Annotated in this window: 105 protein-coding genes (2 of these 105 only partly in view); 36 read left to right on the plus strand and 69 right to left on the minus strand. The window is 66.0% G+C overall.

The genetic code is table 11. The features are described 5' to 3' along the window. The 4 genes from pimC to JQ639_RS16850 all read right to left on the minus strand — a co-directional run. Positions 1–319: the beginning of a pimeloyl-CoA dehydrogenase large subunit gene (pimC, locus tag JQ639_RS16835; RefSeq protein WP_211966632.1), read on the minus strand. 872 nt of this gene lie to the left of the window's left edge; only the first 319 of its 1,191 coding nucleotides appear in the window; its start codon is at positions 317–319; its stop codon lies beyond the left edge, outside the window. A 77-nt stretch (positions 320–396) separates the two neighbouring features. Then, on the minus strand, positions 397–1,584 hold the full coding sequence (locus tag JQ639_RS16840; protein WP_211966631.1) for an acetyl-CoA C-acyltransferase: 1,188 nt from the start codon (positions 1,582–1,584) through the stop codon (positions 397–399). 7 nt (positions 1,585–1,591) lie between these two features. After that, positions 1,592–3,262 carry a dicarboxylate--CoA ligase PimA gene (pimA, locus tag JQ639_RS16845; RefSeq protein ID WP_211966630.1) on the minus strand — a complete coding sequence of 557 codons (1,671 nt, stop codon included), beginning with the start codon at positions 3,260–3,262 and terminating at the stop codon, positions 1,592–1,594. Positions 3,263–3,267: 5 nt separating this feature from the next. Then, positions 3,268–5,367: a 3-hydroxyacyl-CoA dehydrogenase NAD-binding domain-containing protein gene (locus JQ639_RS16850; RefSeq protein WP_211966629.1), complete on the minus strand. Its 2,100-nt coding sequence runs from the start codon at positions 5,365–5,367 to the stop codon at positions 3,268–3,270. Between the two features lie 172 nt (positions 5,368–5,539). On the opposite strand from JQ639_RS16850, the gene JQ639_RS16855 reads away from it, so the two are divergent. The 8 genes from JQ639_RS16855 to JQ639_RS16890 all read left to right on the plus strand — a co-directional run bounded on the left by JQ639_RS16855 (position 5,540) and on the right by JQ639_RS16890 (position 14,234). Beyond that, positions 5,540–6,424 (plus strand): IclR family transcriptional regulator, encoded by an 885-nt coding sequence (locus JQ639_RS16855; protein WP_211966628.1) that lies wholly within the window; start codon positions 5,540–5,542, stop codon positions 6,422–6,424. A 54-nt stretch (positions 6,425–6,478) separates the two neighbouring features. Beyond that, the gene (locus JQ639_RS16860) at positions 6,479–7,276 is read left to right on the plus strand and encodes an ABC transporter ATP-binding protein (protein WP_211966627.1); all 798 of its coding nucleotides are present in this window, start codon (positions 6,479–6,481) and stop codon (positions 7,274–7,276) included. Further along, positions 7,273–7,986, plus strand: a complete 714-nt coding sequence (locus JQ639_RS16865; protein WP_211966626.1) for an ABC transporter ATP-binding protein — start codon at positions 7,273–7,275, stop codon at positions 7,984–7,986. The genes JQ639_RS16860 and JQ639_RS16865 overlap by 4 nt, the downstream gene beginning before the upstream one ends. A gap of 11 nt (positions 7,987–7,997) precedes the next feature. Further along, a complete protein-coding gene (locus JQ639_RS16870) occupies positions 7,998–8,876 on the plus strand; it encodes a branched-chain amino acid ABC transporter permease (protein WP_211966625.1) in 879 nt (292 codons plus the stop codon). Between the two features lie 2 nt (positions 8,877–8,878). Continuing rightward, positions 8,879–9,895: a branched-chain amino acid ABC transporter permease gene (locus tag JQ639_RS16875; RefSeq protein WP_211966624.1), complete on the plus strand. Its 1,017-nt coding sequence runs from the start codon at positions 8,879–8,881 to the stop codon at positions 9,893–9,895. Between the two features lie 22 nt (positions 9,896–9,917). Beyond that, positions 9,918–11,141, plus strand: a complete 1,224-nt coding sequence (locus JQ639_RS16880; RefSeq protein ID WP_211966623.1) for an ABC transporter substrate-binding protein — start codon at positions 9,918–9,920, stop codon at positions 11,139–11,141. A gap of 196 nt (positions 11,142–11,337) precedes the next feature. Further along, the gene (locus JQ639_RS16885) at positions 11,338–12,567 is read left to right on the plus strand and encodes an ABC transporter substrate-binding protein (RefSeq protein WP_211966622.1); all 1,230 of its coding nucleotides are present in this window, start codon (positions 11,338–11,340) and stop codon (positions 12,565–12,567) included. A gap of 380 nt (positions 12,568–12,947) precedes the next feature. Next, positions 12,948–14,234 carry a glycerate kinase type-2 family protein gene (locus JQ639_RS16890; protein WP_211966621.1) on the plus strand — a complete coding sequence of 429 codons (1,287 nt, stop codon included), beginning with the start codon at positions 12,948–12,950 and terminating at the stop codon, positions 14,232–14,234. Positions 14,235–14,265: 31 nt separating this feature from the next. Here the strand turns inward: JQ639_RS16890 and JQ639_RS16895 are convergent, their stop codons facing one another. Next, positions 14,266–14,787 (minus strand): MarR family winged helix-turn-helix transcriptional regulator, encoded by a 522-nt coding sequence (locus JQ639_RS16895; protein WP_211966620.1) that lies wholly within the window; start codon positions 14,785–14,787, stop codon positions 14,266–14,268. A 275-nt stretch (positions 14,788–15,062) separates the two neighbouring features. Here JQ639_RS16895 and JQ639_RS16900 point away from each other — a divergent pair, with 275 nt between their 5' ends. The 3 genes from JQ639_RS16900 to JQ639_RS16910 are packed head-to-tail and all read left to right on the plus strand — an operon-like array spanning position 15,063 to position 18,601. Continuing rightward, positions 15,063–16,103, plus strand: coding sequence for a branched-chain amino acid ABC transporter permease (locus JQ639_RS16900; RefSeq protein ID WP_211966619.1), 1,041 nt, complete (start codon positions 15,063–15,065; stop codon positions 16,101–16,103). A 3-nt stretch (positions 16,104–16,106) separates the two neighbouring features. Beyond that, positions 16,107–17,876 carry a branched-chain amino acid ABC transporter ATP-binding protein/permease gene (locus tag JQ639_RS16905; protein ID WP_211966618.1) on the plus strand — a complete coding sequence of 590 codons (1,770 nt, stop codon included), beginning with the start codon at positions 16,107–16,109 and terminating at the stop codon, positions 17,874–17,876. Beyond that, positions 17,873–18,601 (plus strand): ABC transporter ATP-binding protein, encoded by a 729-nt coding sequence (locus JQ639_RS16910; protein WP_211966617.1) that lies wholly within the window; start codon positions 17,873–17,875, stop codon positions 18,599–18,601. The genes JQ639_RS16905 and JQ639_RS16910 overlap by 4 nt, the downstream gene beginning before the upstream one ends. A 211-nt stretch (positions 18,602–18,812) precedes the next feature. Here the strand turns inward: JQ639_RS16910 and JQ639_RS16915 are convergent, their stop codons facing one another. The 7 genes from JQ639_RS16915 to JQ639_RS16945 form a co-directional block, all read right to left on the minus strand. Then, positions 18,813–19,964, minus strand: a complete 1,152-nt coding sequence (locus JQ639_RS16915; RefSeq protein WP_211966616.1) for an ABC transporter substrate-binding protein — start codon at positions 19,962–19,964, stop codon at positions 18,813–18,815. A 198-nt stretch (positions 19,965–20,162) separates the two neighbouring features. Next, the gene (locus tag JQ639_RS16920) at positions 20,163–22,043 is read right to left on the minus strand and encodes a feruloyl-CoA synthase (RefSeq protein WP_211966615.1); all 1,881 of its coding nucleotides are present in this window, start codon (positions 22,041–22,043) and stop codon (positions 20,163–20,165) included. Positions 22,044–22,062: 19 nt separating this feature from the next. Continuing rightward, positions 22,063–22,875 (minus strand): crotonase/enoyl-CoA hydratase family protein, encoded by an 813-nt coding sequence (locus JQ639_RS16925; protein ID WP_211966614.1) that lies wholly within the window; start codon positions 22,873–22,875, stop codon positions 22,063–22,065. A 76-nt stretch (positions 22,876–22,951) separates the two neighbouring features. After that, positions 22,952–23,413, minus strand: coding sequence for a DUF3237 domain-containing protein (locus JQ639_RS16930; RefSeq protein ID WP_211966613.1), 462 nt, complete (start codon positions 23,411–23,413; stop codon positions 22,952–22,954). 6 nt (positions 23,414–23,419) lie between these two features. Next, positions 23,420–24,724 carry a TRAP transporter large permease gene (locus tag JQ639_RS16935; protein ID WP_211974951.1) on the minus strand — a complete coding sequence of 435 codons (1,305 nt, stop codon included), beginning with the start codon at positions 24,722–24,724 and terminating at the stop codon, positions 23,420–23,422. Positions 24,725–24,730: 6 nt separating this feature from the next. Beyond that, complete coding sequence (locus JQ639_RS16940; RefSeq protein ID WP_249127218.1) at positions 24,731–25,225, minus strand: TRAP transporter small permease; 495 nt, start codon at positions 25,223–25,225, stop codon at positions 24,731–24,733. A gap of 231 nt (positions 25,226–25,456) precedes the next feature. Further along, a complete protein-coding gene (locus tag JQ639_RS16945) occupies positions 25,457–26,479 on the minus strand; it encodes a TRAP transporter substrate-binding protein (RefSeq protein ID WP_211967275.1) in 1,023 nt (340 codons plus the stop codon). Between the two features lie 340 nt (positions 26,480–26,819). Between JQ639_RS16945 and pobA the strand changes: the two genes are divergently transcribed. Then, positions 26,820–27,992: a 4-hydroxybenzoate 3-monooxygenase gene (gene pobA / locus JQ639_RS16950; protein ID WP_211967276.1), complete on the plus strand. Its 1,173-nt coding sequence runs from the start codon at positions 26,820–26,822 to the stop codon at positions 27,990–27,992. 15 nt (positions 27,993–28,007) lie between these two features. On the opposite strand, the gene JQ639_RS16955 is transcribed toward pobA, so the two are convergent. After that, positions 28,008–28,586, minus strand: coding sequence for a TetR/AcrR family transcriptional regulator (locus tag JQ639_RS16955; protein WP_211974990.1), 579 nt, complete (start codon positions 28,584–28,586; stop codon positions 28,008–28,010). A gap of 71 nt (positions 28,587–28,657) precedes the next feature. Between JQ639_RS16955 and JQ639_RS16960 the strand changes: the two genes are divergently transcribed. Beyond that, complete coding sequence (locus JQ639_RS16960; RefSeq protein WP_211967278.1) at positions 28,658–29,086, plus strand: PaaI family thioesterase; 429 nt, start codon at positions 28,658–28,660, stop codon at positions 29,084–29,086. Positions 29,087–29,282: 196 nt separating this feature from the next. Here JQ639_RS16960 and JQ639_RS16965 read toward each other — a convergent pair whose 3' ends face one another. Continuing rightward, entirely contained in the window at positions 29,283–30,182 is a 900-nt protein-coding gene (locus tag JQ639_RS16965; RefSeq protein ID WP_211967279.1) for a LysR family transcriptional regulator, read from the minus strand. A 106-nt stretch (positions 30,183–30,288) separates the two neighbouring features. Here JQ639_RS16965 and JQ639_RS16970 point away from each other — a divergent pair, with 106 nt between their 5' ends. Continuing rightward, positions 30,289–30,930, plus strand: coding sequence for a pyridoxamine 5'-phosphate oxidase family protein (locus tag JQ639_RS16970; RefSeq protein WP_211967280.1), 642 nt, complete (start codon positions 30,289–30,291; stop codon positions 30,928–30,930). A gap of 9 nt (positions 30,931–30,939) precedes the next feature. On the opposite strand, the gene JQ639_RS16975 is transcribed toward JQ639_RS16970, so the two are convergent. Further along, positions 30,940–31,662 carry a glutathione S-transferase family protein gene (locus JQ639_RS16975; protein ID WP_211967281.1) on the minus strand — a complete coding sequence of 241 codons (723 nt, stop codon included), beginning with the start codon at positions 31,660–31,662 and terminating at the stop codon, positions 30,940–30,942. An 87-nt stretch (positions 31,663–31,749) separates the two neighbouring features. Between JQ639_RS16975 and JQ639_RS16980 the strand changes: the two genes are divergently transcribed. Together JQ639_RS16980 and JQ639_RS16985 are read left to right on the plus strand one after the other, a co-directional pair. After that, a complete protein-coding gene (locus tag JQ639_RS16980) occupies positions 31,750–32,454 on the plus strand; it encodes a helix-turn-helix transcriptional regulator (protein ID WP_211967282.1) in 705 nt (234 codons plus the stop codon). After that, the gene (locus JQ639_RS16985) at positions 32,451–32,762 is read left to right on the plus strand and encodes a YkgJ family cysteine cluster protein (protein WP_211967283.1); all 312 of its coding nucleotides are present in this window, start codon (positions 32,451–32,453) and stop codon (positions 32,760–32,762) included. Before JQ639_RS16980 ends, JQ639_RS16985 begins: the two co-directional genes overlap by 4 nt. 12 nt (positions 32,763–32,774) lie before the next feature. Here JQ639_RS16985 and JQ639_RS16990 read toward each other — a convergent pair whose 3' ends face one another. The 9 genes from JQ639_RS16990 to JQ639_RS17030 all read right to left on the minus strand — a co-directional run bounded on the left by JQ639_RS16990 (position 32,775) and on the right by JQ639_RS17030 (position 41,940). Continuing rightward, on the minus strand, positions 32,775–33,185 hold the full coding sequence (locus JQ639_RS16990; RefSeq protein WP_211967284.1) for a hypothetical protein: 411 nt from the start codon (positions 33,183–33,185) through the stop codon (positions 32,775–32,777). 98 nt (positions 33,186–33,283) lie between these two features. After that, positions 33,284–33,985 (minus strand): nitroreductase, encoded by a 702-nt coding sequence (locus JQ639_RS16995; RefSeq protein WP_211967285.1) that lies wholly within the window; start codon positions 33,983–33,985, stop codon positions 33,284–33,286. 115 nt (positions 33,986–34,100) lie between these two features. Next, positions 34,101–35,345: an acyl-CoA dehydrogenase gene (locus JQ639_RS17000; RefSeq protein WP_211967286.1), complete on the minus strand. Its 1,245-nt coding sequence runs from the start codon at positions 35,343–35,345 to the stop codon at positions 34,101–34,103. A gap of 20 nt (positions 35,346–35,365) precedes the next feature. Then, on the minus strand, positions 35,366–36,493 hold the full coding sequence (locus JQ639_RS17005; RefSeq protein WP_211967287.1) for an acyl-CoA dehydrogenase family protein: 1,128 nt from the start codon (positions 36,491–36,493) through the stop codon (positions 35,366–35,368). A gap of 49 nt (positions 36,494–36,542) precedes the next feature. Next, a complete protein-coding gene (locus tag JQ639_RS17010; RefSeq protein ID WP_211967288.1) occupies positions 36,543–38,417 on the minus strand; it encodes an AMP-binding protein in 1,875 nt (624 codons plus the stop codon). 61 nt (positions 38,418–38,478) lie between these two features. After that, positions 38,479–39,288, minus strand: coding sequence for an enoyl-CoA hydratase/isomerase family protein (locus JQ639_RS17015; RefSeq protein WP_211967289.1), 810 nt, complete (start codon positions 39,286–39,288; stop codon positions 38,479–38,481). A gap of 11 nt (positions 39,289–39,299) precedes the next feature. Then, a complete protein-coding gene (locus tag JQ639_RS17020) occupies positions 39,300–40,058 on the minus strand; it encodes an SDR family NAD(P)-dependent oxidoreductase (protein ID WP_211967290.1) in 759 nt (252 codons plus the stop codon). Between the two features lie 27 nt (positions 40,059–40,085). Continuing rightward, on the minus strand, positions 40,086–41,198 hold the full coding sequence (locus JQ639_RS17025; protein ID WP_211967291.1) for a CaiB/BaiF CoA transferase family protein: 1,113 nt from the start codon (positions 41,196–41,198) through the stop codon (positions 40,086–40,088). A gap of 67 nt (positions 41,199–41,265) precedes the next feature. Further along, positions 41,266–41,940, minus strand: coding sequence for a TetR family transcriptional regulator (locus JQ639_RS17030; RefSeq protein WP_211967919.1), 675 nt, complete (start codon positions 41,938–41,940; stop codon positions 41,266–41,268). Positions 41,941–42,112: 172 nt separating this feature from the next. Between JQ639_RS17030 and JQ639_RS17035 the strand changes: the two genes are divergently transcribed. The 3 genes from JQ639_RS17035 to JQ639_RS17045 all read left to right on the plus strand — a co-directional run bounded on the left by JQ639_RS17035 (position 42,113) and on the right by JQ639_RS17045 (position 45,405). After that, positions 42,113–43,285, plus strand: a complete 1,173-nt coding sequence (locus JQ639_RS17035) for an acetyl-CoA C-acetyltransferase (protein ID WP_211967292.1) — start codon at positions 42,113–42,115, stop codon at positions 43,283–43,285. A gap of 155 nt (positions 43,286–43,440) precedes the next feature. Beyond that, positions 43,441–44,988 carry an acyl-CoA synthetase gene (locus JQ639_RS17040; RefSeq protein ID WP_211967293.1) on the plus strand — a complete coding sequence of 516 codons (1,548 nt, stop codon included), beginning with the start codon at positions 43,441–43,443 and terminating at the stop codon, positions 44,986–44,988. 177 nt (positions 44,989–45,165) lie between these two features. Continuing rightward, on the plus strand, positions 45,166–45,405 hold the full coding sequence (locus JQ639_RS17045) for a hypothetical protein (protein ID WP_211967294.1): 240 nt from the start codon (positions 45,166–45,168) through the stop codon (positions 45,403–45,405). Positions 45,406–45,663: 258 nt separating this feature from the next. Here the strand turns inward: JQ639_RS17045 and JQ639_RS17050 are convergent, their stop codons facing one another. Beyond that, entirely contained in the window at positions 45,664–47,055 is a 1,392-nt protein-coding gene (locus JQ639_RS17050) for an aspartate aminotransferase family protein (RefSeq protein WP_211967295.1), read from the minus strand. 125 nt (positions 47,056–47,180) lie between these two features. Between JQ639_RS17050 and JQ639_RS17055 the strand changes: the two genes are divergently transcribed. Continuing rightward, on the plus strand, positions 47,181–47,783 hold the full coding sequence (locus tag JQ639_RS17055) for a DUF2147 domain-containing protein (RefSeq protein ID WP_211967296.1): 603 nt from the start codon (positions 47,181–47,183) through the stop codon (positions 47,781–47,783). Here the strand turns inward: JQ639_RS17055 and hpnN are convergent. Continuing rightward, positions 47,751–50,351 carry a hopanoid transporter HpnN gene (gene hpnN / locus JQ639_RS17060; RefSeq protein WP_211967297.1) on the minus strand — a complete coding sequence of 867 codons (2,601 nt, stop codon included), beginning with the start codon at positions 50,349–50,351 and terminating at the stop codon, positions 47,751–47,753. The genes JQ639_RS17055 and hpnN overlap by 33 nt on opposite strands. 210 nt (positions 50,352–50,561) lie before the next feature. Here hpnN and dxs point away from each other — a divergent pair, with 210 nt between their 5' ends. From dxs to hpnH, 3 genes are read left to right on the plus strand one after another with little or no spacing between them, the layout of a single operon-like run. Beyond that, positions 50,562–52,478, plus strand: a complete 1,917-nt coding sequence (gene dxs, locus JQ639_RS17065; RefSeq protein WP_211967298.1) for a 1-deoxy-D-xylulose-5-phosphate synthase — start codon at positions 50,562–50,564, stop codon at positions 52,476–52,478. Then, a complete protein-coding gene (ispH, locus tag JQ639_RS17070) occupies positions 52,471–53,433 on the plus strand; it encodes a 4-hydroxy-3-methylbut-2-enyl diphosphate reductase (protein ID WP_211967299.1) in 963 nt (320 codons plus the stop codon). Before dxs ends, ispH begins: the two co-directional genes overlap by 8 nt. A 27-nt stretch (positions 53,434–53,460) precedes the next feature. Next, positions 53,461–54,615: an adenosyl-hopene transferase HpnH gene (gene hpnH / locus JQ639_RS17075; RefSeq protein ID WP_211967300.1), complete on the plus strand. Its 1,155-nt coding sequence runs from the start codon at positions 53,461–53,463 to the stop codon at positions 54,613–54,615. Here the strand turns inward: hpnH and JQ639_RS17080 are convergent. The 6 genes from JQ639_RS17080 to JQ639_RS17105 all read right to left on the minus strand — a co-directional run bounded on the left by JQ639_RS17080 (position 54,550) and on the right by JQ639_RS17105 (position 61,480). Continuing rightward, entirely contained in the window at positions 54,550–55,278 is a 729-nt protein-coding gene (locus JQ639_RS17080) for a phosphorylase (protein ID WP_211967301.1), read from the minus strand. The two genes, hpnH and JQ639_RS17080, sit on opposite strands and share 66 nt — an antisense overlap. Next, positions 55,275–57,242 carry a squalene--hopene cyclase gene (gene shc, locus JQ639_RS17085; protein WP_211967920.1) on the minus strand — a complete coding sequence of 656 codons (1,968 nt, stop codon included), beginning with the start codon at positions 57,240–57,242 and terminating at the stop codon, positions 55,275–55,277. The genes JQ639_RS17080 and shc overlap by 4 nt, the downstream gene beginning before the upstream one ends. A gap of 119 nt (positions 57,243–57,361) precedes the next feature. Next, complete coding sequence (gene hpnE, locus JQ639_RS17090) at positions 57,362–58,609, minus strand: hydroxysqualene dehydroxylase HpnE (RefSeq protein WP_211967302.1); 1,248 nt, start codon at positions 58,607–58,609, stop codon at positions 57,362–57,364. Then, on the minus strand, positions 58,609–59,448 hold the full coding sequence (gene hpnD / locus JQ639_RS17095; RefSeq protein ID WP_211967303.1) for a presqualene diphosphate synthase HpnD: 840 nt from the start codon (positions 59,446–59,448) through the stop codon (positions 58,609–58,611). The genes hpnE and hpnD overlap by 1 nt, the downstream gene beginning before the upstream one ends. Continuing rightward, positions 59,445–60,323 carry a squalene synthase HpnC gene (hpnC, locus tag JQ639_RS17100; RefSeq protein WP_211967304.1) on the minus strand — a complete coding sequence of 293 codons (879 nt, stop codon included), beginning with the start codon at positions 60,321–60,323 and terminating at the stop codon, positions 59,445–59,447. The genes hpnD and hpnC overlap by 4 nt, the downstream gene beginning before the upstream one ends. Next, positions 60,320–61,480, minus strand: a complete 1,161-nt coding sequence (locus JQ639_RS17105; RefSeq protein ID WP_211967305.1) for a glycosyltransferase — start codon at positions 61,478–61,480, stop codon at positions 60,320–60,322. Before JQ639_RS17105 ends, hpnC begins: the two co-directional genes overlap by 4 nt. 234 nt (positions 61,481–61,714) lie before the next feature. Here JQ639_RS17105 and JQ639_RS17110 point away from each other — a divergent pair, with 234 nt between their 5' ends. Next, positions 61,715–62,497, plus strand: a complete 783-nt coding sequence (locus JQ639_RS17110; RefSeq protein ID WP_211967306.1) for a cobalamin-binding protein — start codon at positions 61,715–61,717, stop codon at positions 62,495–62,497. Positions 62,498–62,506: 9 nt separating this feature from the next. Here JQ639_RS17110 and JQ639_RS17115 read toward each other — a convergent pair whose 3' ends face one another. The 8 genes from JQ639_RS17115 to JQ639_RS17150 form a co-directional block, all read right to left on the minus strand. Then, positions 62,507–63,766: a Glu/Leu/Phe/Val family dehydrogenase gene (locus tag JQ639_RS17115; protein ID WP_211967307.1), complete on the minus strand. Its 1,260-nt coding sequence runs from the start codon at positions 63,764–63,766 to the stop codon at positions 62,507–62,509. Positions 63,767–63,875: 109 nt separating this feature from the next. Beyond that, a complete protein-coding gene (locus JQ639_RS17120; protein WP_211967308.1) occupies positions 63,876–67,493 on the minus strand; it encodes a hydantoinase B/oxoprolinase family protein in 3,618 nt (1,205 codons plus the stop codon). A gap of 104 nt (positions 67,494–67,597) precedes the next feature. Then, the gene (locus tag JQ639_RS17125; protein ID WP_371745102.1) at positions 67,598–68,305 is read right to left on the minus strand and encodes an ABC transporter ATP-binding protein; all 708 of its coding nucleotides are present in this window, start codon (positions 68,303–68,305) and stop codon (positions 67,598–67,600) included. Then, entirely contained in the window at positions 68,295–69,026 is a 732-nt protein-coding gene (locus JQ639_RS17130) for an ABC transporter ATP-binding protein (RefSeq protein WP_211967309.1), read from the minus strand. The genes JQ639_RS17125 and JQ639_RS17130 overlap by 11 nt, the downstream gene beginning before the upstream one ends. Continuing rightward, positions 69,023–70,030 carry a branched-chain amino acid ABC transporter permease gene (locus JQ639_RS17135; RefSeq protein WP_211967310.1) on the minus strand — a complete coding sequence of 336 codons (1,008 nt, stop codon included), beginning with the start codon at positions 70,028–70,030 and terminating at the stop codon, positions 69,023–69,025. Before JQ639_RS17135 ends, JQ639_RS17130 begins: the two co-directional genes overlap by 4 nt. Continuing rightward, positions 70,030–70,908 carry a branched-chain amino acid ABC transporter permease gene (locus tag JQ639_RS17140; RefSeq protein WP_211967922.1) on the minus strand — a complete coding sequence of 293 codons (879 nt, stop codon included), beginning with the start codon at positions 70,906–70,908 and terminating at the stop codon, positions 70,030–70,032. The genes JQ639_RS17135 and JQ639_RS17140 overlap by 1 nt, the downstream gene beginning before the upstream one ends. A 103-nt stretch (positions 70,909–71,011) precedes the next feature. Next, positions 71,012–72,253: an ABC transporter substrate-binding protein gene (locus JQ639_RS17145; RefSeq protein WP_211967311.1), complete on the minus strand. Its 1,242-nt coding sequence runs from the start codon at positions 72,251–72,253 to the stop codon at positions 71,012–71,014. 54 nt (positions 72,254–72,307) lie between these two features. Next, positions 72,308–73,117, minus strand: a complete 810-nt coding sequence (locus JQ639_RS17150; RefSeq protein ID WP_211967312.1) for a putative hydro-lyase — start codon at positions 73,115–73,117, stop codon at positions 72,308–72,310. 144 nt (positions 73,118–73,261) lie between these two features. Between JQ639_RS17150 and JQ639_RS17155 the strand changes: the two genes are divergently transcribed. Further along, the gene (locus tag JQ639_RS17155) at positions 73,262–74,197 is read left to right on the plus strand and encodes a LysR family transcriptional regulator (RefSeq protein WP_211967313.1); all 936 of its coding nucleotides are present in this window, start codon (positions 73,262–73,264) and stop codon (positions 74,195–74,197) included. Here the strand turns inward: JQ639_RS17155 and JQ639_RS17160 are convergent. From JQ639_RS17160 to JQ639_RS17170, 3 genes are all read right to left on the minus strand, one after another. Continuing rightward, positions 74,177–75,100, minus strand: a complete 924-nt coding sequence (locus tag JQ639_RS17160; protein WP_211967314.1) for an amino acid ABC transporter substrate-binding protein — start codon at positions 75,098–75,100, stop codon at positions 74,177–74,179. The genes JQ639_RS17155 and JQ639_RS17160 overlap by 21 nt on opposite strands. A 31-nt stretch (positions 75,101–75,131) precedes the next feature. Further along, entirely contained in the window at positions 75,132–76,418 is a 1,287-nt protein-coding gene (locus tag JQ639_RS17165; RefSeq protein ID WP_211967315.1) for a dicarboxylate/amino acid:cation symporter, read from the minus strand. Between the two features lie 186 nt (positions 76,419–76,604). Beyond that, the gene (locus tag JQ639_RS17170; RefSeq protein ID WP_211967923.1) at positions 76,605–77,045 is read right to left on the minus strand and encodes a MarR family winged helix-turn-helix transcriptional regulator; all 441 of its coding nucleotides are present in this window, start codon (positions 77,043–77,045) and stop codon (positions 76,605–76,607) included. Positions 77,046–77,266: 221 nt separating this feature from the next. On the opposite strand from JQ639_RS17170, the gene JQ639_RS17175 reads away from it, so the two are divergent. From JQ639_RS17175 to JQ639_RS17195, 5 genes are all read left to right on the plus strand, one after another. After that, on the plus strand, positions 77,267–77,692 hold the full coding sequence (locus tag JQ639_RS17175; RefSeq protein WP_211967316.1) for an organic hydroperoxide resistance protein: 426 nt from the start codon (positions 77,267–77,269) through the stop codon (positions 77,690–77,692). A 119-nt stretch (positions 77,693–77,811) separates the two neighbouring features. Continuing rightward, entirely contained in the window at positions 77,812–78,813 is a 1,002-nt protein-coding gene (locus JQ639_RS17180; protein ID WP_211967317.1) for an NADP-dependent oxidoreductase, read from the plus strand. A 187-nt stretch (positions 78,814–79,000) separates the two neighbouring features. Then, on the plus strand, positions 79,001–80,908 hold the full coding sequence (locus JQ639_RS17185) for a potassium transporter Kup (protein ID WP_211967318.1): 1,908 nt from the start codon (positions 79,001–79,003) through the stop codon (positions 80,906–80,908). A 246-nt stretch (positions 80,909–81,154) separates the two neighbouring features. After that, positions 81,155–82,345 (plus strand): GGDEF domain-containing protein, encoded by a 1,191-nt coding sequence (locus tag JQ639_RS17190; RefSeq protein WP_211967319.1) that lies wholly within the window; start codon positions 81,155–81,157, stop codon positions 82,343–82,345. A 162-nt stretch (positions 82,346–82,507) separates the two neighbouring features. Continuing rightward, entirely contained in the window at positions 82,508–83,755 is a 1,248-nt protein-coding gene (locus JQ639_RS17195) for a GGDEF domain-containing protein (protein ID WP_249123277.1), read from the plus strand. Positions 83,756–83,770: 15 nt separating this feature from the next. Here the strand turns inward: JQ639_RS17195 and JQ639_RS17200 are convergent, their stop codons facing one another. Next, a complete protein-coding gene (locus tag JQ639_RS17200) occupies positions 83,771–84,730 on the minus strand; it encodes an NAD(P)H-dependent flavin oxidoreductase (RefSeq protein ID WP_256443045.1) in 960 nt (319 codons plus the stop codon). 77 nt (positions 84,731–84,807) lie between these two features. Further along, the gene (locus JQ639_RS17205) at positions 84,808–85,581 is read right to left on the minus strand and encodes an acetoacetate decarboxylase (RefSeq protein ID WP_211967321.1); all 774 of its coding nucleotides are present in this window, start codon (positions 85,579–85,581) and stop codon (positions 84,808–84,810) included. A 194-nt stretch (positions 85,582–85,775) separates the two neighbouring features. On the opposite strand from JQ639_RS17205, the gene JQ639_RS17210 reads away from it, so the two are divergent. After that, on the plus strand, positions 85,776–86,936 hold the full coding sequence (locus JQ639_RS17210) for a patatin-like phospholipase family protein (RefSeq protein WP_211967322.1): 1,161 nt from the start codon (positions 85,776–85,778) through the stop codon (positions 86,934–86,936). A gap of 22 nt (positions 86,937–86,958) precedes the next feature. On the opposite strand, the gene JQ639_RS17215 is transcribed toward JQ639_RS17210, so the two are convergent. The 9 genes from JQ639_RS17215 to phnG are packed head-to-tail and all read right to left on the minus strand — an operon-like array spanning position 86,959 to position 94,000. Beyond that, a complete protein-coding gene (locus JQ639_RS17215; RefSeq protein ID WP_211967323.1) occupies positions 86,959–87,570 on the minus strand; it encodes a pyridoxamine 5'-phosphate oxidase family protein in 612 nt (203 codons plus the stop codon). Positions 87,571–87,587: 17 nt separating this feature from the next. After that, complete coding sequence (gene phnN, locus JQ639_RS17220; protein WP_211967925.1) at positions 87,588–88,181, minus strand: phosphonate metabolism protein/1,5-bisphosphokinase (PRPP-forming) PhnN; 594 nt, start codon at positions 88,179–88,181, stop codon at positions 87,588–87,590. A gap of 14 nt (positions 88,182–88,195) precedes the next feature. Continuing rightward, entirely contained in the window at positions 88,196–89,350 is a 1,155-nt protein-coding gene (locus JQ639_RS17225; protein ID WP_211967324.1) for an alpha-D-ribose 1-methylphosphonate 5-triphosphate diphosphatase, read from the minus strand. 41 nt (positions 89,351–89,391) lie between these two features. After that, positions 89,392–90,120 (minus strand): phosphonate C-P lyase system protein PhnL, encoded by a 729-nt coding sequence (gene phnL, locus JQ639_RS17230; RefSeq protein WP_211967325.1) that lies wholly within the window; start codon positions 90,118–90,120, stop codon positions 89,392–89,394. Between the two features lie 8 nt (positions 90,121–90,128). Continuing rightward, the gene (gene phnK / locus JQ639_RS17235; RefSeq protein ID WP_371745104.1) at positions 90,129–90,938 is read right to left on the minus strand and encodes a phosphonate C-P lyase system protein PhnK; all 810 of its coding nucleotides are present in this window, start codon (positions 90,936–90,938) and stop codon (positions 90,129–90,131) included. Continuing rightward, positions 90,931–91,815: an alpha-D-ribose 1-methylphosphonate 5-phosphate C-P-lyase PhnJ gene (locus JQ639_RS17240; protein ID WP_211967326.1), complete on the minus strand. Its 885-nt coding sequence runs from the start codon at positions 91,813–91,815 to the stop codon at positions 90,931–90,933. Before JQ639_RS17240 ends, phnK begins: the two co-directional genes overlap by 8 nt. Further along, positions 91,812–92,918, minus strand: a complete 1,107-nt coding sequence (locus JQ639_RS17245; protein WP_211967327.1) for a carbon-phosphorus lyase complex subunit — start codon at positions 92,916–92,918, stop codon at positions 91,812–91,814. The genes JQ639_RS17240 and JQ639_RS17245 overlap by 4 nt, the downstream gene beginning before the upstream one ends. A gap of 2 nt (positions 92,919–92,920) precedes the next feature. After that, positions 92,921–93,526 carry a phosphonate C-P lyase system protein PhnH gene (gene phnH / locus JQ639_RS17250; RefSeq protein WP_211967328.1) on the minus strand — a complete coding sequence of 202 codons (606 nt, stop codon included), beginning with the start codon at positions 93,524–93,526 and terminating at the stop codon, positions 92,921–92,923. Positions 93,527–93,529: 3 nt separating this feature from the next. Then, complete coding sequence (gene phnG, locus JQ639_RS17255; protein WP_249123278.1) at positions 93,530–94,000, minus strand: phosphonate C-P lyase system protein PhnG; 471 nt, start codon at positions 93,998–94,000, stop codon at positions 93,530–93,532. 185 nt (positions 94,001–94,185) lie between these two features. Between phnG and phnF the strand changes: the two genes are divergently transcribed. Continuing rightward, on the plus strand, positions 94,186–94,917 hold the full coding sequence (gene phnF / locus JQ639_RS17260; RefSeq protein WP_211967329.1) for a phosphonate metabolism transcriptional regulator PhnF: 732 nt from the start codon (positions 94,186–94,188) through the stop codon (positions 94,915–94,917). A gap of 3 nt (positions 94,918–94,920) precedes the next feature. On the opposite strand, the gene phnE (JQ639_RS17265) is transcribed toward phnF, so the two are convergent. From phnE (JQ639_RS17265) to phnC, 4 genes are all read right to left on the minus strand, one after another. After that, a complete protein-coding gene (gene phnE, locus JQ639_RS17265; protein ID WP_211967330.1) occupies positions 94,921–95,772 on the minus strand; it encodes a phosphonate ABC transporter, permease protein PhnE in 852 nt (283 codons plus the stop codon). Next, entirely contained in the window at positions 95,769–96,653 is an 885-nt protein-coding gene (gene phnE, locus JQ639_RS17270) for a phosphonate ABC transporter, permease protein PhnE (protein WP_211967331.1), read from the minus strand. The genes phnE (JQ639_RS17265) and phnE (JQ639_RS17270) overlap by 4 nt, the downstream gene beginning before the upstream one ends. A 126-nt stretch (positions 96,654–96,779) precedes the next feature. Then, positions 96,780–97,715, minus strand: a complete 936-nt coding sequence (phnD, locus tag JQ639_RS17275) for a phosphonate ABC transporter substrate-binding protein (RefSeq protein ID WP_211967332.1) — start codon at positions 97,713–97,715, stop codon at positions 96,780–96,782. Positions 97,716–97,785: 70 nt separating this feature from the next. Then, the gene (phnC, locus tag JQ639_RS17280; RefSeq protein WP_211967333.1) at positions 97,786–98,604 is read right to left on the minus strand and encodes a phosphonate ABC transporter ATP-binding protein; all 819 of its coding nucleotides are present in this window, start codon (positions 98,602–98,604) and stop codon (positions 97,786–97,788) included. A 200-nt stretch (positions 98,605–98,804) separates the two neighbouring features. Here phnC and JQ639_RS17285 point away from each other — a divergent pair, with 200 nt between their 5' ends. From JQ639_RS17285 to JQ639_RS17295, 3 genes are read left to right on the plus strand one after another with little or no spacing between them, the layout of a single operon-like run. Continuing rightward, complete coding sequence (locus JQ639_RS17285; protein ID WP_211967334.1) at positions 98,805–99,467, plus strand: LbetaH domain-containing protein; 663 nt, start codon at positions 98,805–98,807, stop codon at positions 99,465–99,467. A 2-nt stretch (positions 99,468–99,469) separates the two neighbouring features. Beyond that, positions 99,470–100,660 carry an alpha-D-ribose 1-methylphosphonate 5-triphosphate diphosphatase gene (locus JQ639_RS17290; protein WP_211967335.1) on the plus strand — a complete coding sequence of 397 codons (1,191 nt, stop codon included), beginning with the start codon at positions 99,470–99,472 and terminating at the stop codon, positions 100,658–100,660. 30 nt (positions 100,661–100,690) lie between these two features. Beyond that, complete coding sequence (locus JQ639_RS17295) at positions 100,691–101,398, plus strand: DUF1045 domain-containing protein (RefSeq protein ID WP_211967336.1); 708 nt, start codon at positions 100,691–100,693, stop codon at positions 101,396–101,398. Positions 101,399–101,431: 33 nt separating this feature from the next. Here JQ639_RS17295 and JQ639_RS17300 read toward each other — a convergent pair whose 3' ends face one another. The 11 genes from JQ639_RS17300 to JQ639_RS17350 all read right to left on the minus strand — a co-directional run bounded on the left by JQ639_RS17300 (position 101,432) and on the right by JQ639_RS17350 (position 113,518). Then, positions 101,432–102,259, minus strand: coding sequence for a cyclase family protein (locus JQ639_RS17300; protein ID WP_211967337.1), 828 nt, complete (start codon positions 102,257–102,259; stop codon positions 101,432–101,434). 71 nt (positions 102,260–102,330) lie between these two features. Beyond that, positions 102,331–103,869 (minus strand): 5-carboxymethyl-2-hydroxymuconate semialdehyde dehydrogenase, encoded by a 1,539-nt coding sequence (gene hpaE, locus JQ639_RS17305; RefSeq protein ID WP_211967338.1) that lies wholly within the window; start codon positions 103,867–103,869, stop codon positions 102,331–102,333. Positions 103,870–103,976: 107 nt separating this feature from the next. Further along, a complete protein-coding gene (locus JQ639_RS17310) occupies positions 103,977–105,578 on the minus strand; it encodes an amidohydrolase (RefSeq protein WP_211967339.1) in 1,602 nt (533 codons plus the stop codon). Further along, a complete protein-coding gene (locus JQ639_RS17315; protein ID WP_211967340.1) occupies positions 105,568–105,963 on the minus strand; it encodes a RidA family protein in 396 nt (131 codons plus the stop codon). The genes JQ639_RS17310 and JQ639_RS17315 overlap by 11 nt, the downstream gene beginning before the upstream one ends. A 3-nt stretch (positions 105,964–105,966) precedes the next feature. Next, positions 105,967–106,749 (minus strand): ABC transporter ATP-binding protein, encoded by a 783-nt coding sequence (locus tag JQ639_RS17320; protein ID WP_211967341.1) that lies wholly within the window; start codon positions 106,747–106,749, stop codon positions 105,967–105,969. Further along, positions 106,733–108,496, minus strand: coding sequence for a branched-chain amino acid ABC transporter ATP-binding protein/permease (locus tag JQ639_RS17325; protein WP_211967342.1), 1,764 nt, complete (start codon positions 108,494–108,496; stop codon positions 106,733–106,735). Before JQ639_RS17325 ends, JQ639_RS17320 begins: the two co-directional genes overlap by 17 nt. 2 nt (positions 108,497–108,498) lie before the next feature. Continuing rightward, the gene (locus JQ639_RS17330) at positions 108,499–109,521 is read right to left on the minus strand and encodes a branched-chain amino acid ABC transporter permease (protein ID WP_211967343.1); all 1,023 of its coding nucleotides are present in this window, start codon (positions 109,519–109,521) and stop codon (positions 108,499–108,501) included. Between the two features lie 3 nt (positions 109,522–109,524). Next, entirely contained in the window at positions 109,525–110,706 is a 1,182-nt protein-coding gene (locus tag JQ639_RS17335) for an ABC transporter substrate-binding protein (protein WP_211967344.1), read from the minus strand. 61 nt (positions 110,707–110,767) lie between these two features. Then, positions 110,768–111,775 carry a 3,4-dihydroxyphenylacetate 2,3-dioxygenase gene (gene hpaD, locus JQ639_RS17340; RefSeq protein WP_211967345.1) on the minus strand — a complete coding sequence of 336 codons (1,008 nt, stop codon included), beginning with the start codon at positions 111,773–111,775 and terminating at the stop codon, positions 110,768–110,770. A 138-nt stretch (positions 111,776–111,913) separates the two neighbouring features. Next, complete coding sequence (locus JQ639_RS17345) at positions 111,914–112,333, minus strand: RidA family protein (protein ID WP_211967346.1); 420 nt, start codon at positions 112,331–112,333, stop codon at positions 111,914–111,916. 24 nt (positions 112,334–112,357) lie between these two features. Further along, the gene (locus JQ639_RS17350; RefSeq protein ID WP_211967347.1) at positions 112,358–113,518 is read right to left on the minus strand and encodes an acyl-CoA dehydrogenase family protein; all 1,161 of its coding nucleotides are present in this window, start codon (positions 113,516–113,518) and stop codon (positions 112,358–112,360) included. 193 nt (positions 113,519–113,711) lie between these two features. Here JQ639_RS17350 and JQ639_RS17355 point away from each other — a divergent pair, with 193 nt between their 5' ends. Further along, positions 113,712–114,083, plus strand: partial view of a Crp/Fnr family transcriptional regulator gene (locus JQ639_RS17355; RefSeq protein ID WP_211967348.1) — the 5' portion only. 297 nt of this gene lie beyond the right edge of the window; the window shows 372 of its 669 coding nt (coding positions 1–372); the start codon lies at positions 113,712–113,714; its stop codon lies off the right edge, out of view.

A 114,083-nucleotide genomic window follows, 5' to 3' on the forward strand; every position in this document is an offset into this window, starting at 1 on the left:
CGTTGCCGAAGGTGTAGATCACCGGCCCGACCATGTTGACGCCGAACGGCAGCGGCGACGGCGCCGGCGCAGCCTGCAGTTCCTCGAGGAAGATGTATTGCTGGACTGGCGTCCAGCCGGTGCCGCCATACTGCTTGGGCCAATGCGTCACCGCCCAGCCCTTGCGGTTGAGGGTGCGCTGCCAGTTGACGAGGTCTTCCTTGCTGGTGTGGCGGCCTTCCAGCAGCTTCTGGCGCACCGCCGGCGGCACGCTCTCCTTGAAGAAGGCGCGGACTTCGTCGCGAAACGCCAGCTCTTCCTTGCTGAAACTGAGATCCATCGGAGGTCTCCTTGAAATGATGCGGTTCGGAAATGGCCGTCGCGCGCGCCACGAGGCCGCGCGCGACGTGTCGGAGTTTACTGCACGATCTCGAACAGGCCGGCCGCACCCATGCCGCCGCCGACGCACATGGTGACGACGCCGTACTTGGCCTTGCGGCGACGGCCTTCGATCAGCAGATGGCCGGTGAGGCGCGCGCCGGTCATGCCGTAGGGATGGCCGACCGCGATCGAGCCGCCATTGACGTTGAGCTTCTCCGGATCGATGCCCAGCTTGTCACGGCAGTAGATCACCTGCACGGCGAACGCTTCATTGAGTTCCCAGAGATCGATGTCCTCGATCTTGAGGCCATGGCGCTTGAGCAGGCGCGGGATGGCGAACACCGGGCCGATACCCATCTCGTCCGGCTCGCAGCCGGCCGAAACGAAGCCGCGGAAGATGCCGAGTGGCTTGAGGCCGCGCTTGGCGGCTTCCTTGTCGCTCATGATCACCGTGGCGCTGGCGCCATCGGAGAGCTGGCTGGCGTTGCCGGCGGTGATGGTGAAGCCGTCGCCGCGCACGGCCTTCAGACCAGCGAGGCCCTCGGCAGTGGTCTCCGGGCGCGGACCCTCGTCCTGCGACAGCGTAATGTCCTTGAACGACACCGCGCCGGTCGCCTTGTCGGCCACCGCCATCGAGGTCTTGATCGCGGCGATCTCGTCGCTGAACTTGCCGCCCTGCTGCGCGGCCGCGGTGCGGCGCTGGCTCTCGAGCGAATACTCGTCCTGCTTTTCGCGCGAGATGTTGTAGCGCTTGGCGACCACCTCGGCGGTGTCGAGCATCGCCATGTAGACGTCCGGCTTGATCTTCATCAGTTCCGGATCGACCGCATGGAACTTGTTGGCGTGATCGTTCTGCACGAGGCTGATCGACTCGCCGCCACCGCCCACCGCGATCTCGACGCCGTCGAAGATCACCGAGCGTGCCGCGAGCGCGATCGCCTGCAGGCCGGAGGCGCACTGGCGGTCGATGGTGGTGCCGCCGGCGGTCACCGGCAGGCCGGCGCGGATCAGCGCCTTGCGCGCAATGTTGCCGCCGGTGGCGCCCTGCTGCAGGGCGGCGCCCATCACGACATCCTCGATCTCGGCCGGATCGACCTTGGCGCGAGCCACGGCCTCGCCGATGGCGTGCCCGAGCAGGGTCGCGCCTTCGGTATTGTTGAGTGCACCGCGATAGGCCTTGCCGATCGGCGTACGGGCGGTGGAGACGATCACTGCATCGGTCATGAGGGGATTACCTTGTTGCTGCAGGCGGGTTGGAGGGGGAAGATTGCGTACGGAGTTCGTGGCGCGACAGCTTGCCGACCGTGGTGCGCGGCAGTTGGTCACGGAATTCGAGCGCGGCCGGCAGTTCGTGCTTGCCGATCTTGCCGGTCAGGAAAGTGCGCAGGTCATCGAGCGTGAACGACGCGGCGCCCGGCTTCAGGGTCACGAAGGCTTTCGCCGCCTCGCCGCGATACTCGTCGGGCACGCCGAGCACGATCACCTCGTGCACGGCGGGATGCTCGTAGATCGCCTGTTCGATCATCTGCGGGTAGACGTTGAAACCGCCGGAGATGATCATGTCCTTCTTGCGATCGACGAGATAGAAATAGCCGTCGGCGTCCATGTAGCCGATGTCGCCGGTCAGGAAGCGGTCGCCGACGAAGACCTCGGCGGTTTCCTGCGCGCGATTCCAGTACCCCTTGGTGACGTTCGGGCCGCGAATGCGCAGCTCGCCGGTTTCGCCCGGCGGCAGCACGCGGTTCGGCTCGCCGAGAGCGACGACGTCGATCTCGATGCCCGGCAGCATCAGCCCGATCGAGCCCGGCTTGTCGGGGCCGTCAGCCGGATGGCTGGTCCCTGGCGAGCAGGTCTCGGTCATGCCCCAGCCGCTGCGCAGCTTCATGCCGGTACGGCGCTCGAATACTTTTGCCACTTCCACCGGCAGCGGCGCGCCACCCGAGCCGCAGGATGCCAGTGACGACAGATCACGCCGATCGAGATCCGGCAGGTTGGCGATCGCGATCCACATCGTCGGCACGCCCGGAAACGTCGTGGCGCGGTTGACCTCGATGTCATGCATTACCGCCTCGACATCGAAGCGCTGATGCATCGAGATCAGGTTGCCGTTCTTGAGGTTGCGCAACAGGATCACCGTCAGCGCGTAGATGTGGAACAGCGGCAGCACGCAGATGACGCGCTCGATGACGTCGCCACGGGCCGCGCGGGCGGCCGCGCCCCAGACATCGTAGATGCCGACCGCCGAGGTCAGGTTGCGATGAGTCAGCATCGCGCCCTTCGGCAGGCCGGTGGTGCCACCGGTGTACTGCAGCAGCGCGATGTCGTCGGGGACGACGGTCGGCCACTGCGCCGGCGGCACGGCGCCCTCAACGAAGGCGCGGAAAGTGACGATCGCGGGCTGCTGCGGATAGGGCGCCTTCGGGATCGGCACCTCGCCCCAGTGCTCATCCTCGCAAATGATGAGGCGGTCGATCAGTCCCTTCTCCAGGAACCTGAGGGCCATCGGCAGCAGTGCGGCGATGTTGCTGGTCACCAGCACCCGCGCGCCACTGTCGGTGAGCTTGTGCGACAGCGCCCGCTCACCGTCGAGCGGGCTGAGGTGCACGATGCGTGCGCCGGCCTTCAGTCCGCCGAAGAAGCTGACGGGATGATCGGGCGTGTTGCCGAGGAACAGCGCGATCGACGCCCCCTTGCCGTAACCGGCGCGCAGGAATGCGCTCGCTGCGGCGTCGACCATGGCGCTGAGCCCGGCGAAGCTGATCGGCCGGCGGCGGAACTCGATGGCCGGGCGGTCGCCGAAATCGGCGGCCGCCTGCGTCAGCAGGTCAGGAAGCGTGCCGAACGGGATCGGCGCGTTCCAGCGTACCCCTTCGGGGTAGTACTTCTCACCCGGATAGACCATCGCGATCAGGCTGCCTTGCCAGCCCCCTTGGCGTAGGACGCGAAAGTTTCGCCCTTCTCCGCAAGCTGCTTGAGCAGCGCCGTCGGTTCCAGCGACGGATCGTTGGTCTGCCTGGCGTAGAACGACAGCCGCTCGGCGATGTGCTTGAGGCCGACCTGGTCGGCATAGAACATCGGACCGCCGCGGTAGACCGGCCAGCCGTAGCCATACAGCCAGATCACGTCGATATCGCTGGGCCGCGCTGCGACCTTCTCCTCGAGGATCCGCGCGCCCTCGTTGATCATCGGGTAGATCATGCGCTCGAGGATCTCCTCGTCGCTGACCTCGCGGCGCTTGAGGCCGAGGCGCGCGCAGGTTTCCTCGATCAGTGTCTCCACTTCCGGATCCGGCAGCGGCGCGCGCGAGCCGGCCTCGTACTTGTAATAGCCCTTGCCGGTCTTCTGGCCGAAGCGTCCGGCCTCGCACAGCGCGTCCGCGATCTCCGACTTGATGCCGCGGTCCTTGCGCGAGCGCCAGCCGATGTCGAGGCCGGCGAGATCGCCCATCGCAAACGGGCCCATCGGCATGCCGAACTTGGTGACCACCGCATCGACCTGCTGCGGCAGCGCGCCTTCGAACAGCAGCTTTTCCGACTGCTTGCTGCGGGCGGCCAGCATGCGGTTGCCGACGAAGCCATCGCAGACGCCGACCACCGCAGGCACCTTGGCGATGCGCTTGGCGATCGACACGGCGGTGACCAGCGCATCCGGCGCCGTCTTGTCGGCGCGGACGATCTCGCACAGCTTCATGACGTTGGCCGGGCTGAAGAAGTGCATGCCGAGAATGTCGGGGGCACGGCTCGTGGTCGCCGCGATCTCGTTGATGTTGAGATAGGAGGTGTTGCTGGCGAGAACGGCGCCGGGCTTGGCGAATTGCTCGAGCTTGCCGAACACTTCTTTCTTCACAGCCATGGTCTCGAACACCGCCTCGATCACGAGGTCGGCATCCCTGACGTTCTCGAGGCCGACGACGCCGGTGATCAGCGCCATGCGCTTGGCCGGCGCATCGGCCGGAATGCCGCCGCGCGCCGCGGTGGCCTCATAGTTCTTCTGCATGATGCCGAGGCCGCGCTTGAGCTGCTCCTCGCCGGTCTCGATCAGGGTGACAGGAATACCGGCATTGGCAAACGACATCGCGATGCCGCCCCCCATGGTGCCGGCGCCGATGATGGCGACACGCTCGACCTTGCGCGGCTTGGTGCCTTCCGGCACGCCGTCGATCTTGGCGGCTTCGCGCTCGGCAAAGAAGGCATGACGCTGCGCCTTGGACTGGTCGCCCGCGACCAGCTTCATGAAGCTCTCGCGCTCGCGCTTGAGGGCCTCGTCGAACGGCACGTCGAACACCCAGCTCACCGCCTCGGCGCAGGCGAGCGGCGCATCGAGGCCACGGTTGCGCTTGTTGGCGGCAGCAGCCGCGTTGGTGAAGATGGAGCGATCGGCCTTCGCCGCCGCGAGCTTGCTGTCGTCGTCGCGCAGCTTGCGCAGCGGCCGCTTCTCCGCCAGCACCTTGCGCGCGAACGCCTCGCCGCCCGACGCCGGGCCCTCGACGATCTCTTCGATGAGGCCGCTCTTGAGCGCCTCCGCGGCGCCGATCGGATCACCGGTCACCACCATCTTGACGCCGAGCTCCGGCCCGACCGCGCGCGGCAGCCGCTGCGTGCCGCCGGCGCCCGGCAGCAGCCCGAGCTTGACTTCGGGAAGGCCGAGCTTGGCGTCTTTTGTCGCGACGCGGAAATGGCAGCCGAGCGCAACTTCTAGACCGCCACCGAGCGCGGTGCCATGGATCGCGGCGATCACCGGCTTGGGACAGTTCTCGATGTCGGAGATCACCTCGCCAAGGCCCGGCGGCTTCGGCGGCTTGCCGAATTCGGTGATATCGGCGCCAGCGATGAAGGTGCGGCCGGCGCAGGTCAGCACGATGGCCTGCACCTGAGGATCGCTGCCGAGGCTCTTGACGGCCTCGCTGATGCCAGCGCGCACGGCCGCGCTGAGCGCGTTTACCGGAGGGCTGTCGATCGTGACAATGGCAACCACATCGTGACGTTCCACCTTCACCACTTCACTCACGCTGCTCTCCTCGGACGACGTTTTTCTTAACCTGTTAAGCGCTGGGTACGAATTCCTCAGTTCCTGCGGCGATTTATCACCATTTCGCACTGCGGAATTGAATTTCACACCTTGACACGGAGGGTTATTTTGAAGAGCGTCCGTTGTCAACGAGGGCGGTGCGGCAAGTTTGATGAAGAGACCTGCGAAAAAGAGCGCGACCGATCGCAACTTTGTCGTCGCGCTGTCGCGAGGGCTCGACGTGCTGCGCGCATTTCGCCCCAATGACGGCCTGCTTGGCAACCAGGAAATCGCAGCGCGAACCAATCTCCCGAAGCCGACGGTGTCGCGCCTCACCTACACGCTGACCAGGCTCGGCTATCTCACCCAGGTTCCGCGCTTCGAAAAATATCAACTGACGCCGGCGGCGATGGCGCTGGGCTATGCCGCGCTCGCCAACCTCGGCATCCGTCACATGTCGGATCCGTTCCGCGACAAATTGATGCGGGAAACCGGCGGCGCCGTGGCGATCGGCGCGCGCGATCGTCTCAGCATGATCTATTTCGGCCAGAGCCGCAGCGATCTTACGGTCGGTGTGCTGCTCGATGTTGGCTCCCGCGTGCCGATCGCGACCACCGCAATGGGCCGTGCCTATTTGTTGGCGTTGCCTGACGACGAGCGGACTGCCTTAATGCAGGAAATCCGCGAGAACGTCGGCAACCGCTGGTCAAAGGTCAGGGAGGGCATCGAACGCGCCGGCGAGATGATCGCCAAGCATGGCTTTGCGATCTCGGCCGGCGAATGGCATTCCGACATCCATGCGGCAGGCGTTGCACTGCGACTGAACGACGGCACCGGGCCGTACGCCTTCAATTGCGGTGCCCCGGCGTTCAAATTTTCGGAAGACCGTCTGATCAACGATATCGGCCCTCGCCTTGTCGCGATGGTTCAGAATATCGAAAAAGCGATGACCGGACGCCCGTTGATCGGGCTGCCGGTCGCGACAACGAACAATCACAACAACAAGAAATCGAAATCAGGAGGGAAAATTGCTCGAGAGGTTGAGGGGATCGACTAGCGATCACACCAGCGAATTCCGCGTGGCGGCATCGACAGGCGCGAGCCGCGCAGCATGACACTGGCCGATTCGTCGCAGGGGTCCTCGCCCCTGCTCTCCGTGCGTGACGTCAGCGTCACCTTCGGAGGCATCATCGCGTTGAACGGCGTGTCGTTCGATATGCGCCAGGGCCATATCCTTGGCCTGATCGGACCGAACGGCGCGGGGAAAACCACGCTGTTCAATTGTCTGAGCCGGCTCTACCAGCCGAGCCGCGGCGATATCCTGATGGAAGGCCGCAGCATCCTCGATCAGCAGCCGCACCGGATTCCGGATATCGGCATCGGGCGCACGTTCCAGAACGTCGCGCTGTTCCACAATCTCTCGGTGCTCGACAACATCCGCGTCGGCGCCCACTCGCGCACCAGCAGCGATGCGGTCAGCGACATGCTGAAGCTGCCCTGGGTGCGGCGCGAGGAGAAGGCGCTGGACGCGCGCGTGCGCGACATCGCCGACTATCTCGACCTCAACGATGTTGGCGATCGCGTCGTCGCCGGACTGCCGTTCGGCACCCAGAAGCGGGTCGAACTCGGCCGCGCGCTTGCCGCCGAGCCGAAGATCCTGCTGCTCGACGAGCCCGCCGGCGGCCTCAATCACGAGGAAGTGTACGCGCTCGGCGACCTCATCCGCCGCATCCGCGACCAGCGCGGCATCTCGGTGCTGCTGGTCGAGCATCACATGGGTCTCGTGATGTCGATCGCCGACCACGTGGTGGCGCTCAATTTCGGCAAGAAGCTCGCGGAGGGAACACCGGCCGCCGTGCAGTCCGACCCGGACGTGATCAAGGCCTATCTGGGGAGCAAGGACACATGAGCACCATGCTGGAGATCCAGGACCTGCGCGCCTACTACGGCCAGGTACAGGCGCTGCACGGCGTGCAGCTCAATCTCAAGGAAGGCAGCGTCACCACCCTGCTCGGCGCCAACGGCGCCGGCAAGACCACGACGCTGCGCTCGATCTGCAACATGATCCGCTCCACCGGCACCATTCGCTTCGACGGCAAGCCGCTGGGCGGGCGCTCGACCGAGAGCATCGTCAAGCTCGGCATCGCGCACGTGCCGCAGGGCCGCGGCACCTTCACCCGCATGACGGTGGCGGAGAACCTGCAGCTCGGCGCCATCACCCGCGGCGACACCCGTGCGATCGCCGACGACGTCGAGCGGATGTACGGCTACTTTCCCAAGCTCAGGGAGCGCCGCGACCAGCAGGCCGGCACGCTGTCCGGCGGCGAACAGCAGATGCTGGCGGTCGCCCGCGCGCTGATGCTGCGGCCGCGCCTGATGCTGCTGGACGAGCCGTCCTTCGGCCTCGCCCCGCTGGTGGTGCGCGACCTGTTCGGCATCCTCGGCCGCATCAACCGCGAGCAAAAAGTCACGATCCTCGTGGTCGAGCAGAACGCGCAGCTCGCGCTCGAGATCGCCAGCGACGCCTATGTCATCGAGACCGGACGCATCGTGATGTCCGGCGACGCCAGGCAGATCGCGGACAACGAAGACATCCGCAAATCCTATCTCGGTTATTGAGGAGGCCGGCCATGGAGCTGTTTACCAACCAGGTGCTGGCTGGCATCGCCACCGGCGCGATCTACGCCTGCATGGCGCTCGCCGTGGTGATGATCTACCAGGCGATCGACCACCTGAACTTCGCCCAGGGCGAAATGGCGATGTTTTCCACCTTCATCGCCTGGCAGCTGATGCAGTGGGGCGTGCCGTACTGGATTGCCTTCCTGCTGACGCTGGCGATTTCGTTCGCCGGCGGCATCATCATCGAGCGCGCGCTGTTCAAGCCGCTCGCCAATGCCCCGATCCTGACCCATGTCGCAGGGTTCATCGCGCTGTTCGCGATCCTCAACAGCGTCGCCGGCCTGACCTGGGACTTCACCATCAAGCAATTCCCCTCGCCGTTCGGCTCCAAGCCGTTCCTCGGCAGCCAGCTGATCTCGACCCACCAGGCCGGGATGATCGGCATCACCGTCCTGCTGCTGACCCTGCTCTATGTGTTCTTCCGCTACACCCGCATCGGCCTAGCGATGCGGGCGGCGGCTTCGGTGCCGGAATCGGCCCGGCTGGTCGGCGTCAATGTCGGCTGGATGATCGCACTTGGCTGGGGCATGGCCTCTGCGATCGGCGCCATTGCCGGCATGCTGATCGCCCCGATCGTGTTCCTGGAGCCCAACATGATGGGCGGCGTGCTGCTCTACGGCTTCGCCTCCGCGGTGCTCGGCGGCCTCACCAGCCCGTTCGGCGCCGTGGTCGGCGGCTTCCTGGTCGGCATCTTCGAGAATCTCGTCGGCACCTACATTCCGGGCGTCGGCAATGAGCTCAAGCTGCCGATCGCGCTCGCGCTGATCATCACCGTGCTTGTCGTGAAACCCAACGGCCTGTTCGGCCGCTCCGTCGTCCAGCGAGTTTGATCATGACCGCAGCCCAGGAAACCGTTGCCTCCACCCCCGCGGTCGGTGCCTCCGCCAGGAAATCGATGACGGTGAGCCGTGCCGGCTCGCTGATCATGCTGGTGTTGATGCTGATCGCGCCGCTGTTCGTGAAGAACTTCGTCATCTTCCAGTTGACCATGCTGCTGGTCTACGCGATCGCCATCATGGCCCTCAACATTCTCACCGGCGGCAGCGGCCAGTTCTCGCTGGGGCAGAGTGCGTTCTACGCACTCGGCGCCTACACTGCCGCGGTGCTGATGGATTCCGCCAACGTCAACTATGTGCTGACGCTGCCGGTCGCCGCCGCGGTGTGCTTCGTCTTCGGCTTCCTGTTCGGGCTGCCGGCGCTGCGGCTGTCGGGCGTCTATCTCGCGCTCGCGACCTTCGCGCTGGCGACGGCAACCCCGCAGTTGCTCAAGCTCGGCGTGTTCGAGCACTGGACCGGCGGCGTGCAAGGCCTCGTCATCACCAAGCCGGATGCGCCGTTCGGCCTGCCGATCTCGCAGGACATGTGGCTGTATTACTTCACGCTGGCGGTCGGCCTGCTCATCTACATCGCATCGGTCAACCTGCTGCACTCGCGCACCGGCCGCGCCATGATGGCGATCCGCGACAACCAGATCGCTGCGTCGGCGCTCGGCGTCAACCTGTCGCTGTACAAGACGCTGGCGTTCGGCATCAGCGCCGCCTTCACCGGCGTCGCCGGCGCCCTCGGCGCCATCGTGGTGCAGTTCGTCGCACCGGACGGTTACAACATCCAGCTCGCGATCGCGATCTTCCTCGGCATGGTGGTCGGCGGCGTCGGCTGGCTTCCGGGCTCGCTAGCCGGCGCGGCGTTCATCGTGTTCGTGCCGAACATCGCCGAGAGCATCTCCAAGGGACTGTCCGGCGCGGTATTCGGCGTGCTGCTGATCATCGTGATCTTTGTGCTTCCGCGCGGCGCGCGGCAGGTCGCCCAATACCTGGAAAGCGCCATCACCAAAATCACCAGAAACTGACACTGAGGGAGTATCCGAGACGATGACCACGCGTTCCACCTTCATCGGCCTGTCGGCGGCGATTGCCGCGCTGGCGCTGACCAGCGGCGCCGCGCTCGCCCAGAAGAAATACGACACCGGTGCGAGCGATACCGAAATCAAGATCGGCAACATCATGCCCTACAGCGGACCGGCGTCCGCCTATGGCGTGATCGGCAAGGCCGAAGCCGCCTACTTCAAGATGATCAACGAACAGGGCGGCATCAACGGCCGCAAGATCAATTTCATCAGCTATGACGACGGCTACAGCCCGCCGAAGGCGGTCGAGCAGGCCCGCAAGCTGGTGGAAAGCGACGAGGTGCTGTTCGTGTTCGGGCCGCTCGGCACGGCCTCGAACTCGGCGATCCAGAAATACATGAACGCCAAGAAGGTGCCGCAACTGTTCGTCGCCACTGGCGCCACCAAGTTCGGCGATCCCAAGGACTTCCCCTGGACCATGGGCTGGCAGCCGCCCTACCAGAGCGAAGGCCGCATCTACGCGAAGTATCTGCTGTCGACCAAGCCCGACGCCAAGATCGCGATCATGTACCAGAACGATGACTTCGGCAAAGACCTGCTGAAGGGCATCAAGGACGGCCTCGGCGCCAAGACGTCACTGATCATCGCCGAGGAGAGCTACGAGGTGTCGGAGCCGACCATCGACTCCCACATCGTCAAGCTCAAGGCCTCCGGCGCCGATACCTTCATCAGCATCACGACGCCGAAGTTCGCCGCCCAGGCGATCAAGAAGGTCGCCGAGATCGGCTGGAAGCCGGTGTACGTCCAGAGCAATGTCGGCGCGTCGGTCGGCAGCGTGCTGAAGCCCGCCGGTTTCGAGAACGCCCAGGACCTGCTGTCCGCGGCCTACGCCAAGGACGGCGCGGACTCGCAGTGGGACACCGACGAGGGCATGAAGAACTTCTACGCGTTCCTCGCCAAATATGCCCCCGATCTCAACCGCAACGACGCGTCGGTGGTCTATGGCTATGGCCAGGCCCAGACAGTCGTGCAGGTGCTCAAGCAGGCCGGCGACACGCTGACCCGCGAGAACATCATGAAGCAGGCCGCGAGCCTGAAGGATTTTGCGCCCGAAACCCTGCTGCCGGGCGTCAAGATCAATACCAGCGCCACCGACTTCTTCCCGATCGAGCAATTGCAGATGAACCGCTTCAAGGGCGAGAAGTGGGAACCGTTCGGCGCCATCATCAATGGAGAGATCGGCGGCTGACAACTCAAAGCTGAAGCAGGATTGAAGACTAAACAGCCGCGATCGCGGCAGCGACAAAACGACAGCCCCCGGCGACCATGTCGCCGGGGGCTTTCGCTTGAAGGCCCGGCGCAACGGGTATTCAATATCGCGCAAGAAGCCCGGCAGAGGTTTCCCGACAGACACGACACACATCATCGACAAGGGAGAAAACGACATGTCCTGCGTTTCGCGACGGCTGGCGACGTTCTCACTCGCCACGATGCTCCTGACGGCGACCAGCGGCGCCGTCCTCGCCCAGAAGAAATACGACCCCGGCGCCAGCGACACCGAAATCAAGATCGGCAACATCATGCCGTACAGCGGTCCCGCGTCGGCCTATGGCGTGATCGGCAAGACGGAGGAGGCCTACTTCCGCAAGATCAACGCCGAAGGCGGTATCAACGGCCGCAAGATCAACTTCGTTTCCTATGACGACGCTTACAGCCCGCCGAAAGCCGTGGAACAGGCACGCAAGCTGGTCGAAGGCGACGAAGTGCTGCTGGTGTTCAATTCGCTGGGCACGCCGTCCAACTCGGCGATCCAGAAATACATGAACAGCAAGAAGGTGCCGCAGCTGTTCGTCGCCACCGGCGCGACCAAGTGGAACGACCCGAAGGAATTTCCGTGGACCATGGGCTGGCAGCCGAGCTACCAGGCCGAGACCCGGATCTACGCCAAATATCTGCTCAAGGAGAAGCCGAACGCCAGGATCGCCGTGCTCTACCAGAACGACGACTACGGCAAGGACTATCTCAAGGGACTGAAGGACGGCCTCGGCGACAAGGCCGCGTCGATGATCGTGATCGAGGAGCCCTACGAGGTAGCCGAGCCGACCATCGACTCGCACATCGTCAAGATGAAGTCGCTGAACGCCGACGTCTTCGTCAACATCACGACCCCCAAGTTCGCCGCACAGGCGATCAAGAAGGTCGCCGAGATCGGCTGGAAGCCGCTGCATTTCCTCAATAACGTCAGCTCGTCGATCGGCAGCGTGATCAAGCCGGCCGGCTTCGAGAACGCCCAGGACATCATCTCGGTCAACTACCTGCAGGACGCGCTCGACCCGCAGTGGAAGGACAGCGCGGGCATGAAGGCGTTCGACGCCTTCCTCGCCAAGGACTTTCCCGAGGCCAACCGCGCCGACAGTTCGGTGATGGTCGGCTACAATGTCGCCCAGACCCTGGTGCAGGTGCTCAAGCAGTGCGGCGACGATCTCACGCGCGCGAACGTCATGAGACAGGCGGCCAACCTCAAGGGCTTCGTCACCACCAACCTGCTGCCCGGCATCACCATCAATACCGGCCCGACCGACTACGCGCCGATTGAGCAGGTGCAACTGCAACGCTTCAAGGGCGAACGCTGGGAGCTGTTCGGCCCGGTCATGAGCGGCGAGGCGGGCGGCTGACGGCGCGCCCCGAGACCCTGATCGCGCGCCCCGGCGGTCCACCTCGCCGGGGCGGCTTCGGGCGCCAGCCGTCCTGCCGGCAATGATCCCGGCGCGCCAAAACCCTGTTGGAAAATCCCAAATCCTGCTATGGATCGGATGCGTCTGCGGCCGGCTCGGTTCCGGCGACGCCAAGAAAAGCGCAACAAACAGGTCGACCCCCAGGGGAACGCCGCGGCGTTTCCGCTCCGGACAAAGACATCGTGTTGTTGCCACCGCGCCCCACAGGCGGCGCGATCAGAGGAATGCGCCGACCATGCATGTGATCACCTGCCGTTCGGGATAGCGCGCGCCGCGCCGACGCCCTGAGCCCACATCACACCCCCGACCGACAAGCCGCCATGACCGATCACCGCCCCCTGCTCCGTTCGATCTTCGACACCGCCGTTGCCGCTGCGCACCCCGACCGTGTGCTCGCGTCCCACCTGCCGCCCCCGCCCAAGGGCCGCATCATCTGCCTCGCCGCCGGCAAGGCCGCAGCCGCCATGGCCGCCGCGGCGGAAGCCCACTATCTGGACACCCTCGGCCTCGATCCTGCGCGGCTGTCCGGCCTCGCCACCACCCGCCACGGCCACGGCGTGCCGACGCGGCGCATCCGCGTCGTCGAGGCCGGCCACCCTGTGCCGGACGAAGCCGGCCTCAAGGCCGCCGACGACACGCTCAGGCTCGCGGCGGAAGCGACCGCCGACGATCTCGTGCTGGTGCTGATCTCCGGCGGCGGCTCCGCCAACTGGATCGCGCCCGCGGACGGCGTGTCGTTCGCCCAGAAGCAGCAGGTCAACAAGGCGCTGCTGCGCTCCGGCGCGCCGATCGGCGAGATGAACACGGTGCGCAAGCATCTCTCGCGCATCAAGGGAGGCCGCCTCGCGCGCGCGGCCCACCCGGCCACCATCGTCACGCTCGGCATCTCCGACGTGCCGCATGACGATCCCGCGGTGATCGCCTCCGGGCCGACCGTGCCGGATGGCTCGACGCTGGCTGATGCCCGCGCCATCATCGCGCGCTACGATCTCAAGGTCGACGAGGCTGTGCGCCGCGCCCTCGACTATCCCGCCAACGAGACCTGCAAGCCGAACGATCCGGCGTTCGCCCATGCGCGCTTCGAGCTGATCGGCCGCCCCCGCGAATCCATCGACGCCGCCGTCCGTGCGACGCGCGACGCCGGCTACGAGGTGATCGATCTCGGCGCCGACCTCGAGGGCGAGGCGCGCACCGTCGCCGCCGCGCATGCGGCGATGGCACTGAAGGCGCGCGCCGAGGGCCGCCGCCTCGCGATCCTGTCCGGTGGCGAGCTCACCGTGACCGTGACCGGCAATGGCCGCGGCGGCCCCAACCAGGAATACGCGCTGGCGCTCGCCGCCGCCTTCGCCGACACCAAGGGAATTTCGGCGCTCGCCGCCGATACCGACGGCGCCGACGGCGGCGCGGGCTCGCCAACCGATCCGGCCGGCGCCATCATCGACCAGCGCACCTTCGACGCCATGCGCCGGCTTGGGCTCGATCCGGCCGCGTATCTCGCCAACAATGACGCAACCGGCTTCTTCGCGGCCACCGATGATCTCCTGATCACCGGCCCGACGCTCACCAATGTCAACGATGTGCGGGTGATCCTGGTCGACCGCGTCTGACTTCGGCCGCGCCCCGCAGGCCGGGGCGCGGTCAGAACTTCGACAGCTTGTCGAGCATGCCCAGCAACGCGCTGCGGCCGTCCTCGCCGAGCAGCGCGTTGAGCCGCGCCTCGTGCTTGGTCGCCACCAGGCGCTTGGCGCGCGCCAGCACCGAGCGGCCCTTGTCCGTCAGCATGACGATGTGCGAGCGGCGATCCTGCGTCGAGCGCACGCGCACGCACAGCTCGCGGCTTTCCAGCCCGTCGAGCATGGCGACGAAATTCGGCCGCAGAATTCCCAGCGTGGTGGCAATTTCGGTCTGGTTGCGCCCTGGATTGTGCTCCAGCAGCACCAGCACCGAGAACTGTGCCGGCGTGAGCTGCAACGGCTCGACGCAGCGGATGAAGTCCTCGAAGATCCGCAGCTGCGCGCGCTTGAACACATAGCCCAGCAGTTCGGAGAGTTCGCCGAGCTGCAACGGCGCGCTGTCCGCGACAGCCGCGCCCTGCGGCGTCTCGGCAGCCTTGGAGCGTGCGCGAGGTGCACGGGAAACGGCAGATCTGGTGGCGGCCATTGTTCAACAAGCCCGTGTGTCAAAAAGCCCGAGGTGCCCCGGCCGTCCGCAAGGCGGACCAGCCGAAGGTGTGACTTGCGGCGATATCGGCTTCGGTCGAAAACCTGTGCCGGCGGTTGCGGTTCATGCGGTCACGCGCGAGCCGAAGCCGCTTGAGATTATAACTTATAATTGTTATGAGCTATATCAAATAGCGAGGGCAGGCGACAACTGCTCACAACCTTGATCTGTGGCGGTCGGCGGGGCCTGAGCCTCGCCAGGGGGGATACGCGACCTTGAATACCACGATCCTGCTGTTCCTGCTTCAGGACGGCATCACCAACGGCGCGATCTATGCGCTGCTGGGCCTCGGCCTGGTGCTGGTGTTTGCCGTGACCCGGGTCATCCTGATCCCGCAGGGCGAATTCATCACCTATGGCGCCCTGACCTATGCGGCCTTGTGCGCCGGCAAGATGCCGGGCACCGCCCGCCTCGCCGTCGTCATGGGCATCGTCGCCTTTGCCTTCGACCTGTTCGTCGCCCGGCGCGCGCTGCAGATGCGGCGGATCGTCCGTTCGCTCGTCGTCAATGTCGCTCTGCCGGTGGCGATCCTGGGACTGACCGCCTTCGTCGCCGGCCATTCCGGCAACCTCATCGTCAACTTCCTGCTGTCGCTGGTGATCGTCGCGCCGATCGGCCTCTACCTCTACCGCATCGCCTATCAGCCGATCGCCCACGCCTCGGTGCTGGTGCTGCTGATCGCCTCGGTCGGCGTCCATCTGGCGATGCAGGGCCTTGGCCTCGTATTCTTTGGCGCCGAAGGTCTGCGCGCGCCGCCGATCTCGGACCTCGCTTTCGGCCTCGGCCCGATGCGCATCACCGGCCAGAACGTCGCTGTCTATGGCATCGCGCTGGCGCTGATCGTCGCGCTGTGGCTGTTCTTCGGCTACACGCTGTACGGCAAGGCGCTGCGCGCCACCGCTGTCAACCGCCTCGGCGCCCGCCTCGTCGGCATCCGCACCACGCTGTCCGGGCAAGCCGCGTTCCTGCTCGCCGCGGTGATCGGCGCCGTCTCCGGCGCGCTGATCGTGCCGATGACCACGATCTACTACGACAGCGGCTTCCTGATCGGCCTCAAGGGCTTCGTCGCCGCCATCATCGGCGGCCTCGGCAGCTACCCGATCACGGCCATCGCCGCGCTGGTGGTCGGCATCGTCGAGGCGATGTCGTCGTTCTACGCCAGCGACTACAAGGAGGTCATCGTCTTCACGCTGATCATACCGGTCCTGTTCGTGCGCTCGCTGTCCGCGCCCGCCGTCGAAGAAGAAAAGGACTGAGCCATGACCCAGCGATGGCCCATACTCGTGTTCGCGCTGGTGCTGGCGGTGATCCCGCTGGTGCCTGGCATGCCGCCGTTCTGGATCGTGCTGCTCGACAACATCGGCCTCGCCGCGCTGGTGGCGATGGGGCTGGTGCTGCTGACCGGCGTCGGCGGCCTCACCTCGTTCGGCCAGGCCGCGTTCTGCGGTTTCGGCGCCTACACCACCGCCGTGCTGACCACCGCGTACGGCCTGTCGCCATGGCTGACCTTGCCGCTGTCGCTGCTGGTCGCGGGCCTTGCCGCGGTGCTGCTCGGGCTGATCACGGTGCGGCTGTCAGGCCACTATCTGCCGCTCGGCACCATCGCCTGGGGCCTCAGCCTGTTCTACCTCTTCAGCAAGCTTGAGTTTCTCGGCCGCAACGACGGTATTTCCAGCATCCCGCCGCTGTCGATTGGCTCGCTGCAGATGATGAGCGCGGACTCGATCTATTACGTGATCTGGGCCGGCGTGCTGATCAGCGGCCTGCTGACGCTGAACCTCCTGGACTCGCGCACCGGCCGCGCCATCCGCGCGCTGCGCCGCGGCCATGTCGCCGCGGAGGCCTTCGGCGTGGAGACCGCGCGCGCCAAGCTGCTGGTGTTCATCTATGCCGCGGTGCTGGCCGGCCTGTCCGGCTGGCTTTACGCCCATTTCCTGCGCGCGGTGAATCCGACGCCGTTCGGCGCCCAGGCCGGCATTGAATACCTTTTCATCGCCGTGGTCGGCGGCGCCGGCCATGTCTGGGGCGCCGTGCTCGGCGCCGGCATCGTCGTCATCCTCAAGGAAGTGCTGCAGAGCTACCTGCCCTTCGTGTTCGGCGAAGGCCAACTCGAAACCGTCGTGTTCGGCATGCTGCTGGTGACGCTGCTGCAGATCGCGCCCGGCGGCATGTGGCCGCGCCTCGCCGCGCTGTGGCCGGCGAAGGGCGGCGCAGGCCAGCGCCCTGCGCCGGCCGGCGCGCTGCCAGGACGCCCGCCTGCGGACGACAACGGCGCGACGCTGCTGCGCCTCGAGGGCGCCCGCAAGCAGTTCGGCGGCGTCATCGCGGTCAACAACGTCTCGTTCGAGGTGCACGGCAAGGAAATCGTCGCGCTGATCGGCCCCAACGGCGCCGGGAAGAGCACCACCTTCAACCTCATCACCGGCGTGCTGTCGGCGACCGCCGGCAAGATCTCGCTGTTCGGCAAGCCGATCATCAACACCCGGCCGCAGGACATCGTCCGCCGCGGCGTCGCCCGCACCTTCCAGCACGTCAAGCTGGTGCCGGACATGACGGTGCTGGAGAACGTCGCGATCGGCGCCCATCTGCGCGGGCGCTCCGGCGCCGTCGCCAGCATGCTGCGGTTCGACCGCGGCGACGAGGCGAAGCTGATGGCGGAAGCCGCACGGCAGATCGAGCGCGTCGGCCTTGGCGAGCAGATGCACCACCTCGCCGGCAGCCTTGCGCTCGGGCAGCAGCGCATTGTCGAGATCGCCCGCGCCTTGTGCGTCGATCCGATCCTGCTGCTGCTCGACGAGCCGGCCGCGGGCCTGCGCCACAAGGAAAAGCAGCAGCTCGCCGAACTGCTGCGGCAGCTGCGGGCCGAAGGCATGTCGGTGTTGCTGGTGGAGCACGATATGGGCTTCGTCATGAACCTTGCCGACCGCATCGTAGTTCTGGATTTCGGCACCAAGATCGCCGAAGGCCTGCCCGCCGAGATCAAGACCAACCCTGACGTCATCAAGGCCTACCTCGGAGGCGTCGCATGACCGCGCTGCTCACCGTCAACGACGCCCACGTCTCCTACGGTAAGGTCGAGGCCGTCCGCTCGGTCTCGCTCGAGGTTCGCGCCGGCGAGATCGTCACGATCGTCGGCGCCAACGGCGCCGGCAAGACCACGCTGCTGAACGCGATCATGGGCATCCTGCCGCTGCACGGCGCGGTTGCCTTCGCCGGCACCGATCTCGGCCCCCTCGACATCGAGGACCGCGTGTCGGCGGGCCTGTCGCTGGTGCCGGAGCATCGCGAGCTGTTCGCCACCATGTCGGTCGAGGAGAACCTGCAGCTCGGCGCCTTCCGCAACGCCGCCGCCGCGGCGCGTTCGTTCGAGCGTGTCTACGGACTGTTTCCGCGACTGCTGGAGCGCCGCGCCCAGCTCGCCGGCACGCTGTCCGGCGGCGAACAACAGATGCTGGCCATGGGTCGCGCGCTGATGGGCCAGCCGAAGCTGCTGATGCTGGACGAGCCGAGCCTCGGCCTCGCTCCGCGCATCGTCGCCGACATCTTCAAGATCGTCGGCGAGCTCAAGCAGGCCGGCGTCGCCGTGCTGCTGGTCGAGCAGAATGCCCAGGCTGCGCTGCAAATCGCCGACCGCGCCTATGTCATGGAGCTCGGCGAGTTCGTGCTCAGCGGCGCGGCGAAGGACATCGCCGCCGACCAGCGCGTCATCGCGAGCTATCTCGGCTTCCAGCACGAGGAAGCCGCGGCGTCCTGAGGTCTGCCGCAGACCCGACACAACCCCTCATCCTGAGGAGCGGCCACATGGCCGCGTCTCGAAGGATGAGTGAGGCCCGAGAGCCATACCAATCCGGGCCTCATGGTTCGAAACGCGCGTGCCGCGCTCCTCTCCATGAGGAGCTGACAGCAAAACGGGGCCGCTCCCGAAGGAACGGCCCCGTTCGCTTTTCAGCATGGTGATCGGATCGTCAGTTGATGACGACGTACTTGCCGTCCTTGACCGTCAGCAGGATGCGCGAACGGTCATCGAGGCCGTAGCGATCCTTCTCGGTGAAGTTGTAGACGCCCTGGCTCGCGGCCAGCTCTTTCTCCGACAGCAGTGCCTTGCGGATCGCCTCGCGGAACTCCTGCGTGCCGGGCTTCGCTTCCTTGAGCGCGACCGGGATCACACGCTTGAGAATCTCGAAAGCATCGTAGGAGTGACCGGCGAACTGGCTGCGGCTGTTTGGACCGTACTTCGCTTCATAGGCAGTATTGAGCGCGAGGCCCGGCTTCTTGGTCAGCGCGCTGTCCGGCTGGCCTTCCGGCGCCATCACCGGCCCGGACGACATGATCACGCCTTCCGCCGCCTTGCCGGCGATGCGGATGAAATCCATGCTGGCCGCGCCGTGGGTCTGATAGATCAGGCCCTTGTAACCACGCTCGCGCAGCGTGGTCTGCGGCAGCGCCGCGGCGGTCCCGGATGCGCCGACCAGGATAGCGTCGGGATTGGCAGCCAGCAGCTTCAGCACCTGGCCGGTGACAGAGGTGTCGGGCCGGGCGAAACGCTCTTCCGCCACGATCTGCAGGCCGAGCGGACCACCCTGCGCCTTGAGATCGTTGAACCAGAGATCGCCGTAGGAGTCGGAGTAGCCGATGTAGCCGACCGTCTTGATGTTATTCTTCTTCATGTGATCATAGAGCACCTTGCCCATGATCGGGATCGGCTGCGGCATGTCGACCGACCACTTCTCGCGGGCCGGCGTGAACGGGAACGGCGCGAGGCCGAAATGCGGCACACCGGCTTCGTTGGCGACCGTCGAAACCGCGATGGTCGGCGGCGTGGTGGCCGAGCCCATGATCACGTCCGCCTTCGCCTCGGTGACGAAGCGGCGCGCGTTGGTGGTGGCGTTGGTCGGATCACCCGCGTCGTCGAGCACGATCACCTTGAGCTTGACCCCGCCGATCTCCGTCGGCACGAACTCGAGCGCATTGCGCTCGGGAATGCCCAGCGCCGCCGCCGGCCCGGTGGTCGACGTGGTGATGCCGATGACGATTTCGTTGCTCTGCGCCGCGGCGGGCGCCGCGAGCCCCGGCAACGCCAGCAAGGCCGCCGCCATGGGGACGATCAGTCTGTTCATCTAAGTCCTCCCTTCGATCGGTTTGTTTTAGTTTAGTCCAGGCTACCCGGCGCGCGCGAGATTTTCGTCACGCGTCGCCTCAAACTTTCGTCGCTGGTGCGACCGACTTGCCGATGCTTTGAGCACGATTCCAAGGGCCGCGCGAGGGCCTGTTTCGCCGCATCCCTCGGGCGACACGGCGGTGTGCGCTGCACCCGCCTAGCCGTCGCCGAGCACGATGGCATGGCACGACACCGGGTCGCTGTAGAGCTGCTCGACGAGATCGGCGCGGTGCTCGAGCACCGCGCGCTGGTTGACCGAGCCCTTGTCGGTGACCTCGCTGTTGTCGATCGACAGGGGCGTGCCAAGCAGCACCGCCCGGGCGATCCGCGTCGAGGAGCCGGTCGAGGTCTCCGCCAGCGCGGCGAGGCGCGAGCGAAACGCGGCCTGCACCTGCGGATCGGCGGCCGCGGCAGCGAGATCATGCGGCGGCAGCGCCGGATTGATGGCGCGGCAGCCATCGAGATCGAGGATCGCCAGTGCGCCGAGCTGGTCGCGGTTGATGCCGGTGATCACGACATCGCGCACCAGCGGCGCACAGGCGGCGACGAAGCGCGCCCGCAGCGGCCCGACGCTGACCCAGGTGCCACTGCCGAGCTTGAAATCCTCGGTGATGCGGCCATCGAAATCGAAACCCGCGGTGAGATCCTGCGGATCGACCGGTTTCAGCGCATCGCCAAACTTGTAGAAGCCTTCCTCGTCGAACGCCTTCGCCGTCATCGTCGGCTCGCGCCAGTAGCCCGGCATCACGTTGGGGCCGCGGGCGCGGACCTCGAGCTTGCCATTGTCCGGCACCAGCTTGGCCTCGTTGCCCGGCACGGGCAGGCCGACATGGCCGGAGCGGCTGGTTTCGGGTGTGACGCACATGAAGAACGGCGCGGTCTCGGTGGCGCCCAGCCCGGTCAGCATCGGCACGCGCCAGCCGGTCGCCTCCACCGCCACCTCGTCCAGCGCATTCCAGACATGGGCCGACAGCGCCGCGCCGGAGAAGAACATCGCATGCAGGCGGCTGAAGAACTTCGAACGCAGTGCCTTGTCCTCACGGAAGTACGGCAGCAGCGATTCATAGCCTTTCGGCACGTTGAAATAGACCGTCGGCGCGATCTCCCTGAGGTTGCGCACCGTTTCGGCGATGCCCGCCGGCGTCGGCTTGCCCTCGTCGAGATACATCGAGCCGCCGTTGAACAGCGTCAGGCCGATGTTGTGGTTGCCGCCGAAGGTATGATTCCACGGCAGCCAGTCGACGATCACCGGCGGCTCGTCCTTGAGGAAGGCGAGCGTATCGCCCAGCATCACCTGATTGGCGCAGATCATGCGCTGGGTGTTGATGACCGCCTTGGGCTTGCCGGTCGATCCCGACGTCAGCAGGAACTTGGTGATGGTGTCCGGCCCGACCGCATCATGGGCCTCATCGAGGCGGCGATGCTCCGACGTCGTCAACAGGTCGGCCAGCGACGTCACGGTGCGCCCGGGAATGTCGCCGCGGCTCACGACGATTTCCGTGGCATCCGGCACATTGGCGACGATCGCATCGGCAAACAGCGCCGCGTCGTCGGCGAAGACGAGGCCCGGCGTCAGTAGGCCCATGACATAGGCAAGCTTGCTGTAGTCCTTCGACACCAGCGAATAGGGCGGCGACACCGGACAGACCGGCACGCCGGCGTAGTAAGCGCCGAACGCCATCAAGGCGTGATCAACCGAATTGCCCGACAGGATGATCAGCGGTCGCTCCGCCGACAGGCCGCGCGCCAGCAGCGCCGAGGCGATGGCCCGGCTGGATTCAAGCAGTTGCGCGTAGGTCACCTCGCGCCAGCCGCCGCCGGGCGCACGCTCCGCCATGAACACGCGGTGCGGCGCGTGGTTCGCCCAGAAATGCAGCTTGTCGGTCAGCCGGCGCGGAAAATCGCCGAGACCGGCCGTCGGGCGCAGGTAGATCGTGCCGTCGTCGCGGCGATCGATCGACACCGTCGGCCGGCCGAACGAAATGGGGCGCAATGGCGCGCCGGTGGAAGAGGATTTGTCGAGAGCCGCCGCGGACATCGTATGGAACTTCCCGTCGTCAGGTGGGCTTGACCTTGGCCGTCTTGCGATCGAGGAAGGCGCGAATGCGCGCCTTGGCTTCCTTGTCGCCCTGCGCAACGGTCGCCATCAGCGATTCCATCAGCAGGCCGACCTGCGGATTGGCCTCCGCGATCATCGGCAGCGCCTGCAGCACCGCGAAATTGGTCAGCGGCGCGTTGCTGGCGACCTTGCCGGCGAGTTCGATCGCCTTGGCGAAGGCGCCGCCGTCTTCGGTGAGATACTGCGAGAAACCGAGCGGCACGCCCTCGACCGCGCTGTAGACGCGGCCCGTCAGCATCATGTCCGCCATCCGCGCCACGCCGACCAGGCGCGGCAGTCGCACCGATCCGCCGCCGCCGACGAAGATGCCGCGCTGGCCTTCCGGCAGGGCATAGTACGCGCTGGGCTCAGCGACGCGGATATGCGCGGCGCAAGCCAGTTCGAGCCCGCCGCCGATCACCGCGCCCTTGAGCGCAGCAATCACCGGCACCCGCGCGAACTGGATCTTGTCGAACACGCGGTGCCACATCCGCGAATGGAGCAGACCTTCGGTGACGTCGCGCTCGGTCAGTTCGGAGAGGTCGAGCCCGGACGAGAAGTGTTCGCCGACGCCATGGATCACCACGGCGCGGACATCGTCGGCGATGTCGCTGAAGCAGGCCTCGAGCGCCAGCACCGTGCCGTCATTGAGCGCGTTGCGCTTGGCCGGGCGGTTCAGTCCCACCGTCAGGACGGCGCCATCGCGCGCGATGACCAGCGGCGAGGCATCGGAGGGGGAGCCTGCGGAGGCTCCGGAAGCGGCGTTTCCCATGATTTCGTATCCGTTAGAATAGTTATGTTATATAACTATTTGGACACGAGTCAACCGCCCGCCTCCCCTGGCTCCCCTACAGCACCTGGTGGACGTCGATCTCGACGCGATCGGGATGACGGGCGCCGACGCCGACGAACAACGCGCGCATCAGCCAGCGATAGGCCGGCGCCCCCGTCTCGAAGCGCGGCACCGAACGAAAATAGATCAGCGCCGGATCGACCGGCTCGCCGCGGCGGATGCGTTCCAGGGCTTCCGGCGGCCCGAAACGCACGCCGATATTCTCGATGTAGACGATGGCGCCATCGTCCATCTCGACGGCGTATTTGGCCTCGAGCTCGGTGAAGCCGTCGGGACGGATGATCTGGTAATCGGCGCCGCCCTCGCGGATGCGGCCGTGCAGCCCCTCGCCGACCAGTTCGCCACCGGTGATCGGGATGACGCGACGGCTGCCGACGCCGATATCGCCGGCCTCGATCGGTGTGGCGACGGCGATGCGCAGGCTGAAAACATACTTCGTGGCGAGGGGTAACGGCATGACGATCTATCCGAGCATTTGCTGCGGCAGCCAGGTGGCGAGCAGCGGGAAGAGAATAAGGATGACGAGGCGGATCAGGTCGGTGACCACGAACGGCAGCACGCCGACGAAGATCGTCGACATGTTGACGTCCTTGATCACGCTCTTGATCACGAACACGTTCATGCCGACCGGCGGATGGATCAGGCCGAGTTCGACCGTCATCACGATGATCACGCCGAACCAGATCGGATCGAAGCCCAATGCCGTAACCACCGGGAATACGATCGGCACGGTGAGGATGATCATCGCCATGGCGTCCATCAGGCAGCCGAGCACGAGATACATCAGCAGGATCAGCGCCAGCACGCCGTAGGCGCCGATGCCAAGACCCGTCAGGAACGTGGTGACGTGCTGCGGCGTCTGGGTGATGGTGAGAAAGTAGCCGAAGCACAGCGCGCCGATCAGCACGGTGAATACCGCCGCCGCCGTGCGCGTCGCCTGCAGCAGCGACTGCAGGATACCCTGGCCGTTGAGCTTGCCGCGCGCAACGCCGATGACAAAGGCGCCGACCGCGCCGACCGCGCCCGCTTCCGTCGGGATGAACAGGCCGCCATAGAGCCCGCCGATCACGAATACGAACAGCAGCAGCGGCGACCACACGTCGCGCAGCGCCGTGGTGCGCTCGGCCCAGCTGCTCCTGGGGCCCGCCGGCAGGAAGCCCGGCCGCACCCGGCCGATGATGGCGATGGTGATCATGTGCATAGCGATCGCCAGCAGGCCCGGGATGATGCCGGCGACGAACAGCTTGCCGATGTCCTGCTGGGTGATGATGCCGTACACCGCCAGAACCGTCGACGGCGGCAGCATCGCGCCGAGCGTGCCGCCGACCGCGATGACGCCGGTCGCGAACGACTGCGGATAGTTGAAGCGCCGCATCTCGGGGTAAGCCACCGCCGAGAAGGTCGCGGCGGTCGCCACCGACGAGCCGGAGATCGCGGCGAAGCCGCCGCAGGCGGCGATGGTGGCGATGCCGAGGCCGCCACGCCAGTGGCCGACGAAGGTGTTGGCGGCACGGAACAGTTCGCGGCTGATGCCGGACACCGACACGAAGGCGCCCATCAGCAGGAACATCGGGATGACGCCGAAGGTGTAGTCGGTGACCGTGCGCATGGTGGTCTGGCCGACCAGCTTGAGCGCAGGGCCGAAGCCGGTCAGGTAGCCGAAGCCGGTGACGCCGACGAGGCCCATGGCCATGCCGACGGGCACGCGCAGCAGCATCAGGACGAAAAGGGAGACGAAGCCGAGGACGGCGACGGTTTCAGGGGTCACGGCCGTTCACTCCGCCGTCTTGATCTTGGCATCATGGACATCTTCCGGATGGAAGATCAGGCGATAGGTCCGGATCGCGATCAGCAGCACCGCCGAGACGTCGCCGACCCAGGCGACCGCGAAGAACGGCCAGTTCGGCAGCCGCAGGTCATAGGTCAGCACATGATCCTGGTAAGTCGTATAGACCTTGTCGAACAGCGTGATGGTCTGCACCGTCACCACGAACAGCAGCACCAGTGTCGCGAAGATATCGATCAGGCGCTGGTAGCGCGGCGTGGCGTTGGCCCAGACGAGATCCACGGTGATGTGGGAGCCGCGGTAGCTGGTCGCCGCGATGCCCCAGAAGATCAGGATGCCGAGCAGCAGCCGGCCGAAGTCGTAGTAGTCCGGGATGGTCACGGCAAAGAACTTGCGCATGACGATGGCGATGAAGGTGTTCAGCGCCACGATGCCGACGAAAGCGGCGGCGATCAGCTCGATCGTGTCGATGAAACGATCCATCAGGCTCTTGCTGCGGCTCGGAGGCGGCGGCACCAGTGTGCCGTCCGGATTGGCTTCCGGTTGTGCAGTCATCGGAGCTCTCCAGGCATGCCAGAACGATGGTCGGGATTCCGGCGTATCATGACGGCGCGCCGGCGAACGGCGCGACTAAATCACAGAATGGCGGAAACGACACATGAAAGCGTGCGGCGGCGCCATCAGGCGCCGCCGCGGAGCGCAGGCGGACGCGGCTCAGATGCCGGCGCCGTGCTTCTTGATGGCGGCGTCGAGGTCCGCCTGGATCTTGGCCGGATCGCCGCCGGCGGCCTTGACCGAGTCCGCCCAGCTCGACCGCAGCACCTGCGTCGCGGTCTTCCACTGCGCGATCTGCTCGTCGGTCAGCTTGTAGACTTCATGCCCCGGCAGTTCGCGCATCTTGACGCGGCCGTTGGCCTCGAACTCGGTCCAGGGATCGGACACCTTGGCCGCCCATTCCGGCGAGCAATGGTCGTCGAACACCTTCTTCTGAGCGTCCGACATCGCATTGTAGGTCTTGAGATTGACGTTGTAGGTGAACACCGTGGTGTAGAGCGGCGTGTCGATGTGGTACTTCACGACCTTGTCGATGCCGAACAGGAAGATCGAGCCCCACGGGAACGCGATCTCGTCGGCGACGCCGCGCTCCAGCGCATCACGCGATTCAGGCGCCGACGCCTGCACGTTGGTGCCGCCGAGCAGCTTGACCATTTCGGCAATCGTGCTCTGGGCCGGGCGGACCTTCACGCCGCTGAGATCGGTCGGCAGCACGATCTTCTTCTTGCCGTGCAGCGTGCCGGGATCGTGAATGAAGGCGAAGCACAGCTTGGTGTCCTTCATCTCGGTCGGCGCGAATTTGCGGTACCACTCATCCAGCGCCAGCGTCCCCTTCTTGCCATCACCGAAAGTGAACGGGATCTGGCCGGCGGCCACGATCGGGAAGCGGCCCGGCTGATAGCCTGGGTTGACGTAAGTCACGTCGGCAATGCCGTCACGCGCCATGTCGTAGTGGTCGAACGCCTTGCCGAGTTGCTCCGACGGAAACACCGTCGACTTGATGGTGCCACCCGAGGCCTTTTCGAGATCGGCAGCCCAGGCCTGGGTCGCCGGCACCAGCGGATGCGCCGGCGGCACCCACAGCGAGATCTTCAGGTTGATGGTCTTGTCCTGCGCCATCGCGGGGCTGAGCGCGGACATCGTCCCCGCCATCGCGAGCGCCAGCAGTGTCGTCTTCTTCATTGCGTGTCCCTCCCTCTTCCGATTTCAAGAAGATGATTCAAGACGATCTTTCAGGACAAAAGTCCCGCCTCGTCGCGCCCGGTTGCCCGGGTCGTTCGTTAACACGTTATCTAGTCGGCACCGCTTTGCAAGCCGCCACCTTGCCGCGCCGCCACAACCACTGGTTCCCTTGCGCCCGGTGATGCCAGAGGCTCATGATGGCTGCCCGACAGGTTGACGACAAAATGTTGCTTAAGCAACCTTTTCAACAGTCGTTATATCGTATAATCACTGCGCCGGGAATGGCACGATCGTCGTAGGCCGGCGATCGGCATCAAGCACCAACGGAAGGATCGAAGCCTTGCGCACGCAGGTCGTGATCATCGGCAGCGGACCGTCGGGCCTGTTGCTCGGACAGTTGCTCCATACCTACGGCATCGACAACGTCATCGTCGAACGCAAGGACCGCGACTACATTCTCGGCCGCATCCGTGCCGGCGTGCTCGAACAGGGCACGGTGCGCCAGCTCGAGCAGGTCGGCGCCGCCGGACGCCTGCATCGCGAAGGCCTCATCCACGACGGCATCGAGCTGCTGTTCGACGGTGTCCGCCACCGCATCGACATGAAGGAAGCGACTGGCGGCCAGACGGTGACCGTCTACGGCCAGACCGAGGTCACCCATGACCTGATGGACGTGCGCGTCGCCGCCGGCCTTCAGACCATCTACGACGCCGATCAGGTCACCCCGCTCGATTTCGACGGCGCATCGCCGCGCGTGACCTATCTCAAGGACGGCGTCACCCACGAGATCGCCTGTGACTACATCGCCGGTTGTGACGGCTTTCATGGCATCAGCCGCCAGAGCGTGCCGGCCGACGCCATCAAGCAGTTCGAGCGCGTCTATCCGTTCGGCTGGCTCGGTGTCCTGTCCGAAACGCCGCCGGTATCGCCGGAGCTGATCTATGCGCGCCATGCGCGCGGCTTTGCGCTGTGCTCGATGCGTTCGCTGACCCGCAGCCGCTACTATGTGCAGTGCAGCCTCGAGGACCATGTCGACAACTGGTCCGACGATCAGTTCTGGGACGAGCTGCGCCGCCGCCTCGATCCGGAGGCGGCGGAAGCCCTGGTCACCGGCCCGTCGATCGAGAAGAGCATCGCGCCGCTGCGCAGCTTCGTCGCCGAGCCGATGCGGTTCGGGCGCCTGTTCCTTGCCGGCGACGCCGCCCACATCGTGCCACCGACCGGCGCCAAGGGCCTCAACCTCGCCGCCAGCGACGTGCACTATCTCGCCGAGGCGCTGCGCGAGGTCTACGCCGACAAGTCCAACGCCGGCATCGACGCCTATTCCGCCCGCGCGCTGGCGCGCGTCTGGAAGGCCGAGCGCTTCTCATGGTGGATGACGTCGATGCTGCACCGCTTCGACGACACCGACGAGTTCAGCTCGCGCATCCAGATCGCCGAGCTCAACTATCTCGTCAGCTCGCGCGCGGCGACGACGTCGCTGTCGGAAAATTACGTCGGCCTGCCCTACTGATCTGTCCGTCGGCGGTTATGCCGCCGGCGCTTTCATCGTTTTCGCCAGCATGTCGGTCGCATCGGCAATCGCCTGCCCGTCGCCTCGCACGCGGGTGAGGGTCAGTGCACCTTCCAGCGCCGAGATCGCCAGCACCGACAGCTTGCGCGCGTCGCTGCGCGTGAAGCCATCGCGCAACAGCGCCTTCGCGACGATGCCGGTCCATGCGTCGAACGCCGCACGGCCCGCGGCCGTCAACTCCGCCGATTCCGGCACGGTTTCCAGCAGCGTCGTGGTGATCGGGCAGCCGTCGCGAAAGCGCGACTGCGCCATCCAGCCCTGCAGCAGGCCGCCATAAGCCTTGATCATCGCGGCCGCCGACGGCGTCTCTGCCGCCAGCCGCTCCAGCGTCGCGGTGACACGATCGCCAGCGAAACGCACGGCGGCCTCGCCGATCTCGTCCTTGCCACCCGGAAAGTAGTGATAGAGCGAACCTTTCGGCGCGCCGCTGACCGCGGCGATCTCGTTGATGCCGGTCGCGGCGAAGCCGCGGCGCCGAAACAACATCGCCGCCGCGGCAACAATCGCATCGCGATGTTTCGGCTGTGCTCCCACCGCCGGCCCCTCCTCTTGATTCGATCTCCTGATTATATAGACTGGTCTAATTAGAAAGGGAAAGCGCGCCGATGGACGACAGCCACGTGCCCGAGGGATTTGCCCGCCATTTCCGGAAGAGTCCGCTGACCGATCCATGGGAGCCGCTCTATTCGAAGCGCACCGAGACGGCGATCATCATCGGCCTGCGGCTCGCGACCGCCCATACCAACTCGCGCGGGCTGGTGCATGGCGGCCTTATCGCGGCGCTCGCCGACAATGCCATGGGCCTGAGCTGCGGGCTGGCGCTGACCGAACCGCGCCCGCTCGTCACCATCAACCTCGGCGTCGACTTCCTCGGCTCCGCTGCCAGCGGACAGTGGCTGCAGGTCGACACCAATTTCGTCAAGGCCGGCGGCTCGATCTGCTTCGCGCAAAGCCTCGTCACCGCCGACGGCACGCCATGCGCCCGCGCCAACGCCACCTTCAAGGTGCTCAAGCCCGAGCGGACGGCGGCCTAGCGTGACGAAACCACCGAGCACGGGCATTGCGCCGCGATGCCAAGGACGCAGGGACGCTGTTCGCCTTCTGCATGCTCGCACCGCGCAGACACGCACGACCACTCGCTGGCGCGCGGCCAATGGAGCCTCGCCATAACGCCTCCCGCCATCAGGCGGGCTGAATCAGAGCCGCGCGGATTCCCTTTGAATAAAGAGCCTAGCGCCCGCCGAAGCGCCAGTCGCATGTCGCGACGATGAGATCGACAAACGCCCGCACCTTCGCGGACAGCAGCCGTGATGCCGGATACACCACATGGATCGGCCGCGCCGGCGGCTCGAAAGCCCGCAGCACCGTGCGCAACCGGCCGTCGCGGATTGACTCCTGCGCCTGGTAGGCGAGGACCATGGTCAGGCCGCCCCCCTGCTCCGCATGCCATACGCCGGCCTCGGCGCTGTTGGTGATGTAGCGCGGCGTCGTCGCGATACGGATCTGCTGGCCGTCCTGGTGGAAGCGCCACTCGTTCGACGGCAGTACCGCCGAACAGTGAATGATATCGTGGCTGCGGATATCCGCAGGCACCGCCGGCTCACCGCGGCGCGCAAGATAGTCCGGCGACGCCACGACAAGGCGATCCATGTCGCCGACGTTTTTCGCGACCACGCTGGAATCCGGCAGGTGCCCGATCCGCACCGCGGCATCGACCCCCTCGTCGATAAGGTTGACCGTGCGGTCCGACAACCGCAGTTCGCCGGTGACATCAGGATAGCGTCGCAGATATTCCGACATCAGCGGATTGACATGCAGGCGCCCGAACATCAGCGGCGCCGACACCACGAGATGGCCGGACGGGCGGGTGCGGTCGGCACGCGCCGCGCCTTCGGCCTCCTCGACGTCGGCGAGAATCCGCCGCGCCCGGACGAGGTAGTGCTCGCCGATGTCGGTCAGCGCGACCGACCGGGTGGTGCGCTGCAGCAGCCGCGCGCCGACGCGCTCCTCCAGCGCCGCCACGAGCCGCGTCACCGCCGACGGCGATAGCCGCAGCTTGCGGGCCGCCGGCGCGAACCCCTTGAGATCCGCCACTGCGACAAAGGCTTCCATGGCTTCGATACGATCCATGGCATTATTTCATATTAAGCAACAATGTAGTGTCAATGCCACCAATTGCAGCAAATCGAGGTTTTATCCATCTTTGTGGGCAGGAAGCGGCACCAGGAGACCAGCCATGGACGGTAGCTTCGCCATATCCAGCGACATCGCCTTCACTCCGACGGTGAAGGCGATCCAGAGCCGCAAGGGCTCGCGCCGGGCCTATCAGAACCAGGAGGAGAACGGCGGCTGGGAAACCGAGATCACCGATGATCTCGCCGCCTTCATCTCCGAACAGATCAGCATTTTCTTCGCCACCGCCAACGCGGCGGGGCAGCCTTACATCCAGCACCGCGGCGGACCGCCCGGCTTCATCCGCATCCTCGACCGCAAGCGGCTGGCGTTCGCCGATTTCAGCGGCAACCGGCAGTACATCAGTCTCGGCAATCTGCAGGACAATCCCAAGGCCTACATTTTCCTGATCGACTACGTGCACCGCCGCCGGGTGAAGATCTGGGGCGAGGCGAAGGTGATCGAGGACGATCCGGAACTGCTGCGCCAGTTGATGCCGGACGGCTACAAGGCCCGCCCCGAGCAGGTGATCGTGTTCACGGTCGGCGCGTGGAGCGCCAACTGCCCGCAGCACATTCCGCAGCGCTTCGATGCCCCCGATGTCGCCAAGGTGCTTGCTGCGCGCGAGGCTCGCATCGCCGAGCTCGAAGCCGAGGTGGCGGCGCTCAAGGGTGAGACAACCGCCAGACCACCCGCTACGGCTTGACGCGATGGGTCAGGCCGACAGCTTCTCCCAACGGTGCTCGGGATAGAATTGCACCATCATCCGATCGACATAGCGCAGCAGGTTCGGAAACTGCAGCGCCTGCTGACGCAATGGCGAATCGAAGAACGGCGTCAGCAGGCCGGCGAGCGCGGCGAACGCCGTCGCATCGACGCCGCACGGGCGATCGCCGAACAGGTACGGCGTGTCGCCGAGCATCACCGACAGGGCCGACAGCGAGCGCACGCCGAGCATGACGATCTCCTCCGGCGTATGACGGGCGAGACCTGCGATCCGCATGGTTTCCGCGACCTGCGCCTGGACATCCCGGCGCAGGCTGTCCCGCACCGCCTCGGGCGCGTTGTCGAAGAACCGCGCCGGCCCCTTCTCGAAATTCTCCGCCAGCATCCAGCGGGCGAAGCCGGACGCCCAGTTGAAGTGATTTTCGATCATGCGCTCGAGCGCCCAGGCCTCCGCGCGCTGCCGCGCATCCAGCGCCGCGTCGAGGTCCATCCCGTAGGCCTGCTCGATATGGAGGCGGATGAAGGTAGAATCGGCCACCAGGGCATCGCCGTCGGCGATATAGGGAAGCTGTCCTTTCGGTGAGCTGTCCCGCATCCCCTGCTGCTTGATATAAGGTAGTCCTGCCAGTCGAAGTTGCACTTCGGTCTTGGTGACATAGGGGCTGACTTCAGGCAGGCCGAAGCCGGGGCCGATACCGTAGAGCGTGATCATGGCAGGCATCCTTGCGCGTTGAAAAGATGCCGTTTTCTAGCTACCCCCTGCTGCCACCATTCTGTCAGCAGTGATCACGAGGGATCGATGCGCCGCGCCGACCGGCTGTTCCAGATCATCCAGGTGCTGCGGCGCAGCCGCCGCCCGATCACGGCCGACGCCATCGCCGGGGAACTTGAAACCTCCAAACGCACGATCTATCGCGACATCGCGACCCTGATGGCGCAGCGCGTGCCGATTCGCGGCGAGGCCGGTACCGGCTATGTGCTGGACAAGGGCTACGACCTGCCGCCCCTGATGCTGACACCGGACGAGATCGAAGCCGCCGTGCTCGGCGCCCAGTGGGTCGCGGGCCGCGCCGATGCCGTGCTGGCCACCGCCGCCCGCGACCTCATCGCCAAGATCGCGCAGACCGTGCCGGAGCGATTGCGGCCGCTGGTGCTGGAGCCCGCGAGCCGCACGCCACCGCAGTGGAACGGGCCGGCCGACGCCGTCGACGTGGTGCGGCTGCGCGCGCACATCCATGCCGGCCGCAAGCTCCACCTGCACTATCGCGACGAGCGGGAGCGCGACAGCGCGCGCACGGTCTGGCCGATCGCCATCGGCTATCTCGACACCGTGCGGCACCTGGTGGCCTGGTGTGAGCTGCGCCGCGACTTTCGCAGCTTCCGGGTCGATCGCATCCGGCAGGCGGAGTTCCTCGACGACAAGTATCCCGAGCGCCGCGCCGCCCTGCAGGCGCGGTGGATCGCGACGATGCCCCGCCGCCGCCAGCTCGCGAGGCACGCATGACCGACACCCCCAGCCCTTGCCAGTCGTGCGGCGCCTGCTGCGCCTATTCGGCGAACTGGCCGCGCTTCACCATCGAGGAGGACGAGGCGCTCGATCTCATCCCCGCCCATCTTGTCAACGACAGGCAATCGGGGATGCGTTGCGAGGGCGAGCGCTGCTGCGCACTGGCGGGCAAGATCGGTGAAGCGACGGCCTGTACCATCTATGCGGTCAGGCCCGAGGTCTGCCGGACATGCGAGCCGGGCGATCCGGAATGCAGGATGGCACGGCGCAGATACGGACTGGCCGATCTGCCATCGAACGATTGATGCAAGACCCGCTCAGGCGGTGACGGGCGCCGCCGCGTCGGCCTCGATCTCGAGGTCGTCGTCGACATCGTCCATCGCCGGCATCGGGCTCAGCGGCGCCGTCGACAGCGTGATCGACTTGCGATGCGCGGCAGGCGCGGGTCTCGCAGCCGGCGCCTGACGCGAGATCGCGAACAGCGTCGCGCCGGCCCGACCTCCCCACTGCTGCAGATCGCGCTCGCCGCAGCTCGCCGCGATCGCCACCCCAAGGGCATGGAGATGGCTGCGGCGATAGCAGTAGAGCGCGAGCATCGCGCGGATCTCGGGCGAAACGGTATCCACGAGGGAAGGCAAGCCGTTTTCGTTCGACCGGTACAGCTGCCCCAGCAGATCATCGCCGACGGGACAGGCATCATTTTCAAAAGCGACGCGTCCAGACCACATTGCGAGTTCTCCTGCTCCGAGAATGCAATGTGAAATGCTAACGACCAGTTAACCAATGAACATGGGAACCAGTCTTTCAGCGTTTTGTTCGCTAAGTATTAGGTTTCGACGAAGGTCGCGGCATCCTGCAGATTCGCCCGATTCGTACGATAACTGTTCGCGGCGTGTTCCCCATCAGCGAATCCGAACGAGATGCCGCACACCACGCGGCGGTCGTCGCCAAGGCCGAAATGATGCCGCACAAGGTCCGACTGCCCGGCGAGTGCGGCCTGCGGAATGGTCGCTACCCCGAGCGCCTGGGCCGCCAGCATGAAGTTGCTGACATAGCCGCCGCAGTCCACGGCGCCATAGACGCCGAGCGCCTCGTCCGACGAAATGATCGCCACATGTGGCGCGCCGAACAGCTTGAAGTTCTGCAGCGACTGGCGGCGGTAGCCCTCCTTGTCACCGCGGGCGATGCCGAGCGCGTTGTAGAGCTGGAACCCGCTCTCGCGCCGGCGATCGAGATAGACGCCGCGATACTCGCGCGGGAACGGAAAATCGGAATGCACGTCGTGGGCCGTTGTCGCCGCATCAGCTGCGGCATAGATCGCATCGCTGAAACGGCGCGCCGCCGCGCCGCTGGCGACGATCACCTGCCAGGGCTGGCTGTTGCACCAGGACGCGGTGCGCTGCGCCGCGGCCAGGATGCGTTCGATGGTGGCGCGCGGCACCGGATCGGAACGAAAAGCGCGACAGGAATAGCGCTCGGCGAGCAGCGCCTCGATCACCTCGATGCGCCCGGCAGATGAAGTCGTCATGGATGATCCCTGAACTGGAGCGTTTTCAGGCGAAGTGGATATCGATTCGCGTGAAGACAACGCGTCAAATCAAATTGAGAGCCTCGTTTCGATGCGATCGAAACGAGGCTTTCACTCAGCGGCCCTTGGTCGGAATCTGGTTGAACGGCACGTCCTTGTCGACCCGGATATCGCCGGGCAGGCCAAGCACCCGTTCCGCGATGATGTTGCGCAGGATTTCGTCGGTGCCGCCAGCGATACGGTCGGACGGCGAGCGCAGCAGCATCGACTGGAACTGACCGGCCGCCTCGGCGACCTTCGGATCGGTCAGAACGCCGGCTGCGCCCTGCAGATCCGCGGCATAGGCCGCGATGTCCTGCAGCATCGAGCCGGAAACCAGCTTGCCGATCGAATTCTCCGGCCCGGGCCGCTCGCCCCGCGACAGCGCCGAGATCGAACGATAGCTGGTGTACTTCAGGCCGCTGGTCCGCACCGCCCAGTTGGCGAGTTTCGAGCGCACCGCACGGTCGTCGAGTGCCGGTCCGTCCTCCAGCATCAGGTCGCTGCAGAACGCGAACATCTCCGGAAAACCGGTGGCGACCCGTGCGCCGATCGACATGCGCTCGTTCATCAGCGTCGTCAGCGACACGTTCCAGCCATCGTTGACCGCGCCAAGCCGCTGTGCATCAGGGATCCGCACATTGGTGAAGTAGACCTCGTTGAACTCCTGCTGGCCGTTGGCCTGCTTGATCGGCCGCACCTCGACGCCCGGGCTTTTCATGTCGAGGAAGAACATCGTCAGCCCCTTATGCTTGGGCTGCGACGGATCGGTGCGGGTGATCAGGATGCCATAGTCCGAATAGTGCGCCCCGCTGGTCCAGATCTTCTGGCCGTTGATGATCCAGTCATCACCGTCGCGCTCCGCGCGGGTGCGCAGCCCCGCGACGTCGGAGCCGGCGGACGGCTCGGAGAACAGCTGGCACCAGATGTGCTCGCCTGAGGCGAGCTTGGGCAGGTAATGCTGCTTCTGCGCCTCGCTGGCATAGGCCATCATGGTCGGGCCGCACATGCCCTGACCGATCAGGAAGACGCCGGCAAGCTTGTCGTAGACGCCCTCTTCCTGCTGCCAGATGACGCGCTCGATCGGCGACGCGCCGCGGCCGCCATACTCCTTGGGCCAGTGCAGGCAGGCCCAGCCACCTTCCGCCTTCTTCTTCTGCCAGGCCTTGGAGGCCTCGATGATGTTGCCGCGCTCCAGCGAGATGCGGCCGACCGACGGGCGCGACAGCTCGGCCTCGAGCTCCTTCGGGGCATTGGCGTCGATCCAGTCGCGCGCCAGCTTGCGGAAAGCGGCTTCCTGCGGAGTATCGTCGAAATTCATGAGCTTGATCCTCGATTATCTCAGGCGGCGTTGCGGGTGCGCATGCGGTCGATCAGCAGGTCTTCCCAGTACGACTGGCTGCCGAGCACGAGCGCGAGCGCATTGGAGCGCCGGTAGTAAAGGTGACAGTCGAACTCCCAGGTGAAGCCCATGCCTCCGTGAACCTGAATGTTGTTCTTCGAACAGTGCTGGAACGCCTGCGTTGCGCTGATGCGCGCGGTCGCAGCCGCCTCTGGCAGCTCTGCCGCATTGGTCGAGAGCGCCCAGGCGCCATAATAGGCGTTGGAGCGCGCCAGCGTCGCCGACACGTACATATCGGCGAGCAGATGCTTGACCGCCTGGAACGAGCCGATCGGCCGGCCGAAGGCGATGCGGTCGAGCGCGTAGTCGCGCCCCATCTCGAGCGACCGGTCGGCGCCGCCGACCTGTTCGAACGCCATCAGCACCGCGGCGCGGTCGAGGACGCGCATCAGCGTGCTCCAACCCTCGCCACTGGCGCCGAGCGGCTCGGCCTCGCAATTGTCGAACACGATCTCGGCCTGGTTGCGGCTGGGATCGACGTTGGCCAGCGTCTTGCGGCTGACACCCTTGCCCTTGAGGTCGACGATGAACAGCCCGACGTCGGTCTCGCGCCCGGTCGCGCCGGTGCGCGCGGCCACGATGGCGATGTCGGCGAGGTCGCCGTCAGCGACCGGGATCTTGGTGCCGCTGAGCTTGCCGTTGCTGACAACCGTCTTGACCGCCTTCGGCGACGGATTGCCCGGACCTTCGAACAGCGCCAGCGTACCGATGGTATCGCCCGACGAGATGCCGGGCAGCAGACGGCGCTTCTGCTCGTCGCTGCCGGCGAGCATGATCGCTTCGGCCGCCAGATAGATCGACGACGAGAACGGCACCGGCGCCAGCGCCCGCCCCATCTCTTCGGCGATCACACAGAGTTCGAGATGGCCCGCGCCGGAGCCGCCGAACTCCTCGGGGATCGCAACCCCGAGGAAGCCCATCCCGGCAAGCCCCTTCCACAGGGCCCGGTCGAAAGGCGCGCCGCCTTCGAGCACGGCTCGCACCGCCTTGGGCGAAGAATGTTCGGCGAGGTAGCGCCGCGCCTCGTCGCGCAGTTGCTTCTGTTCGTCGGAAAAATCGAAATTCATGGTCAGGCCCTTGTCTGCTCTTCTTGTCGGGACTTGCGGAACGATGACGTCAGGTGATCACCAGGACGTCGGCGGCGGGTGGATTGGCATAGAGCCGCTCGACCAGGGCGGCACGGCGTTCGAGGCCGGCGCGCTGGTTGATGTAGCCCTTGTCGGTCAATTCATTGCCGTCGATCGACGGCGGCTCGGCCATCAGCAGGGCGCGCGCGATGCGCAGGCTGCTGACGCAATTGACCGCGGTGTTGTGCGCCTGCAGGCCTTGCCGCACGCGCTCGATCACGGCCGGATGGGCGATCACCGCGTCCATGGTGGCCGTCATGTCGCCGATCAGCCGGCGGCAGGCATCGAGGTTCGGCCAGATCAGCAAGCCGATCGTGTCACGGTCCTGTCCCGTGACCAGCGCGTCCTGCACCACCGGCGACGTCGCCGCGATGGCATCGGTTCGCAGTGCGCCGACCTGCACGAACGTGCCGGTCGTCAGCTTGAAGTCCTCGACAATGCGGCCGGAGAAGATCAGACCCTGGACCGGATCGTCCGGATCGACGAACACCGCGGCGTCGCCGATGCAGTAAAAGCCCTCGTCGTCGAACGCCGCCGCGGTGAGATCAGGACGGCCGTAATAGCCCGGCGTGACGTTGACACCACGCAGCCGCAGCTCGTATTTCGGCCCCACCGGAACGAGCTTGAGCTCGACCCCCGGGAACGGCAGGCCGATCAGCCCGACGCGCTCGGTGTCCCAGTAGGTTCCGGTCGCCGTCGGCGCGGTCTCGGTCGAGCCCCAGCCGGTGTAAAACACGATGCGCTCGCCGGTGGTGCGCACCGCCAGCGCCTGCATGCGCTCATAGAGATCGTCGGGCAGCCGCGCGCCACCGTAGGCCATGAGGCCGAGGTTCTTGAAAAAGCTGCGGCACAGCACCTCGTCCTTTTCCATGGCGGAGGCGAGCGCGGCGTAGCCGGCGGGGACGTTGGCGTAATAGGTCGGCGAGATCTCGCGCAGGTTGCGAAGCGTCTCGTCGAATTGACCGGGCAGCGGGCGGCCGTCGTCGATGTACAGCGTGCCGCCCTCGACCAGAACCGGATTGAACAGCGCGTTGCCGCCCATGGTGTGGTTCCACGGCATCCAGTCGAGAAAGACGGATTCGACGCTTCCGGGCTCGCGCGGCCGGGTCTGCATCATCATCGCCGCGTTGGCGCACATCATCTGCTGGGTGTTGATGACCGCCTTGGGCATGCCGGTCGACCCGGACGTGAACAGCAGCTTGCCGACGGTCTGCGGCGTGATGCGGGCGATGGATTCCGCTACGGCAGAGGTCACCGGCGTCGCCGCCAGATCGGCATAGGCCCGGCCCGGCACCGTCGTCGGCGGACGCTGCACATGGATCACGGTCACGCCGTCGAGATCGAGTGCGGCCAGCGCCTTGTCGAAGGTTGGACCGTCCTGCACCATCACAACGGCGGGGCGGATCAGGTCGAAGATGTATTTGAGCTTGGCATGGTCCTGGCTCATCAGCGAATAAGCCGGCGAGATCGGCGCCACCGGAATGCGCGCCTGCATCGCGGCCTGGGTCATCAGTGCATGTTCGATGGAATTGCCGCTGAGGATGGCGATCGGTCGTTCATCTGCAATCGCGAGATCGAGCAGTGCCTGGGTCAGCGCGTCCACGGTGCGCTTGGCCTCGCCATAGGACACCTTCAGCCACTGCCGCTCAGCGCCGCGGCGCTGCGCCAGCCAGACATGGTGCGGGCGCTCGCTCGCCCAGCGCGCCAGCGCCTCCGGGATATGACGGGCATAGGGCTGCAGCGGCACGCGGGACTTGAGCACGATCACGCCGTCTGAACGGCGGTCGACATCGATGTCGCGCTTCATCCAGTTGATCTTGCGGAAGGCGGGCTTTTGCAGCGCCGCCGCAGTCATGGCTTCCATCGGTCCTCCCCGGATCCAGCCCGCTGCCCTCGTTCTTCGAGGCTGTCGTGCGTGTCGGGCCTTACATATTGCGATAGACGGGCTTCCTCTTCTCCAGGAAGGCACGGATGCCTTCCCTGAAATCCTCCGACCGGCTGGTCAGCACCTGGTTGCGATCTTCCATCGCGATCACGGCCTCGAGCGAGGCAGCATCGACGCTGACATTGAGACAATCCTTCGACAGCCGCAGGCCGAGCGGAGATGCCGCCAGCATGGCCTCGACATAGGGCGCCGCAGCCGCCTCCAGCGCACCATCCGCGACCACCTCGGACACGAGGCCGACCGCGAGCGCGCGTTCCGCCGCGATGAAGCGCCCGGTCAGGATCAGCTCAGAGGCGATCGACACGCCGACGAGGCGCGGCAGGAAATAGCTGGTGCCGATGTCGCAACCGCCGAGGCCGAGGCGGATGAACGCGCAGTTCATCCGCGCCGATGTCGCCGCGATGCGGATGTCGGCGGCCAGCGCCAGCGCGAAGCCGCCGCCGGACGCCGCGCCCTGCACCAGCGCGACGATCGGCTGCGGACAGCGCCGCATCAGCATGACGATGTCGGCGATGCTCCGCTGATGCGCCAGCGCTTCGGCGACACTGGCCGGCGGCGCATCGGCCGGCCGGCGTTGCATGGCTTCCTTGAGGTCGAGCCCGGCGCAGAACGCCCGGCCCGCCCCCGACAGCACGACGACGCGTGTCTGCTCGTTGCGCGCAAGTCCGGCGAAGTAAGCCCTCAACGCCTCGACCATCGCGGTATCGAGAGCATTGAGGCTGTCCGGGCGATTGAGCATTACCCGGTCCACTCCATCGGCATGCGTGACCCGCAGCGGCGCGTCGGTCATGCGTTTCGCTCCTACTTCGGCGCCATGCGGATCGCGCCGTCAAGGCGGATGGTCTCGCCGTTGATCATCGAATTCTCGACAATGTGCACGGCCAGCGCGCCGTACTCTTCCGGCTTGCCGAGGCGGGCCGGATGCGGCACCTGCTTGCCGAGACTGTCCCGAGCTTCCTCGCTCAGCCCCATCAGCAGCGGGGTCAGGAACAGGCCCGGCGCGATGGTGTTGACGCGGATCAGCAGGCTCGAGAGGTCACGCGCCACCGGCAGGGTGAGACCGACGATGCCGCCCTTCGACGCCGAATAGGCCGCCTGACCGATCTGACCATCGAACGCCGCGACGCTCGCCGTATTGATAATGACGCCGCGCTCCTCGCCGACCGGCGGCAGCGACTGCGCCCGCTCCGCCATCAGGCGGATGCAGTTGAAGGTGCCGATCAGGTTGACGCGGATGACCCGCGAGAACTGGTCGAGCGGATACGGGCCGTTCTTGCCGACGGTCTTGGCCGCGCCGCCGATGCCGGCGCAGTTGACCAGCACGCGCGCCACGCCATGGGCGGCTTCCGCCTTGGCCAGCGCCGCCTTGACGTCATTCTCGTCGGCGACGTCGCCGACCAGCGCAACACCCTTGAGTTCGGCCGCGATCTTCTCGGCGTTCTCCTTGTTGACGTCGAGCACGGCCACCCTGGCGCCCTTGGCGGCCATCGCGCGCGCGGTTGCGGCGCCGAGTCCCGAGCCACCGCCGGTGACGATGACGGCTACGTCTTTCAGATCCATGGTAGTGCCTTTCTATCAGGTTGGACTTTACGAAGCGGCCTGCCGCCAGGCGGCAAGGATGTCGGAGATCGTGGTCGGCGGTACCGCGGCCGGCCCCTGGATGGCGGAGGCTGTCCGTGAGAACCGTGGCGCCGGCGCCGGCTGCACGTAGCCGGCATGTTCGACGAAGGTGCGCCGCGCCGCAAGATGGGGATGGGACGGCGCCTCGAACAGCCCGACCGCCGCGGCGGCGCAGGCGTCGGAGCCTTCGAGAATCGCGCACCACTCGTCGCGAGTCCTGGTCTTGAACACGGCCGCGAGCTTGTCCTGCAGCTCCGGCCAGCGCGCGCGATCCATCTGCGCGTCGAACGCCGGATCATCGAGGCCGGCCAGCCGGCGCAGCTCGGCATAGAACTGCGGCTCGATCGCCCCGATCGAGATGTAACGGCCATCGGCGCATTCATAGGGGCGATAGAAGTGCGCGCCGCCGTCCAGCATGTTGGTGCGCGGCTGATCGGTCCAGCGCTTGAGCGCATGCATGCTGTGGAACATCGACAGCATCAGCGACACGCCGTCGCACATCGCCACGTCCACGACCTGTCCTTTGCCGGAGGTGCGCGCCTCGATCACGGCCGCGAGCACGCCGACCACCAGGAACAGCGCACCGCCGCCGTAGTCGCCGACGAGATTGAGCGGCGACACCGGCTCGCCGCTGGATGCCCGGAACGAATCCAGCGCACCAGTGATCGCGATGTAGTTGATGTCATGGCCGGCGGCCTGGGCCAGCGGGCCGTCCTGCCCCCAGCCGGTCATGCGGCCATAGACCAGGCGCGGATTGCGCTTCAGCGTCTCGTCGGGGCCGAGCCCGAGCCGCTCCATCACCTGCGGCCGGAAGCCTTCGAGCAGCACGTCGGCGGCGGCGATGAGATCGAGTGCCTGCGCGGCATCGGCCGGCGTCTTGAGATCGAGTTCGACGATTCGGCGCCCACGATTGACGAAGTCACGGTTGTCGCGCTTGCCGGCGCCGCGCCGCACGACAGAGACGATGTCCGCGCCCATGTCCGACAGCATCATCGCGGCGAACGGCCCGGGGCCGATCCCCGCGAACTCGACCACCCGCACGCCGGTCAGCGGCCCGGATGCCGCGCTCGTCTTTCCCACTCGAGACCTCCTGTTTCATTTTCTTGTCGTTCGGCTTTGTCGCCGCTACGGCCGGCGCTGCCGACCTTCAGTTTCTCGCCGCGGCGCGCCGTCGCTCCGGCTGCAGCATGCCGCCGAGCAGCGTGTCCGTCATATAATCGATGTACTGTCGGCGAACCTCATCGGTGATCTCGCCGACGCCCGCGGCACGTGCCATCGCGTGGCGGGCGTGGAACAGATGGTCGCATGCGCCGATCAGGTGGGTATAGAAGAACACCGGCTCGACCGGTTTGAACTCGCCGGCCGCCACGCCTTCTTCGAGCAGCCGCCGCTGGAAGTCGAGCAGAGGCCTGACAAAGAATTGTGACACCGAGGCTGCCGCCTTCTCGGAGCTGTCATGCAGCAGCAAATGCAGCAACCGGTTCATATAGGGAAAGCGATAGTACGCGTTGACGATGCCGGCGATGTGGAGCTTGAGCTTTTCGGTCGGCGAGATCGGCTGCTGCAGCAGGTACTTCAGGTGCGAGACCTGCACCTCGGCGTCGCGCGCGAGCAGCGCCAGCAGCAGGCCTTCCTTGTTGCCGTAATGATATTTGACGAGAGCTGCGTTGACGCCGGACTTCTGGGCGAGATCGCTCAGCGACACGTCGGTGGAATTGCGCTCGATCATCAGTTCGCTGACCGCTTCGAGCAGTTTTTCCGCCGTCGCATTGCGCTGCGGCTGCGATCTCGCCGGCGCGTCTGCGTTCACACCCGGTGCCATTCGCGGTTCCATTTCTTCCCGTGCGCAACTGCATTTTGCGCTTGGTGGAATGTCGCTTGTCGCGACATCGATCATCTGCGCCGACAAGTTAATTGATTGATTGACTAAGTCTAGCCTCGTCTTTTTAATTCGGCCAACCCAAACCAGAATCCAACAACCAGGGAGAAGAAGAATGGCCGAAGCCTACATCGTCGCAGCAGCGCGCACCGCGGGCGGGCGCAAGGGGGGCCGCCTCGCCGGCTGGCACCCGGCCGATCTCGCCGCCGTGGTGCTGGATTCGCTGGTCGAGCGCACCGGCGCTGATCCCGCCCTGGTCGAAGACGTCATCATGGGCTGCGTGATGCAGGCCGGCGAGCAATCCAACAACATCGCGCGCAACGCCATCATGGCGTCGAAGCTGCCGGAAAGCGTGCCCGGCACCTCGATCGACCGGCAGTGCGGCTCGTCGCAGCAGGCGCTGCACTTCGCCGCACAGGCGGTGATGTCCGGCGCAATGGACGTGGTGATCGCCGCCGGCGTCGAGAGCATGACGCGCGTGCCGATGGGCCTCGCCTCGTCGCTGCCGGCGAAGAACGGCTTCGGGCACTACAAGAGCCCGAACATGGAGCAGCGCTATCCCAACATCCAGTTCAGCCAGTTCACCGGCGCTGAAATGATGGCAAAGAAGTACGATCTGGATAAGGAGGCCCTCGACCGGTATTCTTTCGAGAGCCATCAGCGCGCGATCGCGGCGACCCAGGCGGGGGCCTTCAAGGACGAAATCGTGCCGGTCGCCATCACCCGCGCCGACGGCTCGACCGACATCCACCAGATCGACGAGGGCATCCGTTTCGATGCCACCCTCGACGGCATCCGCGGCGTCAAGCTGATCACCGAGGGCGGCCGCCTCACCGCCGCGAGCGCCAGCCAGATCTGCGACGGCGCCTCCGGCGTCATGGTGGTCAACGAGAACGGCCTCAAGGCGCTCGGCGTCAAGCCGATGGCGCGTATCCATCACATGACCATGATCGGGCACGATCCGGTGATCATGCTGGAGGCCCCGCTACCGGCGACGCACCGTGCATTGAAGAAAGCCGGCATGTCCATCGACGACATCGACCTGTTCGAGGTCAACGAGGCCTTCGCCTCGGTGCCGACCGCATGGCTGAAGGACACCGGCGCCGATCCGGCGAAGCTCAACGTCAACGGCGGCGCTATCGCGCTGGGACATCCGCTCGGCGGCTCCGGCACCAAGCTGATGACGACGCTTTTGCATGCGCTGAAGCAGCGCAACAAGCGCTACGGATTGCAGACCATGTGCGAGGGCGGCGGCATGGCCAACGTCACCATCGTCGAGCGGCTCTGAGCCTGGTCGACAAGGGCGGGTCGAACGACCCGCCCTTTTTGTTTGCCGAGACTTGTTTGCCAAGACTCGTTTGCCACGACCGCCGCACACCAACCAATGCGCGCCAACGAGCGGCTGAAGCCGCCGGATCTTCCAGGAAACGTCAGGGAACACGCATGAGCCACCCGTCGCTGCACGCCCGCACCACGCCCGACAAGATCGCCTACCGCATGGCCGCATCGGGCGACGCCATCACCTACCGCCAGCTCGATGAACACTCGAATCAGGGCGCGCAGCTGTTTCGCTCGCTCGGCCTCAAGGCCGGCGACCATGTCGCGCTGCTGATGGAGAATTCGCTCGCATTCATGGAGATCTGCTGGGCGGCGCAGCGCAGCGGCCTCTACTATACCGCGATCAGCCGCTACCTGACCGCCGACGAGATCGCCTACATCATCAGGGATTGCGGCGCCCGCGTCATGATCACCTCGGAGAAATGCGTCGACGCCGTCGCCCCGCTGCTCGCGGGCGCCGATCCGGCGACCTCGTTCTACATGACCGGCACGCCACACCCCGGTTTCCGCTCCTGGGACAAGGCCATCGCAGAACAGCCGACAACGCCGATCTCCGACGAGGTCGCCGGCTACGACATGCTGTATTCGTCCGGCACCACCGGCCGGCCGAAGGGCATCAAGCGCGAGGCGACAGGCGACGCCATCGACAAGCCCAATCCGTTCCTGCGCTTCCTGTGTGCCGACATGTGCGGCATGTCCAGCGACACGATCTACCTGTCGCCGGCGCCGCTGTATCACGCAGCTCCCCTGCGCTTCAACATGATGGTCGGCGTGCTCGGCGGCACATCGATCATCATGGAATCGTTCGATGCCGAGACCTTTCTGCGCCTTGTGCAGGAGCACCGCGCGACCCAGAGCCAGCTCGTCCCCACCATGTTCGTGCGCATGCTGAAACTACCCGACGAGGTGCGCGCACGCTACGACGTGTCATCGCTCAAGGGCGCGATACATGCGGCAGCGCCCTGCCCGGTCGACGTCAAGGCGCGGATGATCGAATGGTGGGGGCCGATCCTGATCGAGTACTATGCCGGCTCGGAAGGCAACGGCGTGACCGTCAGCACCTCGGCGGAGTGGCTGTCCCATCGCGGCACCGTCGGTCGCGCGGTGGTCGGCAAGATCAGGATCCTCGACGAGAACGACGAGGAGGTGCCCACGGGAGAAATCGGCACCGTGTACTTCGCCGACGCGCCGCAGTTCGCCTATCACAACGATCCGGACAAGACGAAGCGGGCCTACAATTCAAGGGGCTGGTCGACGCTCGGCGATGTCGGCTATGTCGACGAAGGCGGCTACCTCTATCTCACCGACCGCAAGGCCTACATGATCATCTCCGGCGGCGTGAACATCTATCCGCAGGAAACCGAGGACGTCCTGATCACCCACCCCGCCGTCGCCGACGTCGCCGTGTTCGGCGTCCCCAACGAGGAAATGGGCGAGGAGGTCAAGGCGGTGGTACAGCCCCACGACATGAGCCGGGCCGGCAAGGAGCTGGAAGCGGAGCTGATTGCGTTCTGCCGACAGCATCTGTCGCCGATCAAATGCCCGCGCACCGTGGACTTCGATCCGGAACTGCCGCGCACCCCGACCGGCAAGCTGGTCAAGCGCCACCTGCGTGATCGCTATTGGCCGGCCAAGGGGGGAACGGCAGCCTGATCACGGCGGCGGACGGACGACGCTCCCCTGGAGCCCCCCACCCCCGATGGGTGTTTCCGAAATGGCACGTAGCCCCGCCTTCAACAGTCTCGGAGGTGGCGAGCATGGAGACCGCCGAAGGTTCTGTGTTAGACAGTGCCGGGCTGAAGCTTGCCACCGCCAAACCGAAGGGTCGTGATGTCGAAATCCCTGCTTCTGACTGCGCTCGTTCTCGCCACCATCTCCACCTCCACCCTGGCGCAGAACGCGCAACGCAGTGGAACGCCGGAGGAACAGAAGGCCTGCACCAAGGACGTGTCCCGGTACTGCCGGACGATGATGGACCAGGGCGACCTGGTGATCCTGTCCTGCCTGCAGCAAAACCGCGCCAAGATCTCGGCCGCGTGCGACAAGGTCCTCAAGGACCACGGGCAGTAAGACCGCTCCCGGCCCGCGAACGCCTTGGCGCGACGCGGGCCTTGGTTCGCGTGAAGACTGCGCGCCAAAGCGGGCTTAAAACGCTTCAAAACTGAGAACGGCAGCGCACTCGCGCGTCGATCACGCGCGAACGCGCACGAGCGGCCGCGGCTTCCGCGGCCGCCTCTCGCTCTGACACCGACTGAGATATTTCGTGAACACGCCTTCGCGCCGCGAAGGCAGGGGCGGCCCGACACCGACGTCAGGCCGCTGCGGGTCTCACGCGGACTTGCGCATGGCGTTGTCGACCAGCGTCTTGCCGAGCGACCACACCGCTCCGGGCACGCGATGGCTGGCGCCGATGACCGTGTCGAAGGCCGATTCGATCCACTGGCAGTCTTCGTCGGTGATCGACAGCGTCGGCAGCAGCTTGATGGTATGACTGCCGTGACCGGACACCTGGGTCAGGATCTTGTGATCCTTGAACAGGGGGATGGTGATGAGCTGGCAGAACAGCCCCTTGCTGGCGGTCTCCAGCACATTCCACGACGCCTTCAGGGCGAGCGACTTCGGCGCACCGAACTGCACCCCGAGCATCAGGCCCTTGCCGCGCACCTCCTTGAGGAGTTCGTACTTCTGGACCATGCGGCCAAGCGAGGTCAGCAGCCGCTCGCCGCGCTGCTGGGCATTCTCGATCAGCTTTTCCTGCTTCATGACCTCAAGGGTGGCGATGCCGGCGGCCATGGCCAGGTCATTCTTGCCGAAGGTCGAGCCGTGCACCACCGCACGGTCCATGCGGTCGAACACCTTGTTGAAGATCGCCCGGCGGGTCAGCACCGCGCCAACCGGAACTTGACCGCCAGAAAGCGCCTTGGCCAGCAGCACCATGTCCGGCTCGACGTTCCAGTGCTCCACGGCGAGGAAACGGCCGGTACGGCCGAGACCGGTCTGCACCTCGTCCGCGACGAACAGCGTGCCATAGCGCCGGCACAGCGCCGCGGCCTCGGGCAAGAAGTTGTCGTCGGGAATGTTGACGCCCTTGCCCTGGATCGGCTCGATGATGAAAGCGGCCACCTGGCGGGACGACAGCGCCTTTTCCAGGGCCGCGAGGTCGTTGAAGGGAATGGACGTGCAGCCCGGCAGCAGCGGCTCGAAACCGCTGCGGAAGTTCATGTCGTCGGTCAGCGACAGCGAACCATAGGTCAGGCCGTGATAGGCCTGCCCGCAGTAGATGATATCGGTGCGGCCGGTGGCGACGCGGGCGAACTTGATCGCCGCCTCGACGCTCTCGGTGCCCGAATTGGCGAAAAACACCTTGTCGAGATAGGGAACGCGCTCGATCAACTGCTCGGCCAGAACGCCGGCGAGGGTCGAGACGTCCATCTGCACGAGATTGGGCAATTCGGCGTTGAGCACGCTCACCAGGGCGTTACGAACCGCAGGGTGGTTACGGCCGATCGCAAACACGCCAAATCCGCTCAGCAGGTCGAGATAGCGGGCTCCGACGCGGTCGTAGAGGTACTGCCCCTCCCCCCGGACGAAGCCGACATCGTATCCGATCGTCTTGAGGACCCTGACCAGTTGCTCGTTCAGGTAGTTCGCATGCAGATCGCTGCGTTCCGCCTGGCGGGCGGCAAACATCTCGGAAAGGTCAAGATTGGGATACATCATCGGCTACATAGGTGGTTTCGGGAAGGACGCGTCAACAGGAAATCAAAAATGCGGCGATTTGCCCCGCGAGCCGGAACTTCTGATAAGATTGTTCATTGCTTTCGCTGCATCGCAGAAGGGGTTCTATGAAGAAAGAAGTTGTCTTTTGCGGGATGGCCCTGCTGGCATCGCTCGGTTCGGCCCACGCACTGGAGTCGCAACCCCTGGGCGAGTGGGTGGTACAGGAAGGGGTCGCGCGCATCCGCATTGTCGATTGCAACAGCCGTCTCTGGGGCGTGGTGTCGTGGGAAAAGATCCCGGGCAACGTCGACGCCCAGAACCCTGACCGGTCCAAGCGAACCCGACCAACCCTCGGGATGCCTGTACTCCTGAACATGAAGAAAGCTCCAGCAGAAAATAAAGGCGATCCCGAGGAATGGGAAGGCAAGGTTTATAACGCCAAGAACGGCAAGACTTATGAATCGACGATCCGGTTAACGACTCCCGACAAGCTCGAGATCAAGGGCTGCGTCCTTGGTTTCCTGTGCGGCGGCGAGACCTGGACCCGCTATGTCGATCCTGCGGCCCAGCTGACCCCGGCCCCTGCCCCAGCTGCCCCGCCCAAGTCGACTGTCGCCCAGACGAAGGCGAAATCTCCCCCGGTAGCAGGAACGACGAAGGGAATTGCCCCCGTCGACCCGGCTGCGGAGGTCTGTTCACTTCCCGAGATCGCGGGGACGCCCCATTAGGGCCGGCTGGAACAGCACGGCCGCCGCAAGGGTGGTGACCAGCGAGAGCGCCAGCAGCTTGCCCATGCTGGATGTTCCCGGATGGCTCGACAGCCACAGGCTGCCGAACGCCGTGGCGGTGGTCATCGCGCTGAAGAACACGGCCCGGGTCAGGCTCGACTGCAACAGGTCGGTCTGCCCCGCGCGCCAGGCGGTGACGTAATAAATCTTGAACGCCACGCCGATCCCCAGCAGCAGGGGTAGCGCGATGATATTGGCGAAGTTCAGCGACAGCCCGATCAGCACACAGATCTCCAGCGTCAGCACGCCGGCGAGCAGCAGCGGTACCAGCGTCAGCAGCACGTCGCCGATCCGGCGCAGCACGATCCAGAGCAGGATCGCGATCGACAGCAACGCCCAGCCACCGGCCTGAATGAACGCCGACACGATGGTGTCGCCCGACTCCAGGATCGAGATCGGACCGCCGGTCGCCGATGGCGCGACCTTGAGCACGGCGCCGGCGAACTTGCGCAGGGTGTCGTTGTCGTTGGGATCCCCGCTCGGCTGGGCCTGGACGCGGAAGCGTCCGTCGGCGGTGCTCCACTCACTGACGAGGTCCGGCGGCAGGGTCTTGATGCTGACCGGCTCGGCCTTCAACAGCAGCCGCACCTGGTCGAGCATGACCTTGAGCGGCATGACAAACACCGCCTCGACCTTGTCCCGCGTCCCCTTGTCGGCCGCGGCCAGCTTGCCGAGATCGTCGGCGAGACGCTTGCACGCCACCACCCAGGGGGCGTCGGCCTTGGCGTCAGGCCCGCCGGCGAACTTGCGCAGGCTCTGCGCCGCCTCGGTCAGCGCCACGACGCGATCGGTGTCGCTCGGCGCCTCGCCGGGCTTGCCGCCGAGAATCGGATCGAGGGTCGCGGCTGCCTTGCGAATCAGCGCCAGCTTCGCCGGCTGGTCCGGCGGCACGAAGGTGTCGAGCGAGATCGTCCGCGCCACTTCCGGCAGCTTCTGCAGCCTGGCTTCGAGCTCCCGCGCCGCCGCTTCCGACGGCACGATCATGTCGACCGCGTTGGTGCCGGTGTTGGGATCGCGCCGCAGGTCGAGATAGGTCGCAATCGACTCGACCTTCTTGCTGCGCAGGTTGATGGGGTTGAAGTCGAAGTGGAGGAAGTAGAGCAGCGGCAGGCCGGCCACTGCGACGATCAGCGTGCCGGCGACGATCGGCACGCGATGGCGGCTGAGGAAGCGGTCGACCGGCGCCATGAAGGCGTAGCCGAGCGGCTCGGACTCGCCCGGCGGATTGAACACCTTGAGAAGCGCCGGCAGCACCGTGAGCGCCGCGAGGAACGCGATGAGCATGCCGGCGCCGGCGATTTCGCCGAGCTCCGACACGCCCTTGTAGTCGGTGGGCAGGAACGACAGGAAGCCCGCCGCCGTCGCCACCGCCGCCAGCGTCAGCGGCACGGCGGAATGGTCGGCCGCCACCTCGATCGCCGCCTGCAGGTCGCCCTCGTTGTGACGTTCGGCGCGGTAGCGCACGCTGTACTGGATGCCGAAGTCGACCCCAAGGCCGACGAACAGCACCGCGAAGGCGATCGAGATCAGGTTCAGCGCACCGACCAGCATCAGGCCGATCGCCGTGGTGATCGACAGGCCGACAACCAGGGTGATGAAAACGGCGGCAATGATCTTGGGCGAGCGCAGGGCCAGCCACAGGATGAACAGCACCACCGCGACGGTCCCAATGCCGTTGGCGAGGGCGCCTTCCTGGACGGTGGCGAACTCCTCGTTGGCGATCGGGGTCGGCCCGGTCAGACGAACCTGGGCATGGTACTTGCCGGACAGGTCGAGCTCGCGGGCTGCGTCACGGATGGCGTCGGTGGCGACCTTGCCCGGTTCGAGCGCCTGGAAGTCCAGAATTGGACGCGCGGCGATCAGCACCCGGCGGTCACCGGCGGTCAGCGGTTCCGGGCTGGCGAGTTCCCGCCAGGAGAAGTCCCCCGTTCCCTTGCCGAGGACATTCTCCACGGTCCCGGCGACCGTATTGAGCGGCTTGGCCAGGGCGTCCTTGCTGAATTCGCCGCGCTGGGCGCCGTTGAGGGCAAACTCCAGCACGCCGGTCAAGCCGCGCAGGTTGGGATCGTCGACCAGGATATCGAGGATCGGAGACGCCGCTGCGAGCTGCTCGGTCTGCTTGGCGACCTCCGCGGTGGGCAGGAACATCAGGCCGTTGATGTCGAAGAACGGCCCGCCGCCGGCGTATCGGACCCAGATGAACTTTTTGGTCTGGGGAACCAGCCTTGTCTCGAGTTCCGCGGCGGCCTGGCGGGCCTGCTCGGGCGTCGGAGCCTCGACCACGGCCAAAATCAGGTCATTCTGGCCCGGAAATGCCTTGTCGAAGGCGATTTCCCGCTGCCGCCAGCCAAGATCGTTGGAGATCAGCTTGCCGATGTCGGTATCGATCGCGAAATGCCGGGCAGAATAGGCACCGGCGGCAACAGCTAAAAGGATTCCCGCAATGATGGTGAGCCATGCAAATCGCGTACAGCCCCTCACCAGGGCAACAATAATCCTTGTCAGCACAGTTTTTCTTTCTATGTCTTTGAACCGATCAGCAGTGGGCGCGGGCTAAGCAGCTTGCGAGTTAACTCATTGGCCGTGAGCGGTGCCCTTAAGTCACACAATCATGGCATAACGCCAGCCCTATCCGAGAAATACTGCTGAAAATCTGCCATAATGCTACACTCCAAGACGTTCTCGTCCTGTTCTTTGTGCTGAGTTGGAAGATAGTGCATGACTTCACAGACGCCGCTTCTTGACGCTGTTAATTCTCCTGCCGATCTCCGCAAGCTAAAAGAGAGCCAGTTGACCCAACTGGCCGATGAACTGCGCACGGAAACGATCAACGCCGTCGCCGTCACCGGCGGCCACCTCGGCGCCGGGCTCGGTGTCGTCGAACTGACGGTAGCACTGCACTACGTCTTCAACACACCCGCCGACCGCCTGATCTGGGACGTCGGCCATCAGGCCTATCCGCACAAGATCCTGACCAGCCGCCGCGGCCAGATCCGCACGCTGCGCCAGGGCGGCGGCCTCTCCGGTTTCACCAAGCGCGCCGAAAGCGAATATGACAGCTTTGGCGCAGCGCATTCCTCGACCTCCATTTCCGCTGGCCTCGGCATGGCGGTGGCCCGCGACCTCGCCGGCGAGAACCGCAATATCGTCGCCGTGATCGGCGACGGCGCGATGTCCGCCGGCATGGCCTATGAGGCCATGAACAACGCCGGCGCGATGGACTCGCGCCTGATCGTCATCCTCAACGACAACGAGATGTCGATCGCCCCGCCGGTCGGCGCCATGTCGGCCTATCTCGCCCGCCTGCTGTCCGGCCGCACCTATCGCTCGCTGCGCGAGATGGGCAAACAGTTCGCCGAAAAGCTGCCGAAGTTCGTCAAGACCAGCGCTGCGCGTGCCGAAGAATACGCCCGCGGCATGGTCACCGGCGGCACGCTGTTCGAGGAGCTTGGCTTCTATTATGTCGGCCCGATCGACGGTCACAACTTCGATCACCTGCTGCCGATCCTCAAGAACGTCCGCGACTCCAAGGAAGGCCCGATCCTCATCCATGTCGTGACCCAGAAGGGCAAGGGTTACGCACCGGCGGAAGCGGCCTCCGACAAGTACCATGGCGTCGTGAAGTTCGACGTCGCCACCGGCGCGCAGGCCAAGGCGAAAGCCAACGCCCCGTCCTACACCAAGGTGTTCGGCGAAAGCCTGGTGAAGCTCGCCGAGACCGACGACAAGATCGTCGCGATCACCGCCGCGATGCCGTCCGGCACCGGCGTCGACATCTTCAACAAGGCCTTCCCCGATCGCACCTTCGACGTCGGCATCGCCGAGCAGCATGGCGTCACTTTCGCGGCGGGTCTTGCGACCGAGGGCATGAAGCCGTTCGTCGCGATCTATTCGACCTTCCTGCAGCGCGCCTATGACCAGATCGTGCACGACGTCGCGATCCAGAACCTGCCGGTGCGCTTCGCCATCGACCGTGCCGGCCTCGTCGGCGCCGATGGCCCGACCCACGCCGGCTCGTTCGACCTCGCCTATCTCGGCTGCCTGCCCAACATGGTGCTGATGGCCGCCGGCGACGAAGCCGACCTGATGCATATGGTCGCCACCGCCCACGCTCTCGATGACCGTCCCTCCGCTTTCCGCTTCCCGCGTGGCGACGGTGTCGGCGTCGACCTGCCGACCATCGGCAAGCCGCTGGAAATCGGCAAGGGCCGCATCGTCCGCGAAGGCTCGTCGGTCGCGCTCCTCTCCCTTGGCACGCGTCTTGCTGAATGTCTCAAGGCTGCGGAGATTCTAAAATCCCACGGATTGACGGCAACCGTTGCAGATGCTCGCTTTGCCAAACCGATCGACACCGATCTGGTGCTGCGTCTGGCGCGGGAGCATGAGGTGCTGGTCACGGTGGAGGAAGGATCGATTGGCGGCTTCGGCGCCCAGGTCCTTCAGACCCTGACCGACCGCGGCGCCGTGGACAAGGGCTTGAAGGTGCGCTGCATGGTGCTGCCGGATACGTTCATCGACCAGGACACGCCGGCGGCGATGTATGCCAAGGCCGGCCTCGACGCCAAGGGTATCGTCATCAAGGTGTTCGAGGCGCTCGGCCGCGACGCCGACAAGACCATGGTGCAGCTTGCTTGATCAGCGCACCATCGAGGTCGTGCTGGCGCAGCCGCGAGGCTTCTGCGCCGGCGTCGTGCGTGCCATCGAGATCGTCGAACGCGCGCTCGAGAAGTACGGCCCTCCGGTCTATGTCCGGCACGAGATCGTTCACAACAAATACGTCGTCGAGAGCCTGAAGGCCAAGGGCGCGGTGTTCGTCGAGGACCTGCACGAGGTCCCGGCCAACGCGGTGACCGTGTTCAGCGCCCATGGTGTCGCCCGCCGCGTCGAGGAAGAGGCCGCCGCCCGCGGCCTTCCCGTGCTGAACGCCACCTGCCCGCTGGTCACGAAAGTTCACAATCAGGGGAAGCGCTACGTTTCCAAGGGCCGCGCCCTGATCCTGATCGGCCATGAAGGCCATCCCGAGGTGGTTGGAACCATGGGCCAGATCGACGGCCCGGTGACCCTGGTACAGAACGTCGACGAGGTCGCCGCGCTCAACCTGCCGTCCGATACCCCGCTGGCCTACATCACCCAGACCACGCTCAGCGTCGACGACACCCGGGACATCATTGCGGCACTGGAAGCCAAGTTCAGCGACATCCAGGGCCCCGACACCCGCGACATCTGCTACGCGACACAAAATCGCCAATCTGCCGTCCGAGACCTCAGCAAGGTCGTCAACGTCATTCTGGTCGTGGGCGCCACCAACAGCTCCAATTCCAATCGGCTCCGCGAGATCGGCACCGAAGTCGGCGTGCCGAGTTATCTCGTTGCTGACGGCAGCGAGGTCGATCCCGAGTGGCTGAAGGATGCGAGAACCGTCGGCATCACCGCAGGCGCATCGGCGCCGGAGGTGCTCGTCGACGACGTGATCGAGGCCTTGCGGCGAATTGGACACGTGTCCGTATCGCTGCTTCCGGGCCGCGAGGAAAATATTGAATTCCGTTTGCCGGCGGAACTTGCCCGCGCAAGCGTCAGCCCTTCCCCCTGATCAGTCCGAGAAAGTCCGTCATTCATCATGGCTATTCCGTTCTTCAAAGAGATCAAGATCGGCTCGTACCTCGTGAAGCAGAAGCTTCTCGGGCGTAAACGCTATCCGCTGGTGCTGATGCTCGAGCCGCTGTTCCGCTGCAATCTTGCCTGCGTCGGCTGCGGCAAGATCGATTACCCGGATGCGATCCTCAACCGTCGCATGACGGCCCAGGAGTGCTGGGATGCCGCCGACGAGTGCGGCGCCCCGATGGTCGCGATCCCCGGCGGCGAGCCGCTGATCCACAAGGAAATCGGCGAGATCGTGCGCGGCCTCGTCGCGCGCAAGAAGTTCGTGTCGCTGTGCACCAACGCGCTGCTGCTCGAGAAGAAGCTCGACCTGTTCGAGCCCTCGCCCTACCTGTTCTTCTCGATTCATCTCGACGGCCTCAAGGATCACCACGACAAGGCCGTGTCGCAGAAGGGCGTGTTCGACCGCGCCGTGTCGGCGATCAAGGCGGCGAAGGCCCGCGGCTTCACCGTCAACGTCAACGCAACCATCTTCGACGGCCACCCGGCCGAAGAGATCGCCAAGTTCCTCGACTTTACCAATGAGCTCGGCGTCGGCGTCTCGATGTCTCCGGGTTACGCCTATGAGCGCGCGCCGGATCAGGAGCACTTCCTGAACCGCAAGAAGACCAAGGAGCTGTTCCGCAAGGTCTTCGAGCTCGGCAAGGGCAAGAAGTGGAACTTCATGCACTCCGGCCTGTTCCTCGACTTCCTCGCCGGCAACCAGAACTTCCACTGCGAGCCGTGGGGCATGCCCGCGCGCAATATCTTCGGCTGGCAGAAGCCGTGCTACCTGCTTGGCGAAGGCTATACCAAGACCTTCAAGGAGCTGATGGAAACCACCGACTGGGATTCCTACGGCACCGGCAAGTATGAGAAGTGCGCCGACTGCATGGCGCATTGCGGCTACGAGCCGACGGCTGCGAACGCTGCGGTCGCCAATCCGTTCAAGGCACTGTGGGTGGCGCTGCGCGGCATCCGCACGTCAGGCCCGATGGCGCCGGAGATCGATCTCAGCAAGCAGCGCCCGGCGCAGTACATCTTCTCCGAGCAGGTGCAGAAGAAGCTGTCAGAAATTCGCGCCGACGAGGCGTCCGCCGCCCTCGCCAAGAAGCAGGCTCCGACAGCCGCTTAACGACCGGAGGGCGCGATTGAAGTCGCGCCCTGCGGACACCAGCGCCGGGATCGCCATCGGATTGACCGCGATCCCGCGCATCACCTTCCAGATATCGACCTTGCCATCAGGCTTGAGCGCGTCCATTGCCAGCGCCGGCAGCGCACGCGAGGCCGGATCGCTGATCACGCGCACGGCGGCGAACGGCAGATCATTCGCCTCCGCATAGGCTGCAGCGATGTGGCTTTCCATGTCGACGGCCGCGGCACCGGTCATCGCGCGCAGCGCGGCCTTGCCGGCCTGATCGACCACAACGTCCTCCGAACCAGCAAGCACGCCCGGCACGATGCGCGGACGGCCGGAGCCCGGCAGCGACACGAGGTTGCTGCTCGCCGGCGACACCGCCTGCCAGCGCTTGACGCCGACGACGACTTCAGTCGCGACGACAACGTCGCCGGATTCGAGTTCGGGATCGAGACCACCGGCAACGCCGAACGACACGATGCCGCGCACACTGCCCGGATCGAACGTGGTCATCAGTTCCCGCAATTGGCCTGGATTGCTGCTGCTGCAGACCACCGTCATGCCCGGGCCGGCAGCAATCTGCGCCTCCTGACGAAGGCCAGTCACGATCAATACGGGAAGACCGTCATGATTGGCGTCGCCGCCTGCCCCAAGAATCACATTCCGACCCCTACGTGACGGCTATTACTATCCCGCAAATTCCGATACCGCGCCAGCGCCCAGAGCGGGAAGAACTTGGAATAGCCGTGATACCGAAGATAGAACACCCGCGGGAACCCGCCGCCAGTGTAGGCCTGCTCATCCCACAGGCCGTGCGATGCCTGTGTTTGCAGCAGATAGCGTATTCCGCGGTGCGTGGCCAGATGATCGACCTCGCCTGCGGCCATCAGCGCGAGCAGCGCCCACGAGGTCTGCGACACGGTCGAGGGCGCGCGCTCATAGCCGCGATAATCAAGCTTGTAGCTGTTGCCGTCCTCGCCCCAGCCACCGTCACTGTTTTGAATCGAAATCAGCCAGTCGGCGCCCTTGCGGATCATCGGATCGTCGTGCGGAACACCGGCGGCGTTCAGCGCGCACATCACCGACCAGGTTCCGTAGACATAATTCACGCCCCAGCGCCCGAACCACGAGCCGTCGGCGAGCTGGGTGCGGCGCAGATATTCGACGCCGGCCTTCAACGCCGGACTGCTGTCCTGCGTCTCGCCGAGCTGCGCCAGCATCGACACGCAACGCGCGGTAACATCGTCGGTCGGCGGATCGAGCAGCGCGCCGTGATCCGCGAACGGAATGTTGTTGAGGTAATACTCGAGATTGTCGGCATCGAAGGCCGCCCAGCCGCCATCCTTGCTCTGCAGGCCGAGCAGCCATTCGCGCCCGCGCGCGATCGACTCGTCGTAGGTCTTGCTGCCGTCGAACTTGCGCTCGCGATCCATCGCCATGACAACGACGGCGGTGTCGTCGAGATCGGGATAGTGCGGATTGGCGTACTGGAATGCCCAGCCGCCCGGCCGCACGCCGGGACGCTTGGCGATCCAGTCGCCCTCGACATCGAGCACCTGCATCGGCTTCAGCCAGTCGAGCGCCGTCTTCGCGGCAGCGCGCGCCTCGTCACCACCGGCCTCGAGCACGGCGTGGCTGGCGAGCGCGGTGTCCCAGATCGGCGACACGCACGGCTGGCAGTAGGCTTCCTCGTCCTTGATGACCAGCAGCTTCTCGATCGACTTGCGGGCGATCGCGCGCGACGGATGATCCTCGGGATAACCGAGCACATCGTACATCATGACGCTGTTGGCCATCGCCGGATAGATCGCGCCGAGACCGTCCTCGCCGTTGAGACGCTCGGTGCTGAAGGCGACCGCCTTGTCCAGCGCGCGCTTGCGCATACCCTTGGGAAACAGCGGATCGGCGACGCGCAGTACTTTGTCGACAATGTCGAAGAACACATACCACGACGTCTTCTGGTGCGGCGCCTTCGCCGCAAGGCCGATCGACTGCAGGTCCTTTTCGAGGAACAACTCAGGAATCGAAATGCCCAGCGCGTTGCGCGCCCGCGGCTTCTTCAGCATCAGCACCAGCAGCGGCACGATGACCGTGCGCGCCCAGTAGGAAATCTTGGTGAGATGGAACGGAAACCAGCGCGGCAGCAGCATGATCTCGATCGGCATCACCGGCACCGCGCGCCACGACAGCACGCCGTATTGCGCCAGCAGGATGCGGGTGAAGACGTTGCTCTTCGACGCCCCGCCGCGCGCCAGCACCGCCTTGCGCGCGCGCACCATGTGCGGCGCATCGACGGAATCGCCGATCATCTTGAGCGCGAAGTAAGCCTTCACGGTCGCGCTCATGTCGAAGTCGCCGCCGTGAAACAGCGCCCAGCCATCGTGATCGGCCTGAATACGACGCAGGTAGTTGCCGATCTTGGCTTCGAGGGCGCGATCGACCGGCTCGCCGAGATAATGCCGCAACAGCACGTATTCCGACGGGATGGTGGCGTCGGCCTCGAGCTCGAACACCCAGTGACCATCGCTCTGGCGCCGCTTGAGCAGGGCGTCGCGCGCGGACGCGATGCCGGCTTCGAGCATCGCTCGCGAGCCGAGATCCTTGGTGGGTATATCGACCGTCATCTGGTTCAATGTCGTCTCCACGCCGCCTGCCTTCACCGGGCGCGGCGGCCTATCAGCCTCGATCTGCTGTCGGGGAAACCTCGCCGGAACGGAACTCCGCACTCCCCCGGGAAAAACGTCTACGGCATCCGCAGCACGTGATCGGCGGCGCGGTCTCCGGACCGCACCGACCCCTCGATGGTTGCCGGCAGACCTGTATCAGTCCAGTCCCCGGCAAGGAACAGGTTTGTCCAGGACGTGACCGTTCCCGGACGAAGGGCATGCTGTTCGGGCGTGGCCTCGAACGTCGCCCGGCGCTCCCGCACGATCTGCCAGGCCGGCATTTCGGCCTGAATCCCGGACGCCCGGCAGATATCCGCCCAGATCGCCCTGGCGAGCTCCTCACGCGGGGTATCGACCAGCCGGTCACCATCGCTGATGGTCACGGACAGCCGCTCAGGGAAGGCGAACAGCCATTCCACGAGGCCACCGACAATGCCCATGAAGAGCGGCAGATGCCCGGGGGACGCATAGCGGAAATGCGCGTTGACGATAGCCCGGAACCGGGTCGGGGCGCTCAGGCCCGGCAGCAGGGCCGTAGCCGAACGCGGCGGAACCGCCAGCACCACCGCATCGCCCTCTGCGAGCCGGATCTCGTCGTCGCCGAACTTGAGCGCCTCAACGCGCTGGCCGGTGCGGACGACCTCGCGCAGCTCGTGGCCGATCGCCACGCTGCCGCTGCGGGCCCGGATGAAGCTCACCGCGGGATCGATCAGCACCGAACTGAGGCCCTCGCGCGCGACCAGCGGCCGGCAGGCCTGGCCGCCGGCCAGCAAGGTCTCGCGCACGATCGCGCCCGCAAGCCCCGCCGAGCCATGCGGCGGATCGATGTTGAGGGCAGCGAGCAGCAGCGGCTGCACCAGGCGGTCGTAGAGCGTGCCCTTGCAGGTGATGGCGTCGCCGACACGCTTGTCGGTGCCGGCCCAGGTCAGCGGCGCGAGCGCGAAGTAGTCGCGGGGGCTGGTGTCGGGCACGCGGCTCGCCGCATCGAACACCCAGAACGGAATGCGACCGTCATTGAGGCGTAACAGCCACTGTTTGTCGGCCTTGAAGTCCACGAACGAGAACTCGGCCTGCCGCGGCCCCGCCAGCCCGTTCTCGGAGCCGATGGTGCGCGCATAGGCCAGCGCATGGCGGTTGCCCGACAACAGCAGATGATTGCCGTTGTCGATCATCAGCCCGGTGGCGCCATCGAAATAGGTGCGGCAGCGGCCGCCGAGCTGCTGCGTCGCCTCGTGGACATGCACCACGTGGCCGGCATTGGCGAGGCGCACGCCGGCGGAAAGGCCGGAGATTCCGGCGCCGATGATGTGAACAGTCTTGGCCATCAGATGAATGCGTACCGGAGAAGAATGAAAACCTTGGCTGCCTTGCTGAGCCGGACGGGCGCGCGCGGCGGAGCAAAGCCACGCGCGATCAGCCGATCGAGAATGGCGTGATAGTACTTCGACATGATCCGCGGCGCCTTGACGGCACGGTGCGGATGGCGCGCCATGATGGCGTCGGCCTTGACGAAATGGTCCTGCGCCTGGGCGACCAGCGGCACGCAGGCCCGCGGCACCGCCGGATCGGCGGCAACGACTTTCGGATCGGTCGACGTGATGCCGGCGGCGGCGAGCGCCTCGCGCGGCAGATACAGGCGGCCGATGGCGGCGTCCTCGTCGATGTCGCGCAGGATGTTGGACAACTGCAGCGCGCGGCCGAGATGGTGCGCCAGCGCTTCGCCATCGGGCGAGGGAATGCCGAACACCTTGACCGACAGGCGGCCGACCGCGCTCGCGACGCGGTCGCAGTAGAGATCGAGCGTCGCCGCGTCGGGAGCGCGGATATCGGCGGGAACGTCCATCTCCATGCCGTCGATGACGGCGAGGAAATCCTCGCGTTTCAGCCCGAACGTCTTCACCGCGGAGGCGTAGGCGGCAACGCTCGCCGGTGGATGGCCGGCATAGAGCGCATCGATGTCGCGCCGCCACTGCGCCAGCGCGGCAAGCTTGTCCTCGCGCGGCGCCTCGGAATCGGCGACGTCGTCGACATGACGGCAGAAGCTGTAGATCTGGAACATCGCATCACGCTGCGCCGGCGGCAGGATCCGCATGGCGGCGTAGAACGAGCTGCCGGACGCTTGTGCCTCGGCGGTGGCGGGTGCAGTCGTCATGTCAGCCGTCATGCCCCCGATGCCGTTCGCGACACCGCGGCGCGGCCGCTGCCATGGCGGATGAACCCCGTGACCAGAGCGGCAAGGCTGTAGGTCGCGAACTGCAGCTTCGACAGATGCACGCGCTCGCTAAGCGGATCGCGCTGCTGCAGCAGTCGCACGATCTTCTCGGCATAGGTCTGGATCACCGAGATTTCGAGGCTGAGCCGCAGGTCGCGCACTTCGGCGCCGAGATGGCGGCCGTCGCGCAGCAGTGTCTCGGTGCGTTCGGCCAGCTTGTGGATGCAGGCCAGCAGTGGCGCGGGCGCGCGATCCAGCGCCAGCTGCTCGACACTGGCGCCGCAGGCCTCCAGCGTCTCGCGCGGCAGATAGACACGGTTGAGGCCGCGGTAGTCCTTGCCACAATCCTGCAGATGATTGTTGATCTGCAGCGCTGCGCAGATCGCATCCGATGCCACCCAGGTCGAACGATCCTCGCCATGAACGTCGAGCATGAAGCGGCCGACCGGCATCGCCGACAGCGAGCAGTAGTGGATCAGCTCGTCCCAGTTCTCGTAGCGCAGCTTGGTGATATCGAGCCGGAACGCGTTCAGCAGGTCCTGGGCGTGCTTGGGCGCCATCGAGCGTTCGGTCAGCGCCAGACGCAGCGTCGTCGCTTCCGGCTGGTCGTCGCGGCGGCCGAACAGGCCGTCCTCGAGCTGGTCGAGAAGATCGAGCTTTTGCTGCGGCTGCAGCTCGGCGTGATCGGAGATGTCGTCGGCGATGCGGACGAAATTATAGAACGCCAGGATCAGCGCACGATGGCGCGGATGAATGATCCACGACGCGACGGGAAAATTCTCGTCGCGATGGGTCTTGCCGGAACGCAGGTCGGAAGCAGCAGTCATCGGAACCCGGACAGGTTGGCCTGGGCGCGGCCTTTCCACATGCCGCCGCGCCCGCGGTAGAATTGATAGGCGGACATGATCGTGTACAGCAGATAGACGAGCGCGATGGCGGGAAGGGCGAGCCCCCAGAATGGCGAGCGCTGATAATACCGCAGCGTCGGCTGGAACGCGAACGCCATCAGGGCCCACGACGCCAGCGCCAGCCAGCGCACGTCGCCATGGCCGGCCAGCGCAAGATACACGGGCGCGAGATACACCACGGTCATCGCAAGGACGGTGCCTGCGAGCAGCAGCGGCGAATATCGCAACTGCGCATAGGCTGAACGCGAGATCATGCTGCCGACGTCCTCAAACGTCTTGGAGGCGCGCACGCTGACCACGTCGGGCGAGAAGCCGAGCCACACCGGACCGTACGTCTTGAGCAGCGCGCCCGTGGCACAGTCGTCGATCAGCGAGCCGCGAATGGCATCGATGCCGCCTGCCTCGTACAGCGCGGTCCAGCGCGCCAGCAGGCATCCTCCGGCGGCCGCCGCGGTCGTGCGATCCTCGCGCGCCACCCACGAGAACGGGTAGAGCATCTGGAAGAAGAAGATGAAGGCGGGAATCAGAAAGCGCTCGGCGAAGCTGACGCAGCGCAGCCGCGCCATGATCGAGGCCATCGCCAGATTGCCGGCCTCGGCACGCGCCACGAGGCGCGCCACGACGTCGCCGGAGTAGACGATGTCGGCATCGGTGAGCAGCACGTAGGTCGGCGCGACCTCGCGCTCCTCGACCCGGCTGAGGCCCTGCTTGAGGGCCCACAGCTTGCCGGTCCAGCCTGCCGGCGGCGTGCGGCCGGAAATGACCGTGAGACGGTCCGCCGCGCCGATCTCGGCGGCTGCGGCGGTGGCCAGCGCCGCGGTACCGTCGCTGCTCTGGTCGTCCACCAGCACGGCCGACAGGCGTCCGCCATAGGGCTGACCCAGCAGCGAGCGGATGGAGCGGCCGATGCTTTCGGCCTCATCCCGAGCCGGAATCACCGCCACGACGTCCGGCCAGCTCTGCCGGACCGGCGGAGCCGCGAGATCGTTGTAGCGGGACGTGATCCAGAAGCCGCCGTGGAACCCGACCAGATAGATCCACGCGGCACACCCGATGGCGGCGACAAGCAACAACATGACGGTAATTCAGACTCGATCCGCGCCCGACCGCCGGATGTCTCCGGCTCGCAGGCGGCACCACCGGACGGTGGCGACTTTCAGCCCCTCTATTGCGCCCTATTTTAGAACCAAACAAGGCAGAATCCCATGGCGAATTTTTGCCGCAGGCCTGTCATTTTCATATTAATATGAATGACTTAATCAGGACATCATCGTCCGGCGCCGGCCGCCATGCCACAGTCCTGGAGATCCATGGGACAATTCCCGCCCCGCCGCATTGTCTGCCTGACCGAGGAAACGGTCGAAACGCTGTATCTGCTGGGCGAGCAGGACCGCATCGTCGGCGTGTCCGGCTATGCCGTTCGTCCGCCGCAGGTGCGCAGGGAGAAGCCCCGGGTATCCGCCTTCATCTCGGCGGACCTGCCCAAAATCACCGCCCTGTCGCCGGACCTCGTGCTGACCTTTTCGGACCTGCAAGCCGACATCGTCGCCAGCCTGGTCCGCGCGGGCATCGCCGTCCATGCCTTCAACCAGCGTGATATCGCCGGCATCCTGGCGATGATCCGGACGGTGGGCGCGCTGGTCGACGCCGCCGACCGGGCACGGGCGCTCGCCGACGACCTCGCCCGCCGGCTGGACACGGTCGCGGCCGCTGCCGCGCGACAGGCGATGCGCCCAAAGGTCTATTTCGAGGAATGGGACGAGCCGATGATCAGCGGCATCGGCTGGGTCTCCGAGCTGATCGCCATCGCCGGAGGCGACGACGTCTTTCCGGAGCTTGCGCGCGCCGCGGGGGCGCGCGAGCGCATCGTCACCTCCGAGCGCGTGATCGCGGCGGCACCGGACGTCATCCTCGCCTCGTGGTGCGGCAAGAAGGTCGTGCCCGAGCGCATTCGCCAGCGGCCTGGCTGGCAGGATATCCCCGCCGTGCAAAACGGCCGCATCGTCGAGATCAAATCGGCGCTGATCCTGCAGCCCGGCCCCGCCGCCCTGACCGACGGCCTCGATGCGATCGTCGCGGCGCTGCGCCCCTGAGCGCTGTGCCTATGGAAACAGGCCCCGCGTGGTCTTGGCGCCGCGCACCCGCTCCACCCCGATGGCCATGGCGGCGGTGCGGTTGAACACCTTGTCACGCCGCGCGCGCGCCACCATGCGGTCGAAGGCGCGGTCGAGGATCTGGTATTCGCGCCGCGTCACCTCCTCCTCTTCCCAGAACAGCTGCTGGAGATCCTGCACCCACTCGAAGTAGCTGACCACCACGCCGCCGGAATTGCAGAGGATGTCCGGGATCAGGAAGATCTCGTCCTGGCGCTGCTCCAGCACGAGATCCGCTTCCGGCGTGGTCGGGCCATTGGCGCCTTCGGCGACGACGCGGCAGCGCAGCCGCGCGGCAATATCGGCATCGATCACCCGCTCCAGCGCCGCCGGCACAACGACATCGCACGGCAAGGTCAGGATCTCACGCGGGTCGAACGCCAGCTCCGCGGCGTAGCCGGCAAGACTGCCGCGCGCCGCGGCGTGATCGACGAGCCCCGGGATATCGAGACCTTCCGGACGATGAAGTGCGCCGGTGTGATCGCTGACTGCGATGACCTTGACACCCATGTTGTGCAGCTCCAGCGCCGCCACCGAGCCAACGTTGCCAAAGCCCTGCACCACTGCCGTCGCGCCGCTGACGCGGATCTGCAGATCCTGCATCACCCGCCGCGTCAGGTAGGCAACGCCGCGCCCTGTCGCCTCGCGGCGGCCGAGCGTGCCGCCGGCGCTGACCGGCTTGCCAGTAACGATCTCCGTCACGGTGCGGCCCTGGTACATCGAGTAGGTGTCCATGAACCAGGCCATCACCTGCTCGTTGGTCCCCATGTCCGGCGCCATCACGTCGGTATGCGGGCCGACGAATGGAATCATCTCCTGCATGTAGCGGCGCGACAGCGCCTCGAGCTCATGCTTCGACAGCGTCGAGGGATCGACGCCGATGCCGCCCTTGGCGCCGCCGTAAGGCAGCCCGACCAGCGCGCATTTCCAGCTCATCCAGATCGCCAGCGCCGCGACCTCGCCGAGATCGACGCTCGCGGCGAAGCGCGTGCCGCCCTTGGTGGGACCGAGCGTCAGGTGATGCTGCACCCGATAGCCCTCGAACACCGCGGTGGTACCATCATCGCGGTGGATCGGACAGGAAATCGTCACCGCGCGCTTGGGCATCAGCAGCCGATCGCGCTCGTCGAGCGGGATCGACAGGTGATCAGCGATCACCCCGAACTGATTGACCGCCATGTCGAATACCGGACCGCTATAAACTGTCATGCGTTCCTCCTTCGCTTGCGGGCGCGACGCGCCGTGACGGATTGTTACATCCGCCATGGCGATGCGACGCTGTCCTGTGGTGAAATTTCGAACTTGCGCGCGACGCGACTCACGTCGCAGAACCGAAGCCTCCGCCGGTCGGCGTCACGATGGTGATGGCCTCGCCCGCCTGCAGCACGGTGCTGGCGCACCCCGCAAGCGTCTCGATCCGGTCCGCCCGCCGCACGAGGTTCTCGCCGAGGGCGCCCGGCTCGCCACCGTCGACGCCGAACGGCCTGACGCGGCGGTGGCCCGACAGGATCGCGCACTCCATGGCTTCGAGGAAGCGGATGGTGCGACGCGTGCCGTCACCCGCCTTGTGCCGTCCCTTGCCGCCCGAGCCGCGCCGGATGGTGAACTCCTCCAGCACCACCGGAAAACGCGTTTCGAGAATTTCAGGATCGGTGAGCCGCGAGTTGGTCATGTGCGTGTGGACGCCGGAAGCGCCGTCGAAATCCGGACCTGCGGGCGCGCCCGAACAGATGGTCTCATAGTACTGGTAGCGATCGTTGCCGAACGTCAGGTTGTTCATGGTGCCCTGCGCCGAGCCCAGCGCCCCGAGCGCCCCGAACAGACAGTTCGTAACCGCCTGGCTGACCTCGACATTGCCGGCGACCACCGCCGCCGGATAGCGCGGCGCCAGCATCGATCCCTCCGGCACGATCAGCCGGATCGGACGCAGGCAACCGGCGTTCATGGGGATGTCGTCGTCGACCATGACGCGGAAGACGTAGAGCACCGCCGCGCGGGTGACCGGGGCCGGCGCATTGAAATTGTCGGGCCGCTGCGCGCTGGTGCCGGTGAAATCCACCGTCGCCTCGCGCGTCCGCTTGTCCACGGTGATCTTGACCTCGATCACCGAGCCCTGGTCGATCTCGTAGCGGAAAACGCCGTCGGCGAGACGATCGAGCACCCGCCGCACGCTCTCCTCGGCGTTGTCCTGGACGTGCCCCATATAGGCGCGCACCACGTCCATGCCGAAATAGCCGATCATCTTCTTCAGCTCGGCGACGCCCTTCTCGTTAGCGGCGATCTGCGCCTTGAGATCGTTGACGTTCTGTACGACGTTGCGCACCGGATAGCGTGCCGTGGTCAGCAGCTCGATGAGCGCCGTCTCACGGAACACGCCGCGATCGACCAGCTTGAAGTTGTCGATGTAGACGCCTTCTTCCTCGATGGTGGTGGCGAGAGGCGACATCGATCCTGGCGCGATGCCGCCGATGTCGGCATGATGGCCCCGGCTCGCGATCCAGAAGATGATCCGCTCGTCCGCATCGTCGAACACCGGCGTGCACACCGTGATGTCGGGCAGATGGGTGCCGCCGTTATAGGGCGCGTTGATGGCGAAGACATCGCCGGGGCGGATATCGGCGTTCTGGGTCAGCACCGTCTCGACCGACTTGTCCATCGATCCCAGATGCACCGGCATGTGCGGCGCATTGGCGACCAGCGCGCCGGTGGCATCGAAGATCGCGCAGGAGAAATCCAGCCGCTCCTTGATGTTGACCGAATAGGCGGTGTTCTGCAGCGTCACGCCCATCTGCTCGGCGATCGACATGAACAGGTTGTTGAAGATCTCCAGCATCACCGGGTCGGCGGCGGTGCCGACCGCGGCGCGCGACGGCATCGCCTTGACGCGCGACAGCACGAGATGATCGCGCGCCGTCAGGCGCGCCTCCCAGCCGTCCTCCACCACGATGGTCTGGTTGGGCTCGACGATGATCGCCGGTCCCGGCATGCGGTGCCCTGCGACCAGCCCCTCGCGCCGGTAGACCACGGCGCCGTGCCAGCGGCCGCCGCTGAACATCTGGGTCGTGCGCACGCCCGGCGGGATCGTAGCCTCGATCACCGCGGCTTCCGGCTCGCCGAAGGCCGCCGCACCGCCCACAGCTTCGACGCTCACCGCCTCGACCACCAGCGGCTTGCTGTCGTCGACGAAGCCGAAGCGGCGGCGATGGGCGACCAGGAAGTCGTCGCGCAGGCTCGCCCGGCGGTCCGCGACCACGCGGCCATCACGACGGCTGAAGGCGGGAATCTCCAGCGTCGTGTCGGTGCCCGCATAGCGGATGTGAGCGCTGACATTGACGGTGATGTCCCCGAGCGGCACGCCCTGGCTGGTCAGTTCCGCCGTTCCGAGTTCGCCGAGTTCGCCGCCGAGCGTCACAAGCGCATCGCCGGCCGCTTCCAGCGGCTGGTCGAGCGCCCGCACCCGCGTCGCGCGGATGTCGGCGAGGCCCATGCCGTAGGCCGACAGCAGACCGGACATCGGATGGATCAGCACCTTGGTCATGCCGAGGGCATCGGCGACCAGGCAGGCATGCTGGCCGCCGGCACCGCCGAAGCAGTTCAGCGCATAGGCCGTGATATCGTAGCCACGCTGCACCGAAATCTTCTTGATCGCCTCGGCCATGTTGGCAACCGCGATCTGGATGAAGCCGTCGGCGACCTGCTCGGGGCTTTGGCCGCCACCGACCTCGGACGCCATCGCCGCGAACTTGTCGCGCACGACGTCGGCGTCGAGCGGCGCGTCCTGCCGCGGGCCGAAAATCGCCGGGAAGAATTCCGGGATCAGCTTGCCGGTCATCACATTGGCGTCGGTGACCGCGAGCGGGCCGCCGCGGCGGTAGCACGCCGGCCCGGGATTGGCGCCGGCGGATTCCGGACCGACGCGAAAGCGGGCGCCGTCGAACTGCAGCAGCGAGCCGCCGCCCGCAGCCACGGTGTGAATCAGCATCATCGGCGCGCGAACCCGCACGCCGGCGACCTCCGTCTCGAAGGCGCGTTCGTACTCGCCGTTGAAGTGCGCGACATCGGTCGAGGTGCCGCCCATGTCGAAGCCGATGACACGGCGGAAGCCTGCCGATTCACCGGTCTTGGCCAGACCGACGACGCCGCCCGCCGGACCCGACAGGATGGCGTCGCGTCCCTGGAACATCTGCGCCGCGGTCAGGCCGCCCGACGACATCATGAACATCAGCCGCGCACCGGTGCGGGCGATGTCGAGTTCTTCCGACACCTGCGCCACGTAGCGGCGCAGGATCGGCGACAGATAGGCGTCGACCACCGTGGTGTCGCCGCGACCGACCAGCTTGATCAATGGCGACACCGCATGGCTCGCCGACACCTGGGTGAAACCGATGCGCTCGGCGGCCGCCGCGAGCGCTCGCTCGTGTTCGGGGAAGCGGAAGCCATGGATCAGCGCGATGGCGATGGCGCGGATGCCGGCCGCATAGGCCTGCTTCATCGCCTCCACCGCCGCCGGCAGCGCGATGGCGCGCTCGACCGTGCCGTCCGCCCGCACACGCTCGTCGACTTCGATGACGCGCTCGTAAAGCTGATCCGGCTTGAGGATGTTGCGGGCGAAGATGTGCCGGCGGTCCTGATAGCCGAGCTCCAGCACATCGCGAAAGCCGCGGGTGGTGACGAACACGGTGCGGTCGCCCTTGCGCTCCAGCAGCGCGTTGGTCGCGACCGTGGTGCCCATTCGCACCTCATCGATCACCCCGGCGGGGATCGGCTCGCCGGCGCCGAGCCCGAGATGGGCGCGGATACCCGCCACGGCGGCGTCGCGATAGACGCCTGGATTCTCCGACAATAGCTTGCGTGCATGCAGGCCGCCCTGCGGATCGCGACCGATCACATCGGTGAAGGTGCCGCCACGGTCGATCCAGAAATTCCAGCGTGACATTGTGGTCTCCGTCGTCAAAAGTCGGCAATGGCCAGCCGTTCGCCCGCAGCTGTGCAGGCGCCGGTCGTCTGAATTTTCAATACGCCCGCCCCGGGGCGGCGCGCCTACATTCCGAGATAGGCCCGTCTGACCTCGGGGTTGTCGCGGACTTCCGCCGCGGGACCGCTCATGACGATGCGGCCGGTCTGCAACACGTAGGCACGATCGGAAATATCGAGGCTCTCGGACAGGCGCTGCTCCACCAGCAGCACGGTCACGCCGGTCTTGCGGATCTTGCCGATCGCCTCGAAGATCTCGTCGACCAGCTTTGGCATGATGCCCTGCGAGGGCTCGTCCAGCATCAGCAGCCGCGGCCGCGTCATCAGGGCGCGTGAGATCGCCAGCATTTGCTGTTCGCCGCCGGACAGCGTGCCGGCGCGCTGGGCCAGTCGCTCCTTCAGCCGCGGAAACAGCTTGAACACGAAATCGAGCGGCGCATCGCGGTCAGCCGTGTTGCGGAACAGGTAGCTGCCGAGCCGCAGGTTGTCGGCAACGCTGAGGCGTGGAAACAGCCGCTTGTTCTCCGGCACATAGGCGAGCCCGCGCGCCGTGATCTGGTGCGCCGGAATGGTATCGATGCGCTCGCCGGCGAAATTGACGGTGCCGGAGCGTGCCTTCTCCATGCCGGCGATCGACTTCAGCAGCGTCGATTTACCGGCGCCGTTGGCGCCCGCGACCGTGACGATCTCGTTGGCATCGACCGCGATCGAGATCTCGGAAATCGCGATCAGGCCGCGATAGGCCGTGGTGATATTGGAGACCTCAAGCAGCACGGTGACGATCTCCCAGGTAGGCAGCTATGACATTCTCGTCGCGCACGACATCCTTCGGTGCGCCCTCGGCCAGTACCTTGCCGAGGTTGAGCACCACGGCACGGTCGACAAGCGGCATCACCACCTCCATGACATGCTCGACCATCACCACGGTGACGCCGCTGTCGCGGATCGCTCGGATCAGCTCGGCGCCGGCGCGGGATTCGCTCGGCGTCAGGCCTGTCAGCACCTCGTCGAGCAGCAGCAGCTTGGGCTCGGTGGCGAGCGCGCGCGCAACCTCGAGCCGGCGCTTCTGTGGCGGCGTGAGATCCGCCGCAGCGATGCCCGCCTGGGCGGCCAGCCCGACATAGTCCAGCACCTCGAGTGCCTTGGCGCGGGCCTGTGCGGCACGCGGATGGCGCACGAAGGCACCGACGATGACATTCTCGACCACCGTCATGGAATCGAACGACCGTGGCACCTGATAGGTCCGCGCGATGCCGCGGACGCAACGTGCCGTCGCCGGCAACGTCGTGACATCACGCCCCTCGAAGGTGATCGTACCCGACGACGGCGGGAATGCCCCCGCGATCAGGTTGAACAGCGTCGACTTGCCGGCGCCGTTTGGCCCGATCAGGCCGAGGATTTCGCCGCGCGCGATGGTCATGTCGATGGCGTCGTTGGCGACGAGACCACCGAAGCGGCGCGTCACCCCGGTGCAGGAGACCAGCGTATCGGTCATGATGCCGCCCTCCGCCGCGAGAACTCGTTGAAGATGCTGAGCAGGCCTTCCGGACGGGTCAGCGACACCACCATGATCAGCGCGCCATAGACGGCGAGATCGAGCCCCGATCCGGTGCCGCCCATGTAGGAGCGGGTGAACTCCGCGAGCGGGATCAGGATCAGCGCGCCGACCGCCGGCCCCCACAGCGAGCCGACGCCGCCGAGCACGGCCGGCAAGGCCATCAGCAGCGAGAAGCGGAACTGCATCACGCTCTCCGGATCGATGTAGGATACGAAGGCCGCATAGAAGCCACCACCGATTGCGGTGAAGAACGCCGACACGCCGGCCGCCGCCATCTTGGAATGAAACACGGTGACGCCGAGGCTTTCCGCAGCCTCCGGATTGTCCTTTACCGCACGCCACCAGTAGCCCCAGCGCGATTCGACGATGTTGAACGTGACGAGCCACACCACCGCGAACAGGCCGAGCACGAAGTAGAAATACGGCGCCTTGTCGCGGGCGAACTGCAGCGTCCACCAGCTGTCGCGGCCGAACGGCCATTGAATGCCGAGGGCGGCGCCGGCATAGTCCCAGTTATGGACCAGCAGCAGGCCGATCTCGGCGATGACGATGGTGGCGATCGAGAAGTAATGGCCCTTGAGGCGGAAGCACGGATAGCCGAGCACCAGCGCCACCAGCGCGGCAAGCAGCCCGCCGGTGGCGAGCCCGATCCACGGCATGATGCCAAACTTCACGAACAGAAGGCTCGTGGCATAGGCGCCGATGCCGAAATACAGCGCATGCCCCAGGGACACCTGGCCGCAGTAGCCGCCAAGAATGTTCCAGCTCTGCGACAGCGCCGCGAACAGCAGTGTCAGGATCAGCACGTTCATCATATAGACGTCCGAGACGAGCTTCGGTACCAGCGCGAGCGCGGCGAACACCACGAGCGCAGTGATCAGCTGCCGCCGCCGGGCCTTGATGTGGCCGTCCACGGGAGGTTTGGTCACGACATCCCGCATCACAGCCTCCCGAACAGGCCACTCGGCCGAATGAACAGCACGCCGAGATACAGCGTGTAGATGCCGACGGATTTGAGCGCCGGGGGCAGGATCAGCGTCGTCAGCGCCTCGACCAGACCGACGACCACGCCGGCGACCAGCGCGCCGAAGATGCTGCCGAAGCCGCCGAGCGCGACCGTGACATAGGCGATCAGCGCGAAGGTGCCGCCGACATTGGGATGGATGTAATAGAAGATCGCAAGCACGGCGCCGGCGAGACCGACCAGCGCGGCGCCGAGCCCCCAGCCGAGCGCGAACACCCGGTTGCGGTCGATGCCGACCAGCGCCACCGCGCCCTGGTCCTCGCGGGTCGCTTCCAGCGCCTTGCCGAAATCGGTACGGGTGATCAGCAGATAAAGGCCACCGAAGGTCGCCAGCGAGATCAGTCCGCCATAGATCTGCGGCCATGGCAGGAAGACGCCGCCGACATTGAGCGTCTTGCCGCCGAGCCAGGTGTGGGAAATGCTCTTGAAATCGGGCGTGAAGACGTACTGCGCGACACCCTGGATCAGGATGGCGAGGCCGAAGGTCGCGAAGATCTGCACCATGCCCTGGTTGGTGGTGGCGCGCATGGCGAAGCGCACCACCCCGGCATAAGCCGAGACCCCGACGCCGAACATGATGGCGACCACGAACGGCGCCAGCACCACCGGATCGAGCGTGGTGGCGAAAACCAGCCCGAAGGTGGCGTACATCGCCAGCATCAGGAACTCGCCATGGGCAAAGTTCACGACGTCCATCAGGCCGAAAATCAACGATAGTCCGACGGCGATCAGGGCGTAGATCAGCCCCATCAGAAGGCCGCTGGCAAGAACCTGCAAGAGTGCCTGCATACTGATCATGAAGGAATCCGACGGCGCGCGCGGGCGCCAACGAGGACAATACCGTGCCAGAAATCGGGAGGCGCCGAACGTTCGGCCGGCGCCTCCTTGTGTGGGACGATCAGGCGTTCATCGGCCACAGCGGCTCCGCGACCGCGACCGCGGACGGGAAGATCGTGACGAACTTGCCGCCGATGTACTGGATCAGCACCGGATCGGCGTCGGCATTCTGGCCATCGGCGCCGAACTTGACGCGCTTCCATGGCATGATGGTGCGCTCGCCCGGGATGTCGGTCGCCGCGAGCGCGGCGCGGATGTTCTCGCCGTCGGTCGACTTGGCCCGGTCGATGGCGTCCGCCAGCACCAGGATCGCCATCAGCTGGCGCGAGGTGTTGTCGTTGAGGTCGCGGCCGGCGCGGGCCTTGAACATCTCGTTGACCTTGAAGATCGCAGGGCGCTTTTGCGCCATGTCGAGCGAAAAGCTGGCCCGCGAGATCAGGCCGACCGACTTGTCGGCGACGGCGTCGAAATAGGCCTTGTCGGCAAAGCCCGCGGCCTGGGCGAGGATGTTCTTCGGCTTGTAGCCGAGCTCGTCCATGGTCTTGACCAGCAGGATGGCGTCGGTGGTGTAGCTCGACGGCATCAGCACGTCGGGATTGGCGGACTTGAGCTGCTGGACCTCGGCGGTCAGCGACGGCGAGTTCGACTTGTACTTGATGTCGGCGACGATCTTGTAGCCGCGCTCCGCGGCGAGCTTGCGCTGGACGTTCGAGGAGTCGGTGCCGAAAATGGTGTCCTCGAAGAAGATGCCGATGGTCTCGACCTTCTTGCCGGCCTTTTTCTGGGCGTCGAGGAAGTCGAACATCGCCGCGGTGAACATCTCGTCATGGGCGGCGGGACGGAAGAAGAACTTCAGCCCCCGGGTGTGCAGGCTCGGCGAGGAGGAATCGGCGGCGACATAGGGCACGCTGTAGCGCTCGCAGGCAACGCTGGCGGTCGACGATGCCGAGGAGTGGAACGCGCCGGCGATGGCGACGACCTTCTCCTGGGTGATCAGGCGCTCGGCCTCGGCACGCGCTTTCTGCGGATCGCCCTGATGATCGGCGAACACCAGCTTGATCCTGGCGTTGCCGAGCCCGGCGAGGCCGGCATTCTTCGCCGTCGGAAGATCGAGGTCATGGGCGTTGTTGACGATGTCGACGGCGGTTTCCAGCGCATGCTTGGCGTCCGTGCCGACCTGGGCGCTGGCACCGGTGAACGGCCAGATCGCGCCGATCGCGATCTCCCCGCCGGACTGGGCGAACGCGCGCGTCCCGAGCAGGGACAGTGCGGCGCCGGACAACAAGACCTCACGACGATTCATCGAAGAGACTCCTGAAAGTTGAGGACGCCGTGCAGCGGCGCCTATTCGCTTGTTTTACTGGATGGCGAATTCCGTATTGCGGCGGTCGGTGACCAGCATGGCCCCCGGCGCGTGGGTAATGGCGAAGTCTGGACGCGACTGCAGAATGATCGACTGTGGCGTGACGCCGCACGCCCAGAACACCGGCACCTCGCCAGGACGGATGGTCACTGCGTCGCCATAGTCCGGCTTGCCGACGTCCGCGATGCCGATCTGCGAGGGGTCGCCGAAATGCACCGGCGCGCCGTGCACGGACGGAAAGCGCGTGGTGATCTGGATGGCGCGGATCGCATCCTTCGGCTTGAACGGCCGCATCGACACCACCATCGGTCCGGAGAACGGACCGGCGGCCGCGCAGGGCACATTGGTGCGGTACATCGGCACGTTGCGGCGCTCCTCGATGTGGCGGATGCCGAGGCCGTCGGCCATCAACGCTTCCTCGAAGGAGAACGAGCAGCCGATGACGAAAGCGACGAGATCCTTGCGCCAGTGCGCCATGATGTCGGTCGGCTCTTCCACCAGTTCGCCGTCGCGCCACACCCGGTAGCGCGGCAGGTCGGTGCGGATGTCAAGGTCGAGCCCGAGGGCCGGGATGCGAGGATCGCCGACTTCGGACATGCCGACGATGGGGCACGGCTTGGGATTGAGCTGGCAGAAGCGCAGGAAATCGGCGGCGAGCCGCTCCGGCAGGATGGCGAGGTTACCCTGTACATAGCCGAGAGCGACGTTGGCGGTCGGCCCCGTGATCTGGCCGGTGCGGCAGGCGAGACGGGCCTCCCGGCTGGCAAGTGGATGGTCGCTGGGGGCGGACAGGGTCGTCGACATCGGCGCTTCCATTCTGAATTCGTCCCGATCGTTGCAAGGATCGTTCCTCTCGACAAAGGACCACCGCCCTACGATAATGTCTAATCGTCTTTTTGGATCGATATCGATAAACGAAACTTATCTATCGGCAGGCGGGCGCGACGCATGGTCGACTTCAAGAACCTCGAGACCTTCGTCTGGGTGGTCACGCTGGGCAGCTTCCGCGGCGCGGCACACAAGCTCAACACCACCCAGCCTGCGATCTCGCAGCGCATCGCCCAGCTCGAGGAGGAAATGGGCGTCAAGCTGCTGCAGCGCGACAACCGCGCCGTGCTGCCGACGCCGAGCGGTCGCCAGATGATGCTCTATGCCGAGCGGCTGATCGGCCTGCGCGCCGAAATGCTCGCTGCCGTGCGCGACCGCACCGCGATGCGCGGCGTGCTGCGCCTCGGCGTTTCCGAAACCATCGTCCACACTTGGCTGTCGCAGCTGATCAAGGACGTCAACATCGCCTACCCTCACCTCTCGCTGGAGATCGAGGTCGACATCACGCCCAACCTGCGCGCCCGCCTGCTGGCCCAGGAAATCGATCTTGCGTTCCTGCTGGGGCCGATCACCGCCCCGACGGTGCGCAACCGCGTGTTATGCGAATATCCCAACGCCTTCGTGGCGAGCCCGGCGCTGAGCCTCGGCGGCAAGGTGATGACCGCCCATGACCTCGCGCAGTATCCAATCATCACCTTCCCGCGCAAGACGCAGCCCTACGAGCTGATCCGCTCGCTGTTCAACCGTTCGGACCTGCCATCGGTGCGGCTGCACGCCAGCGCCTCGCTTGCCACCGTGATCCACATGGCGATCGAGGGAATCGGCATCGCCGTCATACCCACCGCCATCGTCGAGAACGAGATCGCCGAAGGACGTCTGGAAATGCTGACGACCGAAATCTCCATTCCATCGCTGACGTTTTCCGCGAGCTGGCTGGCCTCGCCGGACGCGCTCGCTGTCGAGCTGGTGGCCCAGATCGCCGTCGACCTCGCGCAACGCCCGCAGCTGCCGCCGGGCAAGGGCAGACGGCGTGCGCTATCGGGCGCCGCCGGCTGATCCGTCGAGGGCGCGAAAGCTGTCCTCGAGCTGGGCCGAGATCGGCACGTCGAGCTTCTCTCCGGTCGGCAGGCGAGCGACGAACCACTTCTTATAGAGCGGCAGCAGGTCCTGGTTGGTCGCGAGCTTGCGCATCGCCTGCTCGACGAGATCTGCGACCTGCGGCTCGCCCTTGCGGAACATGATGCCGTAGGGATCGTAGGACAGGTAATCGCCGGCGACGCGGAACCTGTCCTGCGACTTGTGGCGCGCGATCAGGCCGTAGAGCAGGATGTCGTCGGTGGCGAAGGCGTCCGCCTTGCCGTCCACCAGCATCTGATAGGACTGTTCATGGTCGTCGCCGACCAGGAACTTCAGGCCGAGATTGAACTTGGCATCCACCAGATGCATCGCCTGCTCGTTGGTGGTGCCCCTGGTCACCACCACAGTCTTGCCTGCGAGGTCCTTCGGCGCGTTGATCGCCGATGCCTTCGGCACCATCAGCTTGGTGCCGGAGACATAGATCATCGGCGAGAACGCCACCTGCTTGCCGCGCTCGGCATTCGCCGTGGTCGAACCGCATTCGAAATCGATCTGCTTCTGCAGCAAGGCCGGAATGCGATTGTCCGACGTCACCTTGACATAGTCGATCTTCAGGTCGGTCTCGTCGATCGCGGCCGCGATCTCCTCGACGATCGCCTCGCAGATCTCGAGGCTGTAACCGATCGGGCGGTTGGCATGGTCGAGAAAGGACAGCGGCGGCGAACTCTCGCGATAGCCGAGCCGCACCGAGCGGGTGGCCTTGATGTTGGCGAGGGTGGGGCTGAGCCCCCCCTCGGTCTGGGCGGCGCCGGGCACCGGCAACGCCAGCGCGGCGGCCAGAAGGCAGGCCGCACCGAGCGTCTTGATCAGCATTGCACGCATCGATCGATCCCCCGACGGACGAAGCCGCGTCTCAGGCCGGCACCGGCTCCCCGGGGATCGCGCTTGGCGGCACCACATCGTCCGGCCGCAGTTCGTGCTCTGGCGCGAGCTCGCCTTCCCACTTGGCGACAACCGCGGTGGCCAGCGAATTGCCGATGACATTGGTCGCGCTGCGCCCCATGTCGAGGAAGGTGTCGATGCCCATGATCATCAGCAGCCCCGCCTCCGGGATGTTGAACTGCGACAGCGTCGAGGCGATTACCACCAGTGACGCCCGCGGCACGCCGGCCACGCCCTTCGACGTGATCATCAGCGTCGCCAGCATGGCGAGCTGCGTCCCCAGCGACATCTCGATATGATAGGACTGCGCGATGAAGATACTGGCGAACGTGCAGTACATCATGGTGCCGTCGAGATTGAACGAATACCCGAGCGGCAGCACGAAGCTCGATATCCGCGACGACGCGCCGAACTTGTTCAATCCCTCCAGCGTCTTCGGGTATGCCGCCTCCGAACTCGCGGTCGAGAACGCGATCATCAGCGGCTCGCGGATCAACCGCAACAGGTGGGCATAGCGCGGGCCGATCACGACGAACCCGACGACGATCAGGATCGCCCACAGGATCAGCAGCGACAGATAGAAGCCGCCCATGAACACGATCAGCTTCCACAGCACGCCGAGACCGTTCTTGGCGACCGTCGCCGTGACCGCCGCCCACACCGCGAGCGGCGCGAACAGCATGACGTAGCTCGTCACTTTCAGCATGATGTGGCCGAGATCGTCGATCAGCGCCAGCATCGGCTTGGAACGTTCGGGCATCGCGCCCATCGCCACCGAGAAGAACACGGCGAAGATCACGATCTGCAGGATCTCGTTCTGCGCCATCGCATCGGCGATCGAGGTCGGAATGAGGTGGGTGAGGAACTTCTCCAGCGAGAACGCCGACACCGGCAGGCCGGTCGACTGCGTCGCTGCCGGCAGCGTGCCGGGGAAGTTGGCGCCGGGCTTGAGGATGTTGACCATCACGAGGCCGAGCAGCAGCGAGACGAACGACGCCGTGATGAACCAGCCCATGGTCTTGGCAAAGATGCGCCCGAGCTTGGAGCCGCTGCCCATGTGGGCGATGCCGCCAACCAGCGTCGCGAACACCAGCGGCGCGATGATCATCTTGATCAGGCGCAGGAACAGCATCGCGATCAGGTTGATGCTGGAAGCGACTTCGGCGCGCGTGTCAGGCAGATACTGGTAGATCGCGGTGCCGATCACAATGCCGAGCACCATCGCGAAGAGAATGTAGCGAGTAAACTTATTGGACATTGCCAAGTACTCCCCAATCCCGACACCGGCGAGTATGACGAAAATTTTAAACGGGGCAACCGCGTTCGCGCGCAGCAGTGGCCGCGTCGCCATGAATGCGATGCGCATCGCAGCATGTCGGCCAGGTTCCCGCCGATGGCGCAGGCGGCGTCACGACGCCGTGCTCAATCGCTGATCGGCCGGCGATCAACCGGCCCGCTCCGCCGTCTTGCGGCCGCTGCGCAGGCCGTTCGCGGCACGCTTGAGCTTGTTGCGCAGCGTCGAGAGGCCAGCGACATCGAGGCCGGCCGCGCACATCAGTGCCGCCGGGATCTCCCGCGCCTTCTCGCGGAACGCGCGCCCTTTATCGGTCAGCGACACGCGCACGACGCGTTCGTCGCCGGTGTCTCGGCGGCGCTCGATCCAGCCGGCAGCTTCCATCCGTTTCAGCAGCGGCGTCAAGGTGCCGCTGTCGAGAAACAGCGGTTCACCCAGTTGCTTCACGGTGCGATCGTCCTGCTCCCACAACTGCAGCAGCACGAGGTATTGCGGGTAGGTCAGTCCCTGCGGCTCCAGGAACGGCTTGTAGGCCTGGGTGAAAGCGTGGCCGGCGGCATAGACCGCGAAGCACAGCTGGTTGTCCAGCATCTGCTCCGGCGGCACGCTGGCCGCCGCAACCTTTTTCCTGGTCGAGGGCTTGTTCAACGATCTGGCTCCTGGAGGCGGACAGCCTGCGCGATTCGAACCGGCAGGTCCAACGTTGCCCCTCTTGACAGAATATAGGACGCAATTAGATTGCGCACAATGCAATTGCGGCCGAAGGCCTGTTGCAGGCGATTTCAGCTTCCTCCCAGCCAAGGACGTCTCCCATGTCTCTGCAGAAGGTGGTCTATCAGGCTCATGCCACGGCAACCGGCGGCCGCGACGGCCGCGCCGTGTCCTCCGACAACGTGCTCGACGTGAAACTCGCGACGCCGCGCGAGATGGGCGGCGCCGGCGGCGTCGGCACCAATCCGGAGCAGCTGTTCGCGGCGGGCTATTCGGCCTGCTTCCTCGGCGCCCTCAAGTTCGTCGCGGGCCGCGAGAAGGTCGCGATCCCGGACACCACCACCGTCGAGGGCACGGTGGGCTTCGGCCCGGTCCCCAACGGCTTTGGCATCGAGGCCGAACTCAAGGTCACGATTCCCGGACTGCCGCACGACCAAGCGGAAGCGCTGGTGCACAAGGCCCATCAGGTGTGCCCGTATTCCAACGCCACGCGTAACAACATCGACGTCCGCCTCGTCGTCGCCTGACGGGACCGGCAATCCCGCACATGGCCGGGCCTTGCGCTCCGCCATGTGCGCTGCGGCCCATTTCATCGCTCGCGGAAATGATCTAGCGTTCCCCGAAAGACAGCATCGGGAGAAACGCCATGGCCGCCACCGTCAACCGCCAGATTCTGCTGGTCGAGAAGCCCGCCGGCAAGCTTGGGCAAGAACATTTCCGCCTCGCGGAAGGCGCGATCCCCGAACCGAAGGACGGCGAAGTCCTGCTGCGTGTGCGCTTCATTTCCCTCGACGCCGCCAACCGCGCCTGGATGCATGGCGCGACCTACCGCTCGGCGGTGGAGGCCAACACGGTGATGGCCGGCGGCGGCATCGCCGAAGTCATTCGCTCGAATGACCCGAACTTTGCTCCCGGCGACATCGTGTTCGGCGACACCGGCTGGCAAGACTACGCCGTCGTGCGCGGCAAGCATCTCACCAAGATGCCGAAGATCGAGCCGCTAACCTATCTTCTCAGCGTTTACGGCATCGCGGGCCTCACCGCCTATTTCGGCCTGCTCAATGTCGGCCGCCCGAAAGCCGGCGAGACCGTGGTGGTCTCCGCCGCCGCCGGATCGGTCGGATCGATCGTCGGCCAGATCGCCCGGATCAAGGGGTGCCGTGTCGTCGGCATCGCCGGTGGCACCGAGAAATGCCAATGGCTGACCGGCGAACTCGGCTTCGACGCGGCCGTCGACTACAAGTCCGGCCCCGTTTTCAAGCAGCTCAAGACCGCAGCTCCCAACGGCATCGACGTGTATTTCGACAATGTCGGCGGCGACATTCTCGAGGCCTGCCTGCCCCAGATGAACCTGTTCGGCCGCATCGCATGTTGCGGCGCCGTCTCGCAGTATGACGGCGCTCCGTCGGTCCACGGACCGCGCGGCGTCCCCGGCCTGATCGTGGTGAAGCGCCTGACCATGCAGGGCTTCATTGTGATGGATTATGACAACCAGCGTGGCGAAGCCCTTGCCGAGTTGCAATCCTGGGTCGCCTCCGGCCAGCTCAAGGTCCAGGAAGACGTCATCTCTGGCCTCGAAAACACGCCCCAGGCGCTGATCGGCCTTCTGGCCGGCGACAACCGCGGCAAGCGCATGGTCAGGCTCTGACACGGCCGCGCCGTTCATCATCCTGTCAGCGACGACAGCTGGATGACGATCGCGCAACCGCTCGGTGAATGGCGCGATCCGCAGGCAATCGCCGCCGCATCCCCTAGCAATTTGAATGGAGCGGCGGCAGACTGGCGTTGTGATCGACCGATCTGATCGGCGGACGGCGTTCTGAGCGAGGGAAGCGATGACCACGACCCATGCCGACACTTCGCAAAGTCGCAATGGCCTGCCGCTCGCGGCGACCCTCGGTGCCCTCGGCGTGGTCTACGGCGACATCGGCACCAGCCCTCTCTACGCTCTCAAGGAAGCCGCCAAGGCGGCGGCGCATGGCGGCCCGCTCGCCCCCGACGCCGTCCTCGGCGTCGCCTCGCTGATCCTCTGGGCGCTGATCACCATCATCTCTCTCAAGTACGCGCTGCTGATCCTGCGCGCCGATAATCGCGGTGAAGGCGGCATCGTCGCACTGCTGGCGCTGCTGTCGGCGCGCAACGCCCGGCCAGGAACCTGGCGTGCCCATCTCCTGCTGGTCGGTCTCGTCGGCGCGGCGCTTCTCTATGGCGATGGCGCGATCACGCCGGCCATCTCGGTGCTCAGCGCTGTCGAAGGCCTCAAGGTCGACGCACCGTCGCTCGCCCCGGCCGTCGTGCCCCTGACGGTCGTCATCCTGATCGGCCTGTTCATCATGCAGAAGAAAGGCACTGGCTTCATCGGCGGCATCTTCGGACCGGTGATGCTGTGCTGGTTCTTTGCCATCGGCCTGCTCGGCATCTATGGTATCGCCCATTCGCCAGGCGTTCTGGTCGCGCTCAGCCCGTACTATGCCGTCGACTTCCTGCTGCATCAGGATTTCCACATCAGCTTCGCCATTCTCGGCGCCGCGTTTCTGGCGGTGACTGGCGGCGAGGCGATGTATGCCGACATGGGCCATTTCGGCCGCATGCCCATCCGCCTCGCCTGGTTCGCAATCGCGCTGCCGGCGCTCGTACTCAACTATTTCGGCCAGGCCGGACTGCTGATTTCCGATCCGACCGCCATCGACAATCCGTTCTACCAGCTGTCGCCGGACTGGGCGCACTACCCGCTGGTGGCGTTCGCGACGCTTGCCACGGTCATCGCGTCGCAGGCGATCATTTCCGGCGCGTTCTCGCTGACCCAGCAATCGATTCAACTGGGCTTCCTGCCCCGGATGCAGATCCGCCACACCGCGAGCCACGAGATCGGCCAGATCTATGTGCCGCTGGTGAACTGGCTGCTCGCGGCTGCGACCCTCGGCGCCGTGCTTGGCTTTGGCACGTCGGATGCGCTGGCCGGCGCCTACGGCATCGCCGTGTCGCTGCTGATGGCGATCACCACGCTGCTGGCGGCACTGGTCGCGATCCAGTGGGGCTACCCGCCGATCATCGTCATTGCCGTCAACGGCTTCTTCTTCGTCATCGACTGCATTTTCTTCGCCGCCAATGGCACCAAGCTGTTCGAGGGCGGCTGGTTCCCGCTGTTGCTGGCTGGCGCCGTCGCCTTCCTGATGCTGACCTGGCGCAGCGGCGTGCGCCTCGTCGAAGCGGCCCGCGCCAAACTGCGCCAGCCGGAAGAGGAACTGATCGAAACCGCCGTCAGCAAGTGCCAGGCGCGCCTGCCGGGCGCCGCGGTCTTTCTGGCGTCCTCACCTCACGGCGTGCCGCTGGCGCTGACGCAGTTCGTCAAGCACAACCATGCGCTGCATGAGCGGGTGCTGATCGTCACCGTGCTGATCGAGGAAGCGCCCCGAATCCCCGACGCCGAACGGGTCGAGATCGTCGAAATCGTGCCGGGCATCACCCGCGTGATCCTGCACTTCGGCTTCATGCAATACCCGACCATTTCCGAAGGTCTCGATCTCGCCTGCCGGCAAGGCAAACTGCCGGGCCTCGATCTCGACGACGTCAGCTACTACATCGGCCGCGAGACCATCATCCCCACCGAGAAAGTCGCCGGCATGGCGGTGTGGCGCGAAAGCGTGTTCGCGTTCCTGCAGCGCAATGCCGAACGCTCGGCTGCGTTCTTCGGCGTCCCGACCAAGCAGGTGGTCGAGTTCGGCACCGAGATCGAGATCTAGCCCGATCGAGATCTCGCCCGGCGCCTGACGCGCAAACGGTTAACCATCGCGCCGGATGCGGCCGGCGTGCGCTGCTTGCCGCCGGGCTACAATTTTCATCAATTGAAAACCACTGCCACGCCTTCAGGCAACTGGTCAGGCTTTCTTAAAAGCTGGACCGACATGATGGAACCGGTACTTCCGAACCATCGGATGTCCCGGTTCGCGGCAACGACCGTCGGACCGACAGGTGACAGGGCGGCGATCATGCAGTTGAGTGCGCAGACACTCCAAATCGTGTTTCTTGCGAACTTCATCGCGCTCGCCGTGGTGTGGGGGTATGTCGCGCATAGCTATCCCAGCCTGATCCCCGCAAAATTCTGGGCTGCTTCGACCTTCGTCGCCACCGCCAGCGCGCTGGTGTCGCTGCTGCGCCCGGTCATGGATCCGGTGTTTCCGGTCGTCGTCGGCAACAGCATGATGCTGCTGGCGTGCTGCCTCGCCTGGGCCGGCATCCGCCAGTTCTACGGCCTGTCGATGCCGGTGCGCTCCAGTGCCGCCGTCATCGCGGCCGCAGCAGTGCTGTTGACCGTGCTCACCGTGGTGTACGACGACATCAACCTTCGGATCGCCGTGTTCTCCGCCGCCGAATGCATCCCGCTTGGCCTTGCGCTGCGCGACCTGCGCACGCGGCCGAGCGCACACAAAAGCCCGGGCGCCGACCTCGCCAGCGGCATGCTCGCCTGCATCATGCTGATTCACGCCGTGCGTTCGGTATGCAGCCTGCTCGGCTATGGCGGTCCGGTCTCCGTGAGCAACTTCAATGGCGTCCAGGCGGTTGCCTTCACACTGCTGATCTTCACGTCGATGATGGCCAACTTCGGGTTCGTCCTGATGGCGATCGACCGCCTGCGTGGCGAGGTCGCCGGCCTTGCCCTCGTCGACGACCTCACCGGCATCGCCAACCGCCGGCACTTCAGCCTGCGCCTCAAGGAAGCCTGCAGCCGCGCCGGCCGCCTCGACGAGCCGTTCGCGCTTCTGGTCATCGATCTCGACGGCTTCAAGGCGATCAACGACAGCCACGGCCACGGTGCCGGCGACGAATGCCTGCGCACTTTCACCCGCGTCGCCCAGACGCATCTGCGCATCGGCGACATGCTGGCCCGCACCGGCGGCGACGAATTCGGCGTCATTCTACCCTCGACCAGCCTGAGCGAGGCGGCGCTGGTCGCGCGCAATCTGGTCAAGGCCTGCCGCAACAACGCCGTGCACTGGAACGGCCAGCAGCTTTCCCTCACCGCCAGCATCGGCATTGCGGTGTGGTCGGGAACCATCGCCGGCGATGTCCAGAAGCTGATCGCCGAAGCCGATCACGCATTGTATGTCGCCAAGAAACAGGGCCGCGACCGCCTCGCGGTGCACGAGCAGGTCGCCGCGCCCCTGCGCAAGAGCGCCTGATCCGGCCTCGCCAACCCCCATCGACCGCAACGCGGTCCATGACCGACAATTGGAGCGATCATCTTCACGAAGGAGTAGCCATGCCCATTCCGCGCGGCGGACCGGTGAAGGAATGTTAAGCGCTTGAGCGCGACAGTGAGGCCGATATCGGGAACATCGCCGATGTCGGTCCACGGCAACGACCGCGGACGCCATCAAGAACGCGAGGCGCCGGTCATGCAACTAAGTGTGCCGACGATTTATGTCGTCATCTTCGCCAACTTTCTCGCACTGAGCGTGGTCTGGCTGCACTTCACGCGCAGCTATCCCAACTTTGTCGCGGCCAGGTTCTGGACGGCATCGACCTCGATCGCCGCGCTCGGCGCAGCGTTCTCCTTCACCCGCGGCTTGATGAACCCCCTGTTGGCGATCCTCGTCGGCAACGGCATGCTGATCTTCGCCGCCGGCCTCGCCTGGATGGGCGTGCGGCGCTTCTACGGCCAGCCGATCCCCTGGCGCAGCAGCATTGTCATCACCGCCATGTCGGTCTGCGCGCTCGGGGCGCTCACCGTCTTCTACGACGACATTCGCATGCGCATCGCCGTCTATTCGATCGGCCAGTGCATTCCGCTGGCGATGGCCGCCGCCGAACTGCTGTCGCCGCGCGAGGGTCGCCGCAGCCCCGGCGCCAAGCTCGCCGCGGTGATGCTGATCCTGCTGTCCATCACCCATGGTCTACGCCTGCTGGTCAGCATGAGCCGGATCGACGGCGTGATCGCTCTCGTCGACTTCAACGGTTTCCAGGCGGCGTGCCTGCTGATCATGGTGTTCGCGGGGATGATGGCCAATTTCGGCTTCGTGCTGATGGCGATCGACCGCCTCCGCGCCGAAGTCGCCGATCTCGCCCTGATCGACGACCTGACCGGCATCGCCAACCGCCGCCACTTCCTGGTTCGCCTGTCGGAATCCTGCGCCCGTGCCAGCCGCGCCAACGAGCCCTTCGCGCTGCTGACGCTGGACATCGACGGCTTCAAGGCGATCAACGACAGCTATGGGCACGCCGCCGGCGACGAATGCCTGCGGCTGTTCACCCGCACGGTGCAGTCGCGGCTGCGGGTGGACGATCTTTTCGCCCGCTCCGGCGGCGACGAATTCTGCGTCATCCTGCCGGCGACCAGCCTGAGCGACGCCGCGCTGGTGGCACGTAACCTGATCAAGGCCTGCCGCAAGATTCATGTCGCCTGGAACGGCCAGACGATCCCGCTGACCACCAGTGTCGGCATCGCCATCTGGTCCAGCGACGTCGGGCGGGATGCCCAGCAGTTGATTGCGGCGGCCGACAAGGCGCTGTACATCGCCAAGAAGCAGGGGCGCGATCGCCTCGCCGTGCATGAGGAACTTCCCGCCCGGCTGCTGCGCGAGACCGCCTGAAGACGAAGCGCCGCATCAGCCCCGTGCGGCCTCGTACTCGGACGCCGTGCGCGCCACCAGATCAGCCACCGACGGAACATCCCGCACGCCGGACGTCGCGTGGCCGGCGCTCCAGATGTCCCGCCAGCGTCTGGGCTGGCTCTCACGGGCACCGACATCGATATCCCGGGCAATATCGATCGCACCCCGCTCGGGAAGATTGTCCGGATCGAGGCCCGCCGCCGCGATCGACGGCCTGAGCATGTTGGTCTGCAGCCCGGTGAAGGCGCGCGTCAGCACGATATCGTCGGCTGTGCTCGCGACCAGCATGTCCTTGTAGCGGGCATCCGCCATGCTCTCCGCCGTCGCGATGAAGCGCGTGCCCATGTAAGCGAGATCGCAGCCCAGCACCTCCGCCGCGCGCAGCGCATGCCCGTCACCGACGCCTCCCGCCAGCACCAGCGGCCCGTCGAAGAATTGCCGCACGGCGCGGACGAACGCGAACGGATTGAGCCAGCCGGTCTGGCCTCCCGCCCCCGCCGTGAGCAGCACGAGGCCGTCGGCGCCCGCCGCCACCGCGCGCTCGGCATGGCGGAGGCTGGCGACGTCGGCGAGCACCAGGGCGCCGGCGTCGTGGAGCGGACCGAGCACCGGCGCTGGCGAACCGACGCTGGTGATCACCAACTCCGGCTTGTGGCGCAGCAGCACCGCAAGATCGTCGGCCAGCCGCGGATTGGAGTTGTGGACGATGAGATTGGGGCACAGCGGTGCCGGCGCGTGCCCCCGCACATCGGCAGCGCGCTGCAGGCGGCCATCGATATCGTGCAGCCATTGATCGAGCTGCTCGGCACTGCGGCAGTTGGCCGTCGGAAACGAGCCGACCACGCCATTGTCGCAGGCCGCGGCGACGAGCTCGACGCCCGACACCAGAAACATCGGTGCGGCGATCAGCGGCAGGCGCAGACGGTCCGCGAAGCGCGAAAGCTTTCCGGTCAAGCGCATGTTCCCCAGACTCCGTGGATCGCCACGGAGTCTGGCACAGCCGGAGACGGATGCAAGCCGCCGTCGCCGCCCTATTCGGCAGCGTCGGCCAGTTCACCCGCCTGCTTGTTGTAGTCGAACACGACGCGGCCGTAGGGCAGAGTGAGATCGGCGAGGAAATGCCGCGCACCGATCACCTTGCGCACCGGGAAATCGGCCACCGGCGCGTTGACATGGGGCACCAGATGCAGCCGGCCAGGGCCAGCCCACGAGCCCTTGACCACGATATCGGTGAGGTTGATCGCAACGAGCTGGCAAACCTCCGCCCGGCCGTCGACCCCCGGGATCAGCTTCAAGTTGATCTGGGTCTTTTCCAGCATGGCGCGCGTCGCCTCGCCACTGCCGGCCATCGCCTCGTGCTTGTAACCCATGGTGCCGACCGCCACCTGGGTGCCGGCATATTCCAGCGTGCCCGTCAGGGTGTCCTTGAAGACCTCGAGCTTGGGATGGGCGTACTTCTTGGGAAAGCCCCAGATCTCGCGGCCCGCCGCGATCGGCGGATCATCGTCGAGATACATCTGCGAGACGAAGTTGACTTCCTCGCCGTTGAAGCGCGCGGGAATGACAAGACCGGATTCCGTATAGCTGCCGAAACCGGAGCTGTCCGGCATCTTGATCCATTCATAGTGCACGATCGGCCGCTCGATCGGCTCCAGCGGTTCGGGCAGGCCGGCGCGGATCAGCTCCGGGTCGGTCTCGTAGGTTATGACCAGGAACTCGCGATTGACGAAGCGATAGGGACCGGCCGGGTAGCTCGGGCCGGCGGCCGGCATCGACGGAAGCTTCAGCACATCGTCCTTGCGCATGCGGATCGTCTCCTTGAGCGAACGGGGCGGCTGTCGTGCCTATCCGCTGCAGTTGACGCCGTTGTGAGGAATTTGGTGCAGCCCGATGACAGGACGCACGCCCTACGAAACGTCGGCCAGTTGTCACGACCGCGTCACGACGACGCGGAATGCTGCGCCCGCTCATTTCGGGATCGCCGCCGACGAGGTGCTTCATGGACGCGCGAACGACAGACCCTCATCCACTGGTCTTCCGCGGCTGGCGGCCCGACCGCTGCAATCGCATCGCCCTGGTGCTGCAGGGCGGCGGTGCTCTCGGCGCCTATCAAGCCGGCGTCTACCAGGCGCTGCACGAGGACGGCATCGAGCCGGACTGGGTCTGCGGCGTCTCCATCGGCGCCATCAACTCGGCAATCATCGCCGGCAATCCGCCGGAGCGGCGGCTCGACCGGCTGCGTGAATTCTGGGACCGCATCACCAGCCGCAAGGTCTGGCACTACACGCCGGACGGCGACATCTTCCGCAAGGTGCGCAACAGCGTCAGCTCATATCTCACGACCACGCTGGGCCAGCCCGGCTTCTTCCGGCCGCACAACGTCAGCCCGTGGCTGAGCCCCGCCGGTGCGCGCACCGCGACCAGCTACTACGACACGACGCCGCTGCACGCCACGCTGCTGGATCTCGTCGACTTCGACCTGATCAACGCCCGCAAGATGCATTTTGCCGTCGGCGCCGTGAACGTGCTGACCGGCAACTTTCTCTACTTTGACAACAAGAAGGAAGTCATCGGACCCGAACACGTGATGGCGAGCGGTGCGCTGCCTCCAGCCCTGCCGATGGTCAAGATCGGCACCGATCATTTCTGGGATGGCGGCATCGTGTCCAACACGCCGCTGCAGCATCTGCTCGACCAGCAGGACAAGACCAATTCGCTGGTATTCCAGGTCGACCTGTTCAGCGCGCGCGGCATGCTGCCGCGCGACATCCAGGAGGTTCTGGCCCGGCACAAGGACATCGTCTACTCCTCGCGCACCCGCCACAACACCGACATCTATCGCCGCGAGAACAATCTCAAGGCGGACCTCTACCGCGCACTCAACAAGATTCCCGACCACCAGCTCGGCGAGCGCGAGCGCGAACTGCGCGACAGCCTCAGGGATCTGCCGGAAATCACGATCCTGCAGCTGATCTACCAGCAGAAGGCCTACGAAGGCCACGCCAAGGACTACGAGTTCTCGGCGACATCGATGCGCGAGCACTGGCAGAGCGGCCTCGAGGACACCCGCCGCACCCTCAAACGTCGCGACTGGCTGGAGCTGCCCGAACCCGGCACCGGCATCGTGGTGCATGACGTGCACCGGGAGAACGGCTACTGACGGAGCGCTGCGGCCGGCGCGCCTACCACAGCGACTGGCGCGCCCGCTCCGGCCAGATGCGGTCATACTCCGCGCCGCCGACGCGGTTCTCGCTCATCTCGGCGAGGATCTGTCCCGGCGTCGGCAGTGTCGATGGATCGACGCGCTTGTCGGGATTCCACAGATCGGAGCGTACGATCGCCCGCGCGCACTGGAAATAAATCTCGTCGATGTGGAACACGATCACCGAGCGCGGCGCCTTGCCTTCCATCCGGAACGTCTCGAGCAGCGCCGGATCGGCGGTGAGCTGCGCACGGCCATTGGCGCGCAACGTGGTGCCGGCGCCCGGGATCATGAACAACAGCGCGACGCGCGGGTCGCGCACGATGTTGCGCAGGGAATCGATCCGGTTGTTGCCGCGGCGATCGGGCATCATCAGCGTGCGCGCGTCGTGGATGCGCACGAAGCCGGCATGGTCGCCACGCGGCGAGCAGTCGAGCCCTTCGGGCCCGCTGGTCGCCAGCGCCACGAACGGCGAGCGCTCGATCAGGATGCGGTACAACGGGGTGACATGATCAGCCACCTTGGCCGTCGAGGTCTCCCCGGTCTCGCCGTAGATGGCCTCGAGCTGTTCAATGGTGGCGATGATTGACACGTTGCTGTCCTCCGGTTTCAAGTCTCGCGGCGTGTGGCGACGACCGCTTCTCCGCGGATCGCCGCCAGCAGCTCACGGGCGTGGTCGTCGAGCGCGCCGACATTGTTGATGATCACATCGGGAGCAAACGCCGCCGTGTCGACGGCACGGTTGAGGCGATCGTCCAGGCGGCCGTCGCTGTCGCGGTTGCGCGACGCGAGGCGCTGCAGCAGCACCTCCGGCGGCGCCGTGATCAGCACGGCCGTCACCCCAGTGTAGGTCTGCCGTGCGTGCGCCACGACGGTACGGGACACATTGACCACGACCGTCCGCCCGGCTGCGAGATCACCCTCCATCGCCCGCCGCACGCCGTAGCTCAGGCCATGGGCCTGCCAGTGCAGGGCAAATGCGCCGTCCACAACAGCGCGCGCGAAGTCGTCGGCCGTCAGCGTTTCGTTGGGTTCGTGGGCAGAGCTCTGCCGCGTCACCACCCGCCTCGGAAACACCACGGACGGATCGTCTGCGCACGCCGCCTCGGCGCGACCGAGCAGCGCATCCTTGCCGGCGCCGCTCGGGCCCACCACCAGCACAAGCCGGCCGCTCCGGTCATCCCGCGCACGCTCCCCGCCCATGGTCGATGCCAATGTCACGCGACACGCTGCCCCGCCCGCCACACGCTGCGGACCACCGGCACCTGGCCGGCGACATGGACGCGAATGACGTCGGCGCGCTTGCCGACGGCGATCTCGCCGCGGTCTCCGAGGCCGACGGCCTCCGCCGGACGCTTGGTGACGGTCCGCACCGCGGTGGCGAGGTCGATCGTCGGCACCCGTTCCGGCAGCTGCAGCGCCGCCATCAGCAGGCTGGAGGGAATGTAGTCGGACGACAGGATGTCGAGCAGGCCCTCGCGTGCGAGATCGACCGCAGCGATATTGCCGGAGTGCGAGCCGCCGCGCACCACATTGGGGGCGCCCATCAGGATGCCGATGCCGGCCTGATGCAGCCCGCGCGCCGCTTCCATGGTGGTCGGGAACTCGGCGACCACGACACGGTCGCGAATGGCATCGCGCACATTCTCGTCCGTAGTGTCGTCATGGCTCGCCAGCGGCACGTTGTGCGCGTGGGCGAGCGCGACGACGCCGCGCATGTTGGTCTCGGCATACTCGCGCTGGTGCGCGACGCGGCGGGCGAACATGACGTCGAGCTCGGCGTCGGTGAGGCCGCCGCTCTTGCCGCGATAATAATCGCGCAGCTTGACTTCGTCGCGGAACTGGCGCTGGCCCGGGGTATGGTCCATCAGCGACATCAACCGCACGTCGGGACGGTCCACCAGCCCGCGTGCCTCTTCGATGACGTTCGGCATCGGGATTTCGCAGCGCAGATGCAGGAAATGATCGGCGCGCAGCAGGCCGCCGTCACGCGCCGCTGCGATGGCAGCGGCAAGGATTTCGGCCTGGCCGTCGGCATCCGGCGCGCCCTCCTCGCGCCACACCCGCAGCGAGTCGAGCACCGTGGTGATGCCGCTGGTGGCGAGCTGGCCATCGTAGGAAATCACCGCCGCCACTGGATCCCAGTGCACCTTGGGGCGCGGCATGTAGTGCACCTCGAGGTGATCGGTGTGCAGCTCGATCAGGCCCGGCATCACCAGGTCACCGCCGGCGTCCTGCGCGCCCGCGGGCGCGGCGCCGTCGCCGATCTCCGCGACCTTGCCGCCGGACATCGCGATCCAGCCGCGTTCGATCACCCGGTCGGCAAGGACGATCCGGGCATTGCCGAGAACTGCCTCATTGGTATCGCTCATTGCTGGGTCACTGCCTTTCCTGCATCGTTGATTATCGCCGATCACGCCGCCGCCGCAAACGATGTCACGTCGACCAGGCGGTCGGCGATCAGTTCGCGCATCTCGTCATCGTGGACGATCGCCACGATGGCAACACCCTTCTGCTTCTTGGCCGCGATCAGGTCCACCACCACGGCCCGGTTGACGGCGTCGAGCGACGCCGTCGGCTCGTCGAGCAGCAGGACCGGCAGATCGGAGATGAAGCCACGGGCGATGTTGACCCGCTGCTGCTCGCCGCCGGAGAACGTCGCGGGCGGCAACGCCCACAGCCGCTCCGGGATATTGAGGCGACGCAGCAGCACAGCTGCCTGGCCCTGGGCGTCGGCACGGCTGACGCCGCCGGCGAGCAGCGGCTCCGCCACGACGTCGAGCGTCGCCACCCGCGGCACCGCCCGCAGGAACTGGCTGACATAGCCGATGGTCCGCCGCCGCACGTCGAGCACCTGGCGCGGCTCGGCGGTCGCCAGATTGACCTGCCGGCCGAGATGGTGGATGCCGATCACGCCGCGGTCGCAGCGATAGTTGCCGAAGATCATCTTCAGGATCGACGACTTGCCGGCGCCCGACGGCCCCGACAGCACCACACATTCACCGGCATCGACATGAAACGAGACGTTGCGCACCACCGGCAGCGTCACGCCGCCCTGCAGGTGCATGACGAAGCTCTTCTCTGCGCCGCGGACATCGATCAGCGGCACGGGGCCGGCGGCGGAAATATCGCTGGAAATCATTGCGGACCTCATGGCGGCAGGATCGAGGAGACGAGCAACTGGGTGTAGGGCTCGCGGGGATCGTCGAGCACCTGGTCGGTCAGGCCAGTCTCGATCACCTGGCCACCCTTCATCACCATGACGCGGTGCGACAGCAGCCGCGCCACGGCGAGATCGTGGGTCACCACGATGGCCGCGAGTCCGAGCTCGGCGACGAGGCTGCGCATCAGGTCGAGCAGGCGCGCCTGCACTGACACATCGAGACCGCCGGTCGGCTCGTCCATGAACACCAGCCGCGGTTCGGTGACGAGATTGCGGGCGATCTGCAGCCGCTGGCGCATGCCGCCCGAATAGGTCCGGGGCGTGTCGTCAATGCGATCCGCGGCGATCTCGACCCGGCCGAGCCAGGTCGACGCGGTGTCACGGATGCGGCCATAGTGGTTCCAGCCGACCGCCATCAGCCGCTCGCCGACGTTGGCGCCGGCGGAGACGCCCATGCGCAACCCCTGCGCCGGATCCTGGTGCACGAAGCCCCAGTCGGTGCGGAACAGGAAGCGCCGCTCGGCCTCGCCGAGATCGGTAAGGTCACGCGTCACACCGTCGCGCATGCGGTAGCGGACGCGGCCGCTCGTCGGCGCCAGCTGCCCCGACAGCATCTGCAGCAGCGTCGATTTTCCCGAACCGGACTCGCCGACGATCGCCAGTACCTCGCCCGGATAGAGCGAGAACGAGATATCGCGACAGGCCTGCACGCGGCCATAGGACTTGTTCAGGCCGTCTGCCAGCAGCAGCGGCTGGTCGCTGGTCTCGACGACCGCCATGGGAATGCCGTCAGTCATGGCGCGGCTCCGCATGCGGCGGGGCGCTCATCTCGCCATGATGGCCGGCGTCGCGGCGGGTTTCGCAATAGTCGGTGTCCGAGCATACGAACATCCGGCCTCCCTTGTCGTCGGTGACGATTTCATCGAGATAGGAATCGCTCGCTCCGCACAGCGCGCAGGGCGCGTCGAAGCGATAGCGCGTGAACGGATGGTCTTCGAAATCGAGCGACACTACTTCGGTGTAGGGCGGCACGGCATAGATCCGCTTCTCGCGGCCGGCACCGAACAGCTGCAGCGCGGCGCAGTTGTCCATCTTCGGATTGTCGAATTTCGGCGTCGGCGATGGATCCATCACATAGCGCGCGCCGACCTTGACCGGATAGGCGTAGGCGGTGGCGATATGGCCGAAGCGGGCGATATCCTCGTAAAGCTTGACATGCATCAGGCCGTATTCGGCGAGCGCATGCATGCGGCGCGTCTCGGTTTCGCGCGGCTCCAGGAAACGCAGCGGCTCGGGGATCGGCACCTGGTAGACCAGCACCTGGCCGGCGTGCAGCGTCTCCTCGGGGATACGATGGCGCGTCTGGATCACGGTCGCATCCGCGGTGCGGGTCGTGGTCTCGACGCCGGCGGTCTTGGCGAAGAACTTGCGGATCGAGATCGCGTTGGTGGTGTCGTCCGATCCCTGATCGATCACCTTGAGCACGTCGTCGGGACCGAGGATGGCGGCCGTCACCTGCACGCCGCCGGTGCCCCAGCCATAGGGCATCGGCATTTCGCGGCTGGCGAACGGCACCTGGTAGCCGGGGATCGCGATCGCTTTGAGGATCGCGCGGCGGATCATCCGCTTGGTCTGCTCGTCGAGATAGGCGAAGTTGTAAGCGGGCGCGTTCATTCCGCGGCCTCCTTGACCACGTCGGCCGTTGCATTGGCCTCGGCGAATTCCTGACGCAGCTTGCGCAGCAGGCCGAGCTCCGACTGGAAATCGACATAGTGCGGCAGCTTGAGGTGCTCGACGAAGCCGGTCGACTGGACGTTGTCCGAGTGCGACATCACGAACTCCTCGTCCTGGGCCGGCGCGACCACGTCCTCGCCGAGTTCGCCCGCCCGCAGAGCGCGATCGACCAAGGCCATCGACATCGCCTTGCGCTCGGACTGGCCGAAGGCGAGACCGTAGCCGCGGGTGAAACACGGCGCTTCGGTCGCGGAGCCCTTGAACTGGTTGACCATCTGGCACTCGGTCAGCGCGACGGCGCCGAGCGGCACCACGAAGCCGGCATCCTCGGCAAAGAACTCGACCTCGACCTCGCCGAAGCGAATCTCGCCGGCGAACGGATGGTTGCGGCCGTAGCCGCGCTGGGTGGAATAGCCCAGTGCAAGCAGGAAGCCCTCATCGCCCCGCGCCAGATTCTGCAGCCGCAGATCGCGGCCGGCGGGAAAATTCAATGGCTCGCGGGTGAGATCGCCGACCGCGGCGCCCTCTTCCGCCGCTGGCGAAGCCTCGATCAGGCCATCGCGGCCGAGAATATCGGTCACGCGCGGCATCGGCGCGGTCGGTGCTTCCGCAACCGCGGGCTGTTCCGGCTCGTTGCCGGCAGCGAGCAACGGGTCCAGCAGGCGATGAGTATAGTCGAACGTCGGCCCGAGCACCTGTCCACCCGGAATGTCCTTGAACGTCGACGAGACGCGGCGCCGCACCTGCATCTTGCCGGTATCGACCGCCTCGGTCGCGCCGAAGCGCGGCAACGTCGCGCGAAACGCGCGCAGCAGGAAGATCGCCTCGATCATGTCGCCACGCGCCTGCTTGATAGCCAGCGCCGCGAGTTCGCGATCGTACAGCGAGCCTTCGGTCATCACACGATCCACCCCGAGGCTGAGCTGCTCGGAGATCTGCGACAGCGTCACTTCGGGCACATCGCGATCGCCGCGCCGCTCATGCGCCAGCAGCCGATGGGCGTTCTCGATGGCGCGCTCGCCTCCCTTGACGGCGACGTACATGCTCAGCTCTCCTTCGCAACGACCCGCGTGGTGCGGGGCAATGCCACGATGGCGTCATCCGCCGCGAGCACCAGATCCACCCCGCGGGGAAACAGCGTGTGATTGGCCGCGAGCGCGGCGACGAGATCCGCACCGAGCGGCGCCTGCAGCGTCGTCGCGCCGTCGATGCCGGGCCCACGCAGCTCGAACATCGGACCGCGGCCGAGATGGCTGACCTGCACGATCAGCGTCGTCGATCGGTCGGGATATTCGCCACTGCCGAGGGCAAAGCGGTCGAGCGGCAGCGCCGCGGCGATATCGCTGACCAGCGCGAAATGGGCGATCGAAGGATCGCTGACGAGCGGCGCGCTGGTGTGGAACTTGAGCCACCTGGCGACGTCGGACGACGCCTCCATGGCCGGGTCCAGCCAGATCGGCGTGTCGTGATCGAACAGGGTGAGCGCGATTGCTGCGGTCGCCTGCATCAGCGGCGCCGGAGCGCCGGCGACCGTCGACACGCAATGCCGGGTGCCGGGACGCGCCATGGCCTCCATCACTGAGCGAAAGATCGATTGCGCCGACAGCACCTGCTGGGCGAACTTTGTCGGCAGTTCCGCGACCGTCGTCATCGGTCAGCCCTCCCCACGCACCATGGTGTAGAAATCGACCCGCGTCGCCGCGGTCTCTGCCGCCCGATCGCGCCGGGCCTCCAGCATCTGCGCCCGCAGCGGCGCAATGATGTCGCGCTCCACGGCCTCGCCATGCGCGCCGGACTGCACCAGCGCGTCGCACAGCGCGATCAGCTCCGCCTTGCGGCGGTCGCGTCCAAGCACATAACCGAATCCGACTTCGCCGGTCGGCAGGCGCACAGCCGCACGCGACACCGTCGCCTCGCCGAGATTGAACGGTGCGCCATCGCCGCCGACACGGCCGCGCATCATCACGAGGCCGTTTTCGGCCTCACGCAGGTTTTCATAGGCTGGCAGCGCAAGTGGCGCGAGCTTCTGCGCGATCGCGTCGACATCGCTGTGCGCGAGCACCGCCATGGCCGACTGACGGCGCTTCTGCAACTGGAGGTCGTCGTGGGGCTGACTGCTTGACATGGCCCGATCCAAGTTGTCTACTTTTCTAGACAACTTGATAGCCCCCGTCCATGACTGTTTCGTGACGCGGGGATGATTTCTCGGCTATGGTTTTGCGGCGTTGCTTGCGGCGCGCCGGTTCTCGGGTAAGAGTGACCGCAGATGACGACAGCTGTTTTGCTTGCGGTGCGGAGCCGCCGCGCGCCATGACCATGACCGACACCACCGCGTCCGGCGTCGCCCTCTGGCGGCGGGTCGCCGACGCCATCGAACGGGGCATCGCCGACGGAACCTATCCGGCAGGCGAGCGGCTGCCCGGCGAAATGGAGATTGCGGAAGCCTATCGCGTCAACCGCCATACGGTGCGGCGTGCGCTCGCCGCGCTCGCCGAACGCGGTTTCGTGCGCGCCGAGCGCGGCAGCGGCACCTATGTCGAGGCGCCACGCCTCGCCTACCCGCTGCGGTCCCGCACGCGCTTTTCGGAGATTGTCGGCGCCGGCGGTCGCGAACCGCGCGGACAATTGATCAGCGCAACCATCGAGCCGGCAACACGCGAGTTCGCCAAACTGCTCGGGCTCAAGGCGGGCGCTCCTCTGGCACGCATCGAGGGCCTCCGCTTCGCGGATCAAACGCCGATCTGCATCGGAACGACCTGGCTGTCGGCGGACCGGTTCCCCGACGCAGGCGCGTTATACGAGCGGATGCGCTCGATGACCAAGGTTCTCGCCCATTTCGGCATTCGCGATTATCGTCGCGCGTCCACCCGCGTGACTGCCGCCATCGTCGATGCGGCTGATGCCGCCCGCCTCGATCTCGACCTTGGCCGGCCGATCCTGATCGTCGACAGCACCGACCTCGACGGCGAAGGCAAGCCCCTGCTCACCTCGCATTCGCGCTTCGTCGCCGAACGCGTCGAGTTCCTGGTGGAGAATACCTGAGCTTCAAACGGCCGGGCGGCGGCCGATGATCGCGAACCGCAAGCGTCCCGACACGAAGTCGATGAGCGCCACGGCGATCAGCACCATCAGGATGAGGAACGACACCTTCTGCCATTCCAGCACGCGGATCTGCTCGGCCAGTTGTAGGCCGATCCCCCCGGCGCCGACGATCCCGATGATGGTCGCATCACGGGTGTTGGACTCGATGAAATAGAGCACCTGGCTCGCGATTACCGGCAGCACCTGCGGCATCAAGCCGAAGCGGATTTCGTGCAGCTTGCTGCCGCCGGACGCGCGGATGCCCTCGACCTGCTTGCGGTCGGCCGCCTCGATCGCCTCGGAAAACAGCTTGCCGAGAATGCCGAAGTTGGACACCGCGATCGCCAGCACGCCGGCGAACGGGCCGAGGCCCACGACGTTGATCCACACCAGCGCCCAGATCAGGGTGTCGACGCCGCGGATCGAATCGAGAAAGCGACGGACCGGGAAACGAAAGAGCGCCGAAGGAATAACATTGCGCGCAGCCAGCAGGCTGACCGGAAACGCGACGATGGCGGCCACCACCGTGCCCAGCACCGCGATCGACAGCGTCTCGCCGAGCGCGACCAGATAGGTCGGCAGCGACGAGCCGGGATCCGGCGGGACCATCATCATCACGATCCAGCCGAGCTGATGCAGCCCGCCGAGCATCCGTGCCGGCGAGAAGTCCAGCACCGCAAGGCCATAGATGAACAGCGCGACCATCGCGGCAGCCAGCGCCGGCACCAGCAATCGCGCGGTCAGCGAGCGCTGGAACAGCTCGGGATAACGTGCCCGCGGATCCCCCTTGGGATCGACAACCAGCGTCTTGGTCATGCGCGCCGCTCCCGGCCGAGAAAATGGCTGCGGATCCAGCCCGTGCCGATATCGATGACGAAGACCGTCAGGATGATCAGAAGCAGGATGGCGCTCACATCGGAGTAATAGAACTTGCGAATGGCAACCACGAGCTCCTGCCCGATGCCGCCGGCGCCGACGAAGCCCATCACCGAGGCGCCGCGGACGTTGATCTCGAACCGCAGCAGCGTGTAGCTGGCAAAGCCGGCGAGCACCTGCGGCACCACGGCGAAGCGCATGCAGGCGACCCAGTTGGCCCCGGTGGACCGCACGCCCTCGACCGGCTTCATGTCGACGTTCTCGACGATCTCGGAGAACAGTTTGCCGAGCGAGCCAGCCGTGTGGATGGCGATGGCGAGCACGCCGGCCATCGGCCCCAAGCCGAACGCGATGACGAAGATCAGCGCGAACACGATGTCCGGAACCGTGCGGCAGAATTCCAGCGCACGCCGGGTGACGAAACGGACCCAAGGCGCCGGCGCCGTATTGGCCGCGGACAGAAAATTGAGCAGGAAGGCGACGAACGCACCGGCCACGGTACCGACGTAACTGATCAACAGTGTTTCGCCGAGCAGCGACAGCCACTTGCGCCAGCCCCACAGCCATTCGGCCGGATCGGTCCACACCCGTGCGCCGCTGTCGAGCGTGAAGATGCGATCGAAATAGCTGAAGAAGTTGCCAAAATAAGTGAACAGCGTGCGCAGGTTGACCTCTGCGCCGATGGCAGAGACGAACAGCACCACCACCATGGCTGCGGCGGCAATGGCGTAGCGCAGACGCTTGCGGACCACGGCCTGGCGATAGGCCGCGTTCAGCGCACTCAGTTGCTGATCGGGAAGCAGCGAGATGGTGACGGGCATGTCAGTGGCCGCGCGACAGTGAGATCGCCACCGAAGTGGCGGCGGTCGTCAGCGGGACAGTCCCGACTGCCGGCCATAAAAAGAGCCGGGTCACGAAGACCCGGCTCCCGATGGTATGACGGACGATCAAGACGCCTTCTTCTTGCGCAGGTTGTCGACGAACTTGATCAGCTCGATGGTGGCGTCCCAGTCCTTGGTGGTGGCCGGGTGGAAGCCCTTCTTCTGGCCGTCCGACAGACGCTCGAACGCCGCCTTGTCTTTGGTCGGCGCGTCCTGGAACGCCTTGGCGATCGCAGTTTTGAGGTCATCAGGCAGATCGGAGTTGTAGGCGTAGGGGCCGTTGATGATCGGCGCCGACTTGTGAATGATGCGGAAATCGTCCTTCTTCAACGGCGTGCCGTCGGCATTCTTCAGCATGCCCTTGGTCAGCATCTGTGCCAGGGTCGAGTCGTCATCGCTGGTCCACTGGTTGGCCGCGACGTCGACCGTGCCCTGCGACAGCGCCAGCAGCGCGTTCTCGTGGCTGCCGGTGAACACCACCTTGCTGAAATAGGTATCGGCATCGGTGATGCCCATCTTGTCGAGCTCGAAGCGCGGCACGTTGTTGCCGGAGGTCGAGTTCGGATCGACGAGGCCGAGATTCTTGCCCTTGAGGTCCTGCACCGACTTGTAAGGGCTCGTCGCCTTGACGAAGAACACCGAGTAATAACCGGTGCTGCCATCGGCATTGATGTCGTTGGCGAAGGCGTCAATCTTGACGCCGGTCAGGCGGGCGCGCGCGAACGAGGCCGAGCCATAGCTCGCGATCTGGATGTTGCCGGAACGCTGGCCTTCGATGACCGCGGCATAGTCGTTGGCGATGCGCAGCGTGACCTTGGTGCCGAGCTCCTTCGACAGATAGTTCACGAACGGCGTCCAGCGCTCGGTGACGCCCGAAGCGTTCTCCGCCGGGATCACGGCAAAGACGAGTTCCGGATACTTGGCTTTCCAGTCCTGCGCCGAGGCAGCAGACGACATCGCCAGCGCGGCGGCGCCGGCGAGAATGAGACGGCGGGTGATCATGACTTCTCCTGATCTTTCGAGGAAACGCAGACCGATCCGCTCACAGGCGCCCGGCTTGCACGCGCAGTTTTCAGGCTGCGGCCGTTCCGAACTGTGGAACGGGAACTGTTGCGCCCGCGGGCACGGCGGCGGGACTCGCATCCATCACCTCGTCGGCTTCGAGATCGTAGAGCTCCCGGGCAATCTGGTCGGTCAGCGCTGCCGGCGCGTCGTCGAACACGACCCGACCGGCGGCCATGCCGATGAGCCGGTCGCAATAAGTCCGCGCGAGGTCGAGCGAGTGCAGGTTGCACATCACCGTGATGCCGAAATGCTTGTTGATGCGCAGCAGCGCGTCCATCACGATCCGGGTGTTGCGCGGATCGAGCGAAGCGATTGGCTCGTCGGCGAGAATGATGTCGGGCTGCTGCACCAGCGCGCGGGCGATAGCCACGCGCTGCTGCTGGCCGCCGGAGAGCTGGTCGGCACGCTGCGCCGCCAGGGTGGCGATATCGAACTGCTCGAGCGCCGACATGGCAATCGCTCTGTCCTCGTCGGGCCAGAGCTGGAACAGCGAGCGCCAGGCCGGCACGTCGGCAAGGCGGCCCATCAGTACGTTGGTCAGCACATCGAGGCGGCCGGCGAGATTGAACTGCTGGAAGATCATTGCCGAACGCGCCCGCCACTTGCGCAGATCGCGGCCTTGCAGCGCGGTGACATCCGTCCCCTCGAACATGATGCGGCCCGAGGTCGGCTCGGCGAGACGATTGATCATGCGCAGCAGCGTCGACTTGCCGGCGCCGGACCGGCCGATCACACCGATGAAACTGCCGGGCGCGATGGAGAACGATGCATTGTCTACGGCGAGCTTGTCGCCGAAGCGGCACGTCAAACCATCCACCACCAACATGAGAGACTCCAGAATTCCTTGCGTCATCGTCACCGCTAGCGCCGGGATTCTACAGTTGTGTGACAATTGCACCGTGTGCGACGCGTTACCGCAAATTGGAACAGGTGGACGATCGTACCGTCGTCATGACACTGTCATCATGACGATGGCACTAGGGTCTTGCTTCCCGAGCAACTCAATCCAGGATTGCAGACTGCGCGATGGCTGCCAAAGCCCTTTCCGTCACTCCACTGATCGATCCGACCGCGCAGCTGCGCGACTGCACGCTCGGCGCTTACTGCGAAGTCGGCGCGCGCACGCAGTTGCTCGACGTGGCGATGGGTGACTACTCCTATGTCGTGAACGACAGTCAGATCACCTACACGACGATCGGCAGGTTCTGCTCGATCGCGGCGATGACGCGGATCAATCCCGGCAACCATCCGATGCATCGCGCGACGCAATCACACTTCACTTATCGCTCCAGCGCCTACTTTCCCGGCGAGAGCGACGATGCCGATTTCTTCGCATGGCGGCGCGACCATCACGTCGGCATCGGCCACGATGTCTGGATCGGCCATGGCGCTGTCATTCTGCCCGGTCGCCAGATCGGCATCGGCGCGGTGATCGCGGCCGGCGCGATCGTCACCAAGGATGTGCCGGCCTACACCATCGTCGCTGGCAACCCGGCGCGCCCGGTGCGCCGCCGCTTCGCCGAAGACATCGCCTCCCGCCTGCTCGCGCTCGAGTGGTGGGAATGGGATCACGAGGAATTGCGCGCCGCGCTGCCCGACTTCCGTCACCTCGCCATTGAAGACTTCCTCGACAAGCACGAAAACCGCCCGCGTGCTGCCTCTGCTTCTCACCTCCAACGAACGGCCTGACCGTGACTGACATGCTGATTCGGGGCGGCCGCGCCCTCGTCCAACAGGACATCCTCGACACCTTCCTGCAGATCACCGATGGCGCGATCGCCTGTGTCGGCACCGGCAGCGCCCATGCGCCGCTCGATCTCGATGCCAGCGGACTGCTGGTGATGCCCGGCATCGTCGACATCCATGGCGACGCTTTCGAGCGCCAGATGATGCCGCGCCCCGGCGTCGATTTCCCGATCGACGTTGCACTGCTCGACAGCGACCGGCAGGCGATCGCGAACGGCCTGACCACCGTCTTCCATGCCACCACCTGGTCGTGGGAGCCGGGCCTGCGCAGCGGCGACAACGCCGAGTATCTGGTCGGCGCCATCGAGGCGCTGCGGCCGCAGCTGTTCGCGGACACCCGCTTCCACCTCCGCCACGAGACCTACAATCTCGCCGCCGAGCCGATCATCCGGGAATGGCTGGAGAAGGGGCGCATCGACCTGCTCGCCTTCAATGACCACATGCACGCGACCGTGGCCAACCTCGATAAACCCCACAAGCGCACCCGCATGGTCGAGCGCACCGGCCTGACCGACACGGCGTTCGACCACCTCGTGTCCGAAGTCATGGCCCGGGCCGGCGACGTGCCCGGCTCGGTCGCGCGCCTCGCCGCCACCGCACGCGCCCGCGGCATCCGCATGCTGTCCCATGACGACGAGAGCCCGGCGCAACGCCAGGCCTACCGCGCCATGGGCGTCACCCTCGCGGAATTCCCGGTCAACGAGATCACGGCGCGCGATGCCGCCGAGGCCGGCGACCACATCGTGTTCGGCGCCCCCAATGTCGTGCGCGGCGGCAGCCATACCGGCTGGACCAAGGCCGCCGACATGATCGCCAAGGGAATGTGCTCGGTGCTGGCGTCGGACTATTATTATCCGGCGCCGATGCTCGCGGCGTTCCGGCTCGTCGCCGACAACATTCTCACACTGCCGGAAGCCTGGGCGCTGATCTCGGCCTCGCCGGCCGCCGCCGCCGGCCTCGCCGATCGCGGCCGTCTCGCCGAAGGCCAGCGTGCCGATATCCTGCTGATCGACGATCGCGAACCGCTGCGGCCGCGGCTGGTCGCCGTGATCGCCGGCGGACGGCTGGTTCAGCTCACCGAGCCGGAGCGACTGTCGCGGACCAGCGTCGCGCACAAGGCGGTTGCGGCCGCCTGACGCCACTCTATTCTGGCGTCAGGATCGACCATGACCTCTTTTCCCCGCTACGCACTCTATTATACGCCGGCACCCGACAGCGCACTTGCGAGCCTCGGTGCCGGCCTGCTCGGCTACGACGCCTTCAGTGGCAGCGACCGGCCGTTTCCGGCCGACGTCTCCGCCGCCCTGCCGGACTGGCACGACCTCACCCGCGACCCGCGCAAGTACGGCTTTCATGCCACGCTGAAGGCGCCGTTCGCGCTGGCGAGCGACGCCACGGAAGCGGCTCTGCTCGCGGCCTGCGAACAGTTCGCCGGGAGCTATGTGACCCCGTCACAGCCTCTACCGCTCATTCGTCCGGTGACCCGGGCGCTCGGCAGCTTCATCGCGATGGTGCCGGACGCCCCCTCGCCTGCGCTGCAGGCGCTGGCGGCACGTTGTGTCGAAACGTTTGATCGTTTCCGCGCTCCGTTGACGGCCACCGATCGCGCACGCCGCAACCCGGACGCACTCAGCGCACAGCAGGTCGCCTACCTCGACCGCTGGGGCTACCCATACGTGTTCGACGAATTCCGCTTTCACATGACACTGACGGGGCGCGTGCCGGCGGAGCGGCGCGACGCCGTGCTGGCGGTGCTGCGCGCGCAGACAGCCACGCAAACTGACGCCGATCTCGCGATCGACCGCCTCGCCGTGTTCCGCCAGGACAGCGCCGCGGAGCGCTTCCGCGTCCTCGCGCACTATCCCCTGACCTGATGCATGGCCACGCGCCGCGCACCGGCGCGGCGATCAAGCCAGCACGATCGGACGGATCGGCGAGCCGGTGCTGCCGGTGAGTCGCAGCGGCAGCACGACAAGGAAGCCGCGATGGCGCCGGGCCGCAGACATGCCCTCGAGATTGAGGTTCTCGATGATGTGGATGCCTTCGTCGACGAGCAGGATGGCATGCACCGATACGCCCGGCGTCGGCAGGCATTCGAAGCCCGGTGTATCCGAGCCGACCAGCGTCGCCCCCTGCGCGATCAGCCAGCGCGTGCCGCTCTCCGCAGGTCCGGGCATGCCGCCACGCCGGCCGATGAACGTTTCGCTGTCGCTCCAGTGTTGCGCCCAGCCGGTGCGCACGAACACCGCGTCTCCGCGGCGAATGTCGACGCCGCCATGCCGCATCGCCGCCTCGAGATCGGCGATGGTGATCTCCTCGCGCGGCTGCAAGCACGGCACGCCCCGCGCTGCCGCAACGTCCAGCATCACCATCGGCTGCAGAATCGGCGGGATGTCGGCGACGTCCAGCTCGCGATAGCCGTCCCGCGTCTCGACATCGGCGACGGCGACACCGCCATGCAGACAGCCATGGCGTGAGAAATGGCCGAGCGCGTCGATGTGGGTGCCGGCATGGCCGGATGTCACGATGACTTCGTTGGCGAAACTCGAGCCGTCTTCGCGGGGAGCGGGATGCGGATCGCCATGGCGGCGGTGCAGCGCCAGGGAGAACGGGATGTGCTGGTGGTAAACTGGCATCGACGGCGCCATCGCATGCGACAGCTCGTAGACATGGGTGTCGGCCCCCAGAAGCGCCTTCAACGCCAATGCATCGAACCCCGGCAGACGTGTGACCATGCCGCTCTCCCCTGCTTTGTGATTGTTGGCCCGTCCCGGCGCAAGGCCGGAGCGGGCGGATCGTGTCGCGATCAGACGCCGATCTTCGGCGGGCGATGCTTGTCGAGGCCGATCGCGATATTCTTCTGCTCCATGTAGATCTCGAAGGCGTACTCGCCACCATCCCGGCCGATGCCGCTGGCCTTGACGCCGCCGAACGGCGTCGGCAGGTGACGAACGTTCTCCGAGTTGACCCACACCATGCCGGCCTCGACGCTCTGCGCCACGCGGTGCGCCCGGCCGATGTTGCCGGTCCAGATATAGGCCGCGAGGCCGTAGCGGACGTCGTTGGCGATCTTCAGCGCGTCGGCTTCGTCGTCGAACGGGATCACGGTCAGCACCGGACCGAAGATCTCTTCCTGGGCGATGCGCATGGTGGTCGCAGCGCCCGTGAACAGCGTCGGGCAGACATAATTGCCCTTGCCGTCCATGGCGCGCACGCCGCCGACCGCCACTTCGGCGCCATCCGCCTTGGCGTGCTGGGCATAGCTCAGCACCTTTTCGACGTGGCGCGGATGAATCAGCGGGCCGATCTCGGTCGCCGGATCGAGCGGGTGGCCGACGCGAATCTTGGCGACGCGCGCCTTGAGGTCGGCGACGAAGCCGTCATAGATCGAGCGCTGCACCAGGGCGCGGCTCGACGACGTACAGCGCTGGCCGTTGAGGCTGTAGATCATGAAGAGCACCGCATCGAGCGCGCGCTCGCGGTCGGCGTCGTCGAACACGATCACCGGGTTCTTGCCGCCGAGTTCGAAGTGGACGCGCTTCAGCGTCGGCGCGCCCTGCGCCATGATGTGGCTGCCGGTGACGGATTCGCCGACGAAGGCGATCGCCTTGATGGCGGGATGCTCGGTCAGCGCCTTGCCGGCACTCTCGCCGAAGCCGTGCACGAGGTTGACGACGCCCTTCGGCAGACCCGCTTCCTCGAACACCTCGGTCATGATCTCTGACAGGATCACGGCTGACAGCGGGCTCCATTCCGCCGGCTTGTGGACGATGGTACAGCCGGCCGCGAGCGCCGGCGCGATCTTCCAGGTCGACAGCATGAACGGCGTGTTCCACGGCGTGATCACGCCGACCGGGCCGATCGGCTGCCGCAGGGTGTAGTTGAGATGGGTATCGGTCGGCAGCGACATGCCGTCGGACGCCGACGGCGCCTTGTCGGCATAGAAGCGGAAGTTCTCGGCGCCACGCAGCGCCGCCTTCGCCATGTAGCGGATCGGCTGACCGCTATCGAAGCTCTCGACCAGCGCGATCTCCTCCGCGCGCGCCTCGATGCGGTCCGCGACCTTGTGCAGCAGCGCCTGTCGCTTGTCGCCGGGCAGGCCGGCCCAGGCCGGGAATGCCGCGGCAGCAGCGCGCGCCGCGCGATCGATCTCCGCCGCCGTGCCGGAAGCGACCTTGCAGATCACGGAATTGTCGGTCGGGTCGAAGTCCTCGAAGGTGTCGGCGCCGGCGACGCGCTCGCCGGCAATGATGTGGGGCACCGTCGCAGCCTTGAAGCGCTGCAGATACGACGTCACCTTGCGCAGGTTGTCGGTCAGGGCGTCATTGGGAAGAGGCTTGTTCATGTCGCATCCTTTCGCATAAGTAATTAACATGTTAAATATATCGGCGCACGCTGCGGGTCAATGTCCATCCGTGCACAGGAGACGCGCGCTCGCGCTGGTCCCGTGCTTCAGCTGGCCATTGTTCCGTCGCTGAACGCGACCGCACCGCCGATAACCGTGAGGCGCGACCGCGCCGCGGCCGTATCGTCGGGCGCACACGTCATGACGTCGCGGTCGAGCACGGCGAGATCGGCCAACTGGCCAACCGCGAGCCGACCACGCGACGCCTCCTGTTCCATCACGAACGGACCCCCCTCGGCGTAGCTCGCGAGCGCTTCCGTTCGTGTCAGCGCCTCATGGGCTGCGAGCACCATGCCGTTCGCCGTGGTGCGGCTGACCGCCGCCGCCATGCCGACGAATGGCGACAGCGGCCCGATCGGCAGATCCGAACTGCCGGCGAACCGCACACCGGCCGCGAGCAGCGTCCGTCCCGGATAGAGGTGCTGCGCCCGCTCCGGACCGACGGCGGCGGCGAAGGATGCACCGAGCCGATGGAGAAAACCGTGCTGCGGCACCACCACCGCGCCGAGCGCCTTGACCTGCTGTACCGCTTGCGGTCCGGGCAACGCAAAATGTTCCAGCCGGTGGCGCGGATCAGGCCGCGGCGCGACCGCCTGCGCTGCCGCGAGGCAATCGAGCCAGTGCGCGATGGCGCGGTCGCCGATGACATGCGCCGCGAGCTGCCAGCCGTCGGCATGCGCCGCGATCACCTTCGCACGCAGCGCCTCCGGCGCTTCCATGAACAGACCCGATGTGTCGGTGTCGGCATAGGGGGCGGATAACGCCGCCGTCCGCGCGCCGATGATGCCATCGACGAAGAATTTGAGCGTACGGATCTGCCAGCGCGGATCGACCGCTGACGGTCGCAGGCCGCGCTGTCGCGCGTCATCGGGATCGAGCCGCAGCATGAAGCCCATGCGCAGCGGGAAATCGCCCGCGTCACGCAACACGTTCCAGACCGCCCATTCGGCGTCGAAGCCGCTGCTGAACCCGACGGCGGCCTCGACCACGCTGACAATGCCGAGCGACAGACATTCACGTGCGACCGCGCGGATCGCTGCTGCCGTGCGGTCGCGCGACGGCGGCGGCGCCAGTGCCGCGGCGATGTCGGCCGCGCTTTCCGCCAGCACGCCACTGAGACGGCCGCCCACGCGTCCCAGCGTGCCGCCCACAGGATCGACCGACGTATCGTCGAAGCCCGCGGCCTGGAGCGCCGCGGAGTTGGCGACGGCGAGATGGCCACCCGTGCGGCGCAGCAACACGGGGCGACCGGCGGAGACCGCATCGATCTCGGCGCGCAGCGGATGGCGGTGCTCGGCGAGCACGAGCTCGCTGTAATCGGAGGAGACGATCCATTCGCCGGGCGAGCCGGCGGCACAGGCGCGCTGCAGCCGCGCCAGCAGATCGGCGATGGACGCCGCGTCGGCGAGCCGCACATGCAGCAGCTCGAGCGCGCGGGTGTAGAGATGGGCGTGGGCGTCGGTGAGGCCGGGAACGACACGGCTACCGCCGACGTCGATCACCCGATCAGCCACAGGCGCATCATCGGCGCGGCCGATCCAGCGGATCAGGCCGTCGCCAACGAGCAGGCTGTCGGCGCCGCCGCGATCCGGACCATCGGTCCCGATCGCGGCGTTCCGCAGCAGCAGGGTGGATGGATCAGACCGCATCCGTGACAACGGCGATCATGTCGATCTCGATCTTCAGGCCGGCGCGCGCCAGATGGGCGACGCCGACCGTGGTGCGCGACGGCGGATCGTTCGGGAAGAACTCCTTGAACACCTCGTTCATCGCGCCGAACTCATTCATCATGTCGGTCATGTGAATGGTCATCTTGAGCGCGGTGCCGAGCGACGCGCCACCGGCTTCCGCCAGCGTCTTGACGTTCTCCAGCGCGATGCGGGTCTGCGCCTTGATGTCGGCGGGAAACTCGCGGGTCACCGGGTCGGAGCCGGTCTGGCCGGACACGAACACCAGTTTGTCCCAGCGGATCGCCGGCGAATAGGGCAGGCCCGGCCGCAGACCGGTGGGAGGAACGATGACGTCGCGTGACATGTGCTAATCCTTTTCTGTCGTGACGTGGAGGGCGGATGAAGGGGCCGCGCAATCGCGGTAACGATCGCCGGCGCCGAGATAGGCGGCGGTGACACGCGGATCCTGGCGCAGCTCGGTGGCCGGTCCCGCGGCGACGACGTTGCCGACCTCGAGCACATAGGCGCGATCGGCGACCGAGAGCGCGAGCGTGGCATTCTGCTCGACCAGGATGCCGGTCATGCCATCCTTCTTGAGAAGGCTGATGGCGTCGAAAATCTCTTCGGTGATGCGTGGCGCAAGGCCAATCGACGGCTCGTCGAGCATCAGAAGCTGCGGCTCGGCCATCAGCGCGCGGCCGATTGCCACCATCTGCTGTTCGCCGCCCGACAGCGTGCCGGCGAGCTGCTTGCGCCGCTCGGCGAGCTTGGGCAGCAGCGCATAGATGCGGTCGAGCGCCGCCGCCATCTTCTGTCGGCCCTGGCGGCGGCGCAGGAACGCGCCGAGCCGCAGATGATCCTCGACATTGAGATGGGCGAACAGCTCACGTCGCTCGGGCACCAGCACGATGCCCCGGGCAACCCGGGCCTCCGGCCGTGCCAGGCCCAGCGCTTCGCCCCTGAAGGCGACCGCGCCCGACTGCGGCGCGATCACGCCCATGATGCTGTTGAGCAGCGTGGTCTTGCCGGCGCCGTTCGGCCCGATGAACGTCACGAACTCGCCGCGCGCGACATCGAAGCTGATGCCGTCGAGAGCGATCGCCGGGCCGTAGCCGACGGTCAGGTTGGAGACGTCAAGCAGCCTTGTCACGGGCGCCCCCCAGATAGGCTGCGATGACGTTCGGATCGGCCTGGACCTCGCGCGGGCTGCCCTGGGCGATGATGCAGCCGCGATCGAGCACGACGAGGCGGTCGACGCAGCTCATCACCAGTTCCATGTCGTGTTCGACCAGCAGGATGGTGACGTGCTCGGCCTGGAGCTGACGCAGGATGCGCACCAGCACCAGCTTCTCGGAGAAGCGCAGGCCCGCGGCCGGCTCGTCGAGCAGCAGGATCTGCGGATCGGCGGCGAGCGCCCGGGCGATCTCGACAATACGCTGCTTGCCGAGGGGCAGACTCGCCGCCGCGCTGTCGGCATCGACCTCGAGGCCCACCCGGACAAGTGCCTGACGCGCCGTCGCCAGCGCGAGGCGGTTCTCCTCGGCGTCGAGACCGAACAGTCCGCGAATGAAGCCGGCTTTGGTGCGCGCATAGGCGCCGAGCGCGACGTTTTCGAGCACGGTGAGCTCCGGCACCAGCTGGACATGCTGGAAGGTGCGCGCCATGCCACGACGCACGATCAGATGGCTCGGCGGCAGGGGCGCATCGAACAGCGTGGCACTGCCCCCGGTCGGGCGGCGCAGCCCCGAGATGATGCTGAACAGCGTGGTCTTGCCGGCGCCGTTCGGCCCGATCAGGCCAACGAACTCGCCGCGCCGCAGCTCCATGCTGACATCGTCGAGCGCGCGCAGACCGCCGAACCGCACGCTGACCGCATCGGCCCGCAGCAGCACGGCGTTATGGTCCGCCTGCAGCGTGCGCGATGCCAGCCCCTGGCCATCGCGCGGCCGCGGCTTCGCATGCGGGATGATCTTCTCGACCGCCGGCCACAGGCCTTGCGGCCAGCGCAGCAGCATCACCACCAGGATGACGCCGAACACGATGACCTCGAAATTGCCGGACGCACCCCAGCGGGCGAAGATGTCCTGCAGCGTCCACTGCGCGCTTTCCAGCGTCAGCGCGCCGATCACCGCGCCGGCGGCGCTCGACGGGCCGCCCACGACGGCCATGATCAGCAGCTTGAACGAGGTCGTTAGTGAGAACGGCGACGGACTGATAAAGCGCAGCAGATGGACGTAGAGCCCGCCGGCGAGCGCGGCCAGAACCGCGGAGAACACGAACACCTTGATGCGCAGCGCCGTGGTCTCGACGCCGAAGCTGCGCGCCATGCCGTCGTAGGACTCCAGCGCGGCGATCGCCCGGCCGGTGCGCGAGCCGCGCAGCCGTGCCGCGCCGAGCACTGCCAGCAGCACGATGATCCAGATCAGCTCGGTGTAGAGGCGATCGTCCGTCAGAGCCATGCCGAATAGCGCCAGTGGCGGGATCTTGTCGAGGCCGGACGCGCCGCCGGTCACCTCGTTCCCGGCGACGAACAGGCTGCCGAGCGCAATGCCGTAGGCGAGCGTCGCGAGCGGGAGGAAGTGGCCGCGGAGGCGCAGCGTGATGGCGCCGATCAGCGCCGCGACCACGGCGGTCGCGGCAACGCTGACGACCAGCGTCGCTGCCGCATCGATGCCGAAATGGCGCGAGGACAACGCGGTGCCGTAGGCGCCGAGCCCCATGAACGCCGCCTGCCCAAGCGACACCTGGCCGGCCTGCAGCAACAGCGCGAGGCCGATCGCGACCAGAGCATAGATGCCGGCATAGGCGAAGATGCCGACATAGAACGACGGCAGCGTCCAGGGCACGCCGAGCAGGACGGCGCCGAGAACAAGGGCGAGAGTTGCGCGGGACCGCATCGCTATTTCGTCTCCAGCCTTTGCCGGGCATTGCGCCACAGCAGCACGGGGATCAGCAGGCTGAACACCAGCGCGTCACGGTAGGCGCTCGCCGCATAGGCCGATGCGGACTCCAGCGAGCCGACCAGCATCACGCCGGCGAGCGACAGCGGATAGTCGATGAGGCCACCGAGCGCGGCGCCGACAAACCCCTTGAGGCCGACCATGAAGCCCATTTCGTAGTTCGCCGTGATCAGCGGTGCGAGCAGCATGCCGCTGAGGGCGCTGAACCCCGCGGCTAGCAGGAAGGCCATGGCGCCGGTGAGATTGACCGGGATGCCACAGAACTGCGCACCAAGCCGGTTCATGGCAGAGGCCTGCAGCGCCTTGCCGAGCAGGGTGAACTCGGAGAACAGATAGAGTGCGCCCATCGACAGCAGCGCGGTGATCAGGATGGCAAAGCTCTGGTAGGGAACGAACACCGGACCGAACGTCGCCCCGCCGGCGACCACCGGATCGACCGGGTAGGGATTGGCGCCCCAGATCAGCAGGCCGAGGCCCTGCAGCACCATGTCGACGCCCACCGAGATGATCACGAACACGATGGTGGTGGCGTTCGGGATGGGATGGACAGTGAAGCGATAGACCATCGCACCGAGCGGCGCGACCAGGACGAGCGCCACCGCCATCATGCCGAGCGGCGGCAGTTGCAGCGCCAGCGCCGCCCGCGTCATGGCGAACGCCGCGACGACGCCGACAATGCCGCCGGCGGCGATGCCGAGCGCCGCGCGCCAGTCACGGCGCCAGCGGTCGGCATCGAGGATCAGGCACAACACGGTGCCGCCGGCCAGCAGATACAGCGTGCCGGGCACGCGGCCCTGCAACAGATCGGCGAGCGTCAGCGCGCCGAGCATGACATATTCGCCCTGGGCGATGTTCACCACGCGTGTGACGGTGAACACCAGCACCAGGCTGAGCGCGAGCAGTGCGTAGACGAGACCGCTGGTGAGGCCGTCGACGAGAAGGAAGAGAAAGGTGTCGATCATGCCTTACTTGGCGTCATAGAGGCGGAACTGACCGTCCTTGACCACGGAGATGAAGGTGCTCCGCTTGTCGAGGCCGAGGTGATCGGTCGGCGAATAGTCGAAGATGCCGCCGACCGCGACGAAATTGCGTGTCGCCTCGATCTTGTCGCGGATCGCGGCACGTGACGCGTCGAGGTCGTCGAGCCTGGCGCCCTCGGTCACGGCGTCGGCCGCCGCCTTGATGGCGATGTTGCCGGCATCCCACGACTGGCCGGGGAAAATATCGACCTTCTCGACATTGAACTTCTTCTCGTAGAGCGCCGCAAATTTGGCAATCACGGGCTTGAGCGGATTGCTGTCGGACATGTCCTTGTAGATCAGCACCGGCGTGGTGCCGACCAGCGAACCCTCGACATCCTTCTTGCCGACCGAGATGAAGGTGGCATTGGCGGAGCCGCCGGACTGGTAGATCGGGCCGGTGAAGCCGACGCGCTTGACGGCCTGGTGCACCAGCGCCGAGGACGGCGGAATGGCGTGGATGTAGATCGCGCCGGGATTGGCCTGGCGGACCTTCAGCGCCTGCGGCGTGAAGTTGGTGTCGGTACGGGCGAACCGCTCGGCGGCGACGATCTCGACGCCCTTGGCCTTGGCCACGGCCTGCAAGGCCTGCCAGCCGCCCTCGCCGAACGAATCCTCGAGGCCGAGGAAGCCGACCTTCTTGATGCCGCGCTGAACCATGTCATCGACCAGCGCCGTCACCTGCAGCTGGTCCGTGCTCGGCGTCTTGAACACCCACTTGCGGTCCTGCACCGGCTCGATCACGCTGGCGGCGAGCGCCAGAGAGATGTTCGGCACCTGCGCCTGGGCGATGGTTTCGAGGATCGCCATCGAGGTCGGCGTCGTGGTGCAGCAGATCACGACATGGACCTTGTCCTCGGTGATCAGCTTGCGCACCGCGTTGACCGCCTTGGTCGGATCCGACGCATCGTCGTAGGTGACGAACTTGATCTTGAACGGCAGGCTGGCATCGGCCGCAATCTGCTCCTCCAGCAGATCGAGACCGTTCTTCTCCGGCAGACCGAGCGCCGATGCCGGGCCGGTCATCGCCACCACCGAGCCGATGCGCAGCTCGGGCTTGTCGGCGGCGAACGCCGCCGTCGACATCGTCAGAGCAGCAAGAAGCACAGTGGTCGAGAAGATCTTCATGATGCACACCTAAGGTTCGGGCGGAATTGCTTGTACGCGAAAGTGAAACGCGCGGTCGAGATCAGTCCAGAACGTAGTTCGGCACCGGCGGCAGCAGCGGCGGCTCCGTCGGCTGGTTGGTAGCGCCATCGAACGATTCCACCGCCATCGATTCCTCGAACCAGCGGCGTGGCGGCGGCGCGCCCCAGAACGTCTGGCGCACCGGGTTGTTAAGGCTCCAGCGGATCGGCTCGGCCGAGGTATCGCCCGTGAGATAATCGCCGGTGTAGAGTTCGAAGCGGTTGCCGTCGGGATCGCGGACATAGACGAACAGCGCATTCGAGATGCCGTGGCGGGCCGGACCGCGCTCGAGGCTGTCGGCATAGCCCGCGCCGGCGAGCATGTCGCAGGCACGGATGATGGCGAGCGGCTCGGGCAGCGAGAAGCCGACATGGTGCGCCGCGGGCCCCTGCCCGGTCATCACCGCGATGTCGTGCACCGTCGCCTTGCGGAACAGCCAGCTCGCCCAGATGCGCGGCTCCGGCGGTTCGGACTCGGTGTACTCGGCGCAGCCGAAGCCGAGCTCCTGGGTGTACCAGTCGTAGCCCTTCTGGGCGTCGGGGGTCAGCACGTTGACATGATCGATGCGGGTCGGCGACGCACCCTTGTGCAGATGATAGTGCTGCACCAGCCACGGCACGCTGTCGATCGTGGCATAATAGTCGATGGTGAATCCGAGCGGGTCCCGCACGCGCAGCGTGCGGCCCTGGCCGAGCATCTCGTTGCCAGCCCAGCGCACCGGCAGGCCCAGCTCCTCGAACCGCGCTTTCATGCGATCGAGATCCTCTTCCGACGAGACGCGAAAGCCGATGTGGCCGAGCCCCGCCGTCTCCGCCTGGCGCAGCACGAAGGTGTGGTGCTGACGATCCTCGCTGCAGCGCAGATAGACACGATCGTCGTCGCGCGCGGTCTCGTGCAGGCCGATCAGATCGACATAGAACTCACGGGCACGCTTGAGGTCCGTGGTGCGGAATTCGATGTGGCCGAGTTTGAGAATGTTGGCGATGTCCTTGATGCGGCCTTTGGTCACGGTCCTACCTCTCGCGGCTGATCTGTCGGTGCCGGCGTCCGGCAGGCGTCGCCGGTTCCCCGGCGGCGCTGGTGCGGATGCGATGCTGTGCGCAAGGTATCGGTTTGGCCAACGCCGTCTGTATCACCGGTTACCAAGTCAGCGCGCAATCGGCGCGTAGGCCACCGCCTTGATCTCGATCACCAGCCCGGGCCGCGCGAGCCCGGCGATCTCCAGGATCGTCCAGGTCGGATACGGCTCGTGGATGTAGCGGTTCTTGATCTCCATGAACTGCGGCAGATGCTTCTGCAGCCCGACATGGTAGCTCACCAGCTCGACGATATCGCCGAGCGACGCGCCGGCGTCCTCCAGCACGATTTTCAACCGATCGAACGCGTTGACAAACTGCCGTGCGTCGTCTTCAGGCATCGAACCGTCGGGATTGAGGCCGATCTGCCCGGCAACGTAGACGAAATCGCCGGCGCGCACGGCGGACGAATAGGCGAACTTGCGAAAGATCGTCGAGCCATCCTTGGTGGCGAACACCGGATGGCCGGATTCGAAGGCTTGCTTGGTCATGACAACTCCAGATTTCAGTCAGTTTCAGATGCGCGCGGTCGGCGCGAGCGGCAGATCGAGCAGCAGCCGGCCATAGGCCTCCCCGATCGGGGCCGGTTGCAGCAGCATGTGGGTGCTCATGGCATGGAGGTCGCGAAACAGGCGCTCGATACGCGTGCCCGAAGGCAGGATCGAGCCACCGAGCGCGGCGAACAGGCTTTGTGCGGTGCCGAGCGCAAGGCGCGAGGCCATGGCAATGCGCATGCGGATGGCGGCGCGGTCAAGCAGGCCGATGCTCCCTGCCGTCTCGACCTGGCGAACCACGAGATCGGCATCGTCGAGCAGCGAGCGGCGCAGCATCGCGAAGATCGCCTCGGCCGACGCCATCTCGAGCTGGGCCGCCTTGTCGTCGAGCAGCCGCTGCTGGCTCGCGGCGCTGTACTTGCTGCGCACGATCGCGCCGAACTCCTCCGCGGCGGCCGATGCCACCCCCAGCGTCGGCGCCAGCGTCGACATCGCGTTGATGATGTTGAGCGGCACATCGGACATCGCGCCATGGTGCGGCGCGGTGGCATGGCGGCCACCGTCCTGCAGCACCTGCCAGTCCATCCAGCGGTGCTCCGGCACGAACACCCGGTCGAGAGCAATGTCCTTGCTGCCGGTGCCACGCATGCCCAGCACGTTCCAGCTGTTCGGGTCGACGGTGAACGCCTCCGCGGGCACCAGCACCACATGCATCACCGCACGGCCGTCCTGCGGAATCGGCACCAGCAGGCCGGCCCAGCTCGCGACATCGATGCCCGACGCATAGCGCCAGTTCCCGCTGAGCAGCATGCCGCCATCGACCCGCTCGACCGCGATGCCATGGCCCACGCCCCCGGTCAGCAGCGACACGATCGTCGGCTTTCCGCTGAGGAAGACGTCGCGCTGCGCCTGCTCGGCGAACTTGCCGATCATCACCACATTGGCGCTGGAAAGGCCGACGATCCAGGCCGCCGACGAGCAGCCGCGCGCAACCTCGAACACCGCGCGCCAGGCCGCCTGCGGCGTCAGGCCAAGACCGCCGAAGCGCCGCGGCTGGGTCAGGCGAAACAATCCCGCGTCGACGAGACGCGCCACTGCGTCCGCCGACAGCCGGCGCTGCTGCTCGATCCCGGCCGCCTCGCCGCGCAGCCAGCCCTGGACGGCATCAGCTGCCGCCAGCACGGGCCTCAGCTCGGCATCGTCCCCGGGCGGAGAAAGGAATGAAAGCGTCATTGACGTCCTCTGCCGAATTGGAAAAGCTCGATCGCGCCGAGCAGGGTGAGCCTAGACGCGCCCGTCGATCGCGCGCTGTATCGCGCTATACGGCCTCGGCCGGAAATCCATGCTTGATGACGGCATGCGAACATCGGGGATCATGACCAGACGGCAGCTTGGCACCTGGCGAATGGACCGGCAGCTGGTGCAGCGGCTCACCGAGCACGCCGCCGCGGGCAAACGCCGGCGCTTCCGCAAGAACGCGGTGCTCTACGAGCAGGGCGAGATTTCGCGCCGGTTCTATTTCGTGCTCGACGGCCTGGTCCAGATCTCGATCTTTCGCGACGACGGCCAGGAAGTGGTGCTGGAGCTGATGGGGCCGGACACGGTGTGCGGCGAAGGCGCGGCGTTCGACGGCCTGCCGCGTTTCTCCAGCGCCGTGGCGGTCGACGACACCGACACCATCGAGTTCGACGTCACGACGATGACCGAAATCTTCCGCCAGCACCCGGAATGCGCCGCCTCCCTGCTG

The sequence above is a fragment of the Bradyrhizobium sp. U87765 SZCCT0048 genome, from assembly GCF_018131225.1.
GTDB lineage: Bacteria > Pseudomonadota > Alphaproteobacteria > Rhizobiales > Xanthobacteraceae > Bradyrhizobium_A.

Excerpts from the sequence above, each read along its gene's own strand:
- JQ639_RS16840 (WP_211966631.1), bottom strand. The coding sequence starts at position 1,584 with ATGACCGATGCAGTGATCGTCTCCACCGCCCGTACGCCGATCGGCAAG.
- pimA (WP_211966630.1), bottom strand. The coding sequence starts at position 3,262 with ATGGTCTATCCGGGTGAGAAGTACTACCCCGAAGGGGTACGCTGGAAC.
- JQ639_RS16855 (WP_211966628.1), top strand. The coding sequence starts at position 5,540 with ATGAAGAGACCTGCGAAAAAGAGCGCGACCGATCGCAACTTTGTCGTC.
- JQ639_RS16860 (WP_211966627.1), top strand. The coding sequence starts at position 6,479 with ATGACACTGGCCGATTCGTCGCAGGGGTCCTCGCCCCTGCTCTCCGTG.
- JQ639_RS16865 (WP_211966626.1), top strand. The coding sequence starts at position 7,273 with ATGAGCACCATGCTGGAGATCCAGGACCTGCGCGCCTACTACGGCCAG.
- JQ639_RS16870 (WP_211966625.1), top strand. The coding sequence starts at position 7,998 with ATGGAGCTGTTTACCAACCAGGTGCTGGCTGGCATCGCCACCGGCGCG.
- JQ639_RS16875 (WP_211966624.1), top strand. The coding sequence starts at position 8,879 with ATGACCGCAGCCCAGGAAACCGTTGCCTCCACCCCCGCGGTCGGTGCC.
- JQ639_RS16880 (WP_211966623.1), top strand. The coding sequence starts at position 9,918 with ATGACCACGCGTTCCACCTTCATCGGCCTGTCGGCGGCGATTGCCGCG.
- JQ639_RS16885 (WP_211966622.1), top strand. The coding sequence starts at position 11,338 with ATGTCCTGCGTTTCGCGACGGCTGGCGACGTTCTCACTCGCCACGATG.
- JQ639_RS16890 (WP_211966621.1), top strand. The coding sequence starts at position 12,948 with ATGACCGATCACCGCCCCCTGCTCCGTTCGATCTTCGACACCGCCGTT.
- JQ639_RS16895 (WP_211966620.1), bottom strand. The coding sequence starts at position 14,787 with ATGGCCGCCACCAGATCTGCCGTTTCCCGTGCACCTCGCGCACGCTCC.
- JQ639_RS16905 (WP_211966618.1), top strand. The coding sequence starts at position 16,107 with ATGACCCAGCGATGGCCCATACTCGTGTTCGCGCTGGTGCTGGCGGTG.
- JQ639_RS16910 (WP_211966617.1), top strand. The coding sequence starts at position 17,873 with ATGACCGCGCTGCTCACCGTCAACGACGCCCACGTCTCCTACGGTAAG.
- JQ639_RS16915 (WP_211966616.1), bottom strand. The coding sequence starts at position 19,964 with ATGAACAGACTGATCGTCCCCATGGCGGCGGCCTTGCTGGCGTTGCCG.
- JQ639_RS16920 (WP_211966615.1), bottom strand. The coding sequence starts at position 22,043 with ATGTCCGCGGCGGCTCTCGACAAATCCTCTTCCACCGGCGCGCCATTG.
- JQ639_RS16925 (WP_211966614.1), bottom strand. The coding sequence starts at position 22,875 with ATGGGAAACGCCGCTTCCGGAGCCTCCGCAGGCTCCCCCTCCGATGCC.
- JQ639_RS16930 (WP_211966613.1), bottom strand. The coding sequence starts at position 23,413 with ATGCCGTTACCCCTCGCCACGAAGTATGTTTTCAGCCTGCGCATCGCC.
- JQ639_RS16940 (WP_249127218.1), bottom strand. The coding sequence starts at position 25,225 with ATGGATCGTTTCATCGACACGATCGAGCTGATCGCCGCCGCTTTCGTC.
- JQ639_RS16945 (WP_211967275.1), bottom strand. The coding sequence starts at position 26,479 with ATGAAGAAGACGACACTGCTGGCGCTCGCGATGGCGGGGACGATGTCC.
- JQ639_RS16960 (WP_211967278.1), top strand. The coding sequence starts at position 28,658 with ATGGACGACAGCCACGTGCCCGAGGGATTTGCCCGCCATTTCCGGAAG.
- JQ639_RS16965 (WP_211967279.1), bottom strand. The coding sequence starts at position 30,182 with ATGGATCGTATCGAAGCCATGGAAGCCTTTGTCGCAGTGGCGGATCTC.
- JQ639_RS16970 (WP_211967280.1), top strand. The coding sequence starts at position 30,289 with ATGGACGGTAGCTTCGCCATATCCAGCGACATCGCCTTCACTCCGACG.
- JQ639_RS16975 (WP_211967281.1), bottom strand. The coding sequence starts at position 31,662 with ATGATCACGCTCTACGGTATCGGCCCCGGCTTCGGCCTGCCTGAAGTC.
- JQ639_RS16980 (WP_211967282.1), top strand. The coding sequence starts at position 31,750 with ATGCGCCGCGCCGACCGGCTGTTCCAGATCATCCAGGTGCTGCGGCGC.
- JQ639_RS16985 (WP_211967283.1), top strand. The coding sequence starts at position 32,451 with ATGACCGACACCCCCAGCCCTTGCCAGTCGTGCGGCGCCTGCTGCGCC.
- JQ639_RS16990 (WP_211967284.1), bottom strand. The coding sequence starts at position 33,185 with ATGTGGTCTGGACGCGTCGCTTTTGAAAATGATGCCTGTCCCGTCGGC.
- JQ639_RS16995 (WP_211967285.1), bottom strand. The coding sequence starts at position 33,985 with ATGACGACTTCATCTGCCGGGCGCATCGAGGTGATCGAGGCGCTGCTC.
- JQ639_RS17000 (WP_211967286.1), bottom strand. The coding sequence starts at position 35,345 with ATGAATTTCGACGATACTCCGCAGGAAGCCGCTTTCCGCAAGCTGGCG.
- JQ639_RS17005 (WP_211967287.1), bottom strand. The coding sequence starts at position 36,493 with ATGAATTTCGATTTTTCCGACGAACAGAAGCAACTGCGCGACGAGGCG.
- JQ639_RS17010 (WP_211967288.1), bottom strand. The coding sequence starts at position 38,417 with ATGGAAGCCATGACTGCGGCGGCGCTGCAAAAGCCCGCCTTCCGCAAG.
- JQ639_RS17015 (WP_211967289.1), bottom strand. The coding sequence starts at position 39,288 with ATGACCGACGCGCCGCTGCGGGTCACGCATGCCGATGGAGTGGACCGG.
- JQ639_RS17020 (WP_211967290.1), bottom strand. The coding sequence starts at position 40,058 with ATGGATCTGAAAGACGTAGCCGTCATCGTCACCGGCGGTGGCTCGGGA.
- JQ639_RS17030 (WP_211967919.1), bottom strand. The coding sequence starts at position 41,940 with ATGGCACCGGGTGTGAACGCAGACGCGCCGGCGAGATCGCAGCCGCAG.
- JQ639_RS17035 (WP_211967292.1), top strand. The coding sequence starts at position 42,113 with ATGGCCGAAGCCTACATCGTCGCAGCAGCGCGCACCGCGGGCGGGCGC.
- JQ639_RS17040 (WP_211967293.1), top strand. The coding sequence starts at position 43,441 with ATGAGCCACCCGTCGCTGCACGCCCGCACCACGCCCGACAAGATCGCC.
- JQ639_RS17045 (WP_211967294.1), top strand. The coding sequence starts at position 45,166 with ATGTCGAAATCCCTGCTTCTGACTGCGCTCGTTCTCGCCACCATCTCC.
- JQ639_RS17050 (WP_211967295.1), bottom strand. The coding sequence starts at position 47,055 with ATGATGTATCCCAATCTTGACCTTTCCGAGATGTTTGCCGCCCGCCAG.
- JQ639_RS17055 (WP_211967296.1), top strand. The coding sequence starts at position 47,181 with ATGAAGAAAGAAGTTGTCTTTTGCGGGATGGCCCTGCTGGCATCGCTC.
- dxs (WP_211967298.1), top strand. The coding sequence starts at position 50,562 with ATGACTTCACAGACGCCGCTTCTTGACGCTGTTAATTCTCCTGCCGAT.
- hpnH (WP_211967300.1), top strand. The coding sequence starts at position 53,461 with ATGGCTATTCCGTTCTTCAAAGAGATCAAGATCGGCTCGTACCTCGTG.
- shc (WP_211967920.1), bottom strand. The coding sequence starts at position 57,242 with ATGACGGTCGATATACCCACCAAGGATCTCGGCTCGCGAGCGATGCTC.
- hpnE (WP_211967302.1), bottom strand. The coding sequence starts at position 58,609 with ATGGCCAAGACTGTTCACATCATCGGCGCCGGAATCTCCGGCCTTTCC.
- hpnD (WP_211967303.1), bottom strand. The coding sequence starts at position 59,448 with ATGACGGCTGACATGACGACTGCACCCGCCACCGCCGAGGCACAAGCG.
- hpnC (WP_211967304.1), bottom strand. The coding sequence starts at position 60,323 with ATGACTGCTGCTTCCGACCTGCGTTCCGGCAAGACCCATCGCGACGAG.
- JQ639_RS17105 (WP_211967305.1), bottom strand. The coding sequence starts at position 61,480 with ATGTTGTTGCTTGTCGCCGCCATCGGGTGTGCCGCGTGGATCTATCTG.
- JQ639_RS17110 (WP_211967306.1), top strand. The coding sequence starts at position 61,715 with ATGGGACAATTCCCGCCCCGCCGCATTGTCTGCCTGACCGAGGAAACG.
- JQ639_RS17115 (WP_211967307.1), bottom strand. The coding sequence starts at position 63,766 with ATGACAGTTTATAGCGGTCCGGTATTCGACATGGCGGTCAATCAGTTC.
- JQ639_RS17120 (WP_211967308.1), bottom strand. The coding sequence starts at position 67,493 with ATGTCACGCTGGAATTTCTGGATCGACCGTGGCGGCACCTTCACCGAT.
- JQ639_RS17130 (WP_211967309.1), bottom strand. The coding sequence starts at position 69,026 with ATGACCGATACGCTGGTCTCCTGCACCGGGGTGACGCGCCGCTTCGGT.
- JQ639_RS17135 (WP_211967310.1), bottom strand. The coding sequence starts at position 70,030 with ATGCGGGATGTCGTGACCAAACCTCCCGTGGACGGCCACATCAAGGCC.
- JQ639_RS17145 (WP_211967311.1), bottom strand. The coding sequence starts at position 72,253 with ATGAATCGTCGTGAGGTCTTGTTGTCCGGCGCCGCACTGTCCCTGCTC.
- JQ639_RS17150 (WP_211967312.1), bottom strand. The coding sequence starts at position 73,117 with ATGTCGACGACCCTGTCCGCCCCCAGCGACCATCCACTTGCCAGCCGG.
- JQ639_RS17155 (WP_211967313.1), top strand. The coding sequence starts at position 73,262 with ATGGTCGACTTCAAGAACCTCGAGACCTTCGTCTGGGTGGTCACGCTG.
- JQ639_RS17160 (WP_211967314.1), bottom strand. The coding sequence starts at position 75,100 with ATGCGTGCAATGCTGATCAAGACGCTCGGTGCGGCCTGCCTTCTGGCC.
- JQ639_RS17165 (WP_211967315.1), bottom strand. The coding sequence starts at position 76,418 with ATGTCCAATAAGTTTACTCGCTACATTCTCTTCGCGATGGTGCTCGGC.
- JQ639_RS17170 (WP_211967923.1), bottom strand. The coding sequence starts at position 77,045 with ATGCTGGACAACCAGCTGTGCTTCGCGGTCTATGCCGCCGGCCACGCT.
- JQ639_RS17175 (WP_211967316.1), top strand. The coding sequence starts at position 77,267 with ATGTCTCTGCAGAAGGTGGTCTATCAGGCTCATGCCACGGCAACCGGC.
- JQ639_RS17180 (WP_211967317.1), top strand. The coding sequence starts at position 77,812 with ATGGCCGCCACCGTCAACCGCCAGATTCTGCTGGTCGAGAAGCCCGCC.
- JQ639_RS17185 (WP_211967318.1), top strand. The coding sequence starts at position 79,001 with ATGACCACGACCCATGCCGACACTTCGCAAAGTCGCAATGGCCTGCCG.
- JQ639_RS17190 (WP_211967319.1), top strand. The coding sequence starts at position 81,155 with ATGCAGTTGAGTGCGCAGACACTCCAAATCGTGTTTCTTGCGAACTTC.
- JQ639_RS17195 (WP_249123277.1), top strand. The coding sequence starts at position 82,508 with ATGTCGGTCCACGGCAACGACCGCGGACGCCATCAAGAACGCGAGGCG.
- JQ639_RS17205 (WP_211967321.1), bottom strand. The coding sequence starts at position 85,581 with ATGCGCAAGGACGATGTGCTGAAGCTTCCGTCGATGCCGGCCGCCGGC.
- JQ639_RS17210 (WP_211967322.1), top strand. The coding sequence starts at position 85,776 with ATGGACGCGCGAACGACAGACCCTCATCCACTGGTCTTCCGCGGCTGG.
- phnN (WP_211967925.1), bottom strand. The coding sequence starts at position 88,181 with ATGGGCGGGGAGCGTGCGCGGGATGACCGGAGCGGCCGGCTTGTGCTG.
- JQ639_RS17225 (WP_211967324.1), bottom strand. The coding sequence starts at position 89,350 with ATGAGCGATACCAATGAGGCAGTTCTCGGCAATGCCCGGATCGTCCTT.
- phnL (WP_211967325.1), bottom strand. The coding sequence starts at position 90,120 with ATGATTTCCAGCGATATTTCCGCCGCCGGCCCCGTGCCGCTGATCGAT.
- phnK (WP_371745104.1), bottom strand. The coding sequence starts at position 90,938 with ATGACTGACGGCATTCCCATGGCGGTCGTCGAGACCAGCGACCAGCCG.
- JQ639_RS17240 (WP_211967326.1), bottom strand. The coding sequence starts at position 91,815 with ATGAACGCGCCCGCTTACAACTTCGCCTATCTCGACGAGCAGACCAAG.
- JQ639_RS17245 (WP_211967327.1), bottom strand. The coding sequence starts at position 92,918 with ATGTACGTCGCCGTCAAGGGAGGCGAGCGCGCCATCGAGAACGCCCAT.
- phnH (WP_211967328.1), bottom strand. The coding sequence starts at position 93,526 with ATGACGACGGTCGCGGAACTGCCGACAAAGTTCGCCCAGCAGGTGCTG.
- phnG (WP_249123278.1), bottom strand. The coding sequence starts at position 94,000 with ATGTCAAGCAGTCAGCCCCACGACGACCTCCAGTTGCAGAAGCGCCGT.
- phnF (WP_211967329.1), top strand. The coding sequence starts at position 94,186 with ATGACCATGACCGACACCACCGCGTCCGGCGTCGCCCTCTGGCGGCGG.
- phnE (WP_211967330.1), bottom strand. The coding sequence starts at position 95,772 with ATGACCAAGACGCTGGTTGTCGATCCCAAGGGGGATCCGCGGGCACGT.
- phnE (WP_211967331.1), bottom strand. The coding sequence starts at position 96,653 with ATGCCCGTCACCATCTCGCTGCTTCCCGATCAGCAACTGAGTGCGCTG.
- phnD (WP_211967332.1), bottom strand. The coding sequence starts at position 97,715 with ATGATCACCCGCCGTCTCATTCTCGCCGGCGCCGCCGCGCTGGCGATG.
- phnC (WP_211967333.1), bottom strand. The coding sequence starts at position 98,604 with ATGTTGGTGGTGGATGGTTTGACGTGCCGCTTCGGCGACAAGCTCGCC.
- JQ639_RS17285 (WP_211967334.1), top strand. The coding sequence starts at position 98,805 with ATGGCTGCCAAAGCCCTTTCCGTCACTCCACTGATCGATCCGACCGCG.
- JQ639_RS17295 (WP_211967336.1), top strand. The coding sequence starts at position 100,691 with ATGACCTCTTTTCCCCGCTACGCACTCTATTATACGCCGGCACCCGAC.
- JQ639_RS17300 (WP_211967337.1), bottom strand. The coding sequence starts at position 102,259 with ATGGTCACACGTCTGCCGGGGTTCGATGCATTGGCGTTGAAGGCGCTT.
- hpaE (WP_211967338.1), bottom strand. The coding sequence starts at position 103,869 with ATGAACAAGCCTCTTCCCAATGACGCCCTGACCGACAACCTGCGCAAG.
- JQ639_RS17310 (WP_211967339.1), bottom strand. The coding sequence starts at position 105,578 with ATGCGGTCTGATCCATCCACCCTGCTGCTGCGGAACGCCGCGATCGGG.
- JQ639_RS17315 (WP_211967340.1), bottom strand. The coding sequence starts at position 105,963 with ATGTCACGCGACGTCATCGTTCCTCCCACCGGTCTGCGGCCGGGCCTG.
- JQ639_RS17325 (WP_211967342.1), bottom strand. The coding sequence starts at position 108,496 with ATGCGGTCCCGCGCAACTCTCGCCCTTGTTCTCGGCGCCGTCCTGCTC.
- JQ639_RS17330 (WP_211967343.1), bottom strand. The coding sequence starts at position 109,521 with ATGATCGACACCTTTCTCTTCCTTCTCGTCGACGGCCTCACCAGCGGT.
- JQ639_RS17335 (WP_211967344.1), bottom strand. The coding sequence starts at position 110,706 with ATGAAGATCTTCTCGACCACTGTGCTTCTTGCTGCTCTGACGATGTCG.
- JQ639_RS17345 (WP_211967346.1), bottom strand. The coding sequence starts at position 112,333 with ATGACCAAGCAAGCCTTCGAATCCGGCCATCCGGTGTTCGCCACCAAG.